Below are 98,662 nucleotides of genomic sequence, written 5' to 3'. Positions count from 1 at the left end.
CGTTCAGATGACCGCAACCCTCATTGCACCGATCGCAATGGACGAAGGTCTGCGTTTCGCAATCCGTGAAGGCGGTCGTACCGTCGGCGCGGGCGTTGTTGCCAAGATCATCGAATAATTTTTTCTCTTGATCTTTGTGAAGCGGGCGGCTATGTAAGCCGCCCGCAACACTTTTGCGGCAATCGTCAACTCCAGTTGAGGGGCCGGTGTCCTTTTGAGGGCTCCGGTACATAATTACATGGATAGTCAGAACATTCGCATTCGCCTTAAGGCGTTTGACCATCGCGTGCTGGATCAGTCCACACGTGAGATCGTCAATACGGCGAAGCGCACTGGCGCAGAGGTCCGCGGCCCGATTCCGCTGCCGACCCGCATCGAAAAGTACACTGTTCTGCGGTCTCCGCACGTGAACAAAAAATCACGCGAACAGCTCGAAATCCGTACGCACAAGCGTCTTCTCGACATTGTCGACCCGACCCCGCAAACCGTCGATGCTCTTATGAAGCTCGACCTTGCGTCCGGTGTCGATGTCGAGATCAAACTTTAATCGGGAGTAAGCCGCAATGCGTAGTGGACTTATTACCCAGAAGGTCGGTATGACCCGCGTCTTCAACGACGATGGTTCCCACCTTCCTGTAACCGTTCTGAAGGTCGAAGATCTTCAGGTCGTCGCCAACCGTACCAATGACACCGACGGCTACGTCGCTGTTCAGCTTGGTTATGGCAAAGCGAAAGTGAAAAACGTATCCAAGCCGATGCGTGGCCACTTCGCCAAAGCTAAGGTTGAGCCGAAAGCCAAACTTGCTGAATTCCGCGTAAGCGAAGACGGTCTGATCGAAGTTGGTGCAGAACTTGCTGCAACTCACTTCGTCGAAGGCCAGTTCGTTGACGTAATCGGCACGTCCATCGGTAAAGGTTTTGCCGGTGCGATGAAGCGTCATAACTTCGGTGGTCTGCGTGCGTCGCACGGTGTGTCGATTTCGCACCGTTCGCATGGTTCCACTGGTCAGTGCCAGGATCCGGGCCGCGTCTTCAAAGGTAAGAAGATGGCTGGTCATATGGGTGCCGCACGTGTGACCGTTCAGTCCCTTAAAATCGTCTCTTCTGACGCTGATAAAGGTCTGATCCTGGTTCACGGTGCAGTCCCGGGTCACAAGGGTGCCTACGTCCTTGTCAAGGACTCTGTGAAGCGTGCTGCACCGGAAGGTCTTCCGTTCCCGGCTGCGCTCAAGGGTGCTGCCCCGGCTGCTGAAGAAGCTGTCGCCGAGGATAAGGAATAAGCATCATGAAGCTCGACATTCTCAAACTTGACGCTTCCAAGTCCGGCAAGATTGATCTCGCAGAAGAGATCTTTGGTCTGGAAGTACGTCGTGACGTCCTGCACCGCATGGTGAACTGGCAGTTAGCAAAACGCCGTGCCGGTACCCACAAGGTGAAGGAAAAGTCCGAAATTTCCGCAACCACGAAAAAATTCGTGCGTCAGAAAGGTAGTGGCGGTGCTCGTCACGGTTCCCGTAAGGCTGCACAGTTCCGTGGTGGTGGTACCGTGCATGGTCCGCGTGTTCGCGACCACGCACACGATCTGACCAAGAAGTTCCGTAAACTCGCGCTTAAAACCGCTCTGTCGGCTAAAGCAAAAGACGGTAAGCTTATCGTTCTTGATAATGCGGAATTCTCGGACGCAAAAACCAAGAATCTGGTCGCTGTTTTCAATAACCTCGGCTGGAAGTCTGCACTGATCATCGATGGTACGCAGGTCAATGAGGGTTTTGCACGCGCAGCGCGCAACATCCCGCAAATTGATGTGCTTCCGGAGATTGGTGCTAACGTCTATGACATCCTGCGCCGTGACACCCTGGTGCTGACCAAGGGTGCGGTCGAAGCGTTGGAGGCACGTCTCAAATGACGATCATCAGCAAAGAGCGGATGTACGAAGTCATCCGCGCCCCGCATATCACTGAAAAGTCGACGTTGATTTCTGAACACAATGCTGTTGCGTTCAAAGTCGCGATTGACGCCACCAAGCCGGAGATTAAGGCTGCTGTGGAAGGTCTGTTCGGGGTGAAGGTCAAGGCGGTCAATACCTCTGTGGTAAAAGGAAAAACCAAGCGTTTTCGCGGTATTTCCGGTCGTCGGAGCGATTTCAAGAAAGCGATGGTAACCCTCGAAGAGGGTCAGTCCATCGACGTGACTACGGGAATCTAAGACAATGGCTTTGAAGAAGTTTAAACCAACCTCTCCTGGTCGCCGTCAGCTGGTTCTCGTGGATCGTTCTGATCTCCACAAGGGCAAGCCGATTAAAGCGTTGACCGAAGGTCTTCGCAAAAAAGGTGGCCGTAACAACACTGGTCGTATCACCGCCCGCCGTATTGGTGGTGGTCACAAACGTCGTTACCGTATGATCGATTTCAAACGTACCAAGTTTGATGTCGTCGGTACCGTCGAGCGTTTGGAATATGATCCGAACCGTACTGCGTTTATCGCACTGGTTCGTTATTCTGACGACGAATTGGCCTACATCCTCGCACCGCAGCGTCTTGCTGTCGGCGACAACGTTGTTGCCGCTGACCGTGTAGACATTAAGCCGGGTAACGCCGCACCGCTGAAGAATATTCCGGTCGGTACCATCGTCCATAACGTCGAACTGAAAGCCGGTAAAGGTGGTCAGGTCGCACGTTCAGCAGGCTCGTATGTACAGCTTGTTGGTAAGGACCAAGGTTACGCCCAGCTTAAGCTGTCCTCCGGTGAGGTACGTTTGGTTCGTGGTGAATGCATGGCTACCATTGGTGCCGTGTCCAACCCGGACCATCAGAACTCGAACCTTGGTAAAGCCGGCCGTAATCGCTGGCTTGGCAAACGTCCTTCTGTTCGTGGCGTTGCCATGAACCCGATCGATCACCCGCATGGTGGTGGTGAAGGTCGTACATCGGGTGGTCGTCATCCGGTTACGCCGTGGGGCAAGCCTACCAAGGGCAAACGTACCCGCTCGAACAAAAAGACCGACGCGCTTATCATGCGCCGTCGTCACAAGAGCTAACGGAGGAGGCTAGACTATGGCGCGTTCCGTTTGGAAGGGTCCGTTTGTTGACGGATACCTTCTTAAGAAAGCCGATACTGTCCGTGCCTCAGGCCGGAATGAGGTAATTAAGACCTGGTCGCGGCGCTCGACGATTTTGCCGCAATTCGTAGGCCTCACCTTTGGGGTTTACAATGGCCAGAAATTCCTGCCGGTGCTCGTGACCGAAGATATGATTGGTCACAAGTTCGGTGAGTTCTCGCCGACCCGTACCTATTATGGTCACGCGGCCGACAAAAAGGCGAAGAGGAAGTAACGATGGGTAAGAAAGCTGACATCCGTCGGCTGGCGGATAACGAGGCTGCGGCTTCGCTCCGGGCAGTACGCATTTCCCCGCGTAAGCTCAACCTCGTCGCCGAGTCGATTCGTGGAATGAACGCAGAAGCTGCTTTGGCAGAGCTGACATTCTCCAATAAACGTATTTCGCAGGACGTCAAAAAGCTGCTGGAATCGGCAATCGCTAATGCCGAGAACAACCATCAGCTTGATGTCGATCGTCTCTACGTTAAAGAGGCATCTGTTGGTAAGGCCTTCGTAATGAAGCGCTGGCGCGCCCGTGCACGCGGTCGTGTTGGTAAAATTCTGAAGCCGTTCTCCAACATGCGCATCATCGTTTGCGAACGTGAGGAGGCCGAGTAATGGGTCAGAAAATCAATCCAATCGGTCTGCGCGTTGGCATTAACCGTACCTGGGATTCCCGCTGGTACGCCAACAAGTCCGATTTCGCTGATCTTCTTCATGAAGATATTGCGATCCGTAATTTCATCTTCGATCGTCTCAAGCAGGCGGGTGTTTCGAAGGTGATTATCGAACGTCCGGCGAAGAAAGCCCGCATTTCGATCCACACCGCTCGTCCGGGCGTTGTGATCGGGAAAAAAGGCCAGGACATCGAGAAGCTCAAGAACGATCTGCAGAAGCTGGCGAATGCCGAAGTGCAGGTTAACATCATCGAGATCCGCAAGCCGGAACTTGATGCCAAGCTGGTCGCTGACAACATCGCCCAGCAGCTTGAGCGCCGTGTTTCGTTCCGTCGTGCTATGAAGCGCTCGGTTCAGAACGCAATGCGTCTCGGTGCTGGCGGCATTCGTATTAATGCTGCTGGTCGTCTTGGTGGCGCTGAAATCGCTCGTACCGAATGGTATCGTGAAGGTCGCGTTCCGCTGCATACCCTGCGTGCGGACGTTGATTATGGCACTGCAGAAGCTCACACCACCTATGGTGTTTGTGGTCTGAAGGTCTGGATCTTCAAGGGCGAAATCATGGCACATGATCCGTTGGCTTCTGAGCGTAAAGCGCTCGAGTCGGCTGGTTCTGGCCGTAAGTAAGGAGATCCAGATATGCTTTCTCCGAAACGTACAAAGTTCCGTAAAGCTCACAAAGGCCGCCTTAAAGGTGAGGCCAAGGGTGGCACGGATCTTAATTTCGGCGCTTATGGCTTGAAAGCCATGGAGCCTGAGCGTATAACGGCGCGTCAGATCGAAGCGGCTCGCCGTGCGATCACCCGCCACATCCGCCGTCAAGGTCGTGTGTGGATTCGCGTTTTCCCGGATCTCCCGGTCTCGCAGAAGCCTGCCGAAGTCCGTCAGGGTAAAGGTAAAGGCTCGCCTGAGTATTGGGCGGCACGCGTTAAACCGGGTCGGATCATGTTTGAACTCGACGGTGTTCCGTTGGATCTTGCACGCCGTGCTTTCGAGCTGGCGTCGGCTAAATTGCCGATCAAGACCAAGTTTGTCACCCGTCTTGGTGAAGGGGAGTAATTAGTGATGAAAATTGCTGATCTCCGCGCGAAAAGCGCTGACGAACTGAAACAGATGCTGCTGGACCTGCGTAAAGAATCGTTCAACATGCGATTCCAGCAGGCTTCCGGTCAGTTTGAGAACACTGCGCGGGTCCGCCAGGTCCGTCGTGATATTGCCCGCATTAAAACCCTTCTCGGTAACGAGAAGGGTGCTACCGCGGCCTAACTGGACACGCAGAGGAGTAAACACACATGCCGAGGCGTGTATTGCAGGGGACAGTCGTTTCGACCAAAAACGACAAGACCGTGGTGGTCCGAGTGGAGCGCCAGGTCATGCACCCGCTGTATAAAAAGTACGTGCGTAAGTCGAAGAAATTCCACGCGCACGATGAAGAGAACCGCTTCAAAACGGGTGACGTTGTTCGCATTCGCGAATGCAAACCGATCTCGAAGTTGAAGTCTTGGGAAGTAGTGGTCGAGGAGTGAGTCCTCAGCCCAATCATAGTCAAGGGGTAAACCCATGATCCAGATGCAGTCCAATCTGGACGTCGCCGACAACAGCGGCGCTCGCCGCGTCCAGTGCATCAAGGTGCTGGGCGGCTCGAAGCGCAAAACCGCTCACGTTGGTGATGTTATCGTGGTTTCCGTTAAGGAAGCCATTCCGCGCGGTCGCGTTAAGAAGGGTGCAGTTCACAAAGCTGTCATCGTTCGCACCGCAAAGGAAATTCGTCGTGCCGATGGCTCGGCGATCCGCTTTGACCGCAACGCTGCCGTTCTCATTAATGCGAACGGCGAGCCGATCGGCACGCGTATTTTTGGCCCGGTAACCCGTGAACTTCGTTCGAAGGGTTACATGAAGATCATTTCGCTCGCTCCGGAGGTGCTGTAATGGCTGCCAAGATTAAAAAGGGCGACCGCGTCATTGTTCTGACGGGTAAAGACAAAGGGAAGACCGGCGAAGTCATCGCCGCATTCCCGACCGAGAACAAGGTTCTGGTTTCGGGCATCAATCTGGTGAAACGTCACCAGCGCCCGACCGGTGCTGATGCCGGTGGCATCGTCGAGAAGGAAGCAAAAATTGCTGTTTCCAACATCGCGATCGTCGACCCGAAAGAAAACAAGCCGACCCGCGTCGGTTTCAAGACCCTTGATGATGGTCGCAAGGTTCGCGTAGCGAAGCTCAGCGGCGAAGTCATCGACAACTGAGGGACGGAAAAATGACGCGCCTGCGCGAACATTATAAAGAAGTGGTGCGTGACGCACTCCAAGAGGAGTTCTCTTACCAGAACTCCATGGAGATTCCGCGCCTCGAGAAAATCGTGATCAACATGGGTGTCGGAGACGCCACCCAGGATCGTAAGAAACTGGAAGGTGCGGCTGCGGATCTCGCTGCCATCACCGGTCAGAAGCCTGTCTTCACCAAAGCGAAAAAGTCCGTTGCGGCTTTCAAGCTGCGTGAAGGCATGAACATCGGTTGTAAAGTGACCCTGCGTCGCGACCGTATGTTTGAGTTCCTGGACCGTCTGGTCACCATCGCGCTTCCGCGCGTTCGTGACTTCCGCGGCCTGAACAAAAAATCTTTCGATGGTCGTGGCAACTTTGCCATGGGCTTGAAAGAACAGTTCGTCTTTCCTGAGGTAGAGTACGACAAAGTCGACTCTGTTCGCGGGATGGATATCATCATTTGTACCACGGCAAAGTCCGACGACGAAGCTCTCGCCCTGCTTAAGGGCTTTGATCTTCCGTTCGGAAACTAACTGGAGGTTGGCCCATGGCCAAGAAGAGCGCTGTAGAGCGTGAACTCAAACGTGAACGCCTGGCAAAAAAATATGCTGCCAAGCGTGCCGCCCTTAAAGCGGTGATCGCAAATCGCGAGACGACCCCTGAGGATCGTATCGTGGCTGTGATGAAACTCGCCCAGTTGCCGCGCAACTCGGCCCGTATCCGTCAGCGTATTCGCTGCCAGGTATCTGGTCGTCCGCGTGGTGTCTATCGCAAATTCCGCCTGTCCCGTATCGCCCTTCGTGAACTTGCTTCGCGTGGTCAGATTCCGGGCATGGTGAAGTCGAGCTGGTAAGGAGGACATCACATGTCGATGACTGATCCAGTCAGTGATATGCTCACGCGTATCCGTAACGGTCAGCGCGTTGGTAAATCCAGCGTCGTTTCGCCGGCTTCGAAACTGCGTACCAGCGTGTTGGATGTTCTCCAGCGCGAAGGTTACATCCGCGGTTATAACGTTAATGAAATTCGCAAGGGCGTCAGCGAAATCACCATCGAACTCAAGTACTTTGAGGGTGATGGCGTGATTAAGCAGATCGACCGCGTCTCGACCCCGGGTCGTCGTGTATATTCGAAGATCAAAGATCTTCCGAAGGTATACAACGGTTTGGGCATCGCAGTCCTGTCTACTCCGAAAGGGGTTCTTTCGGATCAGGAGGCTCGCGAGCAGAATGTCGGCGGCGAAATCCTCTGCAAGGTATTCTAAGGAGGGCCACGATGTCGCGAGTAGGAAAAAATCCGGTGGTTGTGCCTAACGGCGTTACCATCACCTTGACCGATCAGCAGATCAGTGCAAAAGGCAAGCTCGGTGAGCTTAACCTTCCGCTGAACAGTGCCGATATTTCCGTAACCCAGGAAGACAACCAGATCTGGGTGAAACCGAAAAACGATGGCAAGCGCGCCCGTGCCCTTTGGGGTACCACCCGTGCGAACATCGCGAACCTCGTTACCGGGGTTTCTGAAGGTTTCACGAAGAAACTGGAAATCACTGGTGTTGGTTATCGTGCGCAGGTTCAGGGTAAGAAACTTGTTCTGCAGCTTGGCTTCTCGCACGACGTAGAAATGGAGATCCCTGAGGGTCTTAACGTCGTTGCCGAAAAGCCGACCCTTGTCGCCATTTCTGGCGCAGATAAACAAGTCGTCGGTCAGTTCGCTGCAAATGCACGCGGCTGGCGCGGTCCGGAGCCTTACAAAGGCAAAGGTGTCCGCTACGAAGGCGAGTATATCTTGCGCAAAGAAGGCAAGAAGAAGTAAGGACAGGCACGATGAAAAACGTGAGAAGCCTCTTCGAACGCCGCAAACGTCGCGTTCGTTTTGCGATCCGCCAGAAAGCGGCCGGTCGCCCGCGCCTCAGCGTGCACCGTTCGAACGCCCACATCTATGCTCAGATCATCGACGACGTCGCTGGCACCACCCTGGTGGCTGCTTCGACGATGGAGAAAGATCTGAAGGCGAAAGGCAGCAATGCCGAAGCCGCTGCTCTGGTTGGCAAAGCCATTGCCGAGCGCGCAGTGAAAGCTGGTTTGAAAACTGTTGTTTTCGACCGTGGTGGGTATCTGTTCCATGGCCGAGTGAAAGCTCTGGCCGATGCCGCCCGTGAGGGCGGTCTGGACTTCTAAGGAGCACGACCATGGCACGTAACCAGAATCAACAGCAGCAGGCGCCGAAAGCCCGTGAAGAAAACGAACTCGTCGACAAATTGGTTGGTATCAACCGTGTCGCCAAGGTCGTTAAGGGCGGTCGTCGTTTTGCTTTCTCCGCAATGGTAGTTGTCGGTGACCAGCGCGGTCGCGTCGGATACGGCACGGGTAAAGCCCGTGAAGTTCCCGAGGCGATCCGTAAGGCTACCGAAGCTGCTAAACGTAACATGATCCGCGTTCCGCTGCGTGAAGGCCGTACCCTTCACCATGATACGCAGGGCCACTTCGGTGCAGGCAAGGTTGTCCTTCGTTCTGCTCCGGCTGGTACCGGTATCATCGCAGGCGGTGCGATGCGTGCGGTTTTCGAAACCATGGGCGTTCAGGACGTTGTGTCCAAATGTACCGGTTCGAACAACCCGCACAACGTGATCCGCGCAACCCTTGACGCTCTGGTCAACGGTGCGTCCCCGCGTCAGGTCGCTGCTAAGCGTGGCCTGAAAGTCGGTGACGTCGTTGCCCGTCGCGATAGCGGTTCGGCTGCGGCCGCCGTTCTCGAAAAGGAGTAATTCGATATGGCTGCTAAGAAAAAAGCGACCGTACGCGTTACCCAGACGGGTTCGCCGATCGGACGTCCGGCTGATCAGCGCCAGACCCTTGTGGGTCTTGGCCTGAACAAAATGCACCGGACTCGTGAGCTGGAAGATACTCCGGCTGTTCGCGGTATGATCGCAAAGGTCAAGCACCTCGTCCGTGTGGACGAGGCTTGATTGACCCCAGATCGAAAAGGTGTTGAACGATGAAACTCAACGAACTTGCCGATAACGCTGGTGCCCGCAAAGCGCGCACTCGCGTCGGTCGCGGCATCGGTTCGGGCAAAGGCAAAACTTCTGGCGCAGGTCAGAAGGGTCAGAAGTCCCGTTCTGGTGTAGCTATCAATGGCTTCGAAGGCGGGCAGATGCCGATCTATCGCCGTCTTCCGAAGCGCGGCTTCAAAAACCCGTTCAAGAAACAGTTCGGTGTTGTGAACCTTGGTACCCTTCAGACCGCCGTTGATAACGGTGTTCTCGAAGACGGTGCGAATGTCACCATCGACGTTCTGGCGGAAAAAGGTCTGGCCCGTCCGCAGAAAGACGGTCTGCGTCTTCTTGCTAAAGGCGAACTGAAAGCAAAACTGAACATCGAAATTTCCGGTGCTTCCAAAGCGGCTGTTGAAGCTGTTGAGAAAGCCGGCGGTTCGGTTAAGGTTCTTGCCCCGGTCGCTGCTGCAGAAACCGCAGAATAAGCCGAGTAATGACTTCGAGAGGGTCCGGTTCCAGTAATTTACGGGACCGGACCCTCCAGTTTATGTGTATTGGGAGATGAGTGCATGGCATCGGCCGCCGAGCAGCTTGCCGCGAACCTGAATTGGTCCGCTTTTTCAAAGTCGACCGAGCTTAAAAAGCGTATCTGGTTCACTTTGGGCGCGCTTATTGTTTACCGTCTTGGAACCTATATTCCGGTTCCTGGTGTTGACCCGTCCATTCTTGCTGACATTTTCCGTCAGAATGCGGGCGGTGTTCTGGGCATGTTTGACATGTTCGCCGGTGGTGCGCTGGGTCGTATGACGATCTTTGCGCTGAATATCATGCCGTACATCTCGGCCTCGATTATCATTCAGTTGATGACGACTGTTTCGCCAACCCTTGAGCAACTCAAGAAAGAAGGCGAACAGGGTCGCAAAAAAATTAATCAATATACCCGCTACCTGACGGTGCTGATTGCAACCGTGCAGGCGTGGGGCATTGCTGTTGGTCTTGAAAGCATGACCGGTTCGACCGGTGCTGCGGTTCCGGACCCGGGCATGTTCTTCCGTCTTACCGCAGTGATCACCCTTGTTGGTGGCACCATGTTCCTGATGTGGCTTGGTGAACAGATCACCCAGCGTGGCATCGGTAACGGTATTTCGCTGATCATCTTTGCCGGCATTGTCGCAGGTCTGCCCAGCGCGATTGCAGGAACTCTTGAACTTGGCCGCACCGGTGCAATTTCCGCACTGGTGATTGTCACGATCATCGTTCTGGCGGTTGCCGTTATTGCATTCATCGTCTTTGTTGAACGTGCGCAGCGCCGTGTTCTGATCCAGTACCCGAAACGCCAGGTCGGCATGAAGGTCATGGAAGGTCAGAGCTCGCACCTGCCGCTCAAGATCAATACTGCCGGTGTTATTCCGCCGATCTTTGCAAGCTCGCTGCTTCTCATGCCGCTTTCGGTTGCCCAGTTCACCACCGGTGTAGATGCACCGGCATGGTTGACGACCGCAACCGCATTGCTCGGCCGTGGCCAGCCGCTTTATATCGCGCTTTACATCGGCCTGATTGTCTTCTTTGCCTTCTTCTACACGGCGGTTGTTTTCAACCCGGAAGATACGGCAGACAACCTGAAGAAACACGGTGGCTTTATTCCGGGCATCCGTCCGGGTAAAAATACCGCGAATCATCTGGATTTCATTCTGACCCGCTTGACGGTAATCGGTGCAGCTTATCTCGCATTTGTCTGTATCCTGCCGGAACTGTTGATCGCTGAATGGTCTGTGCCCTTCTACTTTGGTGGGACTAGCCTCTTGATCGTTGTCACGGTAACCATGGATACCGTCGCGCAGGTTCAGTCACATATGCTGGCGCATCAGTATGAAGGCCTGATCAAGAAATCCAAAATTCGTGGTCGCCGCCGATAAAGGCGACCACGGCATTCAGGGGGAAGACGATGAACATTATCCTTCTTGGCCCTCCCGGCGCAGGGAAAGGAACCCAGGCCAAGCGTCTCGAAACGGGACGCGGCATGATCCAGCTTTCAACAGGTGACATGCTTCGTGCCGCCGTTGCAGCCGGAACCGAACTGGGGCAGAAGGCAAAAGAAGTCATGGATGCGGGCCAGCTCGTATCTGACGATCTTATGATCGGTTTGATTTCTGAACGACTTGACCAGGATGATACCAAAGATGGTTTCATTCTGGACGGGTTCCCGCGCACGACCGCCCAGGCAGAAGCCCTGGACGTGATGCTGGAATCCAAAGGACTGGCACTTGATTATGTGATTGAACTGCGTGTTGACGATGCAGCACTGGTTGCCCGAATTGTTGGGCGCTATACCTGCGCGAAATGCGGGCAGGGATATCACCAAGAGTTCCAGAAACCTGCCAAGGAAGGTGTCTGCGACGTATGTGGCAGCACCGAATTTAAACGCCGTGCGGATGACACCGCCGAGACGGTCACATCGCGACTGGAAGCTTATCACAAGCAAACAGCACCGATCATTCCTTACTATGAAAAGGTCGGTAAGCTGAAAACAGTTGACGGGATGGCCGAAATCGACGAAGTTACGCGCGAGATTGAAGCCATCCTGGGGTAATTTCCCGGGCAGGGCGTTTTTTTGCTGGCGGGTTGGCAGTAATGCTGGCCCGCTTTTGCAACGTCCTACCCTACCGGATCTGCCCTTGGGTTTGTTAACAGGAAACAGGAGTCTCACACAGTGGCTCGTATTGCTGGCGTAAACATCCCGACCGCGAAGCGCGTCGTGATTGCGCTTACCTACATCACCGGCATTGGCCCGGCGAAAGCTAAAGAAATTTGCGCCAAGGTCGGCGTCGAATCGTCAACGCGTGTTCATCAGCTTTCTGATGATCAGGTGCTTAAGGTTCGTGAAGTCATCGACGCTGATTACACCGTCGAAGGCGACCTTCGTCGTGAAACCGCAATGAACATTAAACGTCTGATGGACCTGGGCAGCTACCGCGGCCTGCGTCATCGTCGCGGTCTCCCGGTACGCGGTCAGCGTACCCACACCAACGCTCGCACCCGTAAGGGCCCGGCTAAGCCGATTGCTGGCAAGAAGAAGTAAGGTAGGGGAACGACAATGGCGAAAGCTCCTCAGACTCGCGTGCGTCGCCGCGAGCGCAAGAACATTACGAACGGTATCGCGCACGTAAACGCGACCTTCAACAACACCATGATTACCATCACCGACGTTCAGGGGAATACCATCTCCTGGTCGACCGCTGGTGGTATGGGTTTCCGCGGTTCGCGTAAATCAACGCCGTATGCTGCGCAGATGGCCGGTGAAGATGCAGGTAAAAAAGCTGCAGAACACGGCATGAAAACTCTCGAAGTACAGGTTAAAGGCCCGGGTTCGGGACGTGAATCTGCACTTCGTGCGCTTCAGGCGATTGGTTTTACCATTACGTCGATCAAAGACGTAACGCCGATTCCGCACAATGGTTGCCGTCCGCGTAAACGTCGTCGCGTTTAATCGCGTCGATCCTTGCGGACGACCCCGCGTTTGGGCCCGGTGTACCCGGGCCCCTTCGCGTTTCTCATGAGGGCAAAACTTGCTCTCCTTATATTAGGCTCCAGTTGCGAAGGTGGGTCTCGTGATTCAAAAGAACTGGCAGGAACTGATTAAGCCGACGAAGCTTGATGTTACTCCGGGTACTGATGCCAGCCGTATTGGTACGATCGTGGCAGAACCGCTGGAGCGCGGTTTTGGTCAGACTCTGGGTAACGCGCTGCGTCGCATTCTGCTGTCGTCGCTCCAGGGTTCGGCAGTTACTGCGATCCAGATCGACGGTGTACTGCACGAATTCTCGTCGATTCCTGGTGTGCGTGAAGATGTCACTGACATCATCCTGAACATCAAGACCATGGGCGTGCGCATGCATGCTGAAGGTCCGAAGAAAATGGCCCTGAAGGCGACCGGCCCGGGTGCCGTCACCGCAGGTCAGATCGAAACCGGTGCGGATATCGAAATCCTCAACCCGGATCTCGAACTGTGCCATCTTGACGATGGCGCTACGCTCAACATCGAATTTACCGTTGATAACGGCAAAGGCTATGTTGCGGCAAGCTCGCACAGCTCTTCGGATGCGCCGATTGGTCTTATTCCGATCGATGCGATCTTCAGCCCGATCCGTAAAGTGGCCTACAAGGTGGAAAACACCCGTGTTGGTCAGGATACCGACTTTGACAAGCTGTCGCTGACCGTTGAAACCAACGGTGCGCTGACCCCGGAAGATTCGGTTGCACTTGCTGCCCGCATCCTCCAGGACCAGCTGTCGCTGTTCGTCAACTTCGAAGAGCCCGAAGCGGTTGTCGAAGAGAAGAAAGAAGACGAACTTCCGTTCAACCGTAACCTTCTTCGTAAGGTTGACGAGCTTGAACTGTCGGTCCGTTCGGCAAACTGCCTGAAGAACGACAACATCATCTATATCGGTGATCTTGTTCAGAAGACCGAAGCAGAAATGCTCCGTACGCCGAACTTCGGCCGTAAGTCGCTGAACGAAATCAAGGATGTACTGGCTCAGATGGGTCTGCATCTTGGTATGGAAGTCGGCGGTTGGCCGCCGGAAAACATCGAAGAACTTGCTCGCAAGTTCGAAGATCCGTTCTAAGAACGGGTCTTCGGCCTTCGGGCCGTTATCGGAGCAATCATTGCTCCAAACCGGAAACATCAGCTATTTGGCGTTTTCGGCGGGCTTGTTGCCCACACCGCACGTGCATGACCTGACACTGGTTTATCGGTGATCAGGGTGGCGGCGCGGTTTTACAATCGGTTTCGTGAGCGAAGCCAGGCTATTAAGGAGAGTTACCATGCGTCACGGTATGCACGGCCGTAAGCTTAATCGTACTTCGTCCCATCGTAAGGCGATGTTTGCCAACATGGCAGTTTCACTGCTCACCCACGAGCAGATCAAAACCACTCTTCCGAAGGCCAAGGATCTTCGCCCGTATGTCGAAAAACTGATTACGCTGGGCAAGCGGGGCGACCTGCATGCACGCCGTCAGGCTATTTCGATCCTGCGTGACGACAAAGTCGTAGCCAAGCTGTTCGGCGAAATCGCCGACCGCTACAAAGAGCGTTCGGGTGGTTACACCCGCGTTCTCAAGGCTGGCTTCCGTTACGGCGATGCGGCTCCGGTTGCTGTGATTGAACTTGTCGATCGCAACGCCGATGCAAAAGGCGCGGAAGACCGTGCTCGCCTCGAAGCAGAGGGCGAAGGCGAAGAAGCTGCTGAATAAGCAACGCTTCGGCCTTTAAGAAACAAAAACGGGCGATGCCATGCGGTGTCGCCCGTTTTCTTTTATCCGAATCTGTTCATATTTCTGCCAAGGTTGCGCGGCAGTTCTGTATTTCATAGGTTTCCGACCTATGTCAGACCCTGACAGGCCGAACAAAACAAGAGAGAACACCGTGCAGGCAAAGTGGATTTCGACCATCCTCACTGTTGCAATGATCAGCATGACGGTCATTGTCGGCGTAAACCCTATGGCCCATGCCCAAAACGATGAATTGGCGGTCGACCGGCGGCTTCCGACCAGTCAGGCTGAAGTCAAAATGTCGTTTTCGCCATTGGTCAAGCAAACCGCCCCGGCTGTGGTGAACATCTACACCAAGAAAGTAGTGGCCGAACGGGCACGCACGCCGTTTTTCAATGACCCGTTCTTCAAACAATTCTTTGGGAACCGTTTTGGCGGTGCTTTTGGCGCCCCGCGTCAGCGTGTAGAACGCTCGCTTGGCTCTGGCGTGATTGTTTCGGGCGATGGCACGGTTGTCACCAATCATCATGTGATCAGCGGGGCCAGTGAAATCCGCGTTGTTTTGCATGACAACCGCGAATTTGATGCCGATCTGGTTGGCTCCGACGAACGCACCGACCTTGCAGTGCTGAAACTGCGCGATGTCGACAATGAACTCCCCGCCATCCCGTTTGGGGATTCAGACGCGGTTGAGGTCGGTGACCTTGTCCTTGCCATCGGCAACCCGTTTGGCGTTGGCCAGACGGTGACAAGTGGCATTGTATCCGCGCTCGCCCGTGCAGGTGTCACGGGCCAGGACTTTCAATCCTTTATTCAAACCGATGCGGCGATTAACCCCGGCAACTCTGGCGGGGCCTTGGTCGATATTGATGGCAAACTGATCGGGGTAAACTCGGCGATCTTTACCAAGTCCGGCGGGTCGAACGGTATTGGCTTTGCCGTCCCGGCCAATATGGTCAAAGTCGTCATGCGCGGGCTGATCAGTGGCGATTTGCGCCGTCCGTGGCTTGGTGCTGCGGGGCAGGCGGTGACGGCAGATCTTGCATCGTCACTTGATCTGGATCGCCCGCACGGGGTTTTGATTAACAAGGTCCGCGAAGGTAGCCCGGCTGCACGCGGCGGGCTCCAATCGGGGGATGTGGTGATTGCGGTCAATGGTCTGGCGGTTGATAACCCCAACGAACTTAAATTCCGCATCGCCACGCTGGAACTTGATCAGGACGCCGAACTGTTGGTGTTGCGGCGCGGGGTGGAAACAGTTCTTGTGATGCCGCTTGAAGTCGCACCGGAATTGCCGGCCCGTGACGAAAGCGTGATTGAAGGCCGCAATCCGTTCAGCGGCACCAAAATTGCCAATATGAACCCGGCACTGGCTGATGAGATCGGCGTCGATACGCTTAGCGAAGGTGTCATAATCCTTGCAGTCGCGCGCGACAGCCTTGCGCGCCGCACCCGCCTGAAGGCAGGCGATTATATCGTTGAAGTCAACGGCGTGACCATCGATAGCGTTGCGCACTTCAAGGAAGTCATCCGTGCCGGTGAAAGCCGCCGTGAATGGCGCATTGCCGTCAAGCGCGATGGTAAGGTCCTGACCGGTGAGTTTACTCTGTAACGATCCGGTCTGAGACATATCGAAAAAGGCGCGTTACCGTTTCTGGCACGCGCCTTTTTCGTAATGCAGCCTCGGCGGAATGTCAGTTGGCTGTGTCCCCGCGGTGTTCACGGTGACGCAGCATCATCAAGGCACCGAAAGTCAAAAGACCCAAGCCAATCGTCAGCACGATGGCATATTGTCCGTAATCATCGATCAAAAGCCCGAACACAAATGGTGCAGCCGCCTGCGCAAACCGCGACGGGGCCATGATATAGCCTTGCCGCGCGCCATATCCGGCCGGGCCAAATGTTGCCAGTGGCAAGGTTCCCTTGGCGATGGTCAAAATACCATTGCCCACCCCGTGCAAGCTGGTAAACAGCATTCCGACCGGTCCGCCAAAGACCAAAAGCAATACAGCGCCTATCGGGTGGGTCAGGGCCGAAAGCCGCGAAGAAATCAGTGGATGCATCTTTTTAAGCAACCCGAATTCCAATAGCCTCCCGGCAACCTGTGCCGGACCAACCAGCGATGCGGCAATCAGCGCACCGGCGGCATCCATCCCCGATATCTGCAACAACCGCGGTAGGTGGGCCGCCATGGCGGTTGCGGTAAACCAGCTTGCAGCAAAGACAATGGCAAGCAGGATCATCGGGGTATTAAAGATGTCCTTGCGTGATAGCTTCGTCGGGGCAGGGGGCGTTTGGGCTGTGTTGTCGTGTGTTTCCGTCGGCCGGTTGGCTTTGGTGCGTGGAATCAAAAACAGATTAAGCGGCAAGCCAAGCACGATATGCATCACCGCCCAAAAGTAACACGCCGTGCGCCAGTCAAATGCGGCCTCAAGTCCGGCCGTTATCGGCCAACAGATCGTGCTGGCAAACCCGGCAATCAGGGTGATTCCGGTAATCGGTCCACGCGCATCATGGCCAAAAATCCAACTGAGTGTGGCAAAGGCCGACTCATAAAGCCCCATCGACATGCCAACGCCAATCACACACCAGGCCACACACATCATGGTCAGGCTGTCGGCTGTGCCCAGCAGTGCCAAGCCGGATGCAAAGATCAGGCTGGAGATCGCCAAAACTGTGCGTCCGCCAAACTGATCAATGCGGGCACCTGCCGAAGGCCCGAGAAAAGCGGCAAAAACCAATGCCAATGAAAACGCCCCGAATGCCCAGCCCGGCGGAATGCCCAACTCGTTGGCCATTGGTTCTGCCAAAATCGCCGGAAGATAAAGCGTTGTCCCGAAGGCAAGCGTCTGGCCGGTCCCAAGCCCGATGACAATTGGTAACTTCTTTGGTGCTGTGGTGGCTGTCATCTTGCACCTCGACGGTGGCGGTAGCTGTTGGGCGTGATTGCAATGGCATTAGTCACAGCAGGAATCTCCGTCCTTGGTCTTGGTGGCTGCGTGGGGGGATACCGCAAGGTCGCGGCTGGCGATAATATGGCTGGTGACCTCCATCCATGCTTCGGTCGCCACCAGAAAGGCGTCACGGCCCTTGTCGGTCAGGGTGTAAACTTTGCGCTGGCGACCCTGCACCGTTTCCGGGCGCGAGGTCATATACCCGCCGGTTTCAAATTCCTTGAGAACCGGATAAACCGTACCTTCGGACGGAGAGCAGCACCCCTTGGTGGTTTTTTCAACCGCCTGCACGACTTCATAGCCATGCATCGGTTTTCTGTGCAAAACACACAGCACGAAAAATTTCGAAAGCGACATCTTGATCGTGCCCTGCCAATAGGCCCGATCTGTGTAATCAACGGTGCTGCTCATGGGATGACTTTCTTGCCAGAGATGCCACAGAATTATGCCTCGACCATCGAGGTGTCAATTGCCGATGTTTCATCTGTCCTGATTGTCATCTGCGTGTTACGTTTGCGGCCTACCCACCCATACAACATCATGATGTCTTTACATGGTTTCCCTGTTTGAAAGTCAGGTCACGCGCCCTTTGGCCGATAGACTGCGTCCCGCCAAGCTTGAAGAAGTGGTGGGGCAGGGGCATCTGTTTGGCGATGACGGCCCGATTACCCGTATGATCAAGACCGGGCGTGTGCCCTCGGTCGTGCTGTGGGGGCCGCCGGGCTGTGGCAAAACCACATTGGCCCGCCTGATGGCCGATGTGGCCGATATGGCGTTTGAGCCATTATCTGCGATCTTTTCCGGGGTGGCCGATCTGCGCAAGGTGTTTGAACGGGCGCGAGCACGCCGCTCGACCGGCGGGGCGACCTTGTTGTTCATTGATGAAATTCATCGCTTCAACAAGGCGCAGCAGGACAGCTTCCTGCCCTATGTCGAAGACGGCACAATTACACTGATTGGCGCGACAACCGAAAACCCGTCTTTTGAACTCAATGCTGCCCTGTTGTCACGCTGTCAGGTACTTGTGCTCAAGCGTCTTGATGATGCGGGGCTGGAAGAACTTCTGGTGCGGGCCGAAAAGGAAATGGGCTTTGATCTGCCCGTAACACCCGAGGCCCGCGAAACCCTGCGCGCCATGGCTGATGGGGATGGGCGTTATTGTCTTAATCTGGCAGAAGAACTGTTTTCGATGCCGCCCAGTGATGCACCGGGCGAAGACGGTCCACTTGGCGTTGCCGAACTTGCGCGTACTGTGCAAAAGCGCATGCCGATTTATGACAAGGGCGATGACAGCCATTACAACCTGATCAGTGCCCTGCATAAATCCATTCGCGGATCTGACCCGGACGCAGCCCTTTATTGGTTTAACCGGATGCTGGCAGGCGGGGAGGACCCCAAATTCGTTGCCCGGCGACTGACCCGCATGGCGGTCGAGGATATCGGTCTTGCCGATCCCCAGGCCCAGCAGTTCTGCATTGGGGCGTGGGAATCTTATGAACGTCTCGGCAGCCCCGAAGGCGAACTGGCTTTGGCGCAAGCGGTGATTTATCTGGCATTGGCGCCGAAATCAAACGCCGGTTATACGGCTTATAAAAAGTCTCTCAAGATCGCCCGAGACACAGGCTCCTTGATGCCGCCCGCCCATATTCTGAATGCCCCGACCAAGCTGATGAAGGATATCGGCTATGGGACCGGGTATGCCTATGATCATGATCAGGAAGACGGTTTTTCCGGTCAGGATTATTTCCCCGAAGGCATGCGTCGGCAGAATTTCTATGAACCGGTCGAACGCGGGTTTGAACGTGATCTGAAAAAACGTGTCGATTATTTTGATCGCCTGCGCGCAGAGCGACAAAAGAAAGGCGACAATAAATAATCCTTGGTTGGTTATGGTGCCAAATTGGAAACAATCTGGTGAAGACTCTTTGGCTAAACAGGGTGCTTTTGCAAGAGTAAGGTCAGGTCAACAAACACACGCATTTGGAGACCTCAAATGACCAATATTTTGCATGTTAGTGCATCTGTGAATGGTGAGAACTCAAACTCCCGTCAGATCGCATCCAAACTGATCAACCGTATTGTTGCAGCAGATCCGACTGCCAATGTCGTTGATCGCGATACCAACGCATCCGAAATTTCCGCTCTTACCGGCGAAACCGTCGGCGCATTCTACACCCCGGCCGAAGACCGCAGTGATGCCCAGAAGGAAGTCATTGCTGTATCTGAAAAATTGGTTGCCGAAGTTCAGGCCGCAGACATTCTTGTCATCGGCGCGCCAATGTATAACTTCAGCATCCCCTCCACGCTGAAAGCCTGGGTTGACCTGATTGCCCGTGTTGGTGTGACTTTCAAATACACCGAAAACGGTCCTGTTGGTCTGCTGACCGGCAAAAAAGCCTATGTTGTTGTTGCCACGGGCGGTGTTCCGGTCAACAGCCAGGCCGATTTTGCGACCCCGTTCCTCAAGCAGGTTCTTGGTTTCGTCGGGATCACCGAAGTTGAAGTCATTGATGCGTCCGGCTTTGCGGTAAATGCCCAAGAGGCGATGGACCGCGCAATCGCCAATGTCGAAGCTGTGGAACTGCCCGCCGTCGCTTAATCGACGTTTCCTCAACGTCCTGCAAAACCGGAACTTGGCGAAACCATATATCCCCCCCCCGCTTCGCCAGGTTGCCAGCTTTGCATCATAAGATGCCCGACTGTTTGCGCAGTCGGGCATTTTGATTCTGGTCTGTTCCGGTTTATGCTGTGAAAACAACCGTGCGTGGTCGGCAGTCGAACCTGCACACAGGCAAACAGGTGGTATCATTGAAACGGCTGGTGATGGTTGCAATTTGGGGTGTTGTGGTCTTGGCAGGGATCTTCGTGACCGTTCGGTTTACAGGCCTGATTGACCACATGTTGCCGCCCGGTGATCCTCCCAATTTTGCTTTTGGGCGTGATGCTGATCTTCCGCAAGATCCGAACTTCTTTTTGGCCTGCCCAGATGATTTGCGGCCCGATACTGATCGCTCGATGCAAAGCCCGTCCTTTAACGCATCGGTCGCAGCCCTGACAGAGGTGCTGGTCGATACTGCCCCCGATCATGGCATGCGGCTTATGACCGATATCTCGGTGGGTGAAGCCGGGCGCCTTTATTTCCTTGCGCGCAGTCCGGTGCTTCATTTCCCCGACTGGGTGGAAATCGAACTCATCCTGCCGGAAACAGGCAATGACGTGTCTTTCTGTCTGTTTGCCCGTTCGGTCTATGGTATTGATGATATGGGGCAAAACGAAAAACGCACACGTGCCTGGCTTGCGGATGTCAATGCCCGTATGGGGCAGGTCAACTGACTTTTAATTTTAAAAGCGGCCCCCCGTTTCAGGTGTTCAATTGGGTGCAGGTTCAAGTGATTTACCAAAAAGTGACTTCACAAATTGGCTTGTAGGGACCGGAAGTAAATCGACGGGATGGTCTCCTCCAAAAGTCGCCCATTTACTGCTTGCGCTTAGCGTGCTGGTGGCGAGCATATCTTTTTGCTGCACATCGAACGCCTGATACAGGATCGTAATACGGTCCGGGCGGCCGGACCACTCGGTTGCGCGATCTTCCCAGTGCATGATTTGCGCATCAATAAGAACATTTAGCTGCAAGTTCTGTGCTTTATTAAAGGCATTTTCTCGCGTTTCGATGGTCGATGCCTTAACGACTTTACTGCTATATGGGATGAGTTGTTTGTGTAACTCATTAGCCAGCATTCTGCCTGATCCGGCATAATTGATGTCGCCGAATATTCCATCAGCCGGTTGCAAGATGTAAAAACTCTTACCTGTTGTAACTGTTTCGACAACTTGATGGTTGTCCGTGCGATATTTGCTGGAACAAGCACCAAGGCTTAAGGCTGCAACAAAAGCGCACAACATACCAACGACACGAATACTCATTATTTCCCCCTCTCGATTAACCACAAAATCGAATATACAGGATTTTGCATGGCTCAAGCGATTGTAATCCTGCTGTTTTCCTTATAGGCAATAATGCGAGTTGCCTATACCGTATTCACACGTGACTTTTGACGACTGAGGGAATAGGTTCCGCGCCATGCAATTTTCACCGTTGTTAATCGCATCCATTGCCTTGGGGGGCGCTATCGGCGCCGTTGCACGTTATAGTGTTTCGGTCATGATGGGCTCGGTCATGGGCAGTGGATTTCCCTGGGGAACCCTGACGGTCAATGTCGTCGGATCATTCCTGATGGGGGTGCTGATCGAAGTCTCGGCCCAGAAACTTTCCATGGGGCTTGAGATGCGCGCACTCCTTGTGACCGGTTTTCTTGGGGCGTTTACAACTTTTTCGACTTTCTCGCTGGATGTCGCGACCCTATATGAACGGGGCAATATGGGGCTTGCGGCCCTGTATGTAATTGGTTCCGTGGTGGTTGGTGTTTCCGCGTTGTTTGGCGCAATCGCGCTGGTAAGGGGTGTTCTGCAATGAGTGGTGTCACTCTGCGCAAGGTAAAGGCAGACGAAGCCGATATTCGGCTGGATCGCTGGTTTAAGCGCAACTGTCCGGAATTTACCTTTGGGCAGGTCCAAAAGTTCCTGCGTGGCGGTCAGATCCGCGTTGATGGCAAACGTGCCAAGGCCAACCAGCGGGTTGAGCCGGGGCAGGAAATCCGTGTGCCGCCCGTGCCGGTCATGTCCGGTGGCGGTGCGGAGCCATGGACAAAAGACGGCGCAGGCTATAACGCCGCCGAAGTCCAGCAGCGCAAACACGCAGGTCCGGCAAAATCAGACGCGACCGAAGAAGAACTTCAGGCGCTGCGTGATTCCGTCATTTTCTATGACGAGTTGGTTCTGGCAATCAACAAGCCTGCCGGTCTTGCCGTGCAGGGCGGCACCAACACCAACGTTCATGTCGATGGCATGCTTGATGCGCTTAAGCTTGACAGCAAGGAACGCCCGAAACTGGTGCATCGCCTTGACAAGGACACCAGTGGTGTCTTGCTTCTGGCGCGCTCGGCCTCGGCGGCCCATGCGCTGACCAAGGCGTTCAAGGATAAATCCACCCGCAAACTTTACTGGGCGATTGTCACCGGCGCACCGGCGGAACGCGAAGGCATGATTGACGCGCCTTTGGCCAAACTCGCCAGCAAGGGCGGCGAGAAAATGGTCATCGACGAGAAGCAGGGCAAATCTGCACAAAGTGTATTCCGCCAGCTTCACCGTGCCGGGCGCAAGGCAGCCTGGCTTGCGCTTTCACCGCTGACAGGTCGTACTCACCAGTTGCGCGTTCATAGCGAAGCCATTGGCTGCCCGATCCTGGGCGACGGTAAATATGGCGGGCCAAAAGCCTTCATTGATGATCTGTCAAACAAGATGCATCTGCACGCCCGTGCGATTGATTTCCCGCATCCCGTTACCGGGCACCGCGTCGTGATCGAGGCCCCCGTGCCGGAACATTTTGCCGAAACGCTTAAAAAGCTGAACTTTGATCCGAAAACGCCGACGAAATTCCTGACCCCGGAAATTCATCGCGAAAAGGAAGAAAAGCCAAAACCCAAGGCAAAGCCGTCGCGCACGCGCAAAAGATAACCGACTTGGCACCAGGTCTGAAACAGCGAAAAGCCGACGCATTGCGTCGGCTTTTTCGTCCTCCTGATCAAACGGCGTTGAAACAGAGTATTTTGCTTCAGTTTTTCGCGAAACGTTTCATGAAGGCATCATAGACACGGTTCAGGTGACGGGCATGAACCGTATTGCCTGTGCGTTCACACATTTCGGCCTGGCCTTTTATCATCACGGCAAGCTGTTTGCGGCCGCTTTTGGTATGTACCATGTACTCACCCTCCTCAAGGGCGGTGACGAGTGGAATATGCTCACATTCGGCAATGGCAAGCACTTCCTCCTCGGTGAGGTCGCTGAAGTCGATGCAATCGCGAAGCGTAAGCATGATCTGCCTCCTGTCATGGCCCGGCCTTTTCAGCGGGGCTCTATCGACCAGAACATAAGTATAGCGCTCATCGAACCTGTGAAGAAGTAATACAAAATTCACTTGTAGTTTCCGCAGCTTCCCGCGCAGCACAAAAACGCCAGATATTTCAACCGCACGAGACTCGATCTTTTCGATGCGATCCATTAGTCTCCGCTTTCCCAAAAATCGGATGAAAGACCCCACATGACCACTGATCCGCTCAGACTTGTTGTATTTGATTGTGACGGCACACTTGTTGATAGTCAGCACGCCATTGCGCATTGCATGGATCACGCCTTTGCGCAGCACGGGCTTGATTGCCCGGGGCTTGAAAATACCCGCACCATCATTGGTCTGAGCCTGCCCGAAGCCATTACCAAACTGGCAAGCCCGGCGCAGATTGACAACCATGTGATTGATGCGGTCACTGCGGCCTATAAAACCGCCTTCTTCACGCTCCGCCAAACCCCCGATTTCCACGAACCGCTGTTCCCCGGTGTGCGCGAGGTTCTTGGTGAACTTGATCGCCGCCAATGGCTAAGCGGTGTGGCGACCGGCAAGGCGCGGCGTGGTCTGGATGCGGTTCTGGCCCGCAATGAACTTGAAAGTCATTTTGTCACGCTTCAGACCTGCGACAACCACCCATCAAAGCCCAATCCGGCCATGCTGGTTGCGGCCCTTGAGGAAACCGGTGTTGATGCCCCCAATGCGGTGATTGTTGGCGATACCAGCTATGATATCGAAATGGGCCGTGCGGCTGGCATGATCGCCATTGGTGTTGATTGGGGCTATCATGAGGTCGACACCCTGCATAAATCCGGTGCCCATGCCGTGATCAGCCATTTTGATGAGTTGGCATCGGTTCTTGATGAAATTTGGGAAATTGACCGTGATGCCGCATAAAAATCCTGATCTGGCACCGATCACGTTCGAACTGACCTTGGCAATCGATCCCGAGGATGCGTTTGACGCATTCACGACGGGCTTTGGTGATTGGTGGCCGACGGACAGCCATTCGATCTCCAAAAAGGATTGCCGTGGCGTCGAACTTACGCCCGGTGTTGGCGGCGATATTATCGAACGGGTCAAGGGTAAGGATGATATTCGGTGGGGTCGCGTTCGAAGCTGGCACCCCGGCGAACATCTGTCCTTTACCTGGCACCCCGGTTGGAATGCCGGGGACTTTACCCTTGTTGAAGTATCGTTTGATCTCAACGACTTTGGCCGTTGTGTCGTCCGTCTTGAGCATAAGGCCTGGGAAAATGTCGGCGACATCGCCCCCGCCTTGCGGGAAGGCTATCTCAAGGGCTGGGAATTTGCCTTTGGTGAATGCTTTGGCAATTACCTGCGTCAAAAGCGCTGATCAGAACAGCCGGTATTCGATCAATTCACGCTGCAATTTGACCGGGTCGCGGAACCAGTGCGTGATGAACCCCATTTCACGCGCCTGCTGGATATTGCGGTCGCTGTCATCAATAAACAGGGTTTCGCGCGGATCAAGCTTGAACCGTGTGACTGCCAGGTCAAAAATACGAGGATCAGGCTTGGCGAGCTTTTCCTGCCCGGACACCAGAATATCTTCAAAATGATCAAGGAACCCAAAGCGTTCCAGTGCAAGGGGCCATGTTTCTGCTGACCAGTTGGTCAAGGCAAAAAGGCGGACCTTTTTGCGCTTTTTAAGGTCCTCAAGAACGCCGACCGTGCGGTCAATCGCCCCGCCAAGCATTTCCGGCCAACGATCATTCCACGCGGCGATCTGATCAAAATAATGCGGGTAACGGTGCTGCAAATCCGGGATCGAATTGGAAAAGCTCAGCATCCCCTGATCATGAAGATGGTTCCAGTGCGGATGGCACACTTCGGCAAGAAAACGCTCCATTTCGGCGTCATCCTTGAAAATCTTGCGATACAGGTAACGCGGGTTCCAATCGACCAGAACGCCACCAAGATCAAACAGAACCGTTTCAATATCGCGCATGTCATCTCCGTCTGCTGTGGTGTTGGCGTCGTATAGCTGTGAACCTGCCCCTTAAATCAGCTGACGTGCCCGCGCGCAAGCTGCAGTTGGGTGACAGAACAGCGTGCTGTCATGATCCTTGTGGTGAACGGCATCGTACAGGAACTGGAATGAAATACCGGCGCGCATGATCTTTGGTGACGGTGTTAATGACGATATTGTCATTTGCCAACAAGGTCTGGCGTCGCAAATGATGCTGATACGGAAACTTCCGAAAAACAGGAATACGAGGAGGCTAGAACATGTGTACGCTTGATGGATGTGGCTCCCACGAACATCTCGGTCCGCCGCCAAAGGCAACCGATGAAGATCGCCGACTGTTTCTAAAGGGCGCTGTTGCCCTGCCACTTGCTGTTATTCTTGCCGACCCGATGCTGGCCCATGCGGCGGGTATGGGACTTGATAAGGTGACCATTACCACGCCCGAAGGCGATGAAATGGTTGCCGAAATTGCCATGCCGGCAACGCTTCCAGCCCCGACGGTGATCCTCATTCATGAATGGTGGGGGCTTAACGATCACATCCGTGCCGTGGCTGCCGAATATGCCAAGCAAGGTTATATTGCCCTTGCGGTTGATCTGTATGGCGAAGAACCGGCAACCACGCCGGATGGGGCGCGTGCGCTGATGTCGGGCATGGATCCGGTGGTCGCGACCCGCAAGCTGCAATCATCTGTCGAATTCTTGCGCAACCACAAGGATTCAACCGGCAAGGTTGGTTCGGTCGGTTGGTGCTTTGGCGGTGGTTGGTCGCTTAACACGGCCCTTGCGACCGATGTTGATGCGGCTGTGATCTATTACGGTAATGTCAAAAAGACCCCGGAACAGGTTGCGACCCTGAACGCGCCGATTATGGGGCATTTCGGCACCCTTGATAAATCGATCAACAAGGAAATGGTCGATGGGTTCGAACGATCCCTGCGCGTTTCCGGCAAGTCGCTTTACAAGTTCTATTGGTATGACGCCGATCACGCCTTTGCCAATCCGACCGGTGGGCGCTACGACAGCGAAGATGCCCAACTGGCTTGGGAACGCACCATGGCGTTCTTTAAATACCATCTGAACAAATCAGCATAACGTTCGATGCACCCGGAATGAAGAAGGCCGGGCAAAATTGCCCGGCCTTCTTGGTGTCTTGATTGGGGCAGGTGCCTTAGGTGTTTTGATTGCCGCGATTGGCCCATTTGGTCGAACGGCGCTCAATCACGTTGAATATCTCATACATCGCGATCCCCATCACCGCGATCACCAGAAGGCCGGCAAAGACAAGCGGCATGTTGAATTTCGACGATGCCGACAGCATCAGATATCCCACACCAACGTTCGATGCCACGGTCTCGGAAATGACCGAGCCAACAAAGGCCAGCGTAATCGCCACCTTAAGCGATGCAAAGAAATACGGCATCGCGCGCGGGAAGCCGACCTTGATCAGAATATCAAGGCGCTTTGCACCAAGGGACCGCAACACATCGCGCAGTTCCGGTTCCAGTGTCGCCAGGCCAGTCGCGACATTTACCACAATCGGAAAGAACGAAATCAGAAACGCTGTAATGATGGCCGGCACCGTACCGATGCCAAACCACATGACCAAAACCGGCACAAGGGCGACCTTGGGGACCGAGTTGAAACCAACCAGAAGCGGGTTGGCTGCGTCATAAATTGCCCGGCTTGATCCGACCAACGCGCCCAGAACCACGCCAAACACGACGGCAATGGCAAAGCCCGCCAGCGTCGTATAAAGCGTGTGATAGGCATGCATCCAGATCGCTTCATGGAACTGCCAGCCAACAATGATGCTTTCTGACGGGGTCGGCAGCACATAAGGCGGAATGTTGAAAATCCGGACAATCAATTCCCACAGTACAAACAGCGCAATGGCGCTGATCCACGGGGTTGCTTTGGAAAGGTTTGTTTTCTTTTTCATGATGATATCCGCAAGCCCCCTTTAAGTTTCGCGCACGTCACGAATTTGATTGCGCAATTCGTGGACAAGATCGGTGAACGGTTGGGTAAAGGTGGTTTCCTGATCCCGTGGACGGGGCAGGGTGTTTTCACGTTCCACCAAAATCTTGCCCGGGCGTTTGCTCATCACATAAATCGTGTCGGCAAGGTAGGCCGCCTCACGCAGGTCATGGGTGACCAGAATAACGGTAAACGGCTTGATCATCCAAAGGTTCTGCAAAATGTCCCACAGCTCTTCACGGGTGAAGGCATCAAGGGCACCGAACGGTTCATCAAGCATCAAAAGATCGGGTTCGTGGATCAGTGACCGGCACAGCGATGCGCGTTGTTGCATGCCGCCTGAAAGCTCCCACGGATATTTGTCTTCGTGGCCCTCAAGGCCAACGGTCGCTAAAAGCTTGCGCGCACGTTCCTCGTATTCGGCGCGATGCTTGCGCAGGCGGTGGCGGTGCGGCTTGACGATTTCCATCGGCAGCAAGACGTTATCAAGCGTTGTGCGCCATGGCAGAAGTGTGGGGTTCTGAAACGCCATGCCAACGATCTTGAGCGGCCCGGTGACTTCCTGATCATCAACGATGACAGACCCTTCAGAAGGGGGCATCAGGCCCGAAACCAGTTTCAGCAAAGAAGATTTGCCGCAGCCTGATGGCCCGACAACAGCGATGAATTCGCCTTTTTTGATCTTCATGTTGGTGGTTTCAAGCGCCAGCTCATCGTCTTCGCTATAGCGAAGCTTGACGTTATTAAGTTCGACGAAGCTCTTCGACACTGCGGTTGGTCCCCCTGCCTGTCCGTTTCGGATTTTTGTTCTTGATCGGGCGAAAATGATCCGGGGCGGATTGACCGCCCCGGATATCAAGATGACTTACTTGATTTTGCGGTCTTCTGCGCCGGGCATGAATATGTCGGTGAAGACATCGCCAACAGTTGGTTTGTTTTCAAAACCGAATGCCAGTGCTACCTGATCGATGGCCTTTGCCATGCGGTCGGTCTTTACAAGGCCCATGCCGTTTTCGATGGTGTCCGGGGTGACGACATTTTCATCAATCGCCATCTGCAGGCGCTGCAATTCAAGGTCGGGGTTGATCAGCGGGTCAACTTCCTTCAGCGCCGCGATCGCCGAAGCAGGATCAGCAATCGCTGCACGCCAGCCTTTGACAACACCGCGCAAGAAGCCGCGCAGTTCTTCTGCGTGGTTTTCCATCATGTCCGGCGATGCCAGAAGGCCATTGCCATAAAAGTCCATGCCGTAATCCTTATACATGAAAACGGTCAGGTCATCCTTGGCAAGGCCTTGTGCCTGCAGGTTCAGGATCGAGGTGAAATAGTGACCGGAAATCGCATCCACATCACCGCGCACCAGCATTGGTTCACGCAGCGGCGGGTCCATGCTTTCCCAGGTTACCGCATCCAACTCCAGACCAGTTGCCGATGCAAAGGCCGGATACAGCTTGCGTGACGCATCAAAGACCGGTGCGCCAAGGGTTTTGCCAACCAGATCTTCTGGCTTGGTGATGCCGGAATCCTTTTTCATGAACAGCGCGAAAGGCGGGCGGTCATAGACCATGAAGATCGACTTCATGGCACGATCAGGGTTCGATGCGTTGAATTCGACAAGCGAGTTGATGTCGGCAAGTGAGACATCGTAGGCGCCACTGGCAACGCGCGTGATCGCACCGACCGAACCATTGCCCGAGTCAATCGTCACATCAAGGCCTTCTTCCTCGAAGTAGCCGTTCTTCTTGGCCAGAAGATACGGCGCGGCCGGACCTTCAAATTTCCAGTCGAGCGAAAATTTGATCGCCATTTCTGCCATGGCTGCTTGTGCGCCAAGGGCAACGGCCGCACCAACTGCGGCACCTAAAAGTCGGTTTGTAAGCTTGGTCATGTTTAAAGAAGCCTCCTGATTTCGGACTGTATTTACAATCCGGCCACCGATTATAATTCAATGCGCAGTTAGCAATGGTCGTGCCATCTGGCTGATGCGCCCGCTTTGTCGCGGTTTTGCAATCTTCGCCGAGCAGAGTAGAGGTGTTTACTATTTGGTCAATGGGTTAAATTGATCAAAAATTATACAGATAATCTTGATAATCGCCCATTTGGCATTCTTTATCTGGCAAAACTCTTGCGTGACGCGCCCGTTTTGGGCATATGGCGGTCATGCTTACACAATCAATCAAACGTTTCTATAAAAAGGCCGAAGCCAGTGCCGATGACAGCGGGGCTGGCTGGCGTGTGCTTCTGGATGGTCGTGCGGTGAAAACCCCGGCAAAGGCCGACTTTGTGCTGCCGTCAGACGTGCTGGCAGGCGAAATTGCCCGTGAATGGGATGCCCAGGGCGAGAAAATCCAGCCTTCGACCATGCCGATCATGCAGCTTGCAGCGACCGCCATTGACCGTGTGCGGCCAAACCGCTCCGTCGTTGTTGCTGAACTGACTGGCTATGGTCGGTCTGATCTGTTGTGCTATCGCGCATCCTTCCCCGAAGACCTGATCGAACGTCAGGCCAAGGCATGGCAGCCGCTACTTGATTGGGCCGAACGCGACCTTGGTGTTGCGCTGCTGGTGACCGAAGGCGTTATGCCCGTCACCCAGGACGAACAATCGCTGCTGCGTTTGCAGGAACATATCGACGCATTCGACGATTATTACCTGACCGCCCTTCACAGCCTGACAACGATATCAGGGTCCGTAGTCATCGGGCTTGCCGTCATGAAGCAGCATATCAGTGCCGAGAAGGCATTTGAATGCGCCATGCTTGATGAAGAATATTCGATGGAAAAATGGGGCAAGGACGACGAGGCGCTGGCGCGTCGTGAACGTCACAAGGCAGAGTTGCTTGCAGCAGCACGGTATCTTGGCTTGCTTGGCTGATAATCGTCGAGTGTCAGAGGTATCGAGATTTTGCAAAAAGGGGCAGGAAACTGCTCCTTTTTTGTTTTGGGAATGCCGTTCCCTTCAAAAGACGAGTTATATCTCTGCTACCTTGGAATAATATGAGCAATTGTATCCTTTGTTTTTCAATTGCTTGGCCAATCGTTTTGTCCGGCCCGCATTTTCACTTGTCGAAACTGCTTTGCATGCGATTACAATTCCGCTAAACATATTATACTAATGTATTGTGTGTTTATAGATATCGTATAGTGATTCCCAGTCAATTGTCGTGACGTGTTGCAAAAGCAGCTTGTCGCATCGCAAGATGAATCAAGGCGTAAAATGCGTAAAGCTGCAAAGTATCAACCCGATCTGGCAGAAGAACTCACGGCGACTATGGTTTTAAGGGGCATGTCTGACGACACTGCCAACGAAGCTTTTGCCGATGATGTCGCACCGCTAGAGCCTGCATCGCTTGCGAACATGGCTTCGACTGCAGGCAGTCGTTATGAGCGATTGCTTGGTGCCGTGGCCGAAGGTGTTGTTGTGCATGACGCGACGGGCGCAGTTGTTGAGTTTAACCCGGCCGCGCTTCGAATACTGGCACTCAGTGCAGAAGAACTTACCGGCGTCAGACCAATTGATCCGTGCTGGAGCTGTGTGCGCAGTGATGGGTCGCCTTTCCCGGGGGGAGAACACCCTGCTGCTGTCGTGTTGGCGACAAAACAACGCCAGTATGGCGTGGTTATGGGGGTCAATCGTCCCGACGGCGACCTTGCCTGGATCCGCATCAATGCAGAACCTTTGTTTGACGAGAAAACTGGTGCGTTTGACGGGGTTATTGTGTCCTTTGCCGACATCACCAAAATCAAACAGGCTGAAGTCGCGCTGAACGAGCGTGAAATGCTCTATCGACGGATGTTCAAGAACACCACGGCTGTTAACTTGCTGATTGATCCGCAAGATGGCCGGATTGTCGACGCCAGTGACGCTGCCGTGGCCTTCTATGATTTTCCTGATAATGATCTGATCGGGCGCAGCATCCTTGATCTCAATGTAAAGGGCGGTACCCCTGTCAGGAAAAACATTGATGCCGTGCTTGAAAACGGCACTGCATCCTTTACCGTCCGCCATCGGCTGGGCAATGGGGGTATTCGCGATATCCTGATCCATTCCTGCCTGCTCGAACTGCAGGAACGCAAACTTATCCATTCGACCAATTTTGATATTACCGAACGCAAGGCCTTCGAACAGCAACTGACCGATGCCAATCAGAAACTTGCAGAAGAACGTCGGCGTCTGAATGAAATCATCTGGGGCACCAACGCCGGAACGTGGGAATGGAATGTGCAAACCGGGGAAACCCGCTTTAACGAACGCTGGGCGGAAATTATTGGCTATTCCCTTGCAGAGATTGCGCCAACCAGCATCGAAACATGGACGGCATATTGCCATCCGGATGATCTGGGCGCATCAAATGAGCGCCTGCAACGCGTCTTTGATAGGCAAGATGACTACTACGAATGTGAATGCCGGATGCGCCACAAGGACGGGCATTGGGTCTGGGTGCTTGATCGCGGCATGGTCGTGCAATGGGATGAGGATGGCAAACCCCTGCGCATGTCCGGAACCCATACCGATGTTACACCCTCCAAAACGATTGAAACCGAAATTCGCCGCCTTGCACAGACCGACCAATTGACAGGTCTGTCCAACCGGCATCACTTCAACACGATGCTGTCCCAAATTCTGCGAATGAACCAGCGGTCCAAGAAAAAAATCGTATTGTTGTTGCTTGACCTCGATCGTTTCAAAAAGGTCAACGATACATTCGGTCATCCGGTGGGGGACAAGCTTTTGGTGCGTGTTGCCGACATCCTCAAAGCCAATTGTCGCGATGCCGATGTGGTTGCGCGGCTGGGCGGGGATGAGTTTGCAGTGGTGTTGCCATTGATTGATGATGTCACCAAGGCCGCCATTCCCGCAAAGCGGATCATTGATGAAATCTCAAAACCGCACATGATTGATGGCATCGAGGTTCACGTCGGTGTCAGTATTGGCATTTCGACCTGTCGCAACCGCGAAAGCAATTCTGAAATAATATACCGGGATGCAGACAAGGCGCTCTACCGCGCCAAAAACTGCGGTCGTAATCGATATTGCTATTACGCCGAAGGCGAGGTCGTGGAATGCGGGGCCCTTGCACCGGAACTATGTGGGCGCTTTAACGCAAAACCATGCAAATAGCGCCCCGGCCGCGATGGCAATCTGAATGGGGGCGGTTTCTTACTGCATCCAGCGCGCAATCATTTTGTGTTGAACGCTCGCCTGTGCTGCGACCCGGTAATAAGACAGTAACTCCCGCATGGGCGATGACATCCGGTCAAACCCGGAAATAAACGCCACAATAATCCCCACCGATGTCTGGCCTTCGATCACCAGATACCCGCCGATAAACAATACGCAAACCGGTGCAAGTGCATTCAGGAAGTTCACCAGCGACTTCATCGCGAACTTGAACAAAAACAATCGCATCCGATTGTCAAACAGGCCCGATATGCCGTCATTGATCGGGCGCAAAAGATCATCATCCTGATCCTCGGGGGACAGTTCGGACAGGTCATCGCTGACCGCGCGCATCTTTTCAACCCGTGCCTCGATCAGGGCGTTGATGCGTTTTTGAATGACCGGCACCAGGGCCACCTGCGGGATCAGGGCCGCAACCCCGATCAATCCGATCATCGGTTCAACACTGATCATATAGCCCAGGCCAAAGATCAACATGCCGCTATTGACGACGGGCTGTGACAGGCCATCGCCAACGAACCCGCCCAGCTTTTCTATCTCCGACCCGATGATCGAAACCGCGCGTCCGTTGCTTTCATTGCCGTCCCCGGTCTGATTGTGTGCATGCAGGCGCGACAGATGTTTACGGTTATATTGGATCGCACTTTCGCTGAGCCACCCTTCATACATGCGCAGCACGAATTTGATCACCCCATGCGCAACAATCAGCCCCAGATAAAGCGCGGCCAGTGTCATCAGAAGGTCAAGATTCTGCGGGGTGATGGCGTCATCGACAATCCGGCGTTGCAGTTCGATCGGCGCAATGCCAAGGGCAGCAACAATCACTGCCAGACCACAAACGACAACCTGATGCCAGCCGCTCATGCGCCAGATATACCCCCAAAGCGAGGATGCCGGGCGATCATCACCAGTACGTTCGGGGGTGCGTGGGGCCAATTTCATCATGATGCTCAAATGGTTGTGGCGATATGGCGTTTGTGGTTCGGGTCGTAAAAATTCATGCGGCAGTGGTTGGTTTCTTAATTGTATCAATAACGCAACGCACCCCGCGCCCAATTGATCCGCAAGCGCTACGGTTGTGCAAGGTCGCTAGACTTTAGTTCATTCTATCTGCATATGACGCAATGACGTTAGGGAAATCAGGCCTTTAAGGCTTATTCTGGGGGAGTCTTGGAACTGTAAAAATAATTGGCATTCCAGTACCGAATAATGCTATTTCATTCTCAGGACGCGCACATTGGGCGAAATGTGCCAAACGGCCGATCACAGCGAGGAAACCCAACATGCAAGATATTGTCGCCAAACTCGAAGCGAAGCGCGCTGAAGCTGCCATGGGCGGTGGTCAGCGGCGCATTGATAATCAGCACAAAAAAGGCAAGCTCACCGCGCGCGAACGCCTGGATGTGTTGCTTGATGAAGGCTCCTTCGAAGAATGGGACATGTTTGTCGAACATGATTGTGTTGATTTCGGCATGACCGAAAACCGCATTCCCGGTGATGGTGTCGTCACCGGCCACGGCACAATCAATGGCCGTCTGGTGTTTGTCTTCTCGCAAGATTTCACCGTTTTCGGCGGCGCACTTTCAGGCGCACACGCCCGCAAGATCGGCAAGATCATGGATCAGGCGATGAAGGTCGGCGCACCGGTGATCGGGATCAATGATTCGGGCGGGGCGCGCATTCAGGAAGGTGTCGAAAGTCTGGCTGGTTATGCCGATGTGTTTCAACGCAATGTCGAGGCCTCCGGCGTCATTCCGCAGATTTCGCTGATCATGGGGCCTTGTGCCGGTGGCGCAGTCTATAGCCCGGCCATGACCGACTTCATCTTCATGGTCAAGGACAGCTCCTATATGTTCGTGACCGGTCCTGACGTGGTCAAAACCGTGACCCACGAAGAAGTCACCCACGAACAGCTGGGCGGGGCATCGACCCACACCAGCGTTTCCGGTGTTGCTGACCTGGCCTTTGACAATGATGTCGATCTGCTGTTGCAGACACGCCGCTTCATGGATTTCCTGCCACTGTGTAACAAGGAAGACCCGCCCGCACATCTGTGCGAGGATTCCATTACGCGTGATGATTTCTCGCTCGATACCCTGGTGCCAGAAAATCCCAACATGCCCTATGACATGAAGGAACTGATCACCAAGGTCGTGGACGAGGGCGACTTCTTTGAAGTGCAGCCAGATTACGCCAAAAACATCATTATCGGCATGGCGCGCATGGATGGCCGCACCGTTGGTGTCGTCGCCAACCAACCGATGGTGCTGGCCGGTTGCCTTGATATCGACAGTTCCAAAAAGGCCGCGCGCTTTGTGCGTTTCTGTGATGCCTATAACATTCCGATTGTCACCTTTGTTGATGTGCCGGGCTTCATGCCGGGCACCGCACAGGAATATGGCGGCATCATCAAACATGGTGCCAAACTGCTTTACGCCTATGCCGAGGCCACCGTGCCCAAGGTCACCGTGATCACGCGCAAGGCCTACGGTGGGGCCTATGATGTGATGGCGTCCAAACATCTGCGCGGTGATGTCAACTATGCCTGGCCGACCGCCGAAATTGCGGTGATGGGGCCCAAGGGCGCTGTGGAAATCATCTTCCGGGCGGATATGAACGATCCGGCAAAGATCGAAGCCCGCACCGAAGAATATCGCGAAAAATTCGCCAACCCGTTTGTCGCGGGCCGCAAGGGATTCATTGATGATGTCATCATGCCGCACGGCACACGCCGCCGCGTTTGCAAGGCGCTTGGCATGCTGCGCAACAAGGACATCAAGAACCCTGAAAAGAAACACGGCAACATTCCGTTGTAAGCCGCCAAGACAAATTGGGAGATACAAAAATGTTTAGCAAAATCCTGATTGCCAACCGCGGTGAAATTGCCTGCCGTGTGATCAAATCAGCCAAGAAAATGGGCATTAAGACCGTTGCGGTCTATTCCGATGCCGACAAGGCCGCCCTTCATGTCCAGATGGCCGACGAGGCCGTTCATATCGGTCCGGCGCCGTCGAATCAGTCCTACCTGATCATTGAAAACATCATCGCGGCCTGTAAATCCACCGGGGCCGAGGCCGTCCATCCGGGCTATGGCTTCCTGTCGGAAAATCAGGCCTTCGCCAAGGCCCTTGATGCCGCTGGTATTGCCTTCATCGGCCCGCCGAATGGTGCGATTGCCGCCATGGGCGACAAGATCACCTCAAAAAAGATTGCCGCTGATGCGGGTGTTTCGACCGTTCCGGGCTATATGGGCGTGATCAAGGATACCGACGAGGCGGTCAAGATCGCCAACGATATCGGCTATCCGGTGATGCTCAAAGCATCCGCTGGCGGTGGCGGCAAGGGCATGCGCATTGCGCGCAATGACGCCGAATGCCGCGAAGGGTTCGAACGTGCTACGTCAGAAGCCGCAAGCTCCTTTGGCGATGACCGTGTCTTTGTTGAAAAATTCGTCGAAGAACCGCGCCACATCGAAATTCAGGTGCTGGCCGACAAGCACGGTAACGCGATCTATCTTGGCGAACGCGAATGCTCCATTCAGCGCCGTCATCAAAAGGTCGTTGAAGAAGCCCCATCCCCCTTTATCGATCCCGAAACGCGTAAGGCGATGGGCGAACAGGCCGTGGCACTGGCGCGTGCGGTTGATTATTGCTCGGCGGGCACCGTGGAATTTATTGTCGATAAGGACAAGAACTTCTACTTCCTTGAAATGAACACCCGCCTGCAGGTCGAACACCCGGTGACTGAACTTGTCACCGGCCAGGATCTTGTCGAATGGATGATCAAGATCGCCGATGGCGAGAAACTGACCCTTAAGCAGGATGACGTCAAACTCACCGGCTGGGCAATGGAAACCCGCATCTATGCCGAAGACCCGTTCCGCGAATTCCTGCCATCAACCGGGCGTTTGGTGCGTTATCAGCCGCCAGAAGAATCAGATACCGTGCGTGTTGATACCGGCGTCTATGAAGGCGGCGAAATTTCGATGTTCTATGACCCGATGGTCGCGAAATTGATCACCTATGGCGAAACCCGCGATCAGGCGATTGGTGAAATGCGGCGCGCCCTTGATGCCTATTACATTCGCGGCATCTCGCACAATATCCCGTTTTTGGCGGCTGTCATGGCCAACAAGCGTTTTCAGGATGGCAACATCACCACCAACTTCATCGCCGAAGAATACCCCGATGGTTTCTCGGCCGATGATCTGCCAAATGATGATCCATCAACCCTGATCGTGGTCGCGGCTTATCTCAATCAGCGTTACGTCGAACGCAATTCCGGCATCACCGGCCAGGTCAGCGACCATCCGCTGGAAATATCCGAAAGCTGGGTGGCGGTATGTGGCGATGAGCATACCCCGTTTGATATCGAGTTTGATGGTGTTAACGGCGATTACATTGTCGCCATCGGTGATCGCAGCTATGGCGTGGTCTCGGACTGGAAAATCGGCGATCCGATGTTTGTCGGTGAAATCGACGGGGCGCCGGTCTGTGTGCAGATCGACCTTGAAGGGGTCGGTTTCCGCCTGTCGGCCAATGGCATTCAGCGCAGCTTCAAGGTGATGCTGCCGCGTGTCGCCGAATTGCAAAAACTGATGCCGTTCAAGGCCCCGCCGGATATGTCGAACTTCCTGCTTTCGCCCATGCCGGGCTTGCTGGTCAAGGTCTCGGTCGAAGAAGGCCAGACCGTCCAGCCGGGCGAGGAGCTTTGCATCCTTGAAGCCATGAAAATGGAAAACGTCCTTAAATGCGAAAGCAAAGGCGTGGTCAAAAAAATCCACGCCGAACAGGGTGCAAACCTCTCGGTTGATGCCATCATCATCGAGTTCGAAAAAGACGAATGATTATCTGCCTTGATGCAGGATGACCTGAAAATAAACGGGGGCGTGATCCATTCACGCCCCTTGTTCTTTTAGGGGCTTTGTCACGCGGTGACGGGCCCTAAAGGGCATTATCCTGTGCAAGGATCTTGGCCAGGCGTTTTGCCCCGGCGGTTGCCTGATCACCATAAAGCGGCCAGCTTTGCGTGAGGCCATCAAGAATGATCGAAATTTCGACTTCTGCACCGTCAAGCCCGGTGATTTGGGCGGTTTTGGCAGCGACATCGTTTTTGTTTTTTTCAAGCAATGCCCGCAAGGCCTGATCGTCGGGGGCCGCAGCAACTGCGGCATGAAACAGGCAGCCATGTGATGCTTCGGTCCGCATCCAGACTGCGATCCGATCAATAATGTCGTTAAACGCAGCGCCACCACGGGGCGTCAAACCATCAAACAACATGGTCATATACCGCTGGTGGCGGTGTTCAAGGGCCGCTTGCATCATCTCGCTACGCGATGGGACGTATTTATAAAGCGTCCGCAGACTGACATCCGCTGCATCACGCAGGTCATCCACACTGGGATTGGCAAATCCGTCGGTCGCAAAGGCGCGTTCCAGACCGGCGGCAATCTTGTCCATGGTGTTTGGTTTGCTTGTCATGCTTGACGAAGTAGAACATTTCCTTTACCTCCGCAAGTAGAACAACCGTTTTACCTGTATTTGGCCCAAGGAGATTCTGATGACCGAACTGCCCGAAACGATGCATGGCATGGTATTGACAGGTCATGGTGGTCTGGAACGTCTTGAATGGCGCGAAGACCTGCCGGTGTCGAAACCGGCCAAGGGCGAGGTGCTTATTCGCGTTGGTGCGGCATCGGTCAACAATACCGATATCAACACCCGCATCGGCTGGTATTCAAAATCCGTGCGGGGGGATACCCAGTCCGGTGCAGTCACCGGATTTGATGACAAGGCATCCAAAGACGGCAGCTGGAGCGGTACACCCTTGCAATTCCCGCGCATTCAGGGTGCTGATTGCGCAGGTGAAATTGTTGCTGTCGGCGAAGGTGTGTCGGAAGGCCGCCTTGGAGAGCGCGTCATGGTCCGGACCCTGCAGCCGCGTGAAACCGAAGATGGTGCCTTTTACACCTTGACGCTCGGCTCTGAACAGGATGGCGCTTTTGCCCAGTTTATGGCCACCAATGCCAGCGATGCCATCACCGTGAATTCCCTGCTTTCGGATGTAGAGCTGGCCTCTTTCCCCTGTGCCTTTTCCACTGCCGAAGGCATGATCCAGCGTGTTTCGCTGGGGGCGGAACGTGTTTTGATCACCGGCGCGTCAGGCGGTGTTGGCTCGGCTGCGATCCAGCTTGCCAAGCGTCGCGGTGCGCATGTAACGGCAGTGACCAGCCCGGAAAAATCGGCCGAGGTCAAGGCCCTTGGCGCAGATGATACTCTGGGCCGCAATGACGGTATCCCGGCGCAGTCCTTTGATGTCATCATCGATCTGGTCGGTGGTCCGCGCTGGCCCGACCTGATCGAAGGGCTGCGGGTTGGTGGTCGTTACGTTACCGCTGGTGCGATTGCCGGGCCGATTGTCGAACTGGATCTCAGGACCTTGTATCTGCGGGATTTGTCCTTCTATGGCTGCTGCTATCAGCCGGCAAATGTATTTACCGATCTTGTGCGTTATATCGAAAAGGGCGAAATCAGACCGGTAATTGCGGAAACCTATGCTCTGCGTGATCTTCACGCTGCACAGGAACGCTTCCTTGCCAAATCATTCATCGGCAAGATCGGCATTCAGGTTGCGGATTGAATTTTTTGACGTGACGGCAAAATCTGCGGCACCGGTGATGTTTCTTGCCGGTGCCGTTTTGTGTCTGGTCGATGGTGATCATATTTCAACCCCTTTCGAACGATGGTCACGCATATTAAATACAAAGAACGGGGCTTTACGGCAGGTTTGCGCTGCAATAAGCTCATTGATCGAGGCTGTAATTCCCGTTGAATGAAGCCATCCAATAACAAGAAACGAGGCGTGAATATGTACAAACTGATTGCTTTTGATGGCGACGATACCCTGTGGCACAACGAGCCGCTTTTCCGTCAGGCCCATATCGAACTGCGCGAAATGCTGGGCCATTACGTTGATCCCGAACAGGTTGATGATCGTCTCTATCAGGCCGAACTGGCCAACCTTTCCATCTATGGTTATGGCGTGACGGGCTTTACGCTTTCGATGATCGAAACCGCGATCGAGCTTTCTGATCGTAAAATCAGCGCCGAGGACATCCACAAACTGGCCGAAATCGGCAAATCCATGCTGCGTGCGCCGACCCGGATCATTGACGGGGCAGAAGCCGTGCTAAAGCGCTATGCCAAAGATCCGAACTACAAGGTTGTTCTGATCACCAAGGGCGATTTGATTGCCCAGCAGCTCAAGATCGACCGTTCCGGGTTCGAAGATCTGTTTGACGGGATTGAAATCGTCTCGGAAAAGGATCCGCTGACCTATCGCAACATCTTTGGCCGTTATGGTGTTGAGCCCGAACAGGCTGTGATGATCGGCAATTCGATGAAGTCTGATATTCTGCCGGTCCTTGCGTGCGGTGGTGCTGCGATCCACATTCCTTATGAAATCACCTGGGTCCATGAAATGGTCGATCAGACAGAAATCGACAACGTAAATGTCGAGACCGCTGAAACCATCTCCGATGTGCCCGGGATTATCGAAAAACTTGAACAGCGCAACACCGCCGGGAGTATGGAACATGTCTGATTGTGCCGGTTCGGAAATGTCGACCGAGGCCGTTCTGGCCAATGGTCCGGCCGCCGACCTTGATCCGCAAACCAAACTCGAACTCGAAGCGGCTGCCTTTCGCGGGTTGGTCATGCATTTGCAGGATCGCACGGACGTTCAGAATATCGATCTGATGAACCTTGCCGGGTTCTGCCGCAACTGCCTGTCGAAATGGTATCTGGCAGCCGCCCGTGAAAAAGGTGTCGCCATGGATTATGATGGGGCACGCGAAGTGGTTTACGGCATGACCTATGACGCATGGAAAAACACCCATCAGGCACCGGCATCCGAAGAACAGAAACAGAAGTTTCAGGATACAGCCCACCTGCATGCCAAAATTCCGGGTGCGAAGTAAAAGGCGGTTTAAAACCACTTTCGCCGATATATGCCCGGACGGAAGGAGGCCCAATCATGACCGATACAAGCCCTGATCCATCAACCGGGGCAGGCAACATATCCGTTCATGCCCGGATCGAAGGCCGGGTGCAGGGGGTGTGGTATCGTGCCTGGACGGTAGAAGAGGCCCGCAAGCGGGATCTGACAGGATGGGTGCGCAATCGATCAGATGGCTCGGTCGAAGCCGTCTTTTGCGGGCCGGTCAAGGTAGTTCAATCCATGATCGATGCCTGCCACGAAGGCCCAACGCATGCGCGGGTGGATCGTATTCACGAAGAACCCGCCCTTGAAGACGGGTTTGCGTCCTTTGAAAAGCGCCCGACAGCTTGATCTGGGCGGCGTAAATCGGTGGTCCGCGCATTGATTGGCGGCTTTGTCATAATGCTTTCATAAGCCTTTTTCACAGTGATGGGTGAAAAAGGCTTTTTCTTTACCGCAACGCAGTGGCATTCTACTGCGATCTTGTCTGCTTGGTCAGTAACCGGGTGGTCGGGAAATCAACAGGGAGAATATAAGATGACTTCTTTTGCGAAATCATTCGGCGTGGCTGCCATTGTCGCGACCAGCGCCCTTTGTGCATTTGGTGCACAGGCGCAGGAACCGGCACAGAATGACGGCCTTAACGGCACGTTGTGGCTGCAGACTTCGGTTGAATACAAAACGACCGCCATGTCTGTCTTTGCCGGGGCAACCCGTCTTCTTGATGCCGCCATTGGCGATCATAGCTGGACTGCGGCCCTTGAGCAGGACGGCAACTATATGGCCAAACCACCGGCTGTTATCCTTGATGTCGATGAGACGGTTCTTGATAACTCCGCCTATCAGGCATGGGTTGTCACTGAAAGCACCCATTACAGCTCCAAAACATGGGCGAAATTCGTTCATGACATGATTTCCACCCCGACACCGGGCGCGCTGGAATTCACCAAGGCGGCTGCGGCCCGTGGTGTTGAAATCTTCTATGTCTCCAACCGCAAGGCACCGCAAGAAGCCCCGACCATCGAAAACCTTCAGAAATACGGTTTCCCCTATGCTGATGCAGAACACGTCATGCTGCGCGGCGAGGTCGAAGAATGGGGCTCGAACAAAACCCCGCGCCGTGCGGCCGTAACTGAAGATTACCGCGTGATCATGCAGTTTGGTGACAACTTCGGTGACTTCACCGATGAAATTGATGGCACCGTCGAAGAACGCCTCGACGTCATGGAAAAATATGGCAACTACTGGGGTGAACGCTGGTTCATGCTGCCGAACCCAAGCTACGGCTCCTGGGAGTCCGCAGCCTTTGGGGGCGATTGGGGCAAGTCGGGCGACGAACGCCGTCAGGACAAGCTCAACGCCATGACCCCGTGGGCCGGTCCGGGCGAATAAGCTTTCTGCTGCTGTTATCTTACGGGCACCCATCATGCGGGTGCCCGTTTGCTTTTTCGGCCTAATATTCTGCCGTCGTCAGAAAGACGATAAGACGATAAAACGATAACAGGTGTTCAGACGACCTTGCCGGGATTAAGCCTGCCATCTGGATCAAGTGCGTCCTTGATCGTGCGCAGAAGCGTCATCTTTTCCGCGCTGGCATAATGGGCCAATTCACCCCGTTTAAGCTGACCAATGCCGTGTTCCGCACTGATTGACCCGCCAAGATCGACGACAATGTCGTGAATGACGGTGTTCAAGCTTTCCCACTGTGCCAGATATCCGGCTTTGTTGGCCGTGGCAGGCTGGCTGAAGTTGAAATGAATATTGCCATCACCAACATGTCCGAACGGGCAGGGGCGAATGCCGGGAATAAGCGCATCTGCTGCTGCCATGCCGCGCTTTAACAGTTTTGGTATGGTCGATACCGGTACGGACACATCATGCTTGATCGACCCGCCTTCAAAGCCTTGCGCTTCGGGGATGCCTTCGCGGATCGCCCACAGGTTTTTGCGCTGTGCCTCGGACTGGGCGATTGTGGCATCAGTTGCAAGGCCGATCTCAACAGCCTGGCTCAGCAAGTCGACCAAAAGCGTTTGCAAATCATCATTCGGGCGTGACGATGTCAGTTCAATCAACACATGCCAGTTGGTTTTGGTCGCAAGCGGGCGCATCAGGCCCGGAAGATATGTGACCGAAAGATCATGGGCAAAGTTGCTCATAAGCTCAAAGGCGGAAATACCATCGCCCGTATGACGGCGCGCCAGTGCCAGCAGATCAATCGCGCATTCGGGTGACGCCACCGCAAGCCATGCGGTGGCGGTGTGCAGGGGACGGGCAAACAGTTTCAGCGTCGCTTTGGTAATGATGCCAAGCGTGCCTTCCGCGCCAATGAACAGATCGCGCAGATCATAACCGGTATTGTCTTTGCGCAGTTTCGATAACCCGTTCCAGATGCTGCCATCTGGCAAAACAACCTCAAGCCCCAAGCACAAATCCCGTGCCGTACCATAGCGGATCACATTCAATCCCCCCGCATTGGTCGCAAGGTTCCCGCCAATCTGACAGGTTCCCTCTGCACCAAGCGACAAGGGAAAAAGTAAATCCTTCTTCTCGGCGGCTTCCTGAATGGTTTGCAAGATTGCACCGGCCTCGACCGTTGCCGTGAAGTCGCGGGGATCAATCTCGATCACCCGGTTCATGCGTTTCAGGTTGATCAAAACCTGTTTGTCTTCGGCAACTGCTCCGCCGCATCGGCCGGTATTGCCGCCTTGCGGCACGACGGCGACATCATGTTTGGCGCAAATGCCAACTGCTTTGGAAACTTCATGTGTGCTGGCGGGAAACAGGATCAGTTCCGCCTTGCCGTCAAACTTGCCGCGTGCTTCCGCATTATGGCTGCTTAAAACATCCCCATCCATGCTCCAGCCTTTCGGCCCCAACAGGTCTTTTAATTCTGTAATCGCGGCATCGGGCAGACTTGACATGGGTTGGGTCCTGACGACCGTTACGGGGACGGGTGGGGGCTGCGCGGGGCAGCCGCACGTTTCATGCGGTCATTGATTGCCATGCCCAATCCGTGATCGGGGATCGGGGCGATGGCAATGCCATCAAAGTGTTTCTGGTCGGCTTCATGAAGCTTGGCAAACAGGTTGGCTGCGGCTTCGATGTCATCACCGGATTTCGACAGCCACAAGACCGCATCAAATCCCTTGGTGTTGCAATCGCCAAATGCCAGCAAAATCTCATGGCCGAATGTCGCATGATCAGCAGTTTTCGCATCCAGCCGCACCGGCAAACCCGGCGCATAATGGCTGGTCAGCATGCCTGGGCTTTTGGGGGCGGTGTCATCACTTTCGGCCATGACGACTTCACAGTCCAGAACTTCTGCGACCTGTTCGGCCGTAATGCCGCCGGGGCGCAGCATCACCACCCGTTCTGTCGTGAGGTCAATCACCGTGCTTTCAAGTCCGACACCACACGGCCCGCCATCCAAGATCATGCCGATATCATCGCCCAGCGAATGGGCCACATGGCCTGCCGTGGTCGGGCTGATCCGCCCGGACCGGTTGGCCGAAGGGGCGGCAACCGGTCGCCCGACAGATCGCAACAATTCACGTGCCATCGGATGGGCGGGGACGCGAACGGCAATGCTCGGAAGCCCGGCGGTGACAAGTTCACACACCGTGCTGTCTTCACGGCGCGGCAGCACAAGTGTCAGCGCACCGGGCCAGAATGCATCTGCCAGTTTATCGGCACGCGCATCAAAAACCGCATGTTGGGCCGCAGAATCCCGGTCGGGGAAGTGACTGATCAGGGGGTTAAAGCTTGGGCGCTTCTTGGCGGCATAAATGCCTGCCACCGCATCGGCGTTGGTCGCATCCGCGCCCAGCCCGTAAACTGTCTCGGTCGGAAAGGCCACCAACTCGCCCGCACGCAGCTTTCCCGCCGCCTGACTAAGGGCACCTTCGGAATAGGGACGAATGGTAAGGGCTGGCGACATGCAATGTTCCGCGAAAAGATATACTACTCAAATACCTAGCGATGATGCAGTGCCATGACAAGGAAGAAGGGCCTGCATTGTGTGTATGGCAGGCAAAAAACAATAGCATGATTGGATGGCATATGCCCCAAACAGCGCAGCGCCGCCATACAGAATGGCGGCGCCAATTTACGCTCTAGCCCTGCCTCGCCCTGCAGTGGTGAAACAAGACCGCGTCGCCGTGATTCCGGCGGCTATTTACGTCACCTACACGTTGTGTGGCGATGAATTATGTCTACGCGAAAACATCCCCAAAGTCAAGAAAACTGCGGGGTGTGGCGGGGTTTTGGCATTGTCGGAAACATGCGGCTTGCCCATGCTGCATCGCGCAAAAGACAAGCCGCTGATCGTGCTCTGAAATTCGGTTCTGATCCCGCTCTGCGAAGGGTTATGCTTCGTATTTCACAGGGACGCTCGGGCTGCGTGCGATGAAGAACGGGTTGCGGAAATCGGCCTTGCCGTAAAGGAATCGGGAACCATCCATATTTTCAACCACACCGCCTGCGGCTTTCAAAACCGCATGCCCAGCCCCGATGTCCCATTCCATGGTCGGGCCGAGCCTGGGATACAGGTCCGCTTCACCGGCTGCGACCAGGCAAAGCTTAAGCGAACTTCCCGCCGGGCGCAGTTCCTTGACCGCAAGATCGCCCAGAAACGCCTTCATCGCTTCGGGATCGCCGTGCGAACGGGATCCGACCACGACAACGCCATCTTCGGGCATCTCGCGCACGGTGATCTGGGTGGCTTTCGGGTCCATAACGTCGCCTTCGATCAGCTTCGCGCCATCCGGGCCACCGTAATAAAGCTTGTCGATTGCCGGGGCATAAACCACGCCCAGCACGGGCTGGCCCTTGGCGATCAGGGCAACATTGACGGTGAACTCGCCATTGCGCTTGATAAACTCCTTGGTGCCATCCAGCGGATCGACCAGCCAGAAAAAGTCGGTTTCGCCATCTACATCGGGCACATCGCCCTTGGCTGCACTTTCCTCGGACACGATTTTAACATCGGGGGTCAGCGCACGAAGACCGGGCAGGATCACGGCTTCTGCCGCGTCATCGGCCTCGGTCACCGGGCTGGCATCGTCCTTGGACCGCACCTCAAAATCGGTCTGATAGATTTCCATCATCGCCGCCCCGGCCTTGCGGGCAATCTCGATCAATCCGTTTTCAAGTGCTTGGGCATCAGCAGGCAGGGCAATGGTCATCGGGGAACTCTTATGTTGGCGTGAAATCTGTAAGGTGCTGAGATACCTTGGACATAGGCAATTATACGCCCAAGGTCCAGTCCGGCTTGGCGGTGATGACAAATTTTAACTCTGCTTGCCAAGCCGCTCGGTCATGACATCCTTAAGGGCGGTCATCATATCGGTGCTGAGCTGATCGGGGGTGACGACTACAGCGGGCTTTACCGGTGTCGGGCAGATGCCGGCATGAATATCCTCTGCCCGCCATTGCACCATCAGGCTTTCCATCAGTTCCACCAGGGTCACGGCCGTTGGCACATGATCGCTCTGAATGCTTGCGCCAAAGCTTTGCGCATCATTGCTGCGCGCAAACAGCGGGCAGAATTTCTGCCCTGTTTCCGTGGTATGGAGCAACCAGCCATTATGATAAAGCGCCCAAACGCCTTCCCATTCGGCAACTTCCCTGATGAAAGCGACGTAGCGGTCATCATCGCGCCCGTGCGTCGCGCCGTTGTCTGCGGATGTTGTTGCCATTGTTGCTGTTACCCTTTGGGTTGCCAGAACCCGGTCGGGTTCAGGTCTTTTGAAGAAACGCCGCGTGTAATAAAGCGTTCCGCACGCAGGCTATCAGACCAGTAATCCATCGCAAGTCCCGCCTTGCGCTTAAGATGGGCAAGGAAATCCGCAGGATCAGGCAATTGATCCCAAACTTGCGGCAGGAACAATCCCCGCCGTTTGCCATCCGACAGGATAATTCCGTCTTCAAACGGCGTCAGCCTGTTAATCAAATCGGCCTGATTGTTAAATCCAAACGGCTGCGGTGGGGACAGAACCGAAATTGAAAGTTCCAGATCATCATTGATCTCAGCGCCCGACAGCCCGGCAAAGCGCGGGTCGCGAAAGGCTGCCTTGAACGCATTTTCACACAGATCATTGCCCAGATCGGTATGCGCGATGATCGATCCGATGCAGCCACGCAACTGCCCGGATTTCTTAAGCGTCACAAAACTCGCCCCCGGTGCGCAAAGTGCCGTGCTCATTTCAGTGGGCGACACCCGAAGCGGCGCGCCGGCTTCGATCCCATGCAGGATCGCCCGCCGACACAGATCAAGCATTTCTGCCCCGTGATCGGCAATAAGCTGTTCGGTCGGCCCGGTGAAGTCATTAAAATCGTCTTCGCTGTAATCGGTCATCGGTTGGTCTGACCCTTCATACACCGCCCATGCGCCGTATCCGACCACACGGGCCTTGTCCCCGGTCACATCACCGGAATTGCGCATGCCAAGTGTTTTGATCGTCATTTTGCGCGCCCGCGCCGATACCAACATGCCCGACACTGGCAAGGCACCGCAGGCATCATTGGTATCAATGTTTTCCGCCTCACATTGCTCGATCATCGTGCGCGTGCGGTCATCCATGCGCCTGGCGGTGTCATAATCATGGAAATGCGACAGATCGGATGAAATGACAATCAAGGTTTCCGACCCGCCCCAAAGCTTTTCAATCACCTCATTTACCTGACGCGGGCTGCACCGGCTGACCAGAAGCGGCACAATGCCGATATCGGCGTTCTCGCCAAACAGGCGCTGGATAAACGGCAATTCGATCTCAAGCCCGTGTTCAAGCTTGTGTGCCTCATCCAGCATCTGAACCTGTGGCAGCGCCAGCGCAGTTTGAAGGGCCGGCAAATCACAACGCATATTCCCCAACGGTGTCGCAAACTGATCGGCGCGCGCCAAGGCAATCCCCTGAAACGCCATGCGGTGTGCCGGGCCAACAATCACAATGCGTTTGACGGTATCTTTCAACGCCCGCACCGTTGCAAAGCCAAGGGCAGCAATCGCGCCCGAAAACATCAACCCCGCATGCGGCACAATGATCGCCTTGGGGATGCTATCATTGGCAATCACATCGGAATGCAGGGCCGCATCAATCAGCCCGTCAATCTCGCTGCGCAAGAGATCGGCATCAGACGGATAAAACGTTCCGGCAACGGCAGGGGGGCGGATGATGCTCATTTGCGCTCCAATCGCATGACTTCCTTTAAAAAGATAGCGATCAGGACTAGGTTTTCAAAGAGGAAGCTTTGCCAAAAGAAAGCCCATGCCATGAATATGACCACACCAGAGGTCGATACAGTCCCCGGACGCTACTGGCACCATCTTGAGGATGGCCGCATTCAGTGCGATGTCTGCCCGCGCTTTTGCAAGCTGAAAGACGGGCAGCGGGGCTTGTGTTTTGTCCGCGCCCGCCAAGGCGATCAGATGGTGCTGACCACATGGGGCCGGTCCTCGGGGTTCTGCATTGATCCGATTGAAAAGAAACCGCTTAATCACTTCTTGCCCGGCACCCCGATCCTGTCGTTTGGCACGGCGGGCTGTAATCTGACGTGTAAGTTCTGCCAGAATTACGAGATTTCCAAGGCGCGCGAGATGGACAAGCTTTCATCATTGGCGACCCCTGAAATGATCGCCGAAACTGCCAAGGCCCATGGCTGCTCGGCCGTCGCCTTTACCTATAATGATCCGGTGATCTTCCTTGAATATGCCGTCGATGTGGCGCAGGCCTGCCGTGAAATGGGCATTCGCACCGTCGCGGTCACCGCCGGTTACATTGGCGATAAGGCCCGCGAGGAATTTTTCCGCCACATGGATGCGGCCAATGTTGATCTGAAGGGTTTCACGGATCGCTTTTATCATCAGCTGTGCTCAGCCCATCTGGATGATGTGCTTGAGACGCTTAAATACCTCAAACATGAAACCGGTGTGTGGTTTGAGCTCACCAATCTTGTCATCCCCGGCGAAAACGATGGCAATGCGGAGTTCGAGGAAATGACAAACTGGGTGGTCAATGAACTTGGTCCCGATGTGCCCATGCATTTCACCGCCTTTCACCCGGACTGGAAAATGATGGATCATCCGCGCACCCCGGCCGAAACGCTGGTGCGGGCGCGCAAGATCGCCCTGCAAAATGGTGTGCGCTATGCCTATGTCGGCAACGTGCATGACAAATCACATAGCAGCACCTTTTGCCATGGCTGCGGCGAAATCCTGATCGGGCGCGACTGGTATCAGCTTTCCGACTGGAACCTTGATGCCCATGGGGCGTGCAAAAGCTGCGGCACCCATTGTGCCGGTGTGTTTCGCGCAACGCCGGGCACATGGGGACCAAAACGCCAACCGGTGCGCTTGATGGCCGGGAAATGAATAGTCACAACCAATAATCTTTCAGGAAGGACGCTCTCCATGGAAATCAAACGCGCCGGGTCGCAGGCCTCAACCGTCGCCTCGCCGGAATATTTCACCGGGCAGGTCCGTATCGAGCCGATCATCAGTGCCGCTGACCCCGCACGGGTGGCCGCGGCCAATGTCACGTTTGAGCCGGGTGCACGCACCACCTGGCACACCCATCCGCTGGGCCAGACACTAATCGTCACCGCCGGATTTGGCCGGGTGCAACGCGAAGGCGGGCCTGTTGAGGAAATCCGCCCCGGCGATATCGTCTGGTTTGACCCGGGTGAAAAGCACTGGCACGGCGCTGGCCCCGAAACCGCCATGACCCATATCGCCATTCAGGAAAAGCTCAATGGCTCGCCGGTCGATTGGCTCGAACCCGTGAGTGATGCGGATTATCTCGGGGGGTAAGCCCGCGGACCTGACATACCCGACCAATGCCGTCATTCCGGGCGGAGCGAAGCGCAGACCCGGAATCCACTGTGCGGTGGTGCGGAACTGGGCCCCCGCACCCGCCTTCGCGGGCACAGGCTCTGCGCGGGCACGACAGTGTTGCCGGTGCGCGTCCACCCGAAGCCGTGTCGATTTCGCTGGCACTATGGCGTCATATCGCTAAATTGCCGCCAAGTTTGACGCGGTTGGATAGAAAGCAAACGCAGTGGCCGGATTGAAAATCAGAAAAGCCCGCTTGGGCGATGTCGGGGCAATTTTTGCCATCCGAAGCCGTGTCCGCGAAAACCATCTTTCCGCCTCCGAACTTGCCGAACGCGGCATCACCAAGGCGGCCTTTGGCAAATGGCTGGAACAGGGCTATGGCATCTGGCTTGCCGATCTGGATGGTTCGGCCGCCGGTTTCGCGATTGCCATCCCAAGGGAAGCCACCCTTTGGGCGCTGTTCGTCGATCCGGAATTTGAAGGACGCGGGGTCGGGGCAGCTTTGCTGCGGACCGCCGAAGACTGGCTGTTTGCCCAAGGATGCAATGACATCTCGCTGACCACCGGGGCCAACGCGCAAAACCGCGCGCATGGCTTTTATGAAAGCCATGGCTGGCATTCCACGGGTGATATCGAAAACGACGAGATGGAATACATAAAATCCAACCCGTCACTTTCGCTGTTTGATTTTGGCTAAGTACGTGCCGGTCAGGCGGCCTGTGCACTGCTGTCTTGCTTGGCGATCCGTTTGAGGATCCGCCGCACATTCGGGCCGATCATCAGAACGCCGGGGAATGCAATCACCCAGGACGACACATAAGCGCCCATCCACAATTCAAAAAACTTCGACCAGTCGGAAATCGCAATTGACGTCGCGATGCCCGAAATCAGAAACGACGGGATACCCGAAAGCAGGAATGCAAAGGCAACGTGCTCCAGGCGGCGGGGAATAAAAGGCTGCATGGGCTTTTCTTCCGATAATGCGAAAACTATACCATAAAATTATGATGTAATGTTTTGGCCTGCAAGTCTCTGCGCAATGTCAATTTGCCGTGTCAGAAAGATCAGATGTCATGACTGCAAGCTGGGCGCATCGCGTTCTTTTTCAACGATAAGCCTTTTCAAGCGCGTTATTCACGCTAGATTAGGAGGCAGTATTCAATGACGCAGGTGCTTCTTATAAGGCCTGCGCGCCCCGAAACATGACAGGAGTCCTGTTCACCATGAAGATCACGTTTTCCGATCTCGCCATCCCGTCCAGCGGTGCCGTTATCGCCTTTGCAACCGAAGGTGCCGATCTGATGCCAAGTGCCGTCGCACTTGACGAAGCAACCGGTGGCGCGATCACCAAGGCGATCAAGGCGTCGACCTTCAAGGGCAAGTCGGGCCAGAGCCTGCAGGTGCTGGCACCGGCCAATGTCGATCTGTCGCGGGTGATCATTTTCGGGATCGGCAAGGAAGCCGAGTTTGACGTGATTGCTGCCCAGAAGCTTGGCGGTTCGGTCGCGGTACGTGCGCTTTCGACCGGTGAAAAGGAACTTTCCGTTCTGTTTGACATGGAAGGTCTGGCGTCTGATTTCGCAACCGGTGCGATGCTGCGTGATTATCGCTTTGATAAATATCGCACGACCGAGACCAAGGACGACAAGCCGGTCTTAAAGGCATTGAAAATTGCCGCCCACGATCACAAGGACGCCAAAAAGCAGTTTGATTCTGCCAAAAAGGTTGTCGAAGGCGTGTTCTTCACCCGTGATCTGGTGTCCGAACCGGCCAATGTTCTTTATCCCGAAAGCTTTACCAAGGAAGTCGCAGCCCTTGAGAAGCTCGGGGTCGAGATCGATGTCCTTGATGAAAAGGAAATGAAAAAACTGGGCATGGGCGCACTTTTGGGCGTTGCCATGGGATCGGCCCAGAAACCGGCGATGGTTGTCATGCGCTGGAACGGTGGCAAGAAAAAAGACGCGCCCGTCGCCTTTGTCGGCAAGGGTGTGACCTTTGATACCGGTGGGATCTCGCTCAAACCTGCGGGCGGCATGGAAGACATGAAGTTCGATATGGGCGGGGCCGGTGTTGTTTCCGGCCTGATGAAGGCGCTGGCTGGCCGCAAGGCGAAATGCAACGTGATTGGCGTGATTGGTCTGGTTGAAAACATGCCGTCCTCGACCGCACAGCGTCCGGGGGATGTCGTGACCTCCATGTCAGGTCAGACGATTGAAGTCATCAATACCGACGCCGAAGGCCGTCTGGTTCTGTGCGATGCCCTGACCTATGTGCAGGAAAAACACGATCCGCGTTTGATTGTGGACCTCGCAACCCTGACCGGGGCTGTTATCATCGCGCTTGGCCATGAAAATGCCGGTCTGTTTTCCAACAACGATGATCTCGCCACTCAGATCAGCACCGCAGGCCTTTCGGTCGATGAAGGTGTATGGCGCTTGCCGCTGGGGTCCGGCTATGACAAGCAGCTTAAATCAGACATCGCCGACATGAAAAATGTGGGTGGTCGTGCGGCTGGTTCAATCACGGCGGCCCAGTTCCTCCAACGCTTTATCACCAAGGATCGTCCGTGGGCACATCTTGATATTGCCGCCATGGCCTGGTCGACGTCTGACAAGGAAGTCACCCCGAAGGGTGCTACCGGCTTTGGCGTGCGTCTGCTTGATCGCTTTGTCGCGGACAACTACGAAAACTGATCGCGTTCACCGGAATGACGGTGTTGAAATATATGGGGCAGGGTGTTGATCACCTTGCCCCGTTTTCATGTTCGGGCTAAAACCGCCTTATGGCTGATATTTGGTTCTATCATCTCACCAGCATGCCGCTGGAACGCGCACTCCCGACATTGCTCTCCAAAACGCTGGAGCGCGAAAAGCGTGCCGTCGTGATGGCCGGCACCGATCAGCGCGTTGATGCCATCAATACCCTGCTGTGGACTTATGAACCTGCAAGCTGGCTGCCGCACGGATCAAAATCCGATGGCGATGCGCAAATGCAGCCAGTCTGGCTGACGACCGAGGATGAAAACCTCAACGGGGCACAGTTCCTGTTTCTGACCGACCGCGCCATGAGCGACAAGGTCGCTGACTATGAACGCGTCATCATGCTGTTTGATGACCGCGATCATGATGCCGTGGCCGAAGCCCGGACCCGCTGGAAAGACTGGAAAGACGCCGGACACAAACTGTCCTACTGGCAGCAATCCCCGCAAGGCGCGTGGGAGAAAAAAGCCGAAAGCTGAACTCTTTTGCTTCGGTTTCAGTCATTGGGTGCTTATGTCCCCAAATGGTCCTTATCCTCAAACAGGATTTCAACCAGCGCCTCGACCAGTTCATCCGGGGTCACCTTGCCCGACGAAATTTCATTAACAGCAGGGAAGCAGTCGTGCGCAAGCTTGGAAAGCCCGGTCTGGATTTCCGATGCGCGGTTGTTCCAGTCATGGTCGATCTTCGACAGGGCAAGCAAACCGGCCTTTGCAATGGCATTGGCATCACCTGACGAAATTGCCATTTGGACAAAACCCAGTTTGCGCGCTTCGGAGACAGCAACTTCAAGTGTTTCCAGATGGTCCGCGACCTCTTTTGCCTCAGTTTGGATATCGCTCACGGGATACTCCTTTTCGATTTCATGAAGGACCGGGACAGCCGCAGAAGTGCCGTAACCAGAAAGATAGTCAATCATGGCTGACAGCTTCCAGTCCGGCATGGTCTTCCATGTGCCGGTCTTGAGGTCTTCAGTCATCGGTGCCGCAATACTGTTGCCATATGCTGCGAAAATGGCGGCCATGCTCCCTGCGTTGGGGCGACCGGAAACTCGACCAGCTGCCGTCTTCTCATGATCCGAAATCTTGCTGAGTGCGGATTGATAGTCCTGTTGTGCGCTCATTTTGCGTACTCCTGAGAATGGGACATTGATGCAGCTTGACTGCGATCAGATGGCCCACCATTTTTCATCGGTTTGCGACGGTTGCCGGATTTCGTTCGTACCACAATGAATTTCCCCGTCGCACGCATGGTAGTCATCCCAGTCATCAATGAAATTACAGCTCAGCGCACCGTTGAATTTGGCAATTTCGTCTTTCAGGTACTTTTCAAAAAGATCAAAGCTTGTGGCTTCATCGCTGGTGTCGATCCAAGGGCCATACGGCTTGGGAATATAAAGCTGAGTGTTGCCGACAAACATGTTGGGCATATCGGCGGTCAAAGCGCCGCATTTAAATCCCTCACCGCGGCCAGGGAAGATGTTGAATCCGTTCCGTCGGCTTTTGGTGTTGTCGACCTTGTCGGTGCTCGGAAGTACATATGCGTGACCACCACTAACATGATCACTTGGATAGAATATCACCGGCACGCGAACGATATCGTCATCTTCCAAGTCAAACTCGTTTTTCAGGATATCGATATTGTCACCGATTGCCTTTTCCACCCCGCCAACGTTCCAGTCTTTAAGGCGATCATATGTATATACATAACCGTTCGGTGCCCGGAGTGGCGCATTCCCAGTCCCGAGTAAATCGTTGATGGAACAGCTAACCACGGTTTTGTGCAGCTTGAGGGCCGTATAATTAAAGTGATCGGTGTCCCATTTCGGACGTTGCAAAACTTTTGCTCCGCCAAAAATGACGTTCTCAGCTCTTTTGTCCGTCATCAGGTCATAAGCCTTCTTGGGGCTTGCGACCAAAAGTTTCCACTTTTTATTCTCACCACCACCCGGGTAAGGCAGGAAGGTCATCATTTCATCAACATGGCCAACAGCAAGCCAGTCGGTATCAAGTTCAATCGGGGACTGAAGTGTTTGTGCCTTGATAAAAGATCTGGTGTTGTCATCAATCTTATGACGGCTTTTCCTTAAAGTGCTGTTCGCGCCAAGTCGGTTTTTTGCACTGTGGCCGTAATATATACGCCCGAGCGGATAGGTGTTCCCACCGGTTTTCTTGATCGGGGGCGTTACTTCAAAGTTTCCACCCGAATTAGCGGAATTTACTGCATCCCCACTTCCTGCTGCAGGGTAGTAAACCGCAAAATCTTTACTCAGAAGGTCACGAAACACCCAGTTCTGCAGATATCGTTCGCGGTGCATCTTTATGAATGTTGTTTGAGTCTTAACGTCGCCTGCGGTTCCCGGCCAGCTGCTATAGCCCGAGAAAATTGTGTCACGCATCCATTGATCTGTTGCAGGGCTAACGTCATCTGATGGTTCCTCCAAAGCCCATTTGTTCGTATCAAGATATGGAATTGGCACCTGCTTCTGATCAGATTCCATTATCTGATAACTCTTGTCTGATGGGAGTTTCGGTTCATTGGCAACCGCAGTTTTCAGTCCCTCAATAAAGTCGACATTGTCATCATCGCTCACCACAAGAAGTTTCGTCACCTGATGCAAGTGATGATTGGCGATCCACCTTGCCGCGACGACCTGTTCGGTGAAGGTATAGCTTGGGGTGTCTGGTCCCGCATATTCGGGTTGAATGACGCTGAGTGTTATTTTGACGGTGCCAGACTCAAAATCCTTCCCGGCAAAGCGGATCATCTCAAGCGGCAACACTAGGTTCGGATTGATGTTGGCTGCATTCAACGTGGCTGTTTTGCCTTTCTGGGGACTGATGAGCTCCGTGGCATCTGTCCCGGCCTTTGAGAAAATGCGAACATGTTGTTCTGCCGGGTTTTCAACGCCTGTTGCCTCCACTGAAAGCTTGATGACCCAGGTTGCATCGACATCCGCAGCCTCACCGGCGGAATGCTTGATAATCTTCAGACGCGAAAGCCCGGTTAACAGGTCTTCGTCGGAATTGATCTTGTCATCCTGGCAATCGCTATAGGCAATTGCGGTATTGTTGCCATCCCGATTGCAATTGACCGGAATGATCGCGCCAACACCATCAACGCCAAAGGTGATGGCTGCGGGCGAAAGGCCGTTTATCGCTGCAGGTGTGTCATCACCATTTTCGATTTTTCCATCCCGGTCCTGATCCGTATGCAGCGAGAACCACACTGATTTAAGGGCGATCGTTGTTTCGCCAGCATCTGACACAGTAACGTTTTGTGCTTGCGTCCTGAGGTAACCGGGACCAGTGACTGTGATTGTATAATTATTACCTGGCTCAAGCTGAAATTCTTGGGAAAGCGATTTGTCATCGTCTCCGAACGATGGAGTCTTCTGAGCGTTCGTTGTCCCCGCAACGTCGATACTCACAGCCTTCAGAAGCTTGTTTGATGCGGGTCGGGTAACTTTTACTGTGAATGTGACCATTGCATTTTCCTGTTGTGGGGAAGACGGTTAGGCGGCGTCCAGGATCGGCAGATCAAGCTTGCGGCGCATTTCCACAGCATTGCGCAAAATCAGAATGCGCTGATCTATCGTGCCTAGTTGCGAATTGTTGAGAATGTCGTTGACCCAAGTGATCTTTGTGCCGGGGTCGAGAAACTCCGGGCCATAGGTGAAGGCCATAACCACATAGCTTCTGACGGCCTCGTTCGAGTTTGCGCCAAGTTTGATGGCAGCATCCGCATAGATTTTGCTTTGCGTTAACAACGCCGTGTCATCATATTTTTTAACGATTTCTGGAATTGTCGAGCGCAGGTAACCGGGCAGGGTGATAATCGTATCTTGCAGGGTCGGGATCGTTGGCGGCTGAGGTTTAACCGGCTCTTCCGGTGTTGGCTTTGGTGTGCTGGCGGGCTTGGTATCCGGTTTCTCGGTATCGCTCTTGCCCAGTCCGGAGACTGCCTTGGCTTCCTGTGTCAGCAGCGTGGAAACCTCATCGGCAAAGCGCTTCTCCGCGGACATACGGTTCTTTGCATAGGCATCAAACTTCTGTTTGCTGATGATGCTCATCGATTTCAGGCGCTCGGAGTCTTGGGCGGCAAAGGCTGTCAGCAGGGATGAAATCTGCGATGTGTTGAATTCCAGTCGGGTGGAAAGCCCTGCCGGATCCTTACACGTGCCACTTGCAATCGCAGTGTCTCCTTCGGCGGCCAGTGCTTCGAGCTTTGTGGTTTCGGCAGAAAGTGTTGCCAATTGTTCGTTGGTACGCACAGCAACTTTGTTACCCATTACCGTGACAGTGGTGGGATATTGCGCGAGTGTTCTGGAAAGGTCGCTGATCCGGTTGGCAAAGGCCATCTGTCCAATCCCGCTGTGATATTGACAATCGATAGACGGACTGGTTTCGGATTTGTGATTTCATGATGCAGCAGCAGAAGCCCGCACGCGTTGGAAAGACTGGAAAGATTGGAAAGATTGGAAAGACGACGGACACAAACTGTCCAATTGGCAACAAGCCCCGCAAGGTGCGTGGCAGAAAAAGGCCGAAAGCCGATTGCCTCCGGCCTTGAAACTGTGTTTCCGTCACAAATTCCAGCTGAAATTCGTATCCTTCTCTGATCGATCCCACAATTTGACCATGGTGTTTTTGTCATAGGCATAAGGCTCCAGAGTGCCTTGGCCGACCGGGCCGACCCATTCCATCCGACCCGTCGGGCCATAAAGGGCACGTTGTTCCAAGCCATTCTGGGTCGCGCACATGACTTCGGGATAGGATCCTTTTTCGGCCGATTGCACCAAGGGGGAGCGCGACATCAGGCGGAAGATGATCCGGGTGGTAAGGCTGCCGCTGGTTTTGATCAGGGATGTCGCCGATGCGCCGGGATGGCACACATAGATTTCAACGTTTTTGCGTGCTTGCCTGACCCGGTCCTGAAGCTCATATGCAAACATCATTTGTGCCAGTTTGCTTTGGCTATAAGCAGAGTTCGCCTGATAATTATCATCCCAGTTCATGTCGTCGAACCGGATCGTTCTCAGGCCCATTTTATAGCCAAGGCTCGCCACAACAACGATCCGTCCCGCAGAAGCATCAAGACGGTCAAACAGCTTCCCGCACAGGACGAAATGTCCGTAATGATTTGTCGCGAGTTGGCTTTCAAAACCATCCTTGGTTAAGACCCGTTTGGGCACCTGGGCTATGGCGGCGTTACAGATCAATGCATCAATTTGCGGGACCGTTTTCATCACCGCGTCTGCCGCGTCATGCACACTGGCAATCTCTGCAAGGTCCATTTGAATAAAGCTCACGTCGGTTTGCGGGCCGAATTCGTGTTTCAGCTTTTCAATGGCGATGGCTGATTTTTCGGCGCTGCGGTTCAGCATGACCAATTTCGCGCCCTTGGACAAAAGAACGCGTGAGGCTTCAAATCCTGTGCCGCTATTTGCGCCGGTAACAACATAGGTTTTACCAGCAAGTGAGCCAAGGCGCTCTGGTGTCCAGCCGTTGGGACCAAATTGGGTATTTGTCATCGTTATGCTCCTGTTGGCGACGACGAAGGGGTCGCACGATGTCGGGGATTGTCATGTGGATGGAGATAACTCTTGGATTAGATAAAAAACAGACGAAATTATCTTGAAAACTTGCCTAATCGTATCGTTGTGATTGAAAAGTGCATTTTCTGGATTTAGGTTGGCCATATGACCAAGCTACAAATCAGACACCTCATAGAAGAGCGTATTTTCGAAGACGGCCTGATGGAAACCGGGGTGAAGGGGGTGCAGATTTTTCGCGCAACCCAGTCGGTTCCCTGTGCCCCTGTGGTGTATGAACCCAGTGTGATTGCCATCGTAAGCGGGTCCAAAGAAGCCATTCTCGATGGTCAGAACTATGTTTATGATAACAGCCGGTACTTGTGTTGCCCGATGGCAATGCCGGTACGGGCAGGGACACCCGCCGCGTCACCGGATAACCCGCTTTATGGCATTTACATCTCACTCGACCAGCGAATGATGACCGAGTTGGCTGTGGAAATGGACCGTGTCGGAGGTGTCATTGGATCGAGCAAGTCGAACCCGGCCGCCCAAGGGATCGACCTTGCCTATTGGGACGCAGCATTCTCGGATGCACTTTTGCGGCTGCTAAAGCTGTGCAGCAGTCCATCCGATATCGCTATTCTCGGGCAAGCCCGGCTGCGCGAACTTTACTACACCATCTTAAAGGGAGAGGCCGGTTATTTTGCCAGGCAGGCCTTTAGTGTTGGCAATGCCATTGCTCGGTCTATCTCCCACGTTTCATCTAATTTGCGCGAACCGGTTTCCATCGATGATATGGCCGCACACGCAGGAATGAGTCGCGCCGTGTTTCATCGCAAGTTCAAAGACGTCACCACGATGTCACCGATTCAGTTCGTGAAGTCGATGCGTCTGGGGAGTGCCGCAACAAAGATTGCTGCAGGCATGACGGTGAACGAAGCGGCCATGGATGTGGGCTATGTCAGTACGTCTCAATTCAGCCGGGAATTCAAACGGATGTATGGGCAATCGCCCAGACAATGGTGCAACATTCAGCAACATCCCGAAAAACCTGTGCCCGGCCCGCAAATCGCACAGGGCGCATAGTCGAAAGGCTGGCGGTTGGGCCTGATCCGGGGCGTTTGATATGCCCGGATATTGCAATTTAAACACTGAATTTGATGTAATATAAAAGAGTAACATGCATGCCATGCGTAAAATGCATGCGCTTGCCCATTGAACAATGACGTCAGGTCAGATAAATAGTTGGGTGTTGAACGCGCCGATTTGCTCCTCAGCTTGCGGGCGCGCTAAAAATGCGGCTAAAGCGAGAGGGCGTATATGCTCCGTATGTACGACCGCCTCGGTGAAGCCGCGGCGGTTTTTTTGTATCTACGGAAAGGTTGGGATCCATGATCCGGCTCTCGAACGTCCAGAAAACGTATCCGGCACGACGCGGCAATGACGCCCATAACGCTTTGCGCGGCATCAATCTTGATATTGAGGCTGGCGAAATTGTTGGGGTTATCGGCCGGTCCGGTGCGGGCAAATCCACTCTGATCCGTTGTATCAACCTGCTCGAAGCACCGACATCGGGTTCTGTCGTTGTTGACGGGACCGATGTGACGACCCTGTCAAAACGCGATCTGCCGCTGTTTCGCCGTCAGCTTGGCATGGTGTTTCAACACTTCAACCTGCTGTCTTCGCGCACGGTTTATGACAACATCGCATTGCCGCTTGAACTGGCCGGGGCCAGCAAGGCCGAAATCGCCGCTGCGGTCGATCCGCTGCTGCCCCTTGTTGGCCTTGAAGACAAGCGCGACCGTTTCCCGGCGGAATTGTCCGGCGGTCAGAAACAGCGCGTTGGCATAGCGCGCGCGCTGTCGTCCAGCCCCAAGGTTTTGCTGTGTGATGAAGTCACCTCGGCCCTTGATCCGGAAACCACCCGTCAAATCCTGACCCTGCTTAAGGACATCAACAATCGCCTTGGTCTGACCATGGTGGTGATCACCCACGAAATGGCGGTGGTCAAAGCCCTTTGTGATCGTGTGGCGGTGATGGATGGCGGTGTGATCGTCGAAGAAGGCGGCGTTGAGGGCATTTTTGCCGATCCCAAACATGCGACAACACAATCGCTTCTGGCCGATGAATTCATGGATTTCCGGGCCGGTTCAGATGCCAACAACAACGTCACCGGTAACACAGCCGGGCAGGAGGGCTAAGTCATGTTTTCAACCCTTGCACCCATTCTGCTGCAGGCGACCTGGGAAACCATTTACATGGTCGCTGTGTCGCTTGGCATTGCAACCACCTTTGGCTTGCCGCTTGGCGTATTGCTGGCAACTTCTGGTCGCGGCGAGCTGTTTGAAGCCCTTTGGTTCCAGCGCATCTTTGGCCCGATTGTCAATGCGACCCGCTCGGTCCCGTTCATCATTCTGGCGGTCGCCATTATTCCGTTCACCCGCTTTGTCGTCGGGACCTCGATCGGCACGTCTGCTGCCATTGTGCCGCTGACGGTGGCGGCCATTCCGTTTATCGCCCGCATCATCGAAGGCGCAATCCGCGAAGTCGATAGCGGCCTGATTGAAGCGGCCCAGGCCATGGGCGCGCGCCCGGTGCAGGTTGTGACCAAGGTGCTGTTGCCCGAAGCATTGCCGGGCATCATTCATGGCCTGACCCTGACGGCGGTGACACTGATTGGCTACTCGGCGATGGTGGGTGCTGTTGGTGCAGGCGGGCTTGGCGATCTTGGTATTCGCTATGGCTATCAGCGCTTCCGCCCCGATGTCATGGCCGCAGTCGTCATCACCCTGATTGTGGTGGTGCAGGTGGTGCAAAGTTTTGGCGACTATCTGGCGCGCAAGGCCGACAAGCGCAATATCTGATTAAAATTCGAATGTGAGGGTTCCTCACGTTCATGAAATTCCCGCACAAACCCAAAAGAAAACAAGGAGTTTTACAATGCGGTTTCTACTTAAAATCACGGCAGCTGCCGTTCTGGCATCGGCCCTGACCGGTCAGGCACTTGCCAATGATGCGATCAAAATCGGCGTGACGCCGGGTGCCCATGAAGAAGTCATGGAAGAAGTCGTCAAGGTCGCAGCAACCAAGGGGCTTGATATCGAACTGATCAGCTTCTCGGATTATGTGATCCCGAACCAGGCGCTTGATGATGGCGATCTGGATGCCAACAGCTTCCAGCACCTGCCGTATCTCGACAACCAGATCAAGGACCGCGGCTATGAGCTTTCGGTCGTTGGCTACAACATCCTGACCCCGATGGGCATTTATTCCGACAAGATCAAAAGTCTCGATGAGCTGCCAGAAGGTGCCGAAGTCGGCATTCCGAACGATCCGACCAATGGTGGTCGTGCGCTTTTGGTGTTGCAGTCCCATGGCCTGATCAAGGTTGATCCGGAAGTCGGCCTGGTGGTCAGCCCGCTTGATGTGATTGAAAACCCCAGAAATATCAGCTTTGTCGAGCTGGATGCCGCACAGCTTCCGCGCTCGCTTGCCGATCTGGATGCTTCGGCGATCAACACCAACTACGCGCTCGAAGCCGGTCTGAATCCGATCAAGGATTCGATTGCGATCGAAGGCAATGACAGCCCCTATGCCAACGTGATTGTCACCCAAACCGCCCGCAAGGACGAGCCGTGGGTCAAGACGCTGGTTGAAGCTTATCACGATGACACGGTCCGCGAATTCATCGAAACCAAGTATGAAGGTTCGGTCCTGCCAGTATTCAAACTTCCTGAATAATCAGGTCGATTATACAAAAAAAACAAACAACGCCCGCGTGCCAAATGGTCCGCGGGCGTTGCTGTATTTGTCTGACTGTTTGATGCCGTCCGCTTTACACGCTGGGTGGTCTTGTCAGGTTTCGGATTTGATCGCGTCGAACCCGTAAACCTCTTGCGGGTTGTCGCACAGAATACGTTTTTGAATGGCGGTATCGGGTGCCCATTCAGAAAGCAGTTCAAGCATTCTGGTGTCATCCGGGCGCGGCGTGGTCATAAGGTACGGCCAGTTTGACGCCCAAAGCATCCGTTCAGGCGCATGGTCAACAAGCGCGCGGGCAAGGACAGAGACATCATCATATCCCGGAGCACCCACGCGCGATACCTCATACGGGGAGGAAAGCTTTATCCAGACCCGACCAGTATCGACAAGGCGCAGCAGGCATTTAAATGCGTCGTGGTCGGGTGTCACCGGCTCAAGGAATTTGCCAATATGATCAATCACGATCCGTCCGGGCCAGGACAGAATCTGCGCGGCGCGATCGGGCAGGGTGCGCCCGTCGAGTTGCAATTGGGAATGCCATCCAAAACCATGGACCCGTTCTGCAATCCTGTCGACCTGATCCCAGCCAATAATCCCGCCGGGTAACATGTGAAAGCGCGCACCGCAAAAACCGGCATCTGTCAGTTCACCTAACAGAGCATCGCTTGCTGTTTCGTCAACAATGGCAATGCCGCGCGTGTCCTTCGCACCCAATGCCGTGATGCCCTCGGCGGTGATGCTGTTATCCGTGCCATAAGCTGTTGACTGAACAATGACAGCGTGTGTCAGGCCAAGGGAATCGCGCATGGCGCGGTAACGTGTGACGGTTTCTTCCTCTGGCGCGGCAAGGGCGCCGGGGATGGTTGGTGCGCCGCGTTTAAAAACATGAAAGTGGCAGTCGCACGCCCCGTTCGGAACAACAATATTGCGGGTCATATCGTACCTTTGCTGGTTGGGGACGTAGCGGCAAAGCGCGTGTGCAACCGATGTGCCGTAGATGTATTCACGGCTTCATCCGGGAATTCATGGTTCGCAAGCTGCATGATCTGCTTAACCACATGCATGGCCTGGCCTTCACTTGCTTGCGGGGTTTGCCCGCCGATATGCGGGGTGGCAATGACATCTTCCCGACCGGCAAGGTGGGCTGCCGGGCATTGATCCTGTGCGCTGCCGACATCCATGGCCGCACAGGCGATCTGGTTCGCATCAAGCGCCTGTTCGAGTGCGGCTTCGTCAACCAGCTCACCGCGGGCAAGGTTGATGAACATTGCGGTGGATTTCATCTTGGAAAATGCCGCAGCCCCGAACATTCCGGCGGTTTGCGGCGTGGACGGAGCCAGACAAACGACAAAGTCCGCGGTCTCAAGCAATGTATCAAACGCAACATTCCTGATTCCGTCGGGCAGGGTGCCCAGGGCCGGATCGGTGATGATGACCTTCATGCCAAGCGCCTGCGCAAGAGCTGCAAGCTTCTGACCAATGACGCCAAACCCGCAAATTCCAACGGTCTGTCCGGATAACTGGTTCCCCATCGGAAGTGTTGGTTTCTGCCCGTTGCGATAAGTTGCAGCAGCCCGGCTGATGCCCCGTGCGCCATCAATCATGAAGCCGATTGCAAGTTCGGATACCGAGGTCGCAAAAGTCGGGACGGAACGGGTTACTAGCACCCCATGACGTGATGCCGCATCGACATCAATTGTGCTGATATCAACAGCGCAGCGCATGACGGCAAGCGTATCCGTCGTGGCCTTGAAAAAATGTTTATCCACGGGGGTTTGCCGGTCAGCAATCACCAGATCGCAGCCGGTCGCCGCAGCGGCCAGCGCTTCACCGGACAGCACGTCATTGGTTGGGTTTACGACAACATCACATTGTTCCGTCAGGGCGTTCAGGATGCGCGGTGGAAATTGCAACGCCAGTGCCGTCGGGGTGTGGGCAAGAAAAACTCGAAACATTATGAACTTTCACGAAAAATTTTCTGCGTCTCGGGGACATCACCCCATACTATGGCGGTTGCGTTAAAATATGTAAATATTTGTAAAAATCAATGCGAGAATCCCAGAGTAATCGGGGTGTCGAATTCATATGCCTTGTCGACCTGGAACCAGGGCAGAGCACGGCGTTCGTCGAACAGACGGTCCCATGATCGCATATGGTCCTTTTCACGTTCGAGATGCGCCTTGCGTGCGGCAAGCCATTCCGCACGGGAGACAATTTTGGGTCGGGTCATTGTCGTTCTCCTTCTCCTATGTACAGGTAGGCCGATGATTTCAGTAAGCTTTGATCCGGGGGGCAGTGTTGCATCACCGGTCCTCCTGATCCTGCGTGTCGTTCTCGACAAAGGCGGCCAAGCGGTCAAGGCGATCAGACCAGAACCGCTCATAACGGCGCAGCCATTCCATGGCGTGCGCCATCTTTTCCGGCTGCAGCCGAATGTGCCCGTGCGCCCGGTTTTTTGCCGGGCAATCAACCCGGCACCGGACAGCACATTGAGATGCTTCATCACTGCAGGCATTGAAACATCAAACGGTTCGGCGAGCTCGCTGACCGAAAGCGCGTCGCCGCCGTCGTCCAGCCGCGCCAGCAATGCGCGGCGCGTCGGATCGGCGAGAGCAGCAAAAATGCAGTTCAGGTCGGTGTCTTGATACTTAACCATGGGGTTAAGTATTGATGGAAAAAAATCCGGGGAGTCAGTAATGGGTTGTTGATCCGCGATTGATAAACCAACGCTGCTGACAGGCTGTTGTCAGCAGCAGTGCGGGAATTTCAGGCAGGCAGGAAGGAGTATTATGCCGCAACCGGAGAGACAACTGGACGTGCGCGCTCAATCCGTTCGCGACGGTCAGGGATGTTCAGGGCATCCCAAAGGTCGTTTCGCATCTGGGTGTTGATCCAGAATTCGGCACTATTACCAAAAACGCGGGCAAGGATAAGGGCGGTGTCGGCAGTAATCCGACGACGATTGTTGCACAGTTCGTTTACATGTTTGCGCGGGACACCCATGGCATCTGCCAGAGCGGTCTGTGTCAATTCCATCGGCTCCATGAACTCGGTGACGAGCATTTCACCAACGCTGACGGGTTTTCTTGCTGTCGTGATCATGGGGGGCCTCATTGACACCTGTGATTTTCAGGATAGAGGCGAGCGTTGATTGTGGCAATCTTTGGTTGAGTTCCGGTTGTAGTTTATGTGCCGTTTTCGGTTTTTCTTCGGGGCATAGGTGGATTTCCGCCTGCGCGGAAATGACGGCGAAGAGGGGGAGAACGGCATCTTTGCTGTGTGGCAAAGATGGAGTCCCGTCCCCCTCCTGCGCGAGGGCAGACTGTGCGGGGGTGACGGGGTTTTCAGGTGACGGGCGTGGGCGAGCCGTGGCGACTTACGCCACCTTGGCGTCGTATTCTTCCTGCTTTTCGATCCATTTCTGTTCGATCATGGCAAGGTCGTTTTCGATCTTGCCGAGTTCTTTTTGAATGTCGGCGAGCTTTTGCGCGTTGGCGTCTTCATAAAGCGTTGGGTCGCCCATCTTGTCTTCGATGTCGGCCTTGCGCTCTGTCAGCTTTTCCATCTGTTTTTCAAGCTTTTCGACTTCGCGTTTGATCGGGGCGGCGGCCTTGCGCTTTTCGGCGGCCTGTTGGCGTTCGGCCTTGCGGTCGCGTTTGGCGGGTTTGCCGTTGCCCTCTTCGCCGCCGTTTTTGTTCGCACGGCGTTCCATGCGCGCGCGATCCAGAAGGTACTGGCGGTATTCGGCAACATCGCCATCGAACGCGGAAACCGTGCCGTCAGAAACCAGTACCAGACGATCCGCGCAGGCCTCGATCAAATAAGGATCGTGGCTGATGATGATCACCGCACCTTCATAGGCATTGAGCGCATGGTTCAGCGCATCGCGGCTGTCGATGTCAAGGTGGTTGGTCGGCTCATCGAGGATGAGCATATGCGGGGCATCAAGCGTCATCAGCGCAAACAGCAAACGGGCCTTTTCGCCGCCTGAAAGGTCCTTGACCTTGGTGTCGCCTTTCTGGCCCTCGAAGGCAAAGCGGCCAAGCTGGGCACGGACCTTGTGTTCGATGACATCGGGCATCAGGGATGCCATATGCTGATAGGGCGTTTCGTCGCCGCGCAGCTCGTCCGTCTGATGCTGGGCAAAATAGCCGATGCGCAGCTTGTTCGAGGCCATCTTTTCGCCCGACATCAGTTCAAGCCGGTTGGCAAGCAGCTTGGCCAGGGTCGATTTACCGTTGCCGTTGGCCCCCAGAAGCGCGATGCGGTCGTCCATATCAATGCGCAGACTGATATTGCGCAGGACCGGTTTGCCTTCTTCGTAACCGACATCGCCTTCGTGAATGTTGATCAGGGGCGGGGGCAGTTCCTTGGGGCTTGGGAAGTCAAAGGAAATGCCGCGATCCTCGACCACCGGGATGGCCGGGCCCATTTTTTCAAGCATTTTGACACGGCTTTGCGCCTGTTTGGCCTTGCTGGCCTTGGCGCGGAAGCGGTCGATGAAGGATTGCAGATGCTTTTGCTGGGCGATCTGTTTTTCGTAATGCTTGGAGGCCAGTTCCATCTGTTCGCGGCGCGTTTTGGCGAATTTGTCGTAATTGCCGCCATAAAGCGTGACAGTGCCGTCATGCAGATGGGCAATCGATTTGACCACCCGGTTCAAAAGATCACGGTCGTGACTGATCAGGATGATCGTGCCGGGATAGTTGATCAGATAGTTTTCCAGCCAGATGGTGGCTTCAAGATCAAGGTGGTTGGTTGGCTCATCAAGCAGCAGCAAGTCGGGGCGCAGGAACAGGGTGGCCGCCAAGGCCACACGCATCCGCCAGCCGCCCGAGAAATCATCACAGGCGCGTTGCTGCGCATCGCCGTCAAAGCCAAGGCCCGACAGGATCGATGCCGCGCGCGCCTCGGCGGTGTGGGCGTCGATGTCGGCCAGGCGTGTATGGACCTCGGCAATGCGGTGCGGGTCCGTGGTGGTTTCGGCTTCTTCCAAAAGGGATGCCCGTTCGGTATCGGCTGCGAGAACCGTTTCAAGCAGGGAACGCGAGCCCGCCGGGGCTTCCTGGGATACGACCCCCATGCGGGCACGCTTGGACAGGCGAATGTCGCCGCCATCGGTTGCCAGTTCACCGGAAATCAGTTTGAGCAGGGTCGACTTGCCGGCGCCATTGCGGCCGATCAGGCCGACCTTGTGCCCGTCCGGGATGGTCAGCGTGACCTGATCAAGGATGACGCGGCCGCCAATGCGGTAGGTCAGGTCGGATATTTGAAGCATGGTCTCTTTCGCCGGTGTCGGGAATGTTTTCGGTTTTTAGGCTCAGGGCCTATTAATTTGGTATGAATGGTTCACCGGATTTGTGCGGATACGCGAAGCAAAACCGCAGGAAGATATACATCTTTCAAGGCTTTGCGACAAAGTAGCCCGTGCAAATCCTGTGAATCCGAAGGACAGACGTTATATTTGCAAACTCCGGCGTCAAACCCCTTGACCGGGATACCAGCCCGCCCGGTGGGCTTTTCCTTGGATTTCACAAATATAACGCCTGCCATTCAAATCAAATTAATAGGTCCTGAGCCTAATCGGGGGAATCGCAAGGATTTCTGTGCTTTCAATAGGGCAGACAGCGCTTTGACGCAAGGATTCTTCAAATTGTCATGACAGGTGTGATTTTGATGACAGAAGCAGGGAAAAGCCCCCCGAAGGCGCAGTTTCATGCCTTTTGGCAGCGTTTTGGCGGCGAAATAGCCCAATGCAAAGCCTGCAGGTCTGGAATGCGGGGGTAGAACTATGTGTTGCGTTGCGATCCAAGCCCGTTTATATAGCGCCAACCTTCGGGTCTGTGGATGATAAGGGCGGTCGTTTGTGCCGCCTTTGTCTTCCGCAGGCCCTTTGTTCTTGGGGGACTTTCTGATGGTCCTCTTGGGGGTAACGAATTTTTACAAAGCTTAGGTGAAACCAATGGCTGTCGAACGCACTCTTTCGATCATCAAGCCGGACGCAACGCGCCGCAACCTGACTGGCAAAATCAACGCCGTCATCGAAGAAGCTGGCCTGCGCATCGTCGCACAGAAGCGTGTGGCTCTGACCCGCGCTCAGGCTGAAGGTTTCTACGCAGTTCACAAAGAACGTTCGTTCTTCGGCGAACTGGTAGACTTCATGGTCTCTGGCCCGGTTGTTGTTCAGGTACTCGAAGGCGAAGACGCCGTCGTGAAATACCGCGAAGTAATGGGCGCAACCAACCCGGCAAACGCCGATGAGGGCACCATCCGCAAACAGTTTGCAGAATCCATCGAAGCGAACTCGGTCCACGGTTCGGACTCGCTCGAAAATGCTGCAATCGAAATTGCATACTTCTTCGCTCAGACCGAAATCGTCGGCTAAGCGTCGCAAGACGAATACCGGCCTTGCCGGATACAAAAACGCCCCGCAGATTGCGGGGCGTTTTTTGTTGGTCCGATCACATCAGAAATGCCACGAGCAACAGCAATAAGACTGCAATGGAAAGTACACTCCAGAGCATGAACTTCGTCCAGTGCTGCCAGCCTGTTTCATGCTCGGCAACCAGATTGGTATCGTAATCGCTTCCTTGCATTTTGTTCCTCCCCGAGTTGTGGGTCCGATTATTTCGGAATGCAGGGCTTTGCGCCCCCTGTTATCACGCAAGACAACGTTGAAATCTTAGCGGTTTTTAACTCTGGGGTGAATATGTTTTGAGGTGATGTCTTTTTGCGCGCTGCAACATGTTGGGCAAGATACTGGACAGCGTGAGTCCATCATGCGAAGATTGCTGTATGGAAAACGTCGTCGCCCAGATGAATACACGTATTTTTACCGCCTCTTATAGAGTGGCGGGGTAGAGACGTTTTGACCAAATGATATCCACCCGCCGGCGAGGCGGGTTTTTTGTGGCTGTCTCCCGGCCCGTTCAAAAAAGGGAGAATGAAATGACAAATCCCCCATCACAATGTGACCGGCCCACGCCGGGGACAACAGATCAACCGGCGGCAACGTTGCATATGCTGTGTGGCAAGATCGCTGCAGGAAAATCGACATTGGCCGCAGAGCTGGCCCGCCAGCCGGGCAGGGTTCTGATTGCCGAGGATGAATGGTTATCGACCCTGTTTGCCGATCAGATGCAGTCGGTTGCCGATTACGTGCGGGTATCGCAAAAGCTGCGCGATGTCATGGGGCCGCATGTTGCGATGTTGCTGCGTTCGGGGCTGTCGGTTGTGCTGGATTTTCCGGCCAATACCCCGGATTTCCGTCGCTGGATGCGCGAGATCATCGACGCGGCCAACGCCCGGCACGTTTTGCATTATCTTGATCAGGCGGATGATGTTTGTATTGCGCGTCTGCGGGCGCGCAATCGTGCAGGGGCGCATCAGTTTGCCGCAAGTGATGCCCAATTCCATCAGATCAATGCGGCCTTTGTTCCGCCCGGTCCAGAAGAGGGGTTTGATGTGGTGTCCCATAAGACAGATACGCTTTGAGCATAAAAAAAGCTGCCGGTGAACGGCAGCTTTTTGCGCTTGTGAGCTTTCGGATCAATGCCGACCGGCAGATCACAGAAGGAAGATCGCCATCAGTACAAGAATGGCAATAACCGAAATGGTGCCCCATTTAACGAAGCTGGTGTAGCCGTTGTAAATGTCGACATGGGTTTCAGTGAGTTCGTAATCGTTACCCTGCAATCTGGCCTCCTTGGGTTTGGAATTTTGCAAATGTATATCCACCAAGTTGGTGCAGTGCAAGATGTCAATTAACCTAAGGGTCGGACCTTTGACCGACTTCACATCTGAGCGGCTTATGGTTTGATCCCAAGGGTTTATTGGATGCTGGATTTGCAGCCATAGGGCAGGAAGGTGCCTGAAAGCCCGTGGCTCATCATCGCAAGGGACATCTGGTTGGCGTATTTAAGCTCGGTCTTGGTTTCAGGGCAGGCATAGGCGCGGCCAGAGCAGCCATTTGCGATATAGTCTTCTTCGGCCTTGGCAAATTCCGGGCTGAGCGCGCCGCGCGGGATGGTTTCAAGCATGTCGGTCCGGGTTTCCTGATAGACCGCGCATTTTTGTGCCCGCCACGATTTTTCGCCGGTTTGCATATCGGCTTCGTAGGACTTCAGATTGGGGTCCGTATCGGCGATTGCGGCGCCCGGCAGAACGGCGAAAAGGGCGAAGGCGATGATCAGTCTGTGGGGCGTGTGCGTCATGATATCGGTGGTCCGTGGCAGTGGTGGCAACGATCGAGCCCATCACAGCAGCAGAATGCGCAAAGATTATGGCCCCGGTTTAGTGATTTGACAGCAGACACGAAAAAGCTGGGCAAAATGTTCTTTCATCCGGGGTCAGGGTCGCATCTGATTTTGTTCTTCAAACTGATCGAATAGCCAGGCTTTTACGGCGTCGATTGCATCTGTTGTTGAGGCGCCTTTGGGTCTGACGAACCAATATGCATGGCTGGCTGCCAGAGAGACGTTGAAAGGTGCGACCAGGCGCCCTGAGGCGATATCATCGGCGACGAGTAACGACCGTCCGAGTGCGACCCCCTGACCCTGAACGGCTGCCTGCAAAATCGCACTGTCATCCCCCAGGCGCGGCCCGGCGGGTGGCGGGCGTTGGCACCCGGCGGCTTTGAAGCACGCGCTCCAATCTTCTGGAAGATCGGCATAAAGAAGCGTGGCGTGATACAGGTCTTCAAACGTGTTCAACTTGTTTTCCCGGGCATATTGAGCAGAGCAAACCGGCGTGATGGTTTCAGTGCCGAGCTTGACCGCATCGAGATCGCCGGACGGCGCAGGGCTGTAGCGGATCGCCGCATCAACACGTTCCAGGGTAAAATCCACAAGATGCCGAGACGCCGTAATCCGAAGATCAATGTCGGGATTTATCGCCAGAAAGTTACCGAGTCGCGGCGCAAACCATTTTGCGGCCACCGATGGCAGCATGGAGAGTGTGACAACTTGATGGGATCGTTGTGCATCTGCCACGGCGGACCAGATGCGAGAGAAATTGTCTGCTAGTTGACGCGCCAGCCGATCCCCGGCCAGAGTTAGGCTCAGTCTTGCGCCGTTGCGCAGAAACAGTGCAACGCCCAATGTTGCCTCCAGGTCGGAGACCTGACGCGACACGCCGCTTTGGGTAAGGCCAAGTTCCTGGCCGGCTGCAGTGAAATTGCCGCAACGGGCGGCAACCTCGAACACCTGAAGGGATCGCAATGGTGGTCTGGCATGAGCTGTGCGCATTGCGTCCCTCATTATTTCTCATTTAAGCATTCACCTTGTGTCATCTAGCATGAGTACAGCTCAATTAAAAGGCTGGACCCATCATGGCAGAGACGCCTTCAACATCATTTGCGACCTTACGTTTGAAAAATCATGTGCCGGACTTGCCTTTGGTGATCTGGATGGTCTTGTTGACTGTACTCATCGGCTTGATCGGAGGGCTTGAAGCAAACGAGGTCACCGGACAATTCAACACCGGTTTCGGACGGGCCCTGGGCGAGTTTGCCCTTATCCTTTTGCCATCCTTTACCTTGGCCGCAGTCCTGTCGCAGCAAAACATCGCGTCCAAAGCGGCGGGCCGTGCGGTTGCACTGGTGTCGCCGATTGCAGGGGCGGGCATGATTTGCCCTGACTCCGCCTATGCCGCACTTTCGCCGGCGGCGGGGCGCCACAAGATGGATACGGCATTTGGTGCCTATGCCGGGTTCAAGCTGCTGTATCCGGCGGGCCCGCTTATTGTTACGGCTGGGCTTGGCGTGACGGGGGGCACCGGGATTGAACCTGTGTGGTTGTTGCTGTGCGGTGGGCTTTTGATGTTGCCTGTCTGGGCTGCAGGTGTGGTTTGGGCGCGCTTTGCGACCAAGAATAACGGGGCGGCGATCAAGCAAGACGGTGCTGCTGACAGCAGAGATTTGCTGATGACCTTTACGCCATTTGTCGTGATGGCGGGCCTGCTGGTTTTGGGGGGTGTTGTTGGCCCGACCGGTATTGCGGCATTGGATTTTCTTTTGCTGCCAAAGGGCGCGTTGATCATCGCAGCGATCATCGCCCTGTTGCAAACGCCAGCTGAAAAACGGCGCGGCTGCCTGGACAGCGCGGTTCGACGCACGGGATCGCTTTTGTTTGTGATTGGTGCCGCAAGTGCATTTGGAACGGTTCTGACCGGGATTTTGTCTTTGGATCATCTGGTGCCGCAAGGCGACGGCGTGATGACCCTGATTGCACTCTTTGGCCTGACCGTGCTGTTCAAGCTGGCGCAGGGATCATCAATGGCAACCTTCGCCGCCATTTCACCTGTTGCAGCCCCGATTGTGCTTGCAAGTGGCGTTAACGAGATTGCGGCTGTCTTCGCAATTTGTCTTGGCTCGTTTGTCGCAGTTTTGCCCAATGACAGCTACTATTGGCTGGTTCGGCGCGACGCCTTGGAGAACGAGCCAAGCGAGGGCCGCGCCATTCGCGTTTTGATGGGTGGGACGTTGGTGCAGGCCCTGGTCGGTATGGTGGTTCTGTTGACCATCGTGACTCTGTGGCGCTGATAGCACGACAAGAAAAAGGCGGGCCAGATCACTTTGGCCCGCCTTTTTAAGCGTTAAGCAACCTGCGCAGCCAGCGCCAAAGGTTCTTTCATCCGGGCTCTAGCGTCGGGTTGATTTCTGCCATGTCGGCCGGTTTGGCATCGGCCACGGTGACAATGCCCTTGGCATCGACCGAGACTCGGCCTTCGGCGATCCAGCGGATGACCTGTGGGTAAATGCGGTGTTCCTGTTTGAGGATACGCTGGGCCAGTTTCCCCGCATCATCGCCGGGCAGAACCGGAACCACGGCCTGGGAAATGATCGGGCCGCTATCAACTTCGGGTACGACGTAATGCACGGTGCATCCGGCGAATTTCACCCCGGCATCAAGGGCGGCCTGATGGACATGCAGGCCCTTGAAACTTGGCAGAAGGGATGGGTGAATGTTGATCAGCTTGTCTTTCCAGCGCGCGGTGAAGCTTTCACTGACCAGGCGCAGATAGCCCGCCAGAACAACAAGGTCGGCACCGCTTTCCTCGATCAGGGCACTTACCGCATCATCATAAGCTTCGCGGCCACCGGGATAGCCCTTGTGCGAGATGGCTTCCGTGCGGATGCCAGCACGGCGGCCGCGTTCCAGCCCGCCAGCATCAAGCTGGTTGGAAAACACCAAAACGATTTCGGCCGGATAGTCGGGGGCATTACAGGCATCAAGGATGGCCTGCAGGTTGGACCCGCCGCCTGAAATCAGTACTGCAAGCTTAAGCTTTTTTCCCTGTCCCATGACCTGCTTACTTGTCCCAGGTCCGGGCCATATTTTTGATCACGACCTGTGGGCCATCGCCCGCACGCGGGCCGATGATACCGATCTGGCTGACGGTTTCACCGTTTTCACGCAGAAGGGCTTCGGCTTCATCGGCTTTATCAGCGGGAACAACCACACACATGCCAATGCCGCAGTTAAAGGTGCGCGCCATTTCCATCGCCGGAATGCCGCCCTGTTTGGACAGCCATTTAAACACCGGCAGGTATTCCCAGCAGCTGGCATCAAATACAGCGGTCAGGTCATCGGGCAGAACGCGCGGCACGTTTTCGGTCAAGCCGCCACCGGTGATGTGGGCAAGCGCCTTGACCAGACCGGCCTTGTGTGCGGCAAGGCAGCTTTTGACATAGACTTTGGTTGGTTCGAGCAGTGCTTCGCCAACGGTCTTGCCCGGCGCGAAGGGGGCATCATCGCCGTAGCCAAGGCCCGCTTTTTCAACGACCTTGCGCACCAGCGAATAGCCGTTGGAATGCACGCCACTTGAGGCCAGACCAAGAATAACGTCGCCCTCGGCCACGTTGGAGCCATCAAGCAGTTCACCGCGTTCGGCCGCACCGACGGCAAAACCGGCCAGATCATATTCACCATCGGCATACATGCCGGGCATTTCGGCGGTTTCACCCCCGATTAGTGCACAGCCTGCCTGTTTGCAGCCTTCGGCAATGCCGGCCACCACATCAGCGGCGTTATCGACGGAAAGTTTGCCGGTGGCGAAGTAGTCAAGGAACAGAAGCGGTTCGGCGCCTTGCACGACAAGGTCATTGACACTCATGGCGACCAGATCGATGCCGACCGTGTCATGTTTGTCGGCCAGAAAGGCGACCTTGAGCTTGGTGCCGACCCCATCGGTGCAAGACACCAGAACCGGATCGTTATATCCGGCAGCCTTCAGATCAAACAGGGCACCGAAACCGCCCAGGCCACCGGCAACACCGGAACGGGTGGTTGCCTTTGCAAGCGGTTTGATTCGTTCGACAAGGTCATTGCCGGCATCGATATCAACACCGGAGTCCTTATAGGTCAGGCCGTCAGAGGTGGTCATTTTGGGGGTCCTTGGCATCAAGCATGCATGAAAAACGGGCGGCATAACCCGCGTTTTTCATCAGTACATCCCGACTTCCAAACGTCGTGGACCGGTTATACACCGGGCACTGTGCGGTCCGGGTCGCAGCAATTGTGCCGCTGTTTGACCAATCCGCCTTACTGACGCCTTTAATCAGATGTTGAGTCCTACTGATAAAAAACGCGGGCTTGATAATTTCCGCTGGGCCGAAAATACTCAAACGCGGGCAATATGCAATGATCACCTGCGCATGACAGAGTTTTCTTTGCAGAATGCGCTCAACATGCCACAAAGAGCGTTATGGGCTGACCCAGAAAGAATCGCACACGACAGGATTTAGGGCAAAGAGGCATACGTGCTTACTTCATTGAAAAACATCAAGATGTTGGCGGCCACGGCAACGGTTGCTGCGATCATGGCATTTCCGGCGAGTGCGCAGGACATTTTCACCGTGACCGGTGTGCATGTCGATGAAAGTGCCGATACCGCTGCTGCTGCGCGTGAACAGGCGCTTGAAATTGGTCAGCGCAAGGCATTTGAAGAAGTTGTAGCGCGTTTGACCCTGCCAGAAGATCGTGCGGGACTTGAAGTGCCCGAAACATCCGTGATCACCAATATGGTGCGTGATTTCGGGGTGTCGAATGAAAAGACATCTTCGGTGCGCTACATCGCCGATATGACCGTGCGGTTCAAGGATGACGAGTTGCGCCGGTATTTGCGGTTCCGCGATGTTTCCTTTGCCGAGCTGCAATCAAAGCCGGTGATGATCGTGCCGGTCTATCGTACATCAGGCTATGTCACCCTGTGGGATGACCCAAATCCGTGGCGTGAGGTTTGGTCGCGCAATGTTGCGACATCGGGCCTGGTGCCGATCAAGGCGCCGATTGGGGATTTGACCGATATCGGGACTGTTTCTGCCGAACAGGCGGAAAACGGGGCCATGGAACGTTTAAACCAGCTTGCACGACGCTATGGCGCGGATGTTGCCGTGGTCGCCAGTGCCGAGGTAACAGGACCAACCGGAGGCGAGACGGTTGATGTATCGGTTACGCGCTATGACCCGAACGGGGCGCCGCAGGTTTTTGGCGTTCAGGAAAACACCCTGCCTGACGAAACGCTAAATGAAACGCTGGTGCGGGCGGCCAAATCCGTGCAGGACCAGTTGGCCGATGGCTGGAAACGGGCAAACCTGATCAATTACAGCACGGGGGGGAGCCTGATGGTGTTTATCCCGATTACCGGGCTTAAGGATTGGGCGGGGATCGAGAAAAAACTGGTCGGGCTTCCGGTTGTGCGCAATTCACGTGTGGTTGCGATGTCACGGCGCGAAGTGCAGCTTTCGCTTGAGTTCGTTGGCTCCACCACGCAATTGCAGACCGCGCTTAATCAACAGAACCTTAATTTGAGCCGCATGGGCGAACTGTGGTTTATCCAGCCAAGCGGGACAGACCGGCTGGAAGGCTTGTCGCTTGGCGGTTAAAGCGAGGTTGTTGGTCACATGCCAACCCGTCTGATGATTTGAAATTACATTTTCACGCCTGGGAAAAAGAGGGGAGCCGGTCATGACATTGCAGAAGCAAGCACGGTTTTGGCTGATTTTTATCGTCGGATTCTTTTTCCTGATTTGGCTGTTTTCCGGAATCCTGTTGCCGTTTGTGACCGGGATGGCGATTGCCTATTTCCTTGATCCGCTGGCCGACAAGCTTGAAGCGCGCGGCGCAAGCCGGGTGGTTGCCACCAGCATCATTACAGTTCTGTTCTTCCTTGTTTTCATTTTGGTGCTGCTGCTTGTCGTGCCGATGATCGGAAGCCAGCTTGCCGGGTTCCTTGAACGGTTCCCGGGCTATGTCGATGCGCTGCGCTCCAATGTTGCGCCCTATCTTCAGAACGTGCTTGACCGGGTGGCACCTGAAACGCTGCAAAGTGTTTCGGATGCGATCAAGGGACAAAGTGCCAATGCCCTTAAATGGGCGGGCAATGTGCTTAGCAACGTTTTGTCGGGGGGGTTGGCGCTTTTGAATTTCCTGAGTTTGCTGTTCATTACGCCGGTGGTGTCATTTTATCTGCTGCGTGACTGGGACCGGATCGTTGCCAAGGTCGATAGTTATCTGCCGCGTCGTTCGGCGACGGACATCCGCCAATGTGCATCCGAAATTGATGAAACCCTTGCCGGGTTCGTGCGTGGGCAGGCAACGGTATGCATGTTGCTTGGCCTGTTTTACGGACTTGGCCTGACGCTTGTCGGGCTTGAATTCGGGTTTGTCATCGGCCTGATGACCGGGCTTGTGTCTTTTGTGCCGTATTTCGGGATGATTGCAGGCTTTGCGGTCGGCATGGGGGTTGCGATTGCCCAGTTTGGCTTTGGGCTTGATCTGGCGCTTGTGGCGCTTGTGTTCCTTGTTGGACAGGTTCTTGAGGGCAATTTCCTGACACCGAAGCTCGTTGGCGACAAGGTCGGGCTGCATGCGGTCTGGGTCATGTTTGCCTTGCTGGCCGGTGGTGCGGTGTTTGGCCTTCTGGGTGTGATGCTGGCCGTGCCGGTGGCGGCAGTGATCGGCGTGCTTGTGCGTTATGGTCTAAGGCAGTATCTGAGTAGTCGGCTGTACGATCATGGGCCTGAGCCGCAAGGTGCAGATGGGCAGCCAGAGACCGAAAATTAAAACCCACGCATTAAAATCAGCAAGTTGAGTTCACTGTGACCCGGGCAAAAGCCAAACCGGCAAAGCAAGCCGATATCTCGCCAAGTGAGATGCTTGGCGATTCAGGTGATGTTGGCCTTGATGGGGGGCCGCAGCAGTTGCCGCTTGCGCTTGAAATGCGTCCGGCTTTGGGCCGTGATGATTTCATGGTGGCCGATTGCAATAGCGAAGCGGTGGCCTGGATCGACCAGTGGCCGAAATGGCCGGTTCCTGCTTTGTGCCTGTATGGGCCAAGCGGATGTGGCAAAAGCCATCTGGCGGAAGTCTGGCGGGCACGTTCGGGGGCGTTGCGCGTTTTGGCGCACGACCTGACAGGCGTGGACCCGGATGAACTTCTGGGGGATGCACAAGGGCTGTTGATCGAGGATGCCGATCAGGTCGGCGGCGATGGCCTTGATGAAACCGTCTGTTTCCATCTGTACAATATGCTTAAGGAACGTGGCGGGCATTTGCTTTTGACCGCAAGCCAGCCACCATCACGCTGGAAGATCAATTTGCCGGATTTGAAATCACGGCTGGGGGCTGCTCTGGTGTGCGAGATTTCCCCGCCCGATGATGACCTGATTGTTGGTTTGTTGCTGAAGCTGTTTGCGGATCGGCAAATTCAGGCCAATCCGCAGATCATCAGCTATGTCCTGCCGCGTATGGAGCGGTCCTTTGCATCGCTGACAGCATTGGTCGCGGCCATTGACCGGCGGGCACTGGCGGAAAAGCGGGCAGTGACCTTGCCGCTTGTGCGCAGTGTGATGGAAGATCTTCAGAAAGTCTCCTGATCTAACCTTTGTTTTCGCAAGGTGATCATGCTGTTACAGGTTATAGTCGACGGCAATGAATTGATGGCACGTTCAACAAGTGGATACTGCTGTGAGCCCGCAACGCGTAAAAGCAAAACCGTCGTTTAAAGCACAGACCGCTTCCCTGATTGCCGACGGGCATGTTCTGGGCTGGCGGGAATGGGTCGGGCTTCCCGACCTTGAAGTGCCGGTTATCAAGGCCAAGGTTGATACAGGGGCACGAACGTCATCCCTGCATGCGCTGAACCCGGTGCCGGTCACCCATGACGGGCGTGACTTTGTGCAGTTTACCTTGCCGCACTATCCCGGAGACGGGCATGGCCGTGTGAAGTGTCTCGCCCCATTGGTGGAGATTCGCGAGATTCGTTCTTCAAACGGAAATGCAGAAGAACGCTTTGTTGTGTCCTCTCATATCGTGGTGGGGCACCACAAACTGAAAGTCGAAATATCGTTGGCGAACCGGTCGATCATGGGCTTTCCCATGCTTTTGGGGCGCACGGCGATGAAAGCAGGAAGATTTTTGGTCCTGCCATCAAAATCTTATCTTGCAGGGAAGCCGGAACAGAGTTAGACGCGCAGCAGAATGATCGCAGATCGGAACAAAGACCGGTTTGGATCGTTTTATTTTCTGACCAAGTTTCACTTTCTGACCAAATAGCATTGGCCCGCTGCCGGTATGACACCGTCTGCGTGCTCGTTCATGCCGTTAATGGGGGTACATTCTATGAAAATCGCGATGCTTGCACGCAATCCCAATCTTTACTCCCACAAACGGCTGGTCGAGGCGGCCGAAGCGCGCGGGCATGAGATCGACATTATCAGTACGCTGCGCGTGTCGATGAACATTACGTCGCTTCGACCCGAAATCTATTATGGTGGTGCGAAGCTGACCGGTTATGACGCCGTGATCCCGCGTATTGGTGTGTCGATCACGCAGTTCGGTTTGGCGGTGTTGCGCCAGTTTGAAATGATGGGTGTTTATCCGCTCAATGAATCCGTGGCGATTGGCCGGTCGCGCGACAAGTTGCGGTCGCTTCAGATCCTTGCACGACGTGGCATTGGTCTGCCGGTAACGGCCTTTGCCCATGATCCGAAAAAGACTGACGAAGTGCTTTCCATCGTTGGTGGTGCGCCGGTCGTTATCAAGTTGCTTGAAGGGACGCAGGGTATCGGCGTGGTCCTGGGCGAGACCGAAAAGTCTGCCAAATCCGTGATCGAGGCGTTCCGTGGGGCCAATGTCGCCATCATGGTCCAGGAATTCATCAAGGAAGCCGGAAATAGCGATATCCGCTGTTTTGTGATTGGCGGCAAGGTGGTTGCCAGCATGGAACGCAAAGGGGCAGAGGGCGATTTCCGGTCGAACATTCACCGTGGTGGATCATCGCGGTCAATCCGCATTACGCCGCAAGAACGCGCAACTGCCGTTGAAGCAGCCAAGGCGATGGGGCTTAATGTCTGTGGGGTGGATATCTTGCGTTCCAATCACGGGCCGGTGGTGATGGAAGTCAATTCGTCGCCGGGGCTGGAAGGCATTGAAAATGCCACGGGCAAGGATATTGCCGGCATGGTGATTGATTTCATGGAAAAAGACTTCAAGCCCGGTAAGGTGCGCACCAAGGGCAAGGGATAAGAGCATGAGCGAAACCGGATTGACCAAGGCCAAAGGCAAAACACCAAGAACGCCGAAGAATCCCGATTTTGAGATCGGGGGGCAAAAGGTTGCTCCGGGCACGCGCCAGATCGTTGATATTCCGATTTCACTGCTGTCAAACCACACGCCGGTGAACCTGACGGTCAATGTTGTTCATGGCAAACGTCCCGGGCCGGTGATCTTTGTCAGCGGGGCGGTGCATGGCGATGAAATCGTTGGTGTGGAAGTCATCCGCCGGGTTTTGAAATCACCTGCCTTGCGCGGGATGCGTGGCACATTGCTTGCCGTGCCGGTCGTCAATGCCTTTGGGTTTTTAAACCATACACGCTATTTGCCCGACCGTCGTGATTTGAACCGGTGTTTTCCGGGGCATTCGCGCGGATCGCTTGCGGCACAATTGGCGCATTTGTTCTTAAGTGAAATTGTTGAACGTTCTGACTTCGGGATTGATCTTCACAGTGCGGCAGTTAACCGTGTTAACTTGCCGCAAATCCGGGTTAATGAAGATGACCCTGAAATCATGAGCTATGCCGAGGCATTTGGCACCCCCATCATTCTCACCAGTCCGCTGCGTGAAGGGTCGCTTCGCGAAGCGGCGCGTGAAGTCGGTGTGCCGATCCTGCTGTATGAGGCGGGCGAGGGGCTTCGGTTTGATGAAATGTCGATCCGGGCAGGGGTGTCGGGTGTTTTGCGGGTGATGCGCAAACTTGGCATGCTGTCGCAACGCACCGTGCGCGAACCGCGTGTGGCATCGTTCAAATCATCAAGCAGCCATTGGTTGCGTGCGCCAGCAGGCGGCATTTTGCGGACCTTTAAACTGGCGGGGGATTTTGTCCATGCCGGGGATGTGGTTGCAGCCGTCGCCGATCCGTTTGGCCAAACCGATGAAGAGGTTCTGGCACGCGAAGACGGGTTGATCATCGGGCGGACCAACCTGCCGATTGTCAATCAGGGGGATGCGCTGTTTCATGTTGCCTCGATCAAACGCCCATCCGAGGTTCAGGAACGCATGGATGCCATCGAAACCCATCTGCAATCCGACCCTTTGCTTGATGAAGATGAGATCATTTAGGCGTCAATCCCGCGAAGACCAGCTTTGCATTCAAGCCACTGGCGAATTGTGCTCTGCAATGCTATAGCAATCTTCATGGAACCAATTACAACTACAGAAGAACTGCGCGCACTTTGCGAAAAACTGCGCACGTTCGAATATGTCACTGTCGATACCGAATTCATGCGGGATTCGACCTACTGGCCGCAACTTTGTCTGGTGCAGCTGGCAAGCCCGGAATTTTCGGATGCCGGTGCGGCGGTTGATCCGCTGGCTGAGGGGATTGACCTGACGCCGCTGTTTGATCTGATGCAGGACGAAAGCGTGATCAAGGTGTTTCACGCGGCCCGTCAGGATATCGAAATTTTTGTCCATCTGTCGGGCAAGGTGCCCCATCCGGTATTTGATACCCAGGTGGCGGCTATGGTGCTGGGCTATGGCGATCAGGTCGGCTATGAAACGCTGGTCAACAAAGTGGCGCGCAAAAACATCGATAAATCGATGCGCTTTACTGATTGGTCGCGTCGGCCGCTTTCGACCAAGCAACTCAGCTACGCGCTGTCTGATGTGACCCATCTGCGGGTGATTTTCGAAGATTTCCACGAACGTCTTGAAGCCAATGGCCGTGCCGTTTGGCTGCGCGAGGAAATGGACCGCCTGACCGATCCGTCGATCTATTCGATTGATCCGGCTGATGCGTGGAAGCGTCTTAAAACCCGTTCCAATAGCCCGAAATTCCTGGCGGTTGCCCGTGCGCTTGGCGAATGGCGCGAAACTGAAGCGCAGCGCAAGAACCTGCCGCGCAACCGGATTTTGCGTGATGACACCTTGCTTGATATCGCCGCCCGTCAGCCAATGACGGACAAGGATCTCGATAAAACCCGTGGTGTGGGGCGCAACTTTGGCACGTCCAAACCCGGTTTGGCGATCATTGACGCCATCAAGGCGGCCCTTGATAGTCCGCAGGACCAATGGCCGAAACCCAAACAGCGCATCGAACTGCCTGCCGGGATCGGCCCGACGGTTGAGCTGCTTAAAGTGCTTTTGAAGCTGTGTGCCGAGGAAAAGGGCGTTGCCCAGCGGTTGGTTGCCTCAAGCGATGATCTGCAAAACATCGCAGCTGATGACAATGCAGATGTTCCGGCCATGCGTGGCTGGCGACGCGAGCTTTTCGGGCAGTATGCACTGCGTCTTAAACACGGGCAGCTTGGGCTTAAGCTCAAAGACGGCGAAGTGGTGTTTGTCGATCTTGAAAGCTAGGGGCGTGCCCAAGGTGTGGCCCAAGTGTGTGCCAGGTTGTCGACCAACAAAAAGCGGGGCCCGATGGCCCCGTTTTGTTGTTTCTAGGTGATTTTTCCTCTGCCGGGATCAGTCACGCAGGGCAGCATCAAGAAGGCCGGTTGCGATTGTTTTGGCAATACGCGCCGATTCGGGCATGCCCCGCACCTGGGCGGTAACAATCGCACCTTCTTTGAGCAGGGCCAGTTCCTCGGCTAGTTGTTTGGGGTTGGATGCGCCTGCTTTTTCACACAGATCGGTAATATGCTCAAGGACACAGCGTTTGTGTTCAGCCGCGATCTGATGGGCGGGATGATCAAGTTTTGCAAACTCGCTTGAGGCATTGATGAAGGCGCAGCCCGAAAAGCCCATGCCCTTGAAGGCGCGGCCATGAAACCATTCTTCGAGTGCATCATACATCGCAAGAATCTGTTCGCGCGGATTGGTGGATGCCTTTTGCATTTCCGATGTCAGCCAGTCGCGGAATTGTTCATCGCGATGGGTGAGAGCGGCGAGAATAAGGTCATCCTTTGACTTGAAGTGCTTGTACATCGTCATTTTGGCAACGCCGGATTCTGCGAGAATCTTGTCAATTCCGGTGGCGTTGAAGCCTTGGGTATAGAAAAGACGCAGGGCCGTATCGACGAGAACGTCGCGTTTCGATTTCAATTTTTTCACTCCAGTGGTCGGATTCGGTACCTCAATAGTCAGACCGGTCTGTATCTTTGTGGCGAGAAATCCGCAGAATTGCAAGATTTTCCGAAGACAGAATGACCATTTCAAAAATATATTTGACATATAGACAGACCTGTCTGTATATATGTTTTCAACACTGATCAACCCGAACTCGTTAAGGAGAGTTTCAATGACCCGCATTTCTCTGCCTGCTTCGATTGACGCTGCACCCGAAACCGCCCAGCCGCTTCTTGAGGGTGTGAACAAGATGCTTGGTTCGGTTCCGAACCTGTTTCGTCTGACGGCAAACAGCCCGGCAGCCCTTGAAGGCTATCTTGGTTTGAATGGTGCGCTTGCCAAAGGCGCACTGGATCCACAGACCCGCGAACGCATTGCCCTTGCGGTGGCTCAGCTCAATGGTTGTGACTATTGCCTTTCGGCGCATACCTATCTTGGCAAAAACATTGCCAAACTCGACGATGCCGAAATTGCGGCAAACCGCAATGGGACGTCGACCGATCAGAAGGCGGATGCGGCTGTGCGCTTTGCCGTGGCTTTGGTGAAAAACCGTGGCCAGGTCAGTGAAGGTGACGTGAGTGCCGCCAAACTTGCCGGTTACAGCGAGGCTGAACTGGTCGAGATCGTGGCCCATGTTGCACTCAATACCCTGACCAATTACCTCAATGAAGCCTTTGATACGCCGATTGATTTCCCGGTGGTGAATGCCTCTGCTGCCTAAGGGCAGGGGAAACTTCCGGTACTTCCCCGGTCGGCGATCCCCCCTCCGCATGTTGCTCCCTGTCGACCGGGGCCCCCTTATTGCCCACAGATCAAAGGATCAGATTGATGTCACGGCCACCGCTTCCGCCTTTTACCGTTGAAACCGCCAAGCAGAAGGTCCGTCTGGCCGAGGATGGCTGGAACAGCCGTGATCCGCAGAAGGTATCGCTGGCCTATACGCCAGACAGCCGCTGGCGTAACCGGTCCGAGATATTTGAGGGGCGTGGAAACATCGTTGCCTTCCTGACCCGCAAATGGGGCAAGGAAATTGAATATCGTTTGATCAAGGAGCTTTGGGCGTTTCATGAAAACCGTATCGCGGTGCGCTTTGCCTATGAGTATCAGGATGATAGCGGCAACTGGTTCCGTGCCTATGGCAATGAGAACTGGGAATTTGATGAAGATGGCCTGATGCGTCACCGCGTCGCATCCATCAATGACAAGCCGATTACCGAGCAAGAGCGCCTGTTCCATTGGCCGCTTGGCCGCCGCCCGGATGATCATCCGGGGCTGTCAGACTTGGGATTGTAATCCCGATTTAGATCACCCCGCCATGTTCCGGCTCCGGCAACGGACAGGAAAGTTCGGCGGAAACAAGCTCTACTAAGGGTCAGGACCTATTAATTTGATTGGAATGGCAGAGTTTATGTTTGTGAAATCCAAGGAAAATACCGCTAAGAGGGGTGGTATCCCGCTTAAGGGATTTGACGCAGGAGTTTGCAAACATAAACCCTGTCCTTCGGATCACTCAGATTTGCACGGCCTACTTTGTCGCAAAGCGTTGAAAGATAAATATCTTCCTGCGGCTTTGCTTCGCGTATCCGCACAAATCTGAGCGACCATTCAAACCAAATTAATAGGTCCTGACCCTAGACAGGCAGGGCGTTGCGTCCCCGGTGCTGCCTTGCCTGCTCCCCCGCAAAGGACCCTGAACATGATTATCAAATATATCGCCTTTTCGATTACATCGACCGCTGTGCTTTTTGTCTCCTCCCTGCTGACGTTTGCTCCGTAACGTCGGTTCTTAGATGCCTCCCTGAAAACTTGCCGGGCCCCGAAAGGGGCCCGGTTTTTGTTTTTGGGGCTTTGGCTTAGCTTGCCAGTGCGGATTTGATGAAAGCCTCAACCGATTGAGGCTTGCGGCCCACGACTGTTTCAAAATCATCACTGATAGTTTCGTAGTCGCCTTTTTTCGCGCCGACATAAAGCCCCGAAAGGGCCTCAACCAGATGGTCCGGCAGGCCGAGGCTGCCGAGAATGCCGGTATGGATATCGGCCGGGAGATCGACAAATTTGACCGGTTTGCCGGTGGCATCCGCTATGTAGCCCGCGATTTCTGTGTGGGTGACGCCCTTTGTGCCGGTCAGGTCATAGGTCTTGTTGCCATGATCGTCCGGGTTGGCAAGGACGACGGCGGCGGCCTCTGCCAGATCATTGCGCGGGATATAGGTGATTTTGGCATCCCCGGCCGGTGCGCCGTAATCGCCGGTTTCAAGGGCGTGTGGAACGCCCGCCAGCAGAATATCGGCATAGAAGCTGTTGCGCAGCAGGGTGTGTTTGAGCCCGCTTTGTTTGATGTAGTTTTCCGTATCAAGGTGAATGGCGGAATAGGTGAAATCAGCATCGGCCCTTGGATCAATGATGCTGGTATAAACGACATGTTTCACGCCTGCGGCCTTGGCGGCATCAACCGCAGTGCGATGTTGTTTGATGCGGGTGGCGTTGTTATCTTCGGCCGAAATGATCAGTGCGGTTTCAACATCCTTGAACGCAGCCGTCATCAGGGCAAGGTCATTGAAATCGCCGTGACGCACGTCAATGCCCTTGGCGGCAAGATCATCTGCCTTTGATGGGGTGCGGACGCTTACTGCGATGTCGTTTGCCGGTAGTTGGTCCAGCAGATGTTTGACGACAAGGCGTCCGAGCTGGCCGGTTGCACCGGTAATCAATGTTTTCATGGTGTCTTCTCCAATTGAATGGCAAGTCATTGGTTGCCTATGGCAGAAGTCTGATCTGAATTACACATATGATCAATTCGATGGGTATGATAATATATATGCATGAATGTTGATGAATTGGGTTTGGATTATCGTTTGTTGCGGCTGTTCCTGACCATCTATGACGAAGGGTCGGTGACGGCTGCCGCCAATCGTCTTGGTGTTGGGCAGCCGACCGTCAGTCATGGGTTGGACCGGTTGCGCCAGATTATTGGTGACCCGCTGTTTGTTCGATCTGGCCGATCGGTTTCACCGACAGCCCATGCTGATGAAATTGCTCCGGACATCCGAAACTTGTTGCAAGGCATGCGCAACCTGACCCGCGTTGTGTCATTTGATCCGGATGATGCCGGGCACAGCGCACAATTTGTTTTGGGGACAAATGATTATGAGGTGGCCGTGATCCTGCCTGCCTTGATGAGCCGATTGCAGGCCTGTGCGGCTGATATTCGCTTAAAGGTTCTGCCTGTCACGGGGGAGGATCAAATGGTTCGGCGTTTGCGTGATGGCACAATTGACCATGCAATCACAATTCAGGCATTTGGCAAACATGGCGATATAGCGGGCCAGGGTCTTTTCCGCGAACGGATGCGTTGCTTTTACGATCCGGCATTTCACGACAGCCCGCCAGATACGCTTGATCGTTATTGTCAGGCAAGTCACGCGCGGGTGATGATCGGTGCGAACGACAGTTCGGAGATTGATGATATTCTGCGTGCGATGGGACGTACCCGGCGCACTGTTCTGCAGGTGCCAACCTTTGCCAGTGTTGCCAATCTGATCCGTGGCACCGATATCATCGCCACCCTGCCATCACGCCTGTCAGATTGCATGATGCAGGGTTTTGGTCAGTGCGACCTGCCCCTGGAATTTCCGAAATATGGTTTTGCCCAATATTGGCACGTGCGCAATGCCGCCAATGCGGCGCACAAATGGCTGCGCCAGGAGGTTTTTCGAGTGTCACGCGCGATGGGGTAGCGGCTGCTCCGGCGTTTGGTTTTAGTTCGTATGGTTCTTCCACCAGGCGATACAGTCTTCAAGCGCTGTTTTCAGCGTGTACGCTTGTTCGAAACGAACTATTTGCGTGATACGCGTTGTATCTGCGACCAGATAGGGTGGATCATCGGGGCGGTCAGGCATGCTGCCCGGTTCGATGGTGCCGCGTCCGATGAGATCGCGCAGGGTGTTGGCAACATCAAGCAGGCTATGTCCGTTGCCTGTGGCGATGTTGATAATGCCGGTGAAGGTATGATCGATCAGCTTGACAAAGGCAGCACCGGCATCTGCCGTATGCATGAAATCGCGGATCTGTTTGCCTGAGCTCATCTTGGCCGTATTCCCCGCCAGAAGCGCGCGCGTGATGGCCGGAACGAAGCGGGCAGGGGCCTCCTTTGGTCCGCAGAGCAGGAACAGACGACCCCACGCGATGGAGGCACCTTGGGTATTCAAATCAAGGCAGTGCTTGGCAAGCTTGAGTTTTTCCTGCCCATAAAGGGTGTGCGGGTTACACGCCGCGTCTTCGGCCAGTTTCTGGCCCGGCGCAATTCCCTGCCAGTCATATTCGGCACAGCTTCCGGCAAGAACAGCGCGTTTGCCACCCTGATCATGGAAACGGGCAAGCAGATCGATGCTGGCATCGCGCCAATCGGGATTATCCGGCGCGTTCCAAAAATGCCCGTGTTTGGTCTGCCATGCGAGATGGAGCAGGCCTTCGGGGCGTTCAGACGTGATCAATTTTTTGCGAAACGCACCATCCAGAAGGTCGCCTGAGATGTGATGATCCGACGCCGTTGTGTCGTGCAGGGCCGACCGACCGCAGGTGATGACTTCATGCCCGGCCAATTTCAGTTTGGCGCAGGCATAGGGGCCAATCAGGCCGTTGCCACCGGTGACGAGAACCTTCATTTTGTGGGCTCGTAATCAAGATAGTTGGCGTCTCGGTCATTGATGATTGCCGGCTTTTGGGGCCACTTAATGCCAAAAGCCGGATCGTTCCAGCGCACGCCCGATGCAAGGTCAGGTACAAAGGGCGCCCCCATCAGATAGAGGACCTCGGTATCGGGTTTAAGCGTCAGGAAGCCATGTGCGCAGCCTGCGGGAATGATCAGGGAATTACGGTTGGTGGCGGATAATTCAACGCCGACCCATTGGCAATAGGTTGGTGAGTCCGTGCGCAGATCAATCACAACATCGAAGATTGATCCTGAAATACAACGGACAATCTTTGGGTCACCGACCGGGGCGGCCTGATAATGCATGCCGCGCAGGGTGCCTGCATGATGATTGAACGACAGATTGGCCTGGTCGATTGCAAAGTCATGACCGTTATCGGTGAGTTCCTTTTTACAGAAGGAGCGTGCGAAAAAGCCACGGTCGTCGCTGTGCTTTTCAAGCGTGATCAGGTCGACACCTGCGATATCTGTCGGGGTGAACTTCATCCGATCACTTCGACCTTGGGGATGGCTACCATGAATTGTCCACCCCAACCGCTGACATGCGACATGCTTTTCATGATTTCGTTCGACAGGTTCCATGGCAGGATCAGGACATAGTCCGGTTTGGCGACCTTGAGGTGATCGGGCGCATGGACCGGGATGTGGCTACCGGGTAAAAGCGTGTTTTGTTTGTGCGGGTTGGCATCAACGACAAAATCAATCAGATCAGTGTCGATGTCGCAGTAGTTCAAAAGCGTGTTGCCCTTGGCGGCAGCACCATACCCGGCCACGGTTTTGCCTTCTGCCTTGGCTGCTTTCAGGAAAGCCAAAAGGTCTTCGCGGATTGTGCGACACTTGGCATCAAAGCCATCGTAGGCGGCAAGGGTATCGATGCCTGCATCTGCTTCCTTGGCACGAAGGGCCTTGAGCCGGTCTGTTTCGGGGCGCGTGCCAATGGTTTTCTGTGCCCAAACGCGCAGGCTGCCGCCATGGGTCGGCACTTCTTCGACGTCAAAGACCTTAAGGCCATTTTGCTCGAAGCATTTCTCGACCGCATAAAGCGAGAGATAGGAGAAATGTTCGTGATAAATGGTGTCAAACTGGGTCTTTTTCAGAAGGTTCAGAAGGTGCGGAAATTCAAAGGTCGATACCCCGTCATCGGCCAGAACCGTGGCAAAGCCCGATACGAAGTCATTGATATCCGGCACATGGGCAAGAACGTTATTGGCTGCTGTCAGGTTTGCGTGGCCATGTTCGGCAACGACCTTTTGTGCGGTTTCCTTGCCAAAGAAGGCGACCAAGCTTTTGACGCCCTTTTTCTCGGCTTCCTTAGCGATATTGGCAGCAGGCTCGACACCCAGAACCGGAATTGACTTGGCAACAAAATGCTGCAGCAGATAGCCATCGTTGGATGCCACTTCGACCACAAAGGAATTCTTGCCGAGGTCAAGCCGCTCAGTTGCGGTTTCGCAATATTTGCGGGCATGTTCGACCCAGCTTGAGGAATAGCTTGAGAAATAGGCATAGTCGCTAAAGATTTCCGAAGGCGGGACAACGTCATCAACCTGCACCAGAAAGCAGTTGCCACAGACACGCGCGTGCAACGGATAGCGCGGATCAGTTTGTTCTGAACGGTCCAGCGGCACATAGGAATTGGCAAGCGCACTTAAGCCCAGATCAACAAGCGTGTGGTTCAGGTCGGTTCCGCAGGCGCGGCAGGTTGGCGTTGTCATTTCGTATCCATCATCAAGTCTGTCGAGGGGATTACAGCCCCTGAATTTCGCGCACTCTCAGCCATCGTCAGGTTTGGGTTACCAAATCTTCCAAGGCGCCTTGCCCTCAGACCACAGGTTTTCGAGCATGTGCTTTTCGCGGAGCGTATCCATCGGCTGCCAGAAACCATCATGACGCCATGCTGACAGTTCGTCCTGATCAGCCAGGTTGCGCAGCGGCTCGGCCTCCCAGACGGTTTTGTCTTCGGAAATTTCACTCAGCACTGATTTCTCGCAAACAAAGAAGCCTGCATTGATCCGCGCACCATCGCCAAGAGGCTTTTCCTGAAAGGTCGAGACCCGGTCGCCTTCAAGCACAGTGGCACCAAAGCGGCCGGGCGGGGAGACAACGGTCATGGTGGCCTTGCGGCCCTGTTTTTTGTGGAAATCAATGCCGGCGGTGATGTCAATATCACCCAGACCATCGCCATAGGTCAGGCAAAATGGTTCGTCATCATCAAGATAATCACCAACGCGCTTGATGCGGCCGCCAGTCATGCTGTTCAGCCCTGTGTCGACGAGTGTTACCTTCCACGGTTCGGCATTGGCATTATGGTATTCAAGCTGATTGGTCGCCATATCGATTGTGACATCGGCATGGTGCAGGAAGTAGTTGGCGAAATATTCCTTGATCACATAACCCTTGTAACCAAGGCAGATCACAAACTCATTGACCCCGTGGGCGGCATAAATCTTCATCAGGTGCCAAAGGATTGGCTTGCCGCCGATTTCAACCATCGGCTTTGGCCGAACAGATGTTTCTTCACTCAGTCGGCTGCCGTATCCGCCAGCAAGAATTACTGCCTTCATTTGAAACGATATCCACTTATTCTGGTTTGGCGGCCAAAAGCCGTCAGCGATTCACTGCGCGTGGCAGTCTGGATGCTCTGACCCCTATTGTGGCTGCGATTGAGCCGAAGCATCGTGCCAAATCGCGCCAGCCTTTCTTGCGCTGCAGGGTTGCACCGTACAGCAACGCCTTCATTGCGAAACGTAGCGCGTGTTTTACACCAAGACAGGTGGCAGCAAGGCGGCCTTTGTATTTTCGTTCAAAGTATATGCGCGACCAGGCAAGGTGCCAGAACTTTTCCCAGTAATAAGCCCGGTTTGGCCGTACAGAGCCACCATTGAGGTGTGTAACGACTGAGTCGGCAACAAGGATCATGCCATGTCCTGCACGGAGCATACGTGCACACATGTCATCGTCATCAAAATAAAGAAAGATTTCCCGGTCATAGAAGCCGACCTGTCGCATGACATCCATGCGTACCAGATTAACCGCACCGGACAGGAACTCGACACAAAGCGGTCCTTCGGGAACGCATTCATAGGCCAGCGTGCCATAGTCACCGCGTTTCCAAAGCTCGACATCGTGACTGGGTTCGATATCGCCATTACCATCTTTGTGAATTGGGCCAAACATGGCTGCGTCGGGATACTGATCTGCTGCCGCGATCAGGGCATCTATCGCCTCGCCGGTCATCAGAGAATCCGGGTTGGCCAGCAGGGCAAATTCGGTTTCAACAAGTTCAAGCCCCTGACTTGCCGCAGAACCATAGCCGAGCCCAACCTTGTTGCGGATGATTTTCGCATCCGGGCGCAGCTTGCCAACGATATCAAGCGTATCGTCCTCAGAGGCATTGTCGATAATGATCAGTGGCAGGTCGGCGGGAAGCGATTTCAACAGCCCGCCAATGACGAGCCCCCCATTATGGGTAATCGTGATAACTGTTGTTCTCGCCGTCATTTATGTTTCCTGCAGAATATCCATGTCCCTTGTGGGGCTGAACATACTCAATCCGAAGATAATGTCCAACGACAGATTCCGCGCAAATTGAAAATAATCACGTACATTCCCGAGCCTTAAAAAGCCTTTAGGTTTTCGCGAGATTGCAATGATGTTTGCTGTTGAAAGCATTTTCACGAGGATTTAGAAAATGTGGCTAGGGACACCTTTGTTTGTTCGCTTTGCCAATGCTGCCAATTGTGCTGTAGAACGAACTTCTTTACGCGCATATCAACAGAAAGACTTTTCATGAAAGTATTATTGACCGGTTATCAGGGCTATGTCGGAAGTGTCATGTCCGCGTACCTGAAGTCTCGCGGCCATTCTGTCATTGGCCTGGATACGGGCTACTTCAACGGTCTTGATCTGTGGACGCCGCCATCCGTCGATGAAGTCAGAACAGTCGATATGCGAAATGTTGAGGCAAAGGATGTCGATGGCGCTGAAGCCATTATTCATCTGGCAGCGCTCAGCAATGATCCATTGGGCGATTTCGCGCCGGAATTGACGGACGATATCAATTTCAAGGCGACAATGAAACTGGCAGGGATTGCCAAGAAGAACGGTGTTAAACGCTTTGTGTTTGCGTCGTCCTGTTCGCTTTATGGTGCGGCAGATGTTTCCAAACCGGTCGATGAAACGTCACCGACGCTTCCGCTGACTCCGTATGCGAAAAGCAAAATTGATTGCGAAAATGCATTGCTGGCGATGAAAGACGAGAATTTCGAGCCGGTGTTTATGCGTAATGCGACTTGCTACGGCGACTCTCCGCGCATTCGTATTGACGTGGTGCTCAATAACCTGACAGCGCGTGCAATTGTTTCAGGTGAAGTGAAGCTGCTTTCCGACGGCTCTGCATGGCGCCCGCTTTTGCATGTTGAGGATATGAGTGCCAGCTTTGAAGCCGTCATGACGGCACCTGCAGACCTTGTAAGCGGTGAGGCGTTTAATGTTGGGACCAACGAGCAAAACTATCAGGTCATCGATATTGCAAAGACCGTGCAGAAAGTCGTTCCCGGTTGCGATCTAACCTATTCCGATGACGCGCAAGCCGATGCGCGAAGCTATCGCGTGGCGTTCGACAAGTTGCACAGCGTGTTGCCTGACATTGGCTTTAAATGGAATGCTGAAAAGGGTGCTGCTCAGGTTGCTGAACGCTTGAAAACAGAGAAAGCAAAGGCAGAGGATCTGTTTGGCCGAAAACACATCCGTCTTGAGCAACTGAAGTATTTGGTCGATTCCCAAAACGTAAATTCAGAGCTTTTCTGGAACAGCTGAGGTCTGCATACGGACTTTCGCGAAAACATTTTGGCGTATTGAGGTTGGCGGTGTCAGGGCGCAAAAGGTTGCCCTGTCCGAATGCCGCCAACCCAACGTGTGCCGAGGAAGTTATCTAGGAAATTGCGTTTTCCCAGCAATGTGTCTTTGCCGGTTTCGGTCAGGGTGATGGTGCGTTCTGCCCAAATCTGATCCGCATTTGCCGGGGACAAGGTGAAAAGTGCATTCTTGCATTCGGTCATCAGTTTGACCTCGGCCCAGAACATCAGATCGCCAAGATAGGGCAAGGGTTCATAGCTTCGCATCAAATGCCCGAACACCTTGCCAAGCGGAAGTGGCCCGTGGTCAGCGATAATTTGCAGGGTTTGTTTTTGTGTCAGTCCAAGGCCTGTGTCGGGGGCGGGGAATTCTGCCAGATGGCGTTTAAGGGCGGCTGGCATATGGGGCAGGGGTGCCGTTTGCCTATTTGCAAGGGACGTTAGCAACGCAGGGTCAGTGGCGCGGATGGCTTGCCACGCGTCCTTACCGAACGCGATCATGTCATCGCTGAGTGTCATGCGATGGTTTTCCCAAACCCAGATCAGCCCATCGGGGGCCAGTTGACCCAGGCCGGTGAAGCGTTCAATTCCCGGTGCATGGTCAAGTGATATCACCTCAATCCGCGTATCCGGGCGGCTGGTCGCGATGTAATCCATCAGAAAAGCCAGAATGAGCTGGTCGTAACTATCATGTTCGAACCACAGCACCACATGCTCATAATTGCCAAGGGTCGCAAGCGCACCATATTCCCGCTGACAGCGTGCAAGAACATCGTCCAGTGACAGTTCATATGCCCCGGCAATAAATGTGGCCCGGGTCTTTATGAATTGCCCCAACGGTTGGTCAGGGACAGGGCCCTGACAGAACGGATCGGAAAATTCAAGGAAATTACCGACAAATCCGGCCTCTTTCAGGCCGTCGCGGATATCTGATCCACAGCGCAGATGCAGGGTGGCTGTGGTGTCGATCCGGTTCATTCTACGTCCGTGCTCGTGGACGCCTTGAGCGCGGTCAGCAGTGAGAGCATGTTGTCCGGAACGTCGCTTTGGGAGAGTTTGGCGTTGGTGGGATCGTCATCGGTGTTGGCAAACAGGGGAGCGATATCGCAAAGCCTGGCACCCTTTAGCGCGATCAGAAGGTCAATGAGTGATTTCTCATCATCACCAGCCGCAGAGCGAAGCTTTTCAAGCTCGGAATCACTGTCGGGCAGGACCGCTATTTCCTGACAAAGCATTTGAAAGGACATGTTTGCCAGTACAGCCAGGACGTCGCGATGGGCGTGGTCGGATGGCTGATTTGTGTCGGTCATGACATGGCGCTCCTAATTAAAAAAGGAGCGTAATCGTGCCGGTTTTGGTGCGATGCGTCAACAAAATGCACGTTTTGATTGTGGTGTTTTCGCAGCTCTACTCGGCAAGTCTGACCATACTTTCACGGTTCATCAGCTTGGCAAGCTTTGACAGGCGCTGTTCGACAACTTCACCATACAGGGTGGAGGCCTGCTTTTCGAGTTGCAGGATCAGCTTGCCGTCTTCAAGCAATAACCGGGTTTGCGGCAAAATCCCCTCGACCCCACCAGAAAGGGTATGGCCCAGTCGAATAACATGGCCAAACAGGCGCCCGTTCAGACGGTCGTCATCATCAAGGATACGGTCGCTGGCGGCATCTCCCTTGAAGTTGCCGGCATAGCGCGACCCAATCGTATATGCGAGGAACACGCGATCATGATGGTTCAGGTCAATATAGGGGTGGCGCAGAATGCGGTTATAGCTTTGTTCGGCGCGGTAATCGGGATGCTCGTTCCAGCCGATGTCGCCGATGATGCAGGCTGCCAGTCGCAAGCGTTCAATATTTTCGGGTAACTTGGCAAAAACCGGGGCACACCAATGGGCCACTTCTTCGCCGTGCTGATGGAAACGTTCGCCATCTTCGGCGAAGCTAAAGCAGGCCTCAAGAACCGGATCGCGTTGCCGAAGGTCTTCAGGCAGGACTTCATACATCCAGCCTTCGCGCAAACCATGCCCGGAAAAGACAACTTCGTTTGGTTGCATGCGCGCCATCAACATGTTCATGACAAGAGAGGCATGGGGAAGGCTATCGATGCGGCGCTTGGATACTCCGCCGATTTTTTCCAGTGATACCCGGCTTTGCTGCGAGATGATGTGGGTAAGCTCAGCCATTTCCGACCGGGGCATGGCAAGGTTGTGGACGACCGAAATCGGATAGTCTTCTTGGGCGATGAACAGTTTGGCGATGGACCGCCAGGATCCGCCCACAGCAAACAGTTGCTTGCCTTTTGCTTCTTGCAGCCAGTCAATCGTATCAAGGTGCTGATTGATTTCAGCCGTCAGGCGTGCCCGGTCAGAGCCAAACACCGTATGCAGACGCATGGCACCAAGTGGCAGGCTGACGCGTTTTTTGATTTCACCCTGATCAAGCAGCACCAGTTCAAGCGACCCGCCACCAATGTCGCCCATGATGCCCGATGCCAATGGATCACCGGAAATGATGCCAAGGGCTGAAAGACGGGCTTCTTCAAGGCCGTCAATGACCTTGATGGTCAGCCCGGTTTCGGCGGTCACGCGATCGCAGAATTCCTTGCCGTCGGTTGCCGCCCTTACAGCGGCGGTGGCAAGCACATCAACATGGGTGACTTTCATCGCCTGCAACAGGGTTGCAAAACGGTGCATGGCAACAACGGCAAGCTCGACCCCTTCGGGGTTGAGCTTGCCAGTGCCATCAGGGTCACGACCAAGGCCACACATGACCTTTTCGTTGAAGATCGGAACCGGTGCCCGTGTCATGCCATCAAAAATGACAAGCCGTACCGAGTTGGAGCCAACATCAATGATTGCGATGCGGTTGGAAGCCCGTTGGTCAGTCAGCATAGTATTGTTGGCACCTGTTGGTCGTCTTTGTGCGGTCTGGTCACGTCAGAGTCTGAAATCTAGTCATCAAGCTGCAGAACAGGAACATTGGGATCTGCTTCATCCAGTGCGCTGCCGCGGCCTGACAAGGACGGGTTGGTCATGAAATACTTATGCGATGAGAAGGGTTTGTCACCGGTTTCGCAGCGTTCATAAGACCCGTCTGGCAGCAGATACCATGCTTGGGCAGTATCTTTCAGATTGGCGATCATGATCTGTTCGACAATCTGGCGCTGACAGGTAGGATTTTCAACCGGAATAAGGGTTTCAACGCGCCGGTTCAAATTGCGTGGCATCCAGTCTGCAGACGATATGAATGCCTTGGCCTTGCGTGAGGGCAGCTTGGCACCGCAGGCAAAGACAACAATACGCGAATGTTCAAGGAAACGTCCGACAATCGATTTAACACGAATGTTTTCCGAAAGCCCCGGAACCCCGGGACGTAAACAGCAAATCCCGCGCACGATCAGTTCGACATTTACCCCCGCCTGACTTGCGCGATACAGCGCATCAATCACCACTGGATCGACCAGACTGTTCATCTTGGCCCAGATACCGCTTGGTTTGCCAGCCTTGCAGTTTTCGATTTCCTGATCAATGTGGGTCAGAAGCGTCGGGCGTAAGGTGTGTGGGGCAATTGCAATTTTTTCAAGCGACCGTGGGGTGGCGTATCCGGTCATGAAATTAAAGATGCTGCCCGCGTCACGGCCCAGTGCCGGATCGCACGAGAAGAACGAGATGTCGGTATAGAATTTGGCGGTGATCGGGTGATAGTTGCCGGTCCCGAAATGGGTATAGGTCTTAAGGCCGTGGGTTTCACGGCGGACCACCAGCGACACCTTGGCATGCGTTTTCCAATCCAGGAAGCCATAGACCACCTGACAGCCGGCACGTTCCAGATCAGCCGCCCAGCGCAGGTTGGCTTCTTCGTCAAAGCGGGCCTTGAGTTCTACCATGGCGGTAACGGATTTTCCGGCCTCGGCCGCAGCAATCAGGGCCTTGACGATCGGGCTGTTTTCCGAGGTGCGATAAAGGGTCTGTTTGATGGTGACCACATCGGGGTCGCGCGCGGCTTGCAGCAAGAACTGAACCACCACATCGAAATCTTCGAACGGGTGATGAACCACCAGATCCTTTTTGCTGATGGCGGCAAAGCAATCGCCACCAAAGTCACGGACCCGTTCGGGGTAACGCGCGGCATAGGGTGAGAACAGCAAGTCATGATGCAGTTCGGAATCGATCAGCTGTTTGACATCGACAACGCCCAACAGTCCATCGACCTTGACGACTTCTTCAAGTGCGACATCAAGTTCATCAATGACGAAGTCGAGCAAATCTTCGGGCATCCCGGCATTGACTTTAAGGCGGATGATGCTGCCGCGACGGCGACGTTTCAGGGCCGTTTTGAAAACGCGGACCAGATCCTCGGCTTCTTCTTCGATTTCCACATCCGAGTCCCGAATAACGCGGAAGAAGCCGTGTTCGATCATATCAAAGCCCGGGAACAGCTTGCCAAGATACAGCAAGATCGCCTGTTCGACCGGAAGATAGCGTTCATTTCGGCCGGGCAGGCGCAGGAAACGGCCGATTTTTTGCGGTACCGGGATCAGGCCACGCATGTTGTGACCGTCCGCAGGGTCAAACAACTGCATTACGATCGTAAAGCCGAGGTTTGGGATAAACGGGAACGGGTGGGACGGATCAATTGCAAGCGGGGTCAGGGTCGGGAAGATTTCACGCATGAAATAGCCATCAAGCCATTTGCGATCCGTCTGGGTTAGATCTGACTGGTCGATGACGGAGATGCCCTGTTTTTCCATCTCGGAACTAAGCTGCCGCCAGACGCGCTGCTGATCCTGCATCAACTGGTTGGCATCAAAGGTAATGGCACGCAATTGTTCGGACGGGCTCATGCCGTCCTGACTGACCTTGGTCATACCCGCACGGAGCTGGCCCACGAGGCCGGCGACGCGGACCATATAGAATTCATCAAGGTTGCTGGCCGAGATTGACAGAAAGCGCAGTCTTTCAAGCAGCGGGTGTCCCTTGTTCTGGGCTTCTTCAAGAACGCGATTGTTGAACGCTAGCCAAGATAACTCGCGGTTAATAAAGCGATTTTCCGAATCAATGGTGATCGCGCTTGACTGAACTGCAGCGGCGTGTGTCACGCTATGCCTCCTGCGGATTGAGGGAATGTCCTTGAATTTAAGCGACAGTTCCCGGTTGCAAATGGAGTATAGGATAACTGGTTGGGTGGGTGCAATTTTCTTAAATTTATATGTCAGTTTTTCTGATGGTATCCGGGCGCGCGATATGGCATGCAAGAACACCGTTGGATCCTAGAGAAACGATGACATGAAGACGTTGCTGTTGCTTCGGCATGCAAAATCCAGTTGGGCGGACCCCGGACGCGCCGATCATGACCGTGAACTCAATCGTCGCGGTGAAAAGGCGGCCCCCTTCATGGGGCGCTATTTGCGTCAGCATGAATTGGTTCCCGACCTTATCTGGTGTTCAACGGCGGCCCGTGCGGTTCAGACGCTTGGTCTTTTGGGGCGTGATTTCGCCATCCATGCAGACGTGATTTACAACGAAGACCTTTATATGGCGAATGATCGGGTATTGCTTGAAAACCTGCATCATACCTACGAAGACGCAAGTCAGGTCATGATCGTTGGTCACAATCCGGGGCTGGAGATGTTTGCGCATGCCCTTTATGCCGGTGGCAATGATGCTGCCCGCGACACTATGGTGCGCAAATACCCGACATGTGCCCTGGTGCATTTCGAATTTGATGTGGAACATTGGCGCGATATTGCATTGGGAACCGGACGTCTGATCGATTTTATCAAGGTCAAGGATCTGCAGGCCGAGAAAATCAGCGGAGACTGATTTGATCTTCGACGCGACGGGCACTTGACGAACCGCGCCCGGAAGCGTTTTATACCGCTGAAATTTTGGACGCCGCGCACGCACGGCAGCAAACCCATCACGCATCAACGCCCGGATATGACCGTGGCGCATGGGCTGTGGTGCGTTTTTTGTTTGACAGCGCGGGTCTGGCATGCACCTTTGCGGCCAAATTTGCGGCCCAAAATATAAAGCAACCTGGAATGACAATGCATCCTTTTCGCTCACACAATTGTAATGCGCTGCGCGCGACTGACGCCGACGCGGAAGTTCGCCTGTCTGGCTGGATTCACCGTAAACGTGACCACGGCAACCTTCTGTTCGTTGATCTGCGCGACCATTACGGCATCACTCAGGTCGTGATCGATATTTCGAGCCCGCTGTTCGAAACACTTGATAAAGCACGTGCCGAAAGCGTGATCACGGTCGATGGCAAGGTTGTCAAACGTACGGCTGAAACCATCAACCCTAACTTGCCGACCGGCGAGATCGAAGTTTACGCATCGAACATCGAAGTTCAGTCTTCGGCCGAAGTTCTGCCGATGCCGGTGTTTGGCGATGTCGAATACGGCGAAGAAGTTCGCCTGCGTCACCGTTACCTTGATCTGCGTCGCGAAAGCGTGCATTCGAACATCGTTCTGCGTTCGCAGGTGATTTCGGCGATGCGTCAGAAAATGACCGCGCAGGGCTTCCTTGAAATCCAGACGCCGATCCTGACGGCAAGTTCGCCGGAAGGCGCGCGTGACTTCCTGGTGCCGTCGCGCATGCATCCGGGCAAGTTTTATGCCCTGCCGCAGGCGCCCCAGCAGTTCAAGCAGCTTCTGATGGTGTCGGGTTTCGACAAATACTTCCAGATCGCACCGTGCTTCCGTGATGAAGATGCGCGTGCCGACCGTTCGCCGGGCGAGTTCTATCAGCTTGACTTCGAGATGGCCTTTGCCACCCAGGAAGACGTGTTTGCTGCGATCGAGCCGGTTCTCCATGACATCTTTGTCGAGTTCGGCGGTGGTCGTGATGTGACCCCGTATCCGTTCCCGCGCATTCCGTTCGATGAATCGATGGCGAAGTATGGTTCGGACAAGCCGGACCTGCGCAACCCGCTGATCATTTCCGATGTGACCGAGCCGTTCCGTGGGTCAAGCTTTGGCATCTTTGCATCCAACATCGAAAAGGGTTCGGTTGTTCGGGCGATCCCGGCAACCGGTGCTGCGGGCCGTCCGCGCAGCTTCTTTGACAAGCTCAACAATTGGGCGCGCGACGAAGGTGCGGCTGGTCTTGGGTATATCGTCTTTGCAGAAGGCGGCGAAGCCAAAGGCCCGATCGCCAAGAACCTTGATGCCGATCGCATCGCACAGATCAAGGAAATCACCGGTGTTGCCGATGGCGATGCGGTGTTCTTTGTCTGTGACAAGGCCCTGGCTGCAGCCAAAT

Annotated in this window: 113 protein-coding genes and 1 pseudogene (1 of these 114 cut by a window edge); 72 read left to right on the top strand and 42 right to left on the bottom strand. The window is 54.6% G+C overall.

From position 1 onward, the window contains the following. The 29 genes from JF44_RS20070 to JF44_RS0101450 form a co-directional block, all read left to right on the top strand. The coding region (locus tag JF44_RS20070) for an EF-Tu C-terminal domain-related protein (protein ID WP_081944300.1) at positions 1-118 on the top strand (118 nt) is incomplete at its 5' end. A 120-nt stretch (positions 119-238) separates the two neighbouring features. Further along, positions 239-547 (top strand): 30S ribosomal protein S10, encoded by a 309-nt coding sequence (gene rpsJ, locus JF44_RS0101585; RefSeq protein ID WP_008892173.1) that lies wholly within the window; start codon positions 239-241, stop codon positions 545-547. Positions 548-563: 16 nt separating this feature from the next. Beyond that, entirely contained in the window at positions 564-1,280 is a 717-nt protein-coding gene (gene rplC / locus JF44_RS0101580) for a 50S ribosomal protein L3 (protein ID WP_033067188.1), read from the top strand. Positions 1,281-1,285: 5 nt separating this feature from the next. Further along, complete coding sequence (gene rplD, locus JF44_RS0101575; RefSeq protein ID WP_033067187.1) at positions 1,286-1,906, top strand: 50S ribosomal protein L4; 621 nt, start codon at positions 1,286-1,288, stop codon at positions 1,904-1,906. After that, positions 1,903-2,205, top strand: coding sequence for a 50S ribosomal protein L23 (locus JF44_RS0101570; RefSeq protein ID WP_008892176.1), 303 nt, complete (start codon positions 1,903-1,905; stop codon positions 2,203-2,205). Before rplD ends, JF44_RS0101570 begins: the two co-directional genes overlap by 4 nt. 4 nt (positions 2,206-2,209) lie before the next feature. Then, complete coding sequence (rplB, locus tag JF44_RS0101565; protein WP_033067186.1) at positions 2,210-3,037, top strand: 50S ribosomal protein L2; 828 nt, start codon at positions 2,210-2,212, stop codon at positions 3,035-3,037. Positions 3,038-3,053: 16 nt separating this feature from the next. Continuing rightward, on the top strand, positions 3,054-3,332 hold the full coding sequence (gene rpsS, locus JF44_RS0101560; RefSeq protein ID WP_008892178.1) for a 30S ribosomal protein S19: 279 nt from the start codon (positions 3,054-3,056) through the stop codon (positions 3,330-3,332). A 2-nt stretch (positions 3,333-3,334) separates the two neighbouring features. Then, positions 3,335-3,715, top strand: coding sequence for a 50S ribosomal protein L22 (rplV, locus tag JF44_RS0101555; protein ID WP_033067185.1), 381 nt, complete (start codon positions 3,335-3,337; stop codon positions 3,713-3,715). Further along, positions 3,715-4,401 (top strand): 30S ribosomal protein S3, encoded by a 687-nt coding sequence (gene rpsC, locus JF44_RS0101550; RefSeq protein WP_033067184.1) that lies wholly within the window; start codon positions 3,715-3,717, stop codon positions 4,399-4,401. The genes rplV and rpsC overlap by 1 nt, the downstream gene beginning before the upstream one ends. A 12-nt stretch (positions 4,402-4,413) precedes the next feature. Then, positions 4,414-4,833 carry a 50S ribosomal protein L16 gene (gene rplP / locus JF44_RS0101545; protein WP_033067183.1) on the top strand — a complete coding sequence of 140 codons (420 nt, stop codon included), beginning with the start codon at positions 4,414-4,416 and terminating at the stop codon, positions 4,831-4,833. 6 nt (positions 4,834-4,839) lie between these two features. Then, on the top strand, positions 4,840-5,040 hold the full coding sequence (gene rpmC / locus JF44_RS0101540) for a 50S ribosomal protein L29 (RefSeq protein WP_033067182.1): 201 nt from the start codon (positions 4,840-4,842) through the stop codon (positions 5,038-5,040). Positions 5,041-5,066: 26 nt separating this feature from the next. Further along, on the top strand, positions 5,067-5,300 hold the full coding sequence (rpsQ, locus tag JF44_RS0101535; protein WP_008892183.1) for a 30S ribosomal protein S17: 234 nt from the start codon (positions 5,067-5,069) through the stop codon (positions 5,298-5,300). A 34-nt stretch (positions 5,301-5,334) separates the two neighbouring features. Further along, the gene (rplN, locus tag JF44_RS0101530; RefSeq protein WP_033067181.1) at positions 5,335-5,703 is read left to right on the top strand and encodes a 50S ribosomal protein L14; all 369 of its coding nucleotides are present in this window, start codon (positions 5,335-5,337) and stop codon (positions 5,701-5,703) included. Further along, on the top strand, positions 5,703-6,020 hold the full coding sequence (gene rplX / locus JF44_RS0101525) for a 50S ribosomal protein L24 (RefSeq protein ID WP_033067180.1): 318 nt from the start codon (positions 5,703-5,705) through the stop codon (positions 6,018-6,020). Before rplN ends, rplX begins: the two co-directional genes overlap by 1 nt. An 11-nt stretch (positions 6,021-6,031) precedes the next feature. Continuing rightward, positions 6,032-6,571, top strand: a complete 540-nt coding sequence (gene rplE, locus JF44_RS0101520) for a 50S ribosomal protein L5 (protein ID WP_033067179.1) — start codon at positions 6,032-6,034, stop codon at positions 6,569-6,571. 14 nt (positions 6,572-6,585) lie between these two features. Then, on the top strand, positions 6,586-6,891 hold the full coding sequence (gene rpsN / locus JF44_RS0101515) for a 30S ribosomal protein S14 (protein WP_033067178.1): 306 nt from the start codon (positions 6,586-6,588) through the stop codon (positions 6,889-6,891). A gap of 12 nt (positions 6,892-6,903) precedes the next feature. Continuing rightward, positions 6,904-7,302 (top strand): 30S ribosomal protein S8, encoded by a 399-nt coding sequence (gene rpsH, locus JF44_RS0101510; protein ID WP_033067177.1) that lies wholly within the window; start codon positions 6,904-6,906, stop codon positions 7,300-7,302. A gap of 11 nt (positions 7,303-7,313) precedes the next feature. Further along, positions 7,314-7,850, top strand: coding sequence for a 50S ribosomal protein L6 (gene rplF, locus JF44_RS0101505; RefSeq protein ID WP_033067176.1), 537 nt, complete (start codon positions 7,314-7,316; stop codon positions 7,848-7,850). 11 nt (positions 7,851-7,861) lie between these two features. Further along, complete coding sequence (rplR, locus tag JF44_RS0101500; RefSeq protein WP_033067175.1) at positions 7,862-8,215, top strand: 50S ribosomal protein L18; 354 nt, start codon at positions 7,862-7,864, stop codon at positions 8,213-8,215. Between the two features lie 11 nt (positions 8,216-8,226). Beyond that, entirely contained in the window at positions 8,227-8,802 is a 576-nt protein-coding gene (gene rpsE, locus JF44_RS0101495; RefSeq protein ID WP_033067174.1) for a 30S ribosomal protein S5, read from the top strand. Between the two features lie 6 nt (positions 8,803-8,808). Further along, positions 8,809-9,003, top strand: coding sequence for a 50S ribosomal protein L30 (gene rpmD / locus JF44_RS0101490; RefSeq protein ID WP_022734163.1), 195 nt, complete (start codon positions 8,809-8,811; stop codon positions 9,001-9,003). 29 nt (positions 9,004-9,032) lie between these two features. Beyond that, positions 9,033-9,518 (top strand): 50S ribosomal protein L15, encoded by a 486-nt coding sequence (gene rplO / locus JF44_RS0101485; protein ID WP_033067173.1) that lies wholly within the window; start codon positions 9,033-9,035, stop codon positions 9,516-9,518. 84 nt (positions 9,519-9,602) lie between these two features. Then, on the top strand, positions 9,603-10,949 hold the full coding sequence (secY, locus tag JF44_RS0101480; protein WP_033067172.1) for a preprotein translocase subunit SecY: 1,347 nt from the start codon (positions 9,603-9,605) through the stop codon (positions 10,947-10,949). Between the two features lie 29 nt (positions 10,950-10,978). After that, positions 10,979-11,623 carry an adenylate kinase gene (locus JF44_RS0101475; protein WP_033067171.1) on the top strand — a complete coding sequence of 215 codons (645 nt, stop codon included), beginning with the start codon at positions 10,979-10,981 and terminating at the stop codon, positions 11,621-11,623. Between the two features lie 120 nt (positions 11,624-11,743). Then, the gene (rpsM, locus tag JF44_RS0101470; protein ID WP_033067170.1) at positions 11,744-12,112 is read left to right on the top strand and encodes a 30S ribosomal protein S13; all 369 of its coding nucleotides are present in this window, start codon (positions 11,744-11,746) and stop codon (positions 12,110-12,112) included. Positions 12,113-12,127: 15 nt separating this feature from the next. Next, a complete protein-coding gene (gene rpsK / locus JF44_RS0101465; RefSeq protein ID WP_033067169.1) occupies positions 12,128-12,520 on the top strand; it encodes a 30S ribosomal protein S11 in 393 nt (130 codons plus the stop codon). Between the two features lie 121 nt (positions 12,521-12,641). After that, complete coding sequence (locus JF44_RS0101460) at positions 12,642-13,658, top strand: DNA-directed RNA polymerase subunit alpha (RefSeq protein WP_008892197.1); 1,017 nt, start codon at positions 12,642-12,644, stop codon at positions 13,656-13,658. Between the two features lie 199 nt (positions 13,659-13,857). Beyond that, positions 13,858-14,286: a 50S ribosomal protein L17 gene (gene rplQ / locus JF44_RS0101455; RefSeq protein ID WP_081944297.1), complete on the top strand. Its 429-nt coding sequence runs from the start codon at positions 13,858-13,860 to the stop codon at positions 14,284-14,286. A 172-nt stretch (positions 14,287-14,458) separates the two neighbouring features. Beyond that, on the top strand, positions 14,459-15,916 hold the full coding sequence (locus JF44_RS0101450; RefSeq protein ID WP_081944299.1) for a DegQ family serine endoprotease: 1,458 nt from the start codon (positions 14,459-14,461) through the stop codon (positions 15,914-15,916). Between the two features lie 82 nt (positions 15,917-15,998). On the opposite strand, the gene JF44_RS0101445 is transcribed toward JF44_RS0101450, so the two are convergent. Together JF44_RS0101445 and JF44_RS0101440 are read right to left on the bottom strand one after the other, a co-directional pair. Then, entirely contained in the window at positions 15,999-17,213 is a 1,215-nt protein-coding gene (locus tag JF44_RS0101445) for an MFS transporter (RefSeq protein WP_033067166.1), read from the bottom strand. A 48-nt stretch (positions 17,214-17,261) separates the two neighbouring features. Then, a complete protein-coding gene (locus JF44_RS0101440) occupies positions 17,262-17,669 on the bottom strand; it encodes a PadR family transcriptional regulator (RefSeq protein ID WP_033067165.1) in 408 nt (135 codons plus the stop codon). A 142-nt stretch (positions 17,670-17,811) separates the two neighbouring features. Here JF44_RS0101440 and JF44_RS0101435 point away from each other — a divergent pair, with 142 nt between their 5' ends. From JF44_RS0101435 to JF44_RS0101425, 3 genes are all read left to right on the top strand, one after another. Beyond that, entirely contained in the window at positions 17,812-19,134 is a 1,323-nt protein-coding gene (locus JF44_RS0101435; RefSeq protein ID WP_033067164.1) for a replication-associated recombination protein A, read from the top strand. 117 nt (positions 19,135-19,251) lie between these two features. Beyond that, positions 19,252-19,857 (top strand): FMN-dependent NADH-azoreductase, encoded by a 606-nt coding sequence (locus JF44_RS0101430; RefSeq protein ID WP_033067163.1) that lies wholly within the window; start codon positions 19,252-19,254, stop codon positions 19,855-19,857. A 266-nt stretch (positions 19,858-20,123) separates the two neighbouring features. Further along, positions 20,124-20,591, top strand: a complete 468-nt coding sequence (locus JF44_RS0101425) for a DUF1499 domain-containing protein (protein WP_162181375.1) — start codon at positions 20,124-20,126, stop codon at positions 20,589-20,591. A gap of 36 nt (positions 20,592-20,627) precedes the next feature. Here JF44_RS0101425 and JF44_RS0101420 read toward each other — a convergent pair whose 3' ends face one another. Continuing rightward, positions 20,628-21,182 carry a DUF4823 domain-containing protein gene (locus JF44_RS0101420; protein ID WP_052065341.1) on the bottom strand — a complete coding sequence of 185 codons (555 nt, stop codon included), beginning with the start codon at positions 21,180-21,182 and terminating at the stop codon, positions 20,628-20,630. A gap of 157 nt (positions 21,183-21,339) precedes the next feature. Here JF44_RS0101420 and crcB point away from each other — a divergent pair, with 157 nt between their 5' ends. After that, the gene (gene crcB, locus JF44_RS0101415; protein WP_033067161.1) at positions 21,340-21,732 is read left to right on the top strand and encodes a fluoride efflux transporter CrcB; all 393 of its coding nucleotides are present in this window, start codon (positions 21,340-21,342) and stop codon (positions 21,730-21,732) included. Beyond that, positions 21,729-22,832 carry an RluA family pseudouridine synthase gene (locus tag JF44_RS0101410; RefSeq protein ID WP_033067160.1) on the top strand — a complete coding sequence of 368 codons (1,104 nt, stop codon included), beginning with the start codon at positions 21,729-21,731 and terminating at the stop codon, positions 22,830-22,832. The genes crcB and JF44_RS0101410 overlap by 4 nt, the downstream gene beginning before the upstream one ends. 97 nt (positions 22,833-22,929) lie before the next feature. Here the strand turns inward: JF44_RS0101410 and JF44_RS20570 are convergent, their stop codons facing one another. Further along, on the bottom strand, positions 22,930-23,376 hold the full coding sequence (locus JF44_RS20570) for a hypothetical protein (protein ID WP_238318347.1): 447 nt from the start codon (positions 23,374-23,376) through the stop codon (positions 22,930-22,932). A 39-nt stretch (positions 23,377-23,415) separates the two neighbouring features. On the opposite strand from JF44_RS20570, the gene JF44_RS0101400 reads away from it, so the two are divergent. Beyond that, complete coding sequence (locus JF44_RS0101400) at positions 23,416-24,114, top strand: HAD-IA family hydrolase (RefSeq protein ID WP_033067159.1); 699 nt, start codon at positions 23,416-23,418, stop codon at positions 24,112-24,114. Continuing rightward, positions 24,104-24,574, top strand: a complete 471-nt coding sequence (locus JF44_RS0101395) for an SRPBCC domain-containing protein (protein ID WP_033067158.1) — start codon at positions 24,104-24,106, stop codon at positions 24,572-24,574. Before JF44_RS0101400 ends, JF44_RS0101395 begins: the two co-directional genes overlap by 11 nt. Here JF44_RS0101395 and JF44_RS0101390 read toward each other — a convergent pair whose 3' ends face one another. Then, positions 24,575-25,189 (bottom strand): HAD family hydrolase, encoded by a 615-nt coding sequence (locus tag JF44_RS0101390; RefSeq protein WP_081944296.1) that lies wholly within the window; start codon positions 25,187-25,189, stop codon positions 24,575-24,577. It lies immediately after the preceding gene. Positions 25,190-25,470: 281 nt separating this feature from the next. On the opposite strand from JF44_RS0101390, the gene JF44_RS0101385 reads away from it, so the two are divergent. Beyond that, positions 25,471-26,304, top strand: coding sequence for a dienelactone hydrolase family protein (locus JF44_RS0101385; RefSeq protein ID WP_033067157.1), 834 nt, complete (start codon positions 25,471-25,473; stop codon positions 26,302-26,304). Positions 26,305-26,380: 76 nt separating this feature from the next. On the opposite strand, the gene JF44_RS0101380 is transcribed toward JF44_RS0101385, so the two are convergent. The 3 genes from JF44_RS0101380 to JF44_RS0101370 form a co-directional block, all read right to left on the bottom strand. After that, entirely contained in the window at positions 26,381-27,151 is a 771-nt protein-coding gene (locus JF44_RS0101380; protein WP_033067156.1) for an ABC transporter permease, read from the bottom strand. Between the two features lie 21 nt (positions 27,152-27,172). Further along, the gene (locus JF44_RS0101375; RefSeq protein WP_033067155.1) at positions 27,173-27,958 is read right to left on the bottom strand and encodes an ABC transporter ATP-binding protein; all 786 of its coding nucleotides are present in this window, start codon (positions 27,956-27,958) and stop codon (positions 27,173-27,175) included. Positions 27,959-28,054: 96 nt separating this feature from the next. After that, complete coding sequence (locus JF44_RS0101370; RefSeq protein WP_033067154.1) at positions 28,055-29,077, bottom strand: ABC transporter substrate-binding protein; 1,023 nt, start codon at positions 29,075-29,077, stop codon at positions 28,055-28,057. A gap of 272 nt (positions 29,078-29,349) precedes the next feature. Here JF44_RS0101370 and JF44_RS0101365 point away from each other — a divergent pair, with 272 nt between their 5' ends. Together JF44_RS0101365 and JF44_RS19780 are read left to right on the top strand one after the other, a co-directional pair. After that, positions 29,350-30,063: an ATP12 family chaperone protein gene (locus tag JF44_RS0101365; RefSeq protein WP_033067216.1), complete on the top strand. Its 714-nt coding sequence runs from the start codon at positions 29,350-29,352 to the stop codon at positions 30,061-30,063. A gap of 342 nt (positions 30,064-30,405) precedes the next feature. Further along, positions 30,406-32,310, top strand: coding sequence for a sensor domain-containing protein (locus JF44_RS19780; RefSeq protein ID WP_156111553.1), 1,905 nt, complete (start codon positions 30,406-30,408; stop codon positions 32,308-32,310). Positions 32,311-32,349: 39 nt separating this feature from the next. On the opposite strand, the gene JF44_RS0101355 is transcribed toward JF44_RS19780, so the two are convergent. Further along, positions 32,350-33,312 (bottom strand): ABC transporter ATP-binding protein, encoded by a 963-nt coding sequence (locus JF44_RS0101355; RefSeq protein ID WP_238318346.1) that lies wholly within the window; start codon positions 33,310-33,312, stop codon positions 32,350-32,352. Between the two features lie 341 nt (positions 33,313-33,653). Here JF44_RS0101355 and JF44_RS0101350 point away from each other — a divergent pair, with 341 nt between their 5' ends. Further along, positions 33,654-35,186 (top strand): acyl-CoA carboxylase subunit beta, encoded by a 1,533-nt coding sequence (locus tag JF44_RS0101350; protein ID WP_033067152.1) that lies wholly within the window; start codon positions 33,654-33,656, stop codon positions 35,184-35,186. 29 nt (positions 35,187-35,215) lie between these two features. Continuing rightward, complete coding sequence (accC, locus tag JF44_RS0101345; RefSeq protein WP_033067151.1) at positions 35,216-37,216, top strand: acetyl-CoA carboxylase biotin carboxylase subunit; 2,001 nt, start codon at positions 35,216-35,218, stop codon at positions 37,214-37,216. A gap of 97 nt (positions 37,217-37,313) precedes the next feature. Here accC and JF44_RS0101340 read toward each other — a convergent pair whose 3' ends face one another. Continuing rightward, positions 37,314-37,829 carry a TetR/AcrR family transcriptional regulator gene (locus JF44_RS0101340; RefSeq protein ID WP_202901465.1) on the bottom strand — a complete coding sequence of 172 codons (516 nt, stop codon included), beginning with the start codon at positions 37,827-37,829 and terminating at the stop codon, positions 37,314-37,316. Between the two features lie 100 nt (positions 37,830-37,929). Between JF44_RS0101340 and JF44_RS0101335 the strand changes: the two genes are divergently transcribed. The 5 genes from JF44_RS0101335 to JF44_RS0101310 all read left to right on the top strand — a co-directional run bounded on the left by JF44_RS0101335 (position 37,930) and on the right by JF44_RS0101310 (position 41,760). After that, a complete protein-coding gene (locus JF44_RS0101335) occupies positions 37,930-39,009 on the top strand; it encodes an alcohol dehydrogenase family protein (protein WP_033067149.1) in 1,080 nt (359 codons plus the stop codon). 228 nt (positions 39,010-39,237) lie between these two features. Beyond that, positions 39,238-39,972 (top strand): HAD family hydrolase, encoded by a 735-nt coding sequence (locus JF44_RS0101325; protein WP_033067214.1) that lies wholly within the window; start codon positions 39,238-39,240, stop codon positions 39,970-39,972. Further along, on the top strand, positions 39,965-40,348 hold the full coding sequence (locus JF44_RS0101320) for a DUF1244 domain-containing protein (RefSeq protein WP_202901464.1): 384 nt from the start codon (positions 39,965-39,967) through the stop codon (positions 40,346-40,348). Before JF44_RS0101325 ends, JF44_RS0101320 begins: the two co-directional genes overlap by 8 nt. Before the next feature lie 56 nt (positions 40,349-40,404). Then, entirely contained in the window at positions 40,405-40,719 is a 315-nt protein-coding gene (locus JF44_RS0101315; RefSeq protein ID WP_033067147.1) for an acylphosphatase, read from the top strand. A 186-nt stretch (positions 40,720-40,905) separates the two neighbouring features. Continuing rightward, a complete protein-coding gene (locus JF44_RS0101310) occupies positions 40,906-41,760 on the top strand; it encodes a 5'-nucleotidase, lipoprotein e(P4) family (protein ID WP_033067212.1) in 855 nt (284 codons plus the stop codon). Between the two features lie 116 nt (positions 41,761-41,876). Here the strand turns inward: JF44_RS0101310 and JF44_RS0101305 are convergent, their stop codons facing one another. Both JF44_RS0101305 and JF44_RS0101300 read right to left on the bottom strand, forming a co-directional pair. Beyond that, complete coding sequence (locus JF44_RS0101305; protein WP_033067146.1) at positions 41,877-43,289, bottom strand: FAD-binding oxidoreductase; 1,413 nt, start codon at positions 43,287-43,289, stop codon at positions 41,877-41,879. 20 nt (positions 43,290-43,309) lie between these two features. Further along, positions 43,310-44,305, bottom strand: a complete 996-nt coding sequence (locus JF44_RS0101300; RefSeq protein WP_033067145.1) for an L-threonylcarbamoyladenylate synthase — start codon at positions 44,303-44,305, stop codon at positions 43,310-43,312. A 115-nt stretch (positions 44,306-44,420) separates the two neighbouring features. On the opposite strand from JF44_RS0101300, the gene JF44_RS0101295 reads away from it, so the two are divergent. After that, entirely contained in the window at positions 44,421-44,702 is a 282-nt protein-coding gene (locus JF44_RS0101295; RefSeq protein WP_033067144.1) for a hypothetical protein, read from the top strand. Positions 44,703-44,732: 30 nt separating this feature from the next. Here the strand turns inward: JF44_RS0101295 and cysQ are convergent, their stop codons facing one another. The 3 genes from cysQ to amrB form a co-directional block, all read right to left on the bottom strand. After that, the gene (gene cysQ, locus JF44_RS0101290) at positions 44,733-45,551 is read right to left on the bottom strand and encodes a 3'(2'),5'-bisphosphate nucleotidase CysQ (protein ID WP_033067143.1); all 819 of its coding nucleotides are present in this window, start codon (positions 45,549-45,551) and stop codon (positions 44,733-44,735) included. Between the two features lie 105 nt (positions 45,552-45,656). After that, positions 45,657-46,064 (bottom strand): DUF2750 domain-containing protein, encoded by a 408-nt coding sequence (locus JF44_RS0101285; RefSeq protein ID WP_033067142.1) that lies wholly within the window; start codon positions 46,062-46,064, stop codon positions 45,657-45,659. 8 nt (positions 46,065-46,072) lie between these two features. Then, positions 46,073-47,548, bottom strand: a complete 1,476-nt coding sequence (amrB, locus tag JF44_RS0101280) for an AmmeMemoRadiSam system protein B (RefSeq protein WP_033067141.1) — start codon at positions 47,546-47,548, stop codon at positions 46,073-46,075. Positions 47,549-47,638: 90 nt separating this feature from the next. Between amrB and amrS the strand changes: the two genes are divergently transcribed. The 3 genes from amrS (at position 47,639) to JF44_RS0101265 (ending at position 49,895) form a co-directional block, all read left to right on the top strand. Further along, entirely contained in the window at positions 47,639-48,736 is a 1,098-nt protein-coding gene (amrS, locus tag JF44_RS0101275; protein WP_033067140.1) for an AmmeMemoRadiSam system radical SAM enzyme, read from the top strand. A gap of 39 nt (positions 48,737-48,775) precedes the next feature. Continuing rightward, entirely contained in the window at positions 48,776-49,174 is a 399-nt protein-coding gene (locus tag JF44_RS0101270; RefSeq protein WP_033067139.1) for a (R)-mandelonitrile lyase, read from the top strand. 256 nt (positions 49,175-49,430) lie between these two features. Continuing rightward, a complete protein-coding gene (locus tag JF44_RS0101265) occupies positions 49,431-49,895 on the top strand; it encodes a GNAT family N-acetyltransferase (RefSeq protein ID WP_033067211.1) in 465 nt (154 codons plus the stop codon). A gap of 11 nt (positions 49,896-49,906) precedes the next feature. Here the strand turns inward: JF44_RS0101265 and JF44_RS0101260 are convergent, their stop codons facing one another. Continuing rightward, entirely contained in the window at positions 49,907-50,161 is a 255-nt protein-coding gene (locus tag JF44_RS0101260) for a DUF2798 domain-containing protein (protein ID WP_052065334.1), read from the bottom strand. 260 nt (positions 50,162-50,421) lie between these two features. Here JF44_RS0101260 and JF44_RS0101255 point away from each other — a divergent pair, with 260 nt between their 5' ends. After that, positions 50,422-51,891 carry a leucyl aminopeptidase gene (locus JF44_RS0101255; RefSeq protein ID WP_033067209.1) on the top strand — a complete coding sequence of 490 codons (1,470 nt, stop codon included), beginning with the start codon at positions 50,422-50,424 and terminating at the stop codon, positions 51,889-51,891. Positions 51,892-51,980: 89 nt separating this feature from the next. Next, on the top strand, positions 51,981-52,436 hold the full coding sequence (locus JF44_RS0101250) for a DNA polymerase III subunit chi (RefSeq protein WP_033067138.1): 456 nt from the start codon (positions 51,981-51,983) through the stop codon (positions 52,434-52,436). A gap of 32 nt (positions 52,437-52,468) precedes the next feature. On the opposite strand, the gene JF44_RS0101245 is transcribed toward JF44_RS0101250, so the two are convergent. The 4 genes from JF44_RS0101245 to JF44_RS0101225 form a co-directional block, all read right to left on the bottom strand. Beyond that, complete coding sequence (locus tag JF44_RS0101245; protein ID WP_238318345.1) at positions 52,469-53,080, bottom strand: hypothetical protein; 612 nt, start codon at positions 53,078-53,080, stop codon at positions 52,469-52,471. A 45-nt stretch (positions 53,081-53,125) separates the two neighbouring features. Further along, the gene (locus JF44_RS0101240; RefSeq protein ID WP_081944295.1) at positions 53,126-55,444 is read right to left on the bottom strand and encodes a protein-arginine deiminase family protein; all 2,319 of its coding nucleotides are present in this window, start codon (positions 55,442-55,444) and stop codon (positions 53,126-53,128) included. A gap of 27 nt (positions 55,445-55,471) precedes the next feature. After that, on the bottom strand, positions 55,472-56,317 hold the full coding sequence (locus JF44_RS0101235) for a hypothetical protein (protein ID WP_052065332.1): 846 nt from the start codon (positions 56,315-56,317) through the stop codon (positions 55,472-55,474). A gap of 225 nt (positions 56,318-56,542) precedes the next feature. Next, positions 56,543-57,490, bottom strand: coding sequence for an SDR family oxidoreductase (locus JF44_RS0101225; RefSeq protein WP_033067133.1), 948 nt, complete (start codon positions 57,488-57,490; stop codon positions 56,543-56,545). Between the two features lie 168 nt (positions 57,491-57,658). Here JF44_RS0101225 and JF44_RS0101220 point away from each other — a divergent pair, with 168 nt between their 5' ends. The 4 genes and pseudogenes from JF44_RS0101220 to JF44_RS0101205 all read left to right on the top strand — a co-directional run bounded on the left by JF44_RS0101220 (position 57,659) and on the right by JF44_RS0101205 (position 61,234). Beyond that, a complete protein-coding gene (locus tag JF44_RS0101220) occupies positions 57,659-58,579 on the top strand; it encodes an AraC family transcriptional regulator (protein WP_033067132.1) in 921 nt (306 codons plus the stop codon). Positions 58,580-58,884: 305 nt separating this feature from the next. Then, positions 58,885-59,613, top strand: a pseudogene (locus JF44_RS0101215) (methionine ABC transporter ATP-binding protein); the annotation flags it as partial. 84 nt (positions 59,614-59,697) lie between these two features. After that, the gene (locus JF44_RS0101210) at positions 59,698-60,357 is read left to right on the top strand and encodes a methionine ABC transporter permease (protein WP_033067130.1); all 660 of its coding nucleotides are present in this window, start codon (positions 59,698-59,700) and stop codon (positions 60,355-60,357) included. A gap of 76 nt (positions 60,358-60,433) precedes the next feature. After that, positions 60,434-61,234, top strand: coding sequence for a MetQ/NlpA family ABC transporter substrate-binding protein (locus JF44_RS0101205; protein ID WP_033067129.1), 801 nt, complete (start codon positions 60,434-60,436; stop codon positions 61,232-61,234). A gap of 114 nt (positions 61,235-61,348) precedes the next feature. Here the strand turns inward: JF44_RS0101205 and JF44_RS0101200 are convergent, their stop codons facing one another. The 5 genes from JF44_RS0101200 to JF44_RS0101175 all read right to left on the bottom strand — a co-directional run bounded on the left by JF44_RS0101200 (position 61,349) and on the right by JF44_RS0101175 (position 66,533). Continuing rightward, positions 61,349-62,191 carry an amidohydrolase family protein gene (locus tag JF44_RS0101200; RefSeq protein ID WP_033067128.1) on the bottom strand — a complete coding sequence of 281 codons (843 nt, stop codon included), beginning with the start codon at positions 62,189-62,191 and terminating at the stop codon, positions 61,349-61,351. Further along, positions 62,188-63,210 carry an NAD(P)-dependent oxidoreductase gene (locus JF44_RS0101195; RefSeq protein ID WP_033067127.1) on the bottom strand — a complete coding sequence of 341 codons (1,023 nt, stop codon included), beginning with the start codon at positions 63,208-63,210 and terminating at the stop codon, positions 62,188-62,190. Before JF44_RS0101195 ends, JF44_RS0101200 begins: the two co-directional genes overlap by 4 nt. A gap of 89 nt (positions 63,211-63,299) precedes the next feature. Continuing rightward, on the bottom strand, positions 63,300-63,911 hold the full coding sequence (locus JF44_RS20505) for an ArsR/SmtB family transcription factor (RefSeq protein WP_202901463.1): 612 nt from the start codon (positions 63,909-63,911) through the stop codon (positions 63,300-63,302). Between the two features lie 131 nt (positions 63,912-64,042). Next, entirely contained in the window at positions 64,043-64,357 is a 315-nt protein-coding gene (locus JF44_RS0101180; protein ID WP_033067125.1) for a HigA family addiction module antitoxin, read from the bottom strand. A gap of 274 nt (positions 64,358-64,631) precedes the next feature. Continuing rightward, positions 64,632-66,533 (bottom strand): ABC-F family ATP-binding cassette domain-containing protein, encoded by a 1,902-nt coding sequence (locus JF44_RS0101175; protein WP_033067124.1) that lies wholly within the window; start codon positions 66,531-66,533, stop codon positions 64,632-64,634. 684 nt (positions 66,534-67,217) lie between these two features. Between JF44_RS0101175 and ndk the strand changes: the two genes are divergently transcribed. Further along, positions 67,218-67,640, top strand: coding sequence for a nucleoside-diphosphate kinase (gene ndk, locus JF44_RS0101165; RefSeq protein WP_033067122.1), 423 nt, complete (start codon positions 67,218-67,220; stop codon positions 67,638-67,640). A 76-nt stretch (positions 67,641-67,716) separates the two neighbouring features. Here the strand turns inward: ndk and JF44_RS20255 are convergent, their stop codons facing one another. Beyond that, positions 67,717-67,851 (bottom strand): aa3-type cytochrome c oxidase subunit IV, encoded by a 135-nt coding sequence (locus JF44_RS20255; RefSeq protein ID WP_156111552.1) that lies wholly within the window; start codon positions 67,849-67,851, stop codon positions 67,717-67,719. A gap of 352 nt (positions 67,852-68,203) precedes the next feature. Here JF44_RS20255 and JF44_RS0101160 point away from each other — a divergent pair, with 352 nt between their 5' ends. After that, on the top strand, positions 68,204-68,749 hold the full coding sequence (locus JF44_RS0101160) for a P-loop nucleotide/nucleoside kinase family protein (RefSeq protein WP_081944294.1): 546 nt from the start codon (positions 68,204-68,206) through the stop codon (positions 68,747-68,749). Between the two features lie 72 nt (positions 68,750-68,821). Here JF44_RS0101160 and JF44_RS20250 read toward each other — a convergent pair whose 3' ends face one another. From JF44_RS20250 to JF44_RS0101150, 3 genes are all read right to left on the bottom strand, one after another. Next, positions 68,822-68,980 (bottom strand): aa3-type cytochrome c oxidase subunit IV, encoded by a 159-nt coding sequence (locus JF44_RS20250; protein ID WP_202901462.1) that lies wholly within the window; start codon positions 68,978-68,980, stop codon positions 68,822-68,824. A gap of 104 nt (positions 68,981-69,084) precedes the next feature. Then, entirely contained in the window at positions 69,085-69,468 is a 384-nt protein-coding gene (locus JF44_RS0101155) for a hypothetical protein (protein ID WP_033067120.1), read from the bottom strand. Between the two features lie 135 nt (positions 69,469-69,603). Then, positions 69,604-70,500: a LysR substrate-binding domain-containing protein gene (locus JF44_RS0101150; protein WP_033067119.1), complete on the bottom strand. Its 897-nt coding sequence runs from the start codon at positions 70,498-70,500 to the stop codon at positions 69,604-69,606. Between the two features lie 170 nt (positions 70,501-70,670). Here JF44_RS0101150 and JF44_RS0101145 point away from each other — a divergent pair, with 170 nt between their 5' ends. Next, positions 70,671-71,795: a GntT/GntP/DsdX family permease gene (locus JF44_RS0101145; RefSeq protein WP_162181374.1), complete on the top strand. Its 1,125-nt coding sequence runs from the start codon at positions 70,671-70,673 to the stop codon at positions 71,793-71,795. Positions 71,796-71,883: 88 nt separating this feature from the next. On the opposite strand, the gene purN is transcribed toward JF44_RS0101145, so the two are convergent. Together purN and purM are read right to left on the bottom strand one after the other, a co-directional pair. Then, positions 71,884-72,558: a phosphoribosylglycinamide formyltransferase gene (gene purN, locus JF44_RS0101140; protein WP_033067118.1), complete on the bottom strand. Its 675-nt coding sequence runs from the start codon at positions 72,556-72,558 to the stop codon at positions 71,884-71,886. A gap of 7 nt (positions 72,559-72,565) precedes the next feature. Further along, a complete protein-coding gene (gene purM / locus JF44_RS0101135; RefSeq protein WP_033067117.1) occupies positions 72,566-73,639 on the bottom strand; it encodes a phosphoribosylformylglycinamidine cyclo-ligase in 1,074 nt (357 codons plus the stop codon). Positions 73,640-74,015: 376 nt separating this feature from the next. On the opposite strand from purM, the gene JF44_RS0101125 reads away from it, so the two are divergent. From JF44_RS0101125 to rnd, 7 genes are all read left to right on the top strand, one after another. Then, positions 74,016-75,140 carry a DUF2066 domain-containing protein gene (locus JF44_RS0101125; protein WP_238318344.1) on the top strand — a complete coding sequence of 375 codons (1,125 nt, stop codon included), beginning with the start codon at positions 74,016-74,018 and terminating at the stop codon, positions 75,138-75,140. 82 nt (positions 75,141-75,222) lie between these two features. Continuing rightward, the gene (locus JF44_RS0101120) at positions 75,223-76,320 is read left to right on the top strand and encodes an AI-2E family transporter (protein ID WP_033067114.1); all 1,098 of its coding nucleotides are present in this window, start codon (positions 75,223-75,225) and stop codon (positions 76,318-76,320) included. Positions 76,321-76,355: 35 nt separating this feature from the next. Continuing rightward, positions 76,356-77,132 (top strand): HdaA/DnaA family protein, encoded by a 777-nt coding sequence (locus JF44_RS0101115; RefSeq protein ID WP_337587899.1) that lies wholly within the window; start codon positions 76,356-76,358, stop codon positions 77,130-77,132. A gap of 91 nt (positions 77,133-77,223) precedes the next feature. Continuing rightward, positions 77,224-77,724, top strand: a complete 501-nt coding sequence (locus JF44_RS0101110) for an ATP-dependent zinc protease family protein (protein WP_052065327.1) — start codon at positions 77,224-77,226, stop codon at positions 77,722-77,724. A 153-nt stretch (positions 77,725-77,877) separates the two neighbouring features. Beyond that, positions 77,878-78,783: a 30S ribosomal protein S6--L-glutamate ligase gene (gene rimK / locus JF44_RS0101105; RefSeq protein ID WP_033067113.1), complete on the top strand. Its 906-nt coding sequence runs from the start codon at positions 77,878-77,880 to the stop codon at positions 78,781-78,783. 4 nt (positions 78,784-78,787) lie between these two features. Beyond that, on the top strand, positions 78,788-79,876 hold the full coding sequence (locus JF44_RS0101100; protein WP_202901461.1) for a succinylglutamate desuccinylase/aspartoacylase family protein: 1,089 nt from the start codon (positions 78,788-78,790) through the stop codon (positions 79,874-79,876). Between the two features lie 75 nt (positions 79,877-79,951). Continuing rightward, positions 79,952-81,115, top strand: a complete 1,164-nt coding sequence (gene rnd, locus JF44_RS0101095; protein ID WP_033067112.1) for a ribonuclease D — start codon at positions 79,952-79,954, stop codon at positions 81,113-81,115. Positions 81,116-81,223: 108 nt separating this feature from the next. Here the strand turns inward: rnd and JF44_RS0101090 are convergent, their stop codons facing one another. Then, positions 81,224-81,802, bottom strand: coding sequence for a TetR/AcrR family transcriptional regulator (locus JF44_RS0101090; protein ID WP_033067204.1), 579 nt, complete (start codon positions 81,800-81,802; stop codon positions 81,224-81,226). A gap of 196 nt (positions 81,803-81,998) precedes the next feature. On the opposite strand from JF44_RS0101090, the gene JF44_RS0101085 reads away from it, so the two are divergent. Both JF44_RS0101085 and JF44_RS0101080 read left to right on the top strand, forming a co-directional pair. Next, positions 81,999-82,547, top strand: coding sequence for a carboxymuconolactone decarboxylase family protein (locus JF44_RS0101085; RefSeq protein ID WP_033067111.1), 549 nt, complete (start codon positions 81,999-82,001; stop codon positions 82,545-82,547). Positions 82,548-82,654: 107 nt separating this feature from the next. Beyond that, positions 82,655-83,119, top strand: a complete 465-nt coding sequence (locus tag JF44_RS0101080) for a nuclear transport factor 2 family protein (protein ID WP_033067110.1) — start codon at positions 82,655-82,657, stop codon at positions 83,117-83,119. A gap of 560 nt (positions 83,120-83,679) precedes the next feature. Here the strand turns inward: JF44_RS0101080 and JF44_RS0101075 are convergent. Beyond that, complete coding sequence (locus tag JF44_RS0101075) at positions 83,680-84,546, bottom strand: SDR family oxidoreductase (RefSeq protein ID WP_033067109.1); 867 nt, start codon at positions 84,544-84,546, stop codon at positions 83,680-83,682. Positions 84,547-84,648: 102 nt separating this feature from the next. Here JF44_RS0101075 and JF44_RS0101070 point away from each other — a divergent pair, with 102 nt between their 5' ends. Further along, positions 84,649-85,563, top strand: coding sequence for a LysR family transcriptional regulator (locus JF44_RS0101070; RefSeq protein WP_033067108.1), 915 nt, complete (start codon positions 84,649-84,651; stop codon positions 85,561-85,563). Between the two features lie 21 nt (positions 85,564-85,584). Here the strand turns inward: JF44_RS0101070 and JF44_RS0101065 are convergent, their stop codons facing one another. The 5 genes from JF44_RS0101065 to JF44_RS0101045 all read right to left on the bottom strand — a co-directional run bounded on the left by JF44_RS0101065 (position 85,585) and on the right by JF44_RS0101045 (position 90,038). Then, positions 85,585-86,490, bottom strand: coding sequence for an NAD-dependent epimerase/dehydratase family protein (locus JF44_RS0101065; RefSeq protein WP_033067107.1), 906 nt, complete (start codon positions 86,488-86,490; stop codon positions 85,585-85,587). Beyond that, the gene (rfbC, locus tag JF44_RS0101060; RefSeq protein WP_033067106.1) at positions 86,487-87,023 is read right to left on the bottom strand and encodes a dTDP-4-dehydrorhamnose 3,5-epimerase; all 537 of its coding nucleotides are present in this window, start codon (positions 87,021-87,023) and stop codon (positions 86,487-86,489) included. The genes JF44_RS0101065 and rfbC overlap by 4 nt, the downstream gene beginning before the upstream one ends. Then, entirely contained in the window at positions 87,020-88,252 is a 1,233-nt protein-coding gene (locus JF44_RS0101055) for a class I SAM-dependent methyltransferase (RefSeq protein ID WP_033067105.1), read from the bottom strand. Before JF44_RS0101055 ends, rfbC begins: the two co-directional genes overlap by 4 nt. Positions 88,253-88,330: 78 nt before the next feature. Next, entirely contained in the window at positions 88,331-89,101 is a 771-nt protein-coding gene (rfbF, locus tag JF44_RS0101050) for a glucose-1-phosphate cytidylyltransferase (protein WP_033067104.1), read from the bottom strand. Positions 89,102-89,144: 43 nt separating this feature from the next. Next, the gene (locus tag JF44_RS0101045) at positions 89,145-90,038 is read right to left on the bottom strand and encodes a glycosyltransferase family 2 protein (RefSeq protein ID WP_033067103.1); all 894 of its coding nucleotides are present in this window, start codon (positions 90,036-90,038) and stop codon (positions 89,145-89,147) included. 288 nt (positions 90,039-90,326) lie between these two features. On the opposite strand from JF44_RS0101045, the gene JF44_RS0101040 reads away from it, so the two are divergent. Then, the gene (locus JF44_RS0101040; RefSeq protein ID WP_033067102.1) at positions 90,327-91,355 is read left to right on the top strand and encodes an NAD-dependent epimerase/dehydratase family protein; all 1,029 of its coding nucleotides are present in this window, start codon (positions 90,327-90,329) and stop codon (positions 91,353-91,355) included. Positions 91,356-91,408: 53 nt separating this feature from the next. On the opposite strand, the gene JF44_RS0101035 is transcribed toward JF44_RS0101040, so the two are convergent. The 4 genes from JF44_RS0101035 to JF44_RS0101020 form a co-directional block, all read right to left on the bottom strand. Next, positions 91,409-92,371: a DUF1835 domain-containing protein gene (locus JF44_RS0101035; protein WP_052065325.1), complete on the bottom strand. Its 963-nt coding sequence runs from the start codon at positions 92,369-92,371 to the stop codon at positions 91,409-91,411. Beyond that, entirely contained in the window at positions 92,368-92,703 is a 336-nt protein-coding gene (locus tag JF44_RS20565) for a hypothetical protein (RefSeq protein ID WP_033067101.1), read from the bottom strand. The genes JF44_RS0101035 and JF44_RS20565 overlap by 4 nt, the downstream gene beginning before the upstream one ends. A 97-nt stretch (positions 92,704-92,800) precedes the next feature. Beyond that, positions 92,801-94,282 (bottom strand): exopolyphosphatase, encoded by a 1,482-nt coding sequence (gene ppx, locus JF44_RS0101025; RefSeq protein WP_052065323.1) that lies wholly within the window; start codon positions 94,280-94,282, stop codon positions 92,801-92,803. A 59-nt stretch (positions 94,283-94,341) separates the two neighbouring features. Further along, on the bottom strand, positions 94,342-96,489 hold the full coding sequence (locus tag JF44_RS0101020; RefSeq protein ID WP_033067100.1) for an RNA degradosome polyphosphate kinase: 2,148 nt from the start codon (positions 96,487-96,489) through the stop codon (positions 94,342-94,344). Between the two features lie 187 nt (positions 96,490-96,676). Between JF44_RS0101020 and JF44_RS0101015 the strand changes: the two genes are divergently transcribed. Both JF44_RS0101015 and aspS read left to right on the top strand, forming a co-directional pair. After that, positions 96,677-97,213 (top strand): SixA phosphatase family protein, encoded by a 537-nt coding sequence (locus JF44_RS0101015; protein WP_033067099.1) that lies wholly within the window; start codon positions 96,677-96,679, stop codon positions 97,211-97,213. A gap of 227 nt (positions 97,214-97,440) precedes the next feature. Then, a protein-coding gene (gene aspS, locus JF44_RS0101010) for an aspartate--tRNA ligase (RefSeq protein ID WP_033067201.1) crosses the window boundary here: on the top strand, positions 97,441-98,662 show its 5' portion. The gene runs 566 nt beyond the window's last position; only the first 1,222 of its 1,788 coding nucleotides appear in the window; the start codon lies at positions 97,441-97,443; the stop codon falls past the right edge of the window.

This window comes from Thalassospira australica, assembly GCF_000763295.1.
Classification (GTDB): Bacteria; Pseudomonadota; Alphaproteobacteria; order Rhodospirillales; family Thalassospiraceae; genus Thalassospira; species Thalassospira australica.
This window is presented reverse-complemented; position numbering and strand designations above follow the sequence as displayed.

Bases quoted from the DNA above. Each gene is read 5' to 3' on its own strand.
- rpsJ (WP_008892173.1), top strand. From the start codon at position 239: ATGGATAGTCAGAACATTCGCATTCGCCTTAAGGCGTTTGACCATCGC.
- rplC (WP_033067188.1), top strand. From the start codon at position 564: ATGCGTAGTGGACTTATTACCCAGAAGGTCGGTATGACCCGCGTCTTC.
- rplD (WP_033067187.1), top strand. From the start codon at position 1,286: ATGAAGCTCGACATTCTCAAACTTGACGCTTCCAAGTCCGGCAAGATT.
- JF44_RS0101570 (WP_008892176.1), top strand. From the start codon at position 1,903: ATGACGATCATCAGCAAAGAGCGGATGTACGAAGTCATCCGCGCCCCG.
- rplB (WP_033067186.1), top strand. From the start codon at position 2,210: ATGGCTTTGAAGAAGTTTAAACCAACCTCTCCTGGTCGCCGTCAGCTG.
- rpsS (WP_008892178.1), top strand. From the start codon at position 3,054: ATGGCGCGTTCCGTTTGGAAGGGTCCGTTTGTTGACGGATACCTTCTT.
- rplV (WP_033067185.1), top strand. From the start codon at position 3,335: ATGGGTAAGAAAGCTGACATCCGTCGGCTGGCGGATAACGAGGCTGCG.
- rpsC (WP_033067184.1), top strand. From the start codon at position 3,715: ATGGGTCAGAAAATCAATCCAATCGGTCTGCGCGTTGGCATTAACCGT.
- rplP (WP_033067183.1), top strand. From the start codon at position 4,414: ATGCTTTCTCCGAAACGTACAAAGTTCCGTAAAGCTCACAAAGGCCGC.
- rpmC (WP_033067182.1), top strand. From the start codon at position 4,840: ATGAAAATTGCTGATCTCCGCGCGAAAAGCGCTGACGAACTGAAACAG.
- rpsQ (WP_008892183.1), top strand. From the start codon at position 5,067: ATGCCGAGGCGTGTATTGCAGGGGACAGTCGTTTCGACCAAAAACGAC.
- rplN (WP_033067181.1), top strand. From the start codon at position 5,335: ATGATCCAGATGCAGTCCAATCTGGACGTCGCCGACAACAGCGGCGCT.
- rplX (WP_033067180.1), top strand. From the start codon at position 5,703: ATGGCTGCCAAGATTAAAAAGGGCGACCGCGTCATTGTTCTGACGGGT.
- rplE (WP_033067179.1), top strand. From the start codon at position 6,032: ATGACGCGCCTGCGCGAACATTATAAAGAAGTGGTGCGTGACGCACTC.
- rpsN (WP_033067178.1), top strand. From the start codon at position 6,586: ATGGCCAAGAAGAGCGCTGTAGAGCGTGAACTCAAACGTGAACGCCTG.
- rpsH (WP_033067177.1), top strand. From the start codon at position 6,904: ATGTCGATGACTGATCCAGTCAGTGATATGCTCACGCGTATCCGTAAC.
- rplF (WP_033067176.1), top strand. From the start codon at position 7,314: ATGTCGCGAGTAGGAAAAAATCCGGTGGTTGTGCCTAACGGCGTTACC.
- rplR (WP_033067175.1), top strand. From the start codon at position 7,862: ATGAAAAACGTGAGAAGCCTCTTCGAACGCCGCAAACGTCGCGTTCGT.
- rpsE (WP_033067174.1), top strand. From the start codon at position 8,227: ATGGCACGTAACCAGAATCAACAGCAGCAGGCGCCGAAAGCCCGTGAA.
- rpmD (WP_022734163.1), top strand. From the start codon at position 8,809: ATGGCTGCTAAGAAAAAAGCGACCGTACGCGTTACCCAGACGGGTTCG.
- rplO (WP_033067173.1), top strand. From the start codon at position 9,033: ATGAAACTCAACGAACTTGCCGATAACGCTGGTGCCCGCAAAGCGCGC.
- secY (WP_033067172.1), top strand. From the start codon at position 9,603: ATGGCATCGGCCGCCGAGCAGCTTGCCGCGAACCTGAATTGGTCCGCT.
- JF44_RS0101475 (WP_033067171.1), top strand. From the start codon at position 10,979: ATGAACATTATCCTTCTTGGCCCTCCCGGCGCAGGGAAAGGAACCCAG.
- rpsK (WP_033067169.1), top strand. From the start codon at position 12,128: ATGGCGAAAGCTCCTCAGACTCGCGTGCGTCGCCGCGAGCGCAAGAAC.
- rplQ (WP_081944297.1), top strand. From the start codon at position 13,858: ATGCGTCACGGTATGCACGGCCGTAAGCTTAATCGTACTTCGTCCCAT.
- JF44_RS0101445 (WP_033067166.1), bottom strand. From the start codon at position 17,213: ATGACAGCCACCACAGCACCAAAGAAGTTACCAATTGTCATCGGGCTT.
- JF44_RS0101440 (WP_033067165.1), bottom strand. From the start codon at position 17,669: ATGAGCAGCACCGTTGATTACACAGATCGGGCCTATTGGCAGGGCACG.
- JF44_RS0101435 (WP_033067164.1), top strand. From the start codon at position 17,812: ATGGTTTCCCTGTTTGAAAGTCAGGTCACGCGCCCTTTGGCCGATAGA.
- JF44_RS0101430 (WP_033067163.1), top strand. From the start codon at position 19,252: ATGACCAATATTTTGCATGTTAGTGCATCTGTGAATGGTGAGAACTCA.
- JF44_RS0101420 (WP_052065341.1), bottom strand. From the start codon at position 21,182: ATGAGTATTCGTGTCGTTGGTATGTTGTGCGCTTTTGTTGCAGCCTTA.
- crcB (WP_033067161.1), top strand. From the start codon at position 21,340: ATGCAATTTTCACCGTTGTTAATCGCATCCATTGCCTTGGGGGGCGCT.
- JF44_RS0101410 (WP_033067160.1), top strand. From the start codon at position 21,729: ATGAGTGGTGTCACTCTGCGCAAGGTAAAGGCAGACGAAGCCGATATT.
- JF44_RS20570 (WP_238318347.1), bottom strand. From the start codon at position 23,376: ATGGATCGCATCGAAAAGATCGAGTCTCGTGCGGTTGAAATATCTGGC.
- JF44_RS0101400 (WP_033067159.1), top strand. From the start codon at position 23,416: ATGACCACTGATCCGCTCAGACTTGTTGTATTTGATTGTGACGGCACA.
- JF44_RS0101395 (WP_033067158.1), top strand. From the start codon at position 24,104: ATGCCGCATAAAAATCCTGATCTGGCACCGATCACGTTCGAACTGACC.
- JF44_RS0101390 (WP_081944296.1), bottom strand. From the start codon at position 25,189: ATGCGCGATATTGAAACGGTTCTGTTTGATCTTGGTGGCGTTCTGGTC.
- JF44_RS0101385 (WP_033067157.1), top strand. From the start codon at position 25,471: ATGTGTACGCTTGATGGATGTGGCTCCCACGAACATCTCGGTCCGCCG.
- JF44_RS0101380 (WP_033067156.1), bottom strand. From the start codon at position 27,151: ATGAAAAAGAAAACAAACCTTTCCAAAGCAACCCCGTGGATCAGCGCC.
- JF44_RS0101370 (WP_033067154.1), bottom strand. From the start codon at position 29,077: ATGACCAAGCTTACAAACCGACTTTTAGGTGCCGCAGTTGGTGCGGCC.
- JF44_RS0101365 (WP_033067216.1), top strand. From the start codon at position 29,350: ATGCTTACACAATCAATCAAACGTTTCTATAAAAAGGCCGAAGCCAGT.
- JF44_RS19780 (WP_156111553.1), top strand. From the start codon at position 30,406: ATGCGTAAAGCTGCAAAGTATCAACCCGATCTGGCAGAAGAACTCACG.
- JF44_RS0101355 (WP_238318346.1), bottom strand. From the start codon at position 33,312: ATGAAATTGGCCCCACGCACCCCCGAACGTACTGGTGATGATCGCCCG.
- JF44_RS0101350 (WP_033067152.1), top strand. From the start codon at position 33,654: ATGCAAGATATTGTCGCCAAACTCGAAGCGAAGCGCGCTGAAGCTGCC.
- accC (WP_033067151.1), top strand. From the start codon at position 35,216: ATGTTTAGCAAAATCCTGATTGCCAACCGCGGTGAAATTGCCTGCCGT.
- JF44_RS0101340 (WP_202901465.1), bottom strand. From the start codon at position 37,829: ATGGACAAGATTGCCGCCGGTCTGGAACGCGCCTTTGCGACCGACGGA.
- JF44_RS0101335 (WP_033067149.1), top strand. From the start codon at position 37,930: ATGACCGAACTGCCCGAAACGATGCATGGCATGGTATTGACAGGTCAT.
- JF44_RS0101325 (WP_033067214.1), top strand. From the start codon at position 39,238: ATGTACAAACTGATTGCTTTTGATGGCGACGATACCCTGTGGCACAAC.
- JF44_RS0101320 (WP_202901464.1), top strand. From the start codon at position 39,965: ATGTCTGATTGTGCCGGTTCGGAAATGTCGACCGAGGCCGTTCTGGCC.
- JF44_RS0101315 (WP_033067147.1), top strand. From the start codon at position 40,405: ATGACCGATACAAGCCCTGATCCATCAACCGGGGCAGGCAACATATCC.
- JF44_RS0101310 (WP_033067212.1), top strand. From the start codon at position 40,906: ATGACTTCTTTTGCGAAATCATTCGGCGTGGCTGCCATTGTCGCGACC.
- JF44_RS0101305 (WP_033067146.1), bottom strand. From the start codon at position 43,289: ATGTCAAGTCTGCCCGATGCCGCGATTACAGAATTAAAAGACCTGTTG.
- JF44_RS0101300 (WP_033067145.1), bottom strand. From the start codon at position 44,305: ATGTCGCCAGCCCTTACCATTCGTCCCTATTCCGAAGGTGCCCTTAGT.
- JF44_RS0101295 (WP_033067144.1), top strand. From the start codon at position 44,421: ATGGCATATGCCCCAAACAGCGCAGCGCCGCCATACAGAATGGCGGCG.
- cysQ (WP_033067143.1), bottom strand. From the start codon at position 45,551: ATGACCATTGCCCTGCCTGCTGATGCCCAAGCACTTGAAAACGGATTG.
- JF44_RS0101285 (WP_033067142.1), bottom strand. From the start codon at position 46,064: ATGGCAACAACATCCGCAGACAACGGCGCGACGCACGGGCGCGATGAT.
- amrB (WP_033067141.1), bottom strand. From the start codon at position 47,548: ATGAGCATCATCCGCCCCCCTGCCGTTGCCGGAACGTTTTATCCGTCT.
- amrS (WP_033067140.1), top strand. From the start codon at position 47,639: ATGAATATGACCACACCAGAGGTCGATACAGTCCCCGGACGCTACTGG.
- JF44_RS0101270 (WP_033067139.1), top strand. From the start codon at position 48,776: ATGGAAATCAAACGCGCCGGGTCGCAGGCCTCAACCGTCGCCTCGCCG.
- JF44_RS0101260 (WP_052065334.1), bottom strand. From the start codon at position 50,161: ATGCAGCCTTTTATTCCCCGCCGCCTGGAGCACGTTGCCTTTGCATTC.
- JF44_RS0101255 (WP_033067209.1), top strand. From the start codon at position 50,422: ATGAAGATCACGTTTTCCGATCTCGCCATCCCGTCCAGCGGTGCCGTT.
- JF44_RS0101250 (WP_033067138.1), top strand. From the start codon at position 51,981: ATGGCTGATATTTGGTTCTATCATCTCACCAGCATGCCGCTGGAACGC.
- JF44_RS0101245 (WP_238318345.1), bottom strand. From the start codon at position 53,080: ATGAGCGCACAACAGGACTATCAATCCGCACTCAGCAAGATTTCGGAT.
- JF44_RS0101240 (WP_081944295.1), bottom strand. From the start codon at position 55,444: ATGGTCACATTCACAGTAAAAGTTACCCGACCCGCATCAAACAAGCTT.
- JF44_RS0101235 (WP_052065332.1), bottom strand. From the start codon at position 56,317: ATGGCCTTTGCCAACCGGATCAGCGACCTTTCCAGAACACTCGCGCAA.
- JF44_RS0101225 (WP_033067133.1), bottom strand. From the start codon at position 57,490: ATGACAAATACCCAATTTGGTCCCAACGGCTGGACACCAGAGCGCCTT.
- JF44_RS0101220 (WP_033067132.1), top strand. From the start codon at position 57,659: ATGACCAAGCTACAAATCAGACACCTCATAGAAGAGCGTATTTTCGAA.
- JF44_RS0101210 (WP_033067130.1), top strand. From the start codon at position 59,698: ATGTTTTCAACCCTTGCACCCATTCTGCTGCAGGCGACCTGGGAAACC.
- JF44_RS0101205 (WP_033067129.1), top strand. From the start codon at position 60,434: ATGCGGTTTCTACTTAAAATCACGGCAGCTGCCGTTCTGGCATCGGCC.
- JF44_RS0101200 (WP_033067128.1), bottom strand. From the start codon at position 62,191: ATGACCCGCAATATTGTTGTTCCGAACGGGGCGTGCGACTGCCACTTT.
- JF44_RS0101195 (WP_033067127.1), bottom strand. From the start codon at position 63,210: ATGTTTCGAGTTTTTCTTGCCCACACCCCGACGGCACTGGCGTTGCAA.
- JF44_RS20505 (WP_202901463.1), bottom strand. From the start codon at position 63,911: ATGGTTAAGTATCAAGACACCGACCTGAACTGCATTTTTGCTGCTCTC.
- JF44_RS0101180 (WP_033067125.1), bottom strand. From the start codon at position 64,357: ATGATCACGACAGCAAGAAAACCCGTCAGCGTTGGTGAAATGCTCGTC.
- JF44_RS0101175 (WP_033067124.1), bottom strand. From the start codon at position 66,533: ATGCTTCAAATATCCGACCTGACCTACCGCATTGGCGGCCGCGTCATC.
- ndk (WP_033067122.1), top strand. From the start codon at position 67,218: ATGGCTGTCGAACGCACTCTTTCGATCATCAAGCCGGACGCAACGCGC.
- JF44_RS20255 (WP_156111552.1), bottom strand. From the start codon at position 67,851: ATGCAAGGAAGCGATTACGATACCAATCTGGTTGCCGAGCATGAAACA.
- JF44_RS0101160 (WP_081944294.1), top strand. From the start codon at position 68,204: ATGACAAATCCCCCATCACAATGTGACCGGCCCACGCCGGGGACAACA.
- JF44_RS0101155 (WP_033067120.1), bottom strand. From the start codon at position 69,468: ATGACGCACACGCCCCACAGACTGATCATCGCCTTCGCCCTTTTCGCC.
- JF44_RS0101150 (WP_033067119.1), bottom strand. From the start codon at position 70,500: ATGCGCACAGCTCATGCCAGACCACCATTGCGATCCCTTCAGGTGTTC.
- purN (WP_033067118.1), bottom strand. From the start codon at position 72,558: ATGGGACAGGGAAAAAAGCTTAAGCTTGCAGTACTGATTTCAGGCGGC.
- purM (WP_033067117.1), bottom strand. From the start codon at position 73,639: ATGACCACCTCTGACGGCCTGACCTATAAGGACTCCGGTGTTGATATC.
- JF44_RS0101120 (WP_033067114.1), top strand. From the start codon at position 75,223: ATGACATTGCAGAAGCAAGCACGGTTTTGGCTGATTTTTATCGTCGGA.
- rimK (WP_033067113.1), top strand. From the start codon at position 77,878: ATGAAAATCGCGATGCTTGCACGCAATCCCAATCTTTACTCCCACAAA.
- JF44_RS0101100 (WP_202901461.1), top strand. From the start codon at position 78,788: ATGAGCGAAACCGGATTGACCAAGGCCAAAGGCAAAACACCAAGAACG.
- rnd (WP_033067112.1), top strand. From the start codon at position 79,952: ATGGAACCAATTACAACTACAGAAGAACTGCGCGCACTTTGCGAAAAA.
- JF44_RS0101085 (WP_033067111.1), top strand. From the start codon at position 81,999: ATGACCCGCATTTCTCTGCCTGCTTCGATTGACGCTGCACCCGAAACC.
- JF44_RS0101080 (WP_033067110.1), top strand. From the start codon at position 82,655: ATGTCACGGCCACCGCTTCCGCCTTTTACCGTTGAAACCGCCAAGCAG.
- JF44_RS0101075 (WP_033067109.1), bottom strand. From the start codon at position 84,546: ATGAAAACATTGATTACCGGTGCAACCGGCCAGCTCGGACGCCTTGTC.
- JF44_RS0101070 (WP_033067108.1), top strand. From the start codon at position 84,649: ATGAATGTTGATGAATTGGGTTTGGATTATCGTTTGTTGCGGCTGTTC.
- JF44_RS0101065 (WP_033067107.1), bottom strand. From the start codon at position 86,490: ATGAAGGTTCTCGTCACCGGTGGCAACGGCCTGATTGGCCCCTATGCC.
- rfbC (WP_033067106.1), bottom strand. From the start codon at position 87,023: ATGAAGTTCACCCCGACAGATATCGCAGGTGTCGACCTGATCACGCTT.
- JF44_RS0101055 (WP_033067105.1), bottom strand. From the start codon at position 88,252: ATGACAACGCCAACCTGCCGCGCCTGCGGAACCGACCTGAACCACACG.
- rfbF (WP_033067104.1), bottom strand. From the start codon at position 89,101: ATGAAGGCAGTAATTCTTGCTGGCGGATACGGCAGCCGACTGAGTGAA.
- JF44_RS0101045 (WP_033067103.1), bottom strand. From the start codon at position 90,038: ATGACGGCGAGAACAACAGTTATCACGATTACCCATAATGGGGGGCTC.
- JF44_RS0101040 (WP_033067102.1), top strand. From the start codon at position 90,327: ATGAAAGTATTATTGACCGGTTATCAGGGCTATGTCGGAAGTGTCATG.
- JF44_RS0101035 (WP_052065325.1), bottom strand. From the start codon at position 92,371: ATGAACCGGATCGACACCACAGCCACCCTGCATCTGCGCTGTGGATCA.
- JF44_RS20565 (WP_033067101.1), bottom strand. From the start codon at position 92,703: ATGACCGACACAAATCAGCCATCCGACCACGCCCATCGCGACGTCCTG.
- ppx (WP_052065323.1), bottom strand. From the start codon at position 94,282: ATGCTGACTGACCAACGGGCTTCCAACCGCATCGCAATCATTGATGTT.
- JF44_RS0101015 (WP_033067099.1), top strand. From the start codon at position 96,677: ATGAAGACGTTGCTGTTGCTTCGGCATGCAAAATCCAGTTGGGCGGAC.